89 protein-coding genes, 1 other RNA gene and 1 pseudogene (2 of these 91 only partly in view) are annotated in these 115,343 nt (G+C 71.9%); 51 read left to right on the top strand and 40 right to left on the bottom strand.

Annotated features, from left to right (window positions below; genetic code table 11):
* A protein-coding gene (locus ABZT47_RS06680; RefSeq protein ID WP_354836978.1) for a TIGR03086 family metal-binding protein crosses the window boundary here: on the bottom strand, positions 1 to 436 show its 5' portion. 146 nt of this gene lie to the left of the window's left edge; only the first 436 of its 582 coding nucleotides appear in the window; its start codon is at positions 434 to 436; its stop codon lies off the left edge, out of view.
* A gap of 668 nt (positions 437 to 1,104) precedes the next feature.
* Here ABZT47_RS06680 and ABZT47_RS06675 point away from each other — a divergent pair.
* Together ABZT47_RS06675 and ABZT47_RS06670 are read left to right on the top strand one after the other, a co-directional pair.
* Positions 1,105 to 1,320, top strand: a complete 216-nt coding sequence (locus tag ABZT47_RS06675; RefSeq protein ID WP_354836975.1) for a helix-turn-helix transcriptional regulator — start codon at positions 1,105 to 1,107, stop codon at positions 1,318 to 1,320.
* Positions 1,321 to 1,339: 19 nt separating this feature from the next.
* Positions 1,340 to 1,564 (top strand): DUF397 domain-containing protein, encoded by a 225-nt coding sequence (locus ABZT47_RS06670; RefSeq protein ID WP_354836972.1) that lies wholly within the window; start codon positions 1,340 to 1,342, stop codon positions 1,562 to 1,564.
* A 31-nt stretch (positions 1,565 to 1,595) separates the two neighbouring features.
* Here the strand turns inward: ABZT47_RS06670 and ABZT47_RS06665 are convergent, their stop codons facing one another.
* Together ABZT47_RS06665 and ABZT47_RS06660 are read right to left on the bottom strand one after the other, a co-directional pair.
* The gene (locus ABZT47_RS06665; protein WP_354836969.1) at positions 1,596 to 2,084 is read right to left on the bottom strand and encodes a GNAT family N-acetyltransferase; all 489 of its coding nucleotides are present in this window, start codon (positions 2,082 to 2,084) and stop codon (positions 1,596 to 1,598) included.
* Positions 2,085 to 2,187: 103 nt separating this feature from the next.
* On the bottom strand, positions 2,188 to 2,595 hold the full coding sequence (locus ABZT47_RS06660) for a MerR family transcriptional regulator (protein ID WP_354836967.1): 408 nt from the start codon (positions 2,593 to 2,595) through the stop codon (positions 2,188 to 2,190).
* Between the two features lie 59 nt (positions 2,596 to 2,654).
* On the opposite strand from ABZT47_RS06660, the gene ABZT47_RS06655 reads away from it, so the two are divergent.
* Together ABZT47_RS06655 and ABZT47_RS06650 are read left to right on the top strand one after the other, a co-directional pair.
* Complete coding sequence (locus tag ABZT47_RS06655) at positions 2,655 to 3,362, top strand: SDR family oxidoreductase (RefSeq protein ID WP_354836964.1); 708 nt, start codon at positions 2,655 to 2,657, stop codon at positions 3,360 to 3,362.
* A 381-nt stretch (positions 3,363 to 3,743) separates the two neighbouring features.
* The gene (locus ABZT47_RS06650) at positions 3,744 to 5,429 is read left to right on the top strand and encodes a penicillin-binding transpeptidase domain-containing protein (protein ID WP_354836962.1); all 1,686 of its coding nucleotides are present in this window, start codon (positions 3,744 to 3,746) and stop codon (positions 5,427 to 5,429) included.
* Positions 5,430 to 5,739: 310 nt separating this feature from the next.
* Here the strand turns inward: ABZT47_RS06650 and ABZT47_RS06645 are convergent, their stop codons facing one another.
* Positions 5,740 to 6,198: an NUDIX domain-containing protein gene (locus ABZT47_RS06645; protein WP_354836960.1), complete on the bottom strand. Its 459-nt coding sequence runs from the start codon at positions 6,196 to 6,198 to the stop codon at positions 5,740 to 5,742.
* A 44-nt stretch (positions 6,199 to 6,242) separates the two neighbouring features.
* Positions 6,243 to 6,725 carry a helix-turn-helix domain-containing protein gene (locus ABZT47_RS06640; protein ID WP_354837599.1) on the bottom strand — a complete coding sequence of 161 codons (483 nt, stop codon included), beginning with the start codon at positions 6,723 to 6,725 and terminating at the stop codon, positions 6,243 to 6,245.
* 338 nt (positions 6,726 to 7,063) lie between these two features.
* Between ABZT47_RS06640 and ABZT47_RS06635 the strand changes: the two genes are divergently transcribed.
* The gene (locus ABZT47_RS06635; protein WP_354836958.1) at positions 7,064 to 8,047 is read left to right on the top strand and encodes a nitrilase-related carbon-nitrogen hydrolase; all 984 of its coding nucleotides are present in this window, start codon (positions 7,064 to 7,066) and stop codon (positions 8,045 to 8,047) included.
* A gap of 211 nt (positions 8,048 to 8,258) precedes the next feature.
* Here the strand turns inward: ABZT47_RS06635 and ABZT47_RS06630 are convergent, their stop codons facing one another.
* Positions 8,259 to 8,441, bottom strand: a complete 183-nt coding sequence (locus tag ABZT47_RS06630) for a hypothetical protein (RefSeq protein WP_354836957.1) — start codon at positions 8,439 to 8,441, stop codon at positions 8,259 to 8,261.
* Here ABZT47_RS06630 and ABZT47_RS06625 point away from each other — a divergent pair.
* Positions 8,433 to 8,948, top strand: a complete 516-nt coding sequence (locus tag ABZT47_RS06625; protein WP_354836955.1) for an XdhC family protein — start codon at positions 8,433 to 8,435, stop codon at positions 8,946 to 8,948. The two genes, ABZT47_RS06630 and ABZT47_RS06625, sit on opposite strands and share 9 nt — an antisense overlap.
* Before the next feature lie 212 nt (positions 8,949 to 9,160).
* On the opposite strand, the gene ABZT47_RS06620 is transcribed toward ABZT47_RS06625, so the two are convergent.
* Both ABZT47_RS06620 and ABZT47_RS06615 read right to left on the bottom strand, forming a co-directional pair.
* Positions 9,161 to 9,766, bottom strand: a complete 606-nt coding sequence (locus ABZT47_RS06620) for a hypothetical protein (protein WP_354836953.1) — start codon at positions 9,764 to 9,766, stop codon at positions 9,161 to 9,163.
* Positions 9,767 to 10,094: 328 nt separating this feature from the next.
* Entirely contained in the window at positions 10,095 to 12,911 is a 2,817-nt protein-coding gene (locus tag ABZT47_RS06615) for a BTAD domain-containing putative transcriptional regulator (RefSeq protein ID WP_354836951.1), read from the bottom strand.
* A 68-nt stretch (positions 12,912 to 12,979) separates the two neighbouring features.
* Here ABZT47_RS06615 and ABZT47_RS06610 point away from each other — a divergent pair, with 68 nt between their 5' ends.
* Positions 12,980 to 16,819, top strand: coding sequence for a WD40 repeat domain-containing serine/threonine-protein kinase (locus tag ABZT47_RS06610; protein ID WP_354836949.1), 3,840 nt, complete (start codon positions 12,980 to 12,982; stop codon positions 16,817 to 16,819).
* A 122-nt stretch (positions 16,820 to 16,941) separates the two neighbouring features.
* Here ABZT47_RS06610 and ABZT47_RS06605 read toward each other — a convergent pair whose 3' ends face one another.
* From ABZT47_RS06605 to ABZT47_RS06585, 5 genes are read right to left on the bottom strand one after another with little or no spacing between them, the layout of a single operon-like run.
* Entirely contained in the window at positions 16,942 to 18,387 is a 1,446-nt protein-coding gene (locus tag ABZT47_RS06605; protein ID WP_354836946.1) for a DUF58 domain-containing protein, read from the bottom strand.
* Positions 18,387 to 19,514 carry a MoxR family ATPase gene (locus ABZT47_RS06600; RefSeq protein WP_354836944.1) on the bottom strand — a complete coding sequence of 376 codons (1,128 nt, stop codon included), beginning with the start codon at positions 19,512 to 19,514 and terminating at the stop codon, positions 18,387 to 18,389. Before ABZT47_RS06600 ends, ABZT47_RS06605 begins: the two co-directional genes overlap by 1 nt.
* A 23-nt stretch (positions 19,515 to 19,537) precedes the next feature.
* On the bottom strand, positions 19,538 to 20,734 hold the full coding sequence (locus ABZT47_RS06595) for a DUF4350 domain-containing protein (RefSeq protein WP_354836942.1): 1,197 nt from the start codon (positions 20,732 to 20,734) through the stop codon (positions 19,538 to 19,540).
* Positions 20,731 to 21,399 (bottom strand): DUF4129 domain-containing protein, encoded by a 669-nt coding sequence (locus ABZT47_RS06590; protein WP_354836940.1) that lies wholly within the window; start codon positions 21,397 to 21,399, stop codon positions 20,731 to 20,733. Before ABZT47_RS06590 ends, ABZT47_RS06595 begins: the two co-directional genes overlap by 4 nt.
* A complete protein-coding gene (locus tag ABZT47_RS06585; protein ID WP_354836938.1) occupies positions 21,396 to 22,907 on the bottom strand; it encodes a hypothetical protein in 1,512 nt (503 codons plus the stop codon). The genes ABZT47_RS06590 and ABZT47_RS06585 overlap by 4 nt, the downstream gene beginning before the upstream one ends.
* A 303-nt stretch (positions 22,908 to 23,210) precedes the next feature.
* On the opposite strand from ABZT47_RS06585, the gene mtrA reads away from it, so the two are divergent.
* From mtrA to ABZT47_RS06555, 6 genes are all read left to right on the top strand, one after another.
* Positions 23,211 to 23,888 carry an MtrAB system response regulator MtrA gene (mtrA, locus tag ABZT47_RS06580; protein WP_214408661.1) on the top strand — a complete coding sequence of 226 codons (678 nt, stop codon included), beginning with the start codon at positions 23,211 to 23,213 and terminating at the stop codon, positions 23,886 to 23,888.
* A gap of 45 nt (positions 23,889 to 23,933) precedes the next feature.
* Entirely contained in the window at positions 23,934 to 25,700 is a 1,767-nt protein-coding gene (mtrB, locus tag ABZT47_RS06575) for an MtrAB system histidine kinase MtrB (protein ID WP_354836934.1), read from the top strand.
* Positions 25,690 to 27,444: an LpqB family beta-propeller domain-containing protein gene (locus ABZT47_RS06570; protein WP_354836931.1), complete on the top strand. Its 1,755-nt coding sequence runs from the start codon at positions 25,690 to 25,692 to the stop codon at positions 27,442 to 27,444. Before mtrB ends, ABZT47_RS06570 begins: the two co-directional genes overlap by 11 nt.
* 247 nt (positions 27,445 to 27,691) lie before the next feature.
* On the top strand, positions 27,692 to 28,435 hold the full coding sequence (locus ABZT47_RS06565; RefSeq protein WP_354836928.1) for a phosphoribosyltransferase family protein: 744 nt from the start codon (positions 27,692 to 27,694) through the stop codon (positions 28,433 to 28,435).
* 516 nt (positions 28,436 to 28,951) lie between these two features.
* Positions 28,952 to 29,623 carry a ribosome-associated translation inhibitor RaiA gene (gene raiA, locus ABZT47_RS06560; protein ID WP_354836926.1) on the top strand — a complete coding sequence of 224 codons (672 nt, stop codon included), beginning with the start codon at positions 28,952 to 28,954 and terminating at the stop codon, positions 29,621 to 29,623.
* 136 nt (positions 29,624 to 29,759) lie between these two features.
* Positions 29,760 to 30,464 carry a response regulator transcription factor gene (locus ABZT47_RS06555; RefSeq protein WP_354836924.1) on the top strand — a complete coding sequence of 235 codons (705 nt, stop codon included), beginning with the start codon at positions 29,760 to 29,762 and terminating at the stop codon, positions 30,462 to 30,464.
* A gap of 102 nt (positions 30,465 to 30,566) precedes the next feature.
* Here the strand turns inward: ABZT47_RS06555 and ABZT47_RS06550 are convergent, their stop codons facing one another.
* Both ABZT47_RS06550 and ABZT47_RS06545 read right to left on the bottom strand, forming a co-directional pair.
* A complete protein-coding gene (locus tag ABZT47_RS06550) occupies positions 30,567 to 31,847 on the bottom strand; it encodes a crosslink repair DNA glycosylase YcaQ family protein (protein ID WP_354836922.1) in 1,281 nt (426 codons plus the stop codon).
* Between the two features lie 66 nt (positions 31,848 to 31,913).
* Positions 31,914 to 32,204 (bottom strand): HGxxPAAW family protein, encoded by a 291-nt coding sequence (locus ABZT47_RS06545; RefSeq protein WP_354836919.1) that lies wholly within the window; start codon positions 32,202 to 32,204, stop codon positions 31,914 to 31,916.
* A gap of 293 nt (positions 32,205 to 32,497) precedes the next feature.
* Between ABZT47_RS06545 and secA the strand changes: the two genes are divergently transcribed.
* Positions 32,498 to 35,299 (top strand): preprotein translocase subunit SecA, encoded by a 2,802-nt coding sequence (gene secA / locus ABZT47_RS06540; protein WP_354836917.1) that lies wholly within the window; start codon positions 32,498 to 32,500, stop codon positions 35,297 to 35,299.
* Between the two features lie 150 nt (positions 35,300 to 35,449).
* On the opposite strand, the gene ABZT47_RS06535 is transcribed toward secA, so the two are convergent.
* The 3 genes from ABZT47_RS06535 to ABZT47_RS06525 form a co-directional block, all read right to left on the bottom strand.
* Positions 35,450 to 36,172, bottom strand: coding sequence for an Rv3235 family protein (locus ABZT47_RS06535; RefSeq protein ID WP_354836915.1), 723 nt, complete (start codon positions 36,170 to 36,172; stop codon positions 35,450 to 35,452).
* A 167-nt stretch (positions 36,173 to 36,339) separates the two neighbouring features.
* Entirely contained in the window at positions 36,340 to 37,908 is a 1,569-nt protein-coding gene (locus ABZT47_RS06530; RefSeq protein ID WP_354836913.1) for a PTS transporter subunit EIIC, read from the bottom strand.
* Between the two features lie 31 nt (positions 37,909 to 37,939).
* Positions 37,940 to 38,680, bottom strand: coding sequence for a GntR family transcriptional regulator (locus ABZT47_RS06525; protein ID WP_354836911.1), 741 nt, complete (start codon positions 38,678 to 38,680; stop codon positions 37,940 to 37,942).
* A gap of 159 nt (positions 38,681 to 38,839) precedes the next feature.
* Between ABZT47_RS06525 and ABZT47_RS06520 the strand changes: the two genes are divergently transcribed.
* From ABZT47_RS06520 to ABZT47_RS06470, 11 genes are all read left to right on the top strand, one after another.
* On the top strand, positions 38,840 to 39,874 hold the full coding sequence (locus ABZT47_RS06520; protein WP_354836909.1) for an SIS domain-containing protein: 1,035 nt from the start codon (positions 38,840 to 38,842) through the stop codon (positions 39,872 to 39,874).
* 40 nt (positions 39,875 to 39,914) lie between these two features.
* A complete protein-coding gene (locus ABZT47_RS06515; RefSeq protein ID WP_354836907.1) occupies positions 39,915 to 40,151 on the top strand; it encodes a PTS glucose/sucrose transporter subunit IIB in 237 nt (78 codons plus the stop codon).
* A gap of 23 nt (positions 40,152 to 40,174) precedes the next feature.
* Positions 40,175 to 40,624, top strand: a complete 450-nt coding sequence (locus ABZT47_RS06510) for a PTS glucose transporter subunit IIA (RefSeq protein ID WP_354836905.1) — start codon at positions 40,175 to 40,177, stop codon at positions 40,622 to 40,624.
* Between the two features lie 234 nt (positions 40,625 to 40,858).
* On the top strand, positions 40,859 to 41,116 hold the full coding sequence (locus tag ABZT47_RS06505; protein ID WP_354836903.1) for an HPr family phosphocarrier protein: 258 nt from the start codon (positions 40,859 to 40,861) through the stop codon (positions 41,114 to 41,116).
* A 22-nt stretch (positions 41,117 to 41,138) separates the two neighbouring features.
* Complete coding sequence (gene ptsP, locus ABZT47_RS06500) at positions 41,139 to 42,809, top strand: phosphoenolpyruvate--protein phosphotransferase (RefSeq protein WP_354836901.1); 1,671 nt, start codon at positions 41,139 to 41,141, stop codon at positions 42,807 to 42,809.
* 551 nt (positions 42,810 to 43,360) lie between these two features.
* Positions 43,361 to 45,112 (top strand): glycoside hydrolase family 3 N-terminal domain-containing protein, encoded by a 1,752-nt coding sequence (locus ABZT47_RS06495; RefSeq protein WP_354836899.1) that lies wholly within the window; start codon positions 43,361 to 43,363, stop codon positions 45,110 to 45,112.
* Positions 45,113 to 45,224: 112 nt separating this feature from the next.
* Positions 45,225 to 45,905: an HAD family phosphatase gene (locus ABZT47_RS06490; protein ID WP_354836897.1), complete on the top strand. Its 681-nt coding sequence runs from the start codon at positions 45,225 to 45,227 to the stop codon at positions 45,903 to 45,905.
* Positions 45,906 to 46,286: 381 nt separating this feature from the next.
* A complete protein-coding gene (locus tag ABZT47_RS06485) occupies positions 46,287 to 47,030 on the top strand; it encodes a hypothetical protein (protein WP_354836895.1) in 744 nt (247 codons plus the stop codon).
* A gap of 133 nt (positions 47,031 to 47,163) precedes the next feature.
* Positions 47,164 to 47,670, top strand: a complete 507-nt coding sequence (locus tag ABZT47_RS06480; RefSeq protein ID WP_354836893.1) for a hypothetical protein — start codon at positions 47,164 to 47,166, stop codon at positions 47,668 to 47,670.
* Between the two features lie 193 nt (positions 47,671 to 47,863).
* Positions 47,864 to 48,502, top strand: a complete 639-nt coding sequence (locus ABZT47_RS06475; RefSeq protein WP_354836891.1) for an HAD family hydrolase — start codon at positions 47,864 to 47,866, stop codon at positions 48,500 to 48,502.
* A gap of 156 nt (positions 48,503 to 48,658) precedes the next feature.
* The gene (locus ABZT47_RS06470) at positions 48,659 to 49,366 is read left to right on the top strand and encodes a haloacid dehalogenase-like hydrolase (RefSeq protein ID WP_354836889.1); all 708 of its coding nucleotides are present in this window, start codon (positions 48,659 to 48,661) and stop codon (positions 49,364 to 49,366) included.
* A gap of 98 nt (positions 49,367 to 49,464) precedes the next feature.
* Here ABZT47_RS06470 and ABZT47_RS06465 read toward each other — a convergent pair whose 3' ends face one another.
* Complete coding sequence (locus tag ABZT47_RS06465) at positions 49,465 to 50,004, bottom strand: Scr1 family TA system antitoxin-like transcriptional regulator (RefSeq protein WP_354836887.1); 540 nt, start codon at positions 50,002 to 50,004, stop codon at positions 49,465 to 49,467.
* Positions 50,005 to 50,077: 73 nt separating this feature from the next.
* Entirely contained in the window at positions 50,078 to 52,471 is a 2,394-nt protein-coding gene (locus ABZT47_RS06460) for a tetratricopeptide repeat protein (RefSeq protein ID WP_354836885.1), read from the bottom strand.
* A gap of 1,280 nt (positions 52,472 to 53,751) precedes the next feature.
* Here ABZT47_RS06460 and ABZT47_RS06455 point away from each other — a divergent pair.
* The 4 genes and pseudogenes from ABZT47_RS06455 to ABZT47_RS06440 all read left to right on the top strand — a co-directional run.
* Positions 53,752 to 54,171: pseudogene (locus ABZT47_RS06455) on the top strand (DUF5753 domain-containing protein); the annotation flags it as partial.
* Positions 54,172 to 54,191: 20 nt separating this feature from the next.
* The gene (locus tag ABZT47_RS06450; protein ID WP_354836883.1) at positions 54,192 to 54,419 is read left to right on the top strand and encodes a DUF397 domain-containing protein; all 228 of its coding nucleotides are present in this window, start codon (positions 54,192 to 54,194) and stop codon (positions 54,417 to 54,419) included.
* Between the two features lie 267 nt (positions 54,420 to 54,686).
* Positions 54,687 to 55,634, top strand: a complete 948-nt coding sequence (locus ABZT47_RS06445; protein ID WP_354836881.1) for a DUF2218 domain-containing protein — start codon at positions 54,687 to 54,689, stop codon at positions 55,632 to 55,634.
* Between the two features lie 337 nt (positions 55,635 to 55,971).
* Positions 55,972 to 57,852: an acetoacetate--CoA ligase gene (locus ABZT47_RS06440; RefSeq protein ID WP_354836879.1), complete on the top strand. Its 1,881-nt coding sequence runs from the start codon at positions 55,972 to 55,974 to the stop codon at positions 57,850 to 57,852.
* Between the two features lie 241 nt (positions 57,853 to 58,093).
* Here the strand turns inward: ABZT47_RS06440 and ABZT47_RS06435 are convergent, their stop codons facing one another.
* The 3 genes from ABZT47_RS06435 to ABZT47_RS06425 all read right to left on the bottom strand — a co-directional run bounded on the left by ABZT47_RS06435 (position 58,094) and on the right by ABZT47_RS06425 (position 60,742).
* A complete protein-coding gene (locus ABZT47_RS06435; RefSeq protein ID WP_354836877.1) occupies positions 58,094 to 59,044 on the bottom strand; it encodes a hypothetical protein in 951 nt (316 codons plus the stop codon).
* Positions 59,045 to 59,120: 76 nt separating this feature from the next.
* Positions 59,121 to 59,552, bottom strand: coding sequence for a VOC family protein (locus tag ABZT47_RS06430; RefSeq protein WP_354836875.1), 432 nt, complete (start codon positions 59,550 to 59,552; stop codon positions 59,121 to 59,123).
* Positions 59,553 to 59,872: 320 nt separating this feature from the next.
* Positions 59,873 to 60,742, bottom strand: a complete 870-nt coding sequence (locus ABZT47_RS06425; protein ID WP_354836873.1) for an NAD(P)H-binding protein — start codon at positions 60,740 to 60,742, stop codon at positions 59,873 to 59,875.
* A gap of 195 nt (positions 60,743 to 60,937) precedes the next feature.
* Between ABZT47_RS06425 and ABZT47_RS06420 the strand changes: the two genes are divergently transcribed.
* On the top strand, positions 60,938 to 61,312 hold the full coding sequence (locus ABZT47_RS06420; protein WP_354836871.1) for a helix-turn-helix domain-containing protein: 375 nt from the start codon (positions 60,938 to 60,940) through the stop codon (positions 61,310 to 61,312).
* Between the two features lie 144 nt (positions 61,313 to 61,456).
* Here ABZT47_RS06420 and ABZT47_RS06415 read toward each other — a convergent pair whose 3' ends face one another.
* A complete protein-coding gene (locus tag ABZT47_RS06415; RefSeq protein ID WP_354836869.1) occupies positions 61,457 to 63,076 on the bottom strand; it encodes an FAD-binding oxidoreductase in 1,620 nt (539 codons plus the stop codon).
* A 346-nt stretch (positions 63,077 to 63,422) separates the two neighbouring features.
* Between ABZT47_RS06415 and ABZT47_RS06410 the strand changes: the two genes are divergently transcribed.
* Positions 63,423 to 68,309, top strand: a complete 4,887-nt coding sequence (locus ABZT47_RS06410; protein ID WP_354836867.1) for an NAD-glutamate dehydrogenase — start codon at positions 63,423 to 63,425, stop codon at positions 68,307 to 68,309.
* A 148-nt stretch (positions 68,310 to 68,457) separates the two neighbouring features.
* Here the strand turns inward: ABZT47_RS06410 and ABZT47_RS06405 are convergent, their stop codons facing one another.
* Entirely contained in the window at positions 68,458 to 69,519 is a 1,062-nt protein-coding gene (locus tag ABZT47_RS06405; RefSeq protein WP_354836865.1) for a hypothetical protein, read from the bottom strand.
* Between the two features lie 82 nt (positions 69,520 to 69,601).
* Here ABZT47_RS06405 and prfB point away from each other — a divergent pair, with 82 nt between their 5' ends.
* On the top strand, positions 69,602 to 70,723 hold the full coding sequence (prfB, locus tag ABZT47_RS06400) for a peptide chain release factor 2 (RefSeq protein ID WP_354836863.1): 1,122 nt from the start codon (positions 69,602 to 69,604) through the stop codon (positions 70,721 to 70,723).
* Between the two features lie 58 nt (positions 70,724 to 70,781).
* On the opposite strand, the gene ABZT47_RS06395 is transcribed toward prfB, so the two are convergent.
* Complete coding sequence (locus ABZT47_RS06395) at positions 70,782 to 70,973, bottom strand: hypothetical protein (protein ID WP_354836861.1); 192 nt, start codon at positions 70,971 to 70,973, stop codon at positions 70,782 to 70,784.
* Between the two features lie 236 nt (positions 70,974 to 71,209).
* Between ABZT47_RS06395 and ftsE the strand changes: the two genes are divergently transcribed.
* The 6 genes from ftsE (at position 71,210) to ABZT47_RS06365 (ending at position 76,993) form a co-directional block, all read left to right on the top strand.
* The gene (gene ftsE, locus ABZT47_RS06390; protein WP_114029179.1) at positions 71,210 to 71,899 is read left to right on the top strand and encodes a cell division ATP-binding protein FtsE; all 690 of its coding nucleotides are present in this window, start codon (positions 71,210 to 71,212) and stop codon (positions 71,897 to 71,899) included.
* 36 nt (positions 71,900 to 71,935) lie between these two features.
* The gene (ftsX, locus tag ABZT47_RS06385) at positions 71,936 to 72,844 is read left to right on the top strand and encodes a permease-like cell division protein FtsX (RefSeq protein ID WP_354836858.1); all 909 of its coding nucleotides are present in this window, start codon (positions 71,936 to 71,938) and stop codon (positions 72,842 to 72,844) included.
* Positions 72,845 to 72,866: 22 nt separating this feature from the next.
* Positions 72,867 to 73,334, top strand: a complete 468-nt coding sequence (gene smpB / locus ABZT47_RS06380; protein ID WP_354836856.1) for an SsrA-binding protein SmpB — start codon at positions 72,867 to 72,869, stop codon at positions 73,332 to 73,334.
* 16 nt (positions 73,335 to 73,350) lie between these two features.
* Complete coding sequence (locus ABZT47_RS06375; RefSeq protein WP_354836854.1) at positions 73,351 to 75,342, top strand: NTF2-like N-terminal transpeptidase domain-containing protein; 1,992 nt, start codon at positions 73,351 to 73,353, stop codon at positions 75,340 to 75,342.
* Between the two features lie 433 nt (positions 75,343 to 75,775).
* Positions 75,776 to 76,153, top strand: a transfer-messenger RNA (tmRNA) gene (gene ssrA / locus ABZT47_RS06370).
* A 156-nt stretch (positions 76,154 to 76,309) separates the two neighbouring features.
* Complete coding sequence (locus ABZT47_RS06365) at positions 76,310 to 76,993, top strand: alpha/beta hydrolase (RefSeq protein WP_354836852.1); 684 nt, start codon at positions 76,310 to 76,312, stop codon at positions 76,991 to 76,993.
* A 16-nt stretch (positions 76,994 to 77,009) separates the two neighbouring features.
* On the opposite strand, the gene ABZT47_RS06360 is transcribed toward ABZT47_RS06365, so the two are convergent.
* Positions 77,010 to 77,741, bottom strand: a complete 732-nt coding sequence (locus ABZT47_RS06360; RefSeq protein WP_354836850.1) for a hypothetical protein — start codon at positions 77,739 to 77,741, stop codon at positions 77,010 to 77,012.
* A 117-nt stretch (positions 77,742 to 77,858) separates the two neighbouring features.
* Positions 77,859 to 78,965, bottom strand: a complete 1,107-nt coding sequence (locus ABZT47_RS06355; RefSeq protein ID WP_354836848.1) for a trypsin-like peptidase domain-containing protein — start codon at positions 78,963 to 78,965, stop codon at positions 77,859 to 77,861.
* Between the two features lie 302 nt (positions 78,966 to 79,267).
* Between ABZT47_RS06355 and ABZT47_RS06350 the strand changes: the two genes are divergently transcribed.
* From ABZT47_RS06350 to ABZT47_RS06325, 6 genes are all read left to right on the top strand, one after another.
* The gene (locus ABZT47_RS06350; RefSeq protein WP_354836846.1) at positions 79,268 to 80,527 is read left to right on the top strand and encodes a hypothetical protein; all 1,260 of its coding nucleotides are present in this window, start codon (positions 79,268 to 79,270) and stop codon (positions 80,525 to 80,527) included.
* A 123-nt stretch (positions 80,528 to 80,650) separates the two neighbouring features.
* Positions 80,651 to 82,852 (top strand): acyl-CoA dehydrogenase, encoded by a 2,202-nt coding sequence (locus tag ABZT47_RS06345; RefSeq protein WP_354836844.1) that lies wholly within the window; start codon positions 80,651 to 80,653, stop codon positions 82,850 to 82,852.
* Positions 82,853 to 83,345: 493 nt separating this feature from the next.
* A complete protein-coding gene (locus ABZT47_RS06340; protein WP_354836842.1) occupies positions 83,346 to 85,472 on the top strand; it encodes a hypothetical protein in 2,127 nt (708 codons plus the stop codon).
* Positions 85,473 to 86,194: 722 nt separating this feature from the next.
* A complete protein-coding gene (locus ABZT47_RS06335; RefSeq protein WP_354836840.1) occupies positions 86,195 to 87,559 on the top strand; it encodes a glycosyltransferase family 4 protein in 1,365 nt (454 codons plus the stop codon).
* Between the two features lie 46 nt (positions 87,560 to 87,605).
* A complete protein-coding gene (locus ABZT47_RS06330) occupies positions 87,606 to 91,859 on the top strand; it encodes an alpha-(1->3)-arabinofuranosyltransferase family protein (protein ID WP_354836838.1) in 4,254 nt (1,417 codons plus the stop codon).
* Positions 91,856 to 92,971: a DUF3068 domain-containing protein gene (locus ABZT47_RS06325; protein ID WP_354836836.1), complete on the top strand. Its 1,116-nt coding sequence runs from the start codon at positions 91,856 to 91,858 to the stop codon at positions 92,969 to 92,971. Before ABZT47_RS06330 ends, ABZT47_RS06325 begins: the two co-directional genes overlap by 4 nt.
* Here ABZT47_RS06325 and ABZT47_RS06320 read toward each other — a convergent pair.
* Positions 92,912 to 93,655, bottom strand: coding sequence for a class I SAM-dependent methyltransferase (locus ABZT47_RS06320; RefSeq protein WP_354836834.1), 744 nt, complete (start codon positions 93,653 to 93,655; stop codon positions 92,912 to 92,914). The two genes, ABZT47_RS06325 and ABZT47_RS06320, sit on opposite strands and share 60 nt — an antisense overlap.
* A 126-nt stretch (positions 93,656 to 93,781) precedes the next feature.
* On the opposite strand from ABZT47_RS06320, the gene ABZT47_RS06315 reads away from it, so the two are divergent.
* A complete protein-coding gene (locus ABZT47_RS06315; protein WP_354836832.1) occupies positions 93,782 to 96,061 on the top strand; it encodes a hypothetical protein in 2,280 nt (759 codons plus the stop codon).
* Here the strand turns inward: ABZT47_RS06315 and ABZT47_RS06310 are convergent.
* The gene (locus ABZT47_RS06310; RefSeq protein ID WP_354836830.1) at positions 96,051 to 97,310 is read right to left on the bottom strand and encodes an acyltransferase; all 1,260 of its coding nucleotides are present in this window, start codon (positions 97,308 to 97,310) and stop codon (positions 96,051 to 96,053) included. The genes ABZT47_RS06315 and ABZT47_RS06310 overlap by 11 nt on opposite strands.
* A gap of 487 nt (positions 97,311 to 97,797) precedes the next feature.
* On the opposite strand from ABZT47_RS06310, the gene ABZT47_RS06305 reads away from it, so the two are divergent.
* Genes ABZT47_RS06305 through ABZT47_RS06295 form a run of 3 tightly spaced genes read left to right on the top strand, consistent with a single transcriptional unit; the run spans position 97,798 to position 100,905 of the window.
* The gene (locus ABZT47_RS06305) at positions 97,798 to 98,715 is read left to right on the top strand and encodes a decaprenyl-phosphate phosphoribosyltransferase (RefSeq protein ID WP_354836828.1); all 918 of its coding nucleotides are present in this window, start codon (positions 97,798 to 97,800) and stop codon (positions 98,713 to 98,715) included.
* A gap of 58 nt (positions 98,716 to 98,773) precedes the next feature.
* Positions 98,774 to 100,099 carry an FAD-binding oxidoreductase gene (locus tag ABZT47_RS06300; protein ID WP_354836826.1) on the top strand — a complete coding sequence of 442 codons (1,326 nt, stop codon included), beginning with the start codon at positions 98,774 to 98,776 and terminating at the stop codon, positions 100,097 to 100,099.
* Positions 100,096 to 100,905 (top strand): SDR family NAD(P)-dependent oxidoreductase, encoded by an 810-nt coding sequence (locus ABZT47_RS06295; protein WP_354836824.1) that lies wholly within the window; start codon positions 100,096 to 100,098, stop codon positions 100,903 to 100,905. Before ABZT47_RS06300 ends, ABZT47_RS06295 begins: the two co-directional genes overlap by 4 nt.
* Before the next feature lie 127 nt (positions 100,906 to 101,032).
* Here ABZT47_RS06295 and ABZT47_RS06290 read toward each other — a convergent pair whose 3' ends face one another.
* Together ABZT47_RS06290 and ABZT47_RS06285 are read right to left on the bottom strand one after the other, a co-directional pair.
* Positions 101,033 to 101,467: a GNAT family N-acetyltransferase gene (locus ABZT47_RS06290; protein ID WP_354836822.1), complete on the bottom strand. Its 435-nt coding sequence runs from the start codon at positions 101,465 to 101,467 to the stop codon at positions 101,033 to 101,035.
* 10 nt (positions 101,468 to 101,477) lie between these two features.
* Positions 101,478 to 102,863: an MFS transporter gene (locus tag ABZT47_RS06285; protein ID WP_354836820.1), complete on the bottom strand. Its 1,386-nt coding sequence runs from the start codon at positions 102,861 to 102,863 to the stop codon at positions 101,478 to 101,480.
* Between the two features lie 94 nt (positions 102,864 to 102,957).
* Here ABZT47_RS06285 and ABZT47_RS06280 point away from each other — a divergent pair, with 94 nt between their 5' ends.
* Together ABZT47_RS06280 and ABZT47_RS06275 are read left to right on the top strand one after the other, a co-directional pair.
* Entirely contained in the window at positions 102,958 to 103,785 is an 828-nt protein-coding gene (locus tag ABZT47_RS06280; protein ID WP_354836818.1) for a helix-turn-helix transcriptional regulator, read from the top strand.
* Between the two features lie 82 nt (positions 103,786 to 103,867).
* Complete coding sequence (locus tag ABZT47_RS06275) at positions 103,868 to 104,383, top strand: DUF2247 family protein (RefSeq protein WP_354836816.1); 516 nt, start codon at positions 103,868 to 103,870, stop codon at positions 104,381 to 104,383.
* Positions 104,384 to 104,433: 50 nt separating this feature from the next.
* Here ABZT47_RS06275 and ABZT47_RS06270 read toward each other — a convergent pair whose 3' ends face one another.
* The 7 genes from ABZT47_RS06270 to ABZT47_RS06240 all read right to left on the bottom strand — a co-directional run bounded on the left by ABZT47_RS06270 (position 104,434) and on the right by ABZT47_RS06240 (position 112,903).
* Complete coding sequence (locus ABZT47_RS06270; protein WP_354836814.1) at positions 104,434 to 105,213, bottom strand: DUF427 domain-containing protein; 780 nt, start codon at positions 105,211 to 105,213, stop codon at positions 104,434 to 104,436.
* 3 nt (positions 105,214 to 105,216) lie between these two features.
* Positions 105,217 to 106,251, bottom strand: a complete 1,035-nt coding sequence (locus ABZT47_RS06265) for a 2-oxoglutarate and iron-dependent oxygenase domain-containing protein (protein WP_354836812.1) — start codon at positions 106,249 to 106,251, stop codon at positions 105,217 to 105,219.
* Positions 106,252 to 106,253: 2 nt separating this feature from the next.
* Positions 106,254 to 107,165 carry an alpha/beta hydrolase gene (locus tag ABZT47_RS06260; RefSeq protein ID WP_354836810.1) on the bottom strand — a complete coding sequence of 304 codons (912 nt, stop codon included), beginning with the start codon at positions 107,163 to 107,165 and terminating at the stop codon, positions 106,254 to 106,256.
* A 76-nt stretch (positions 107,166 to 107,241) separates the two neighbouring features.
* Entirely contained in the window at positions 107,242 to 109,434 is a 2,193-nt protein-coding gene (locus tag ABZT47_RS06255) for an ABC transporter ATP-binding protein (RefSeq protein WP_354836808.1), read from the bottom strand.
* Between the two features lie 32 nt (positions 109,435 to 109,466).
* On the bottom strand, positions 109,467 to 110,321 hold the full coding sequence (locus ABZT47_RS06250) for an ABC transporter permease (RefSeq protein ID WP_354836806.1): 855 nt from the start codon (positions 110,319 to 110,321) through the stop codon (positions 109,467 to 109,469).
* Positions 110,318 to 111,274 (bottom strand): ABC transporter permease, encoded by a 957-nt coding sequence (locus ABZT47_RS06245; protein ID WP_354836804.1) that lies wholly within the window; start codon positions 111,272 to 111,274, stop codon positions 110,318 to 110,320. The genes ABZT47_RS06250 and ABZT47_RS06245 overlap by 4 nt, the downstream gene beginning before the upstream one ends.
* 15 nt (positions 111,275 to 111,289) lie before the next feature.
* Positions 111,290 to 112,903, bottom strand: coding sequence for an ABC transporter substrate-binding protein (locus ABZT47_RS06240; RefSeq protein ID WP_354836802.1), 1,614 nt, complete (start codon positions 112,901 to 112,903; stop codon positions 111,290 to 111,292).
* Positions 112,904 to 113,141: 238 nt separating this feature from the next.
* Here ABZT47_RS06240 and ABZT47_RS06235 point away from each other — a divergent pair, with 238 nt between their 5' ends.
* Positions 113,142 to 114,266, top strand: coding sequence for an FAD-dependent oxidoreductase (locus ABZT47_RS06235; protein ID WP_354836800.1), 1,125 nt, complete (start codon positions 113,142 to 113,144; stop codon positions 114,264 to 114,266).
* A 943-nt stretch (positions 114,267 to 115,209) separates the two neighbouring features.
* Here ABZT47_RS06235 and ABZT47_RS06230 read toward each other — a convergent pair.
* Positions 115,210 to 115,343 carry the end of a hypothetical protein gene (locus ABZT47_RS06230; RefSeq protein ID WP_354836798.1) on the bottom strand. Its footprint extends 316 nt past the window's final position, so only the last 134 of its 450 coding nucleotides appear in the window; its start codon lies beyond the right edge, outside the window; its stop codon occupies positions 115,210 to 115,212.

Below are 115,343 nucleotides of genomic sequence, written 5' to 3'. Positions count from 1 at the left end.
CTGCGAGCTCGGGATCAAGGTCGGTGTGGTGCCCGATGGCGCGCGCGAGGTCCCATCCATGGACGAACTGGTCCCTGACCACCATACTCATCAGGTCCGCGCCGGAGAACTCGCCGAACGCCAGCTCGATCCTCTTCTCCAGAACGCCGTCGGTTCCGAAAGCGGCCAGCGCGAGGTCGATGCCATCGTCATAGTGGGCGAGGAAGTCGCCGGCCGCGTAGTTCTCGTCGGTGGCCTCATAACCGGCGCCCAGGACGGCGGAAGCGCCCCACCGGGCCGAGCCGACGAAATGGTTGATCAGCGCGCGCACGTCCCACGACACGCACGGCGTCGGGCCGTCCAACCGGCCGGGTCCGACCTTGGCCAGCACGGCCCGGGTGCTGGCGAAGGCCCGGCTCAGCTGCCGGGTGGCCACGGGCTCCTGCTTGCTTCCCATCGTTTCGATCCTCTCTCACAGTCCTCGGCGAACCAGGCCTCGCTCCCCGCGGTCGCGGATGATCCTCGGCCCACAACAGGTAGACCTCCCGCCACCGGAAAAGGAATCGCGGCGGCGACATTCATCCGCGAAGCGCGGCGGCGCGCACTTGAATGGAGCGGCGATTCGGCCGGGGAGGTCACCGCGCCGAGTGACCACCTCACTGACCAGAACCTCCACCTCGTCCAGCTCCCGCCGCCCGGCCACGTGCAGCACCGAACGCACATACTCCCGCGCGATCTTCACCGAACTGCTCAGCCCCAGGACCTCGACCCTGCCGAGCAGCCCACCCATGGTCCTCACTGCACGACCTCCCAGATCCGCTCGGCCGCGTCATTCGAGTGCCGCACCTTTTTGGCGCCCACATTCACCACCGTCTCTGAAGAGATCCCGCACATCCAAGACGTGCGTCTGTCACGCTGCCTTGGCCATGGATGGTCGGTTCGTCCGATTGCCGTCATATTCGCATCGACGAAAATCGCCGCCGCTTTCAGATTGCCTGTGTGGCGGCATGAATTGTGGAGAGAATAGAGGACAGTCGAGACCCGAATTTGCCCACGTAGAGGAGGAAGTGGTCAAGATCTGTCAAGTAGCTGTCACGCTGCAAGGAGCACGAGTGAGGGGAGCGCGTGGACAACGACCTTGATCCACGTTTGACGCCGGTTCAGCGCTTCGGCAGGGAGCTGGCTCGGGTGCGCAGGCAAGCAGGCCTCACCCAGGCCCGACTGGGTAAGAATCTCGATTGCTCGGCGTCGCTTGTGGCGCATATCGAAAAAGGTGACAGAACCCCAAAACCGGACTTCGCTGCCGGATGTGATCGGGTATTGGTCAATCCCTCGAAATGATCAAGGAGGCGCGAGACCAATGGAAGCGGCAGACCTGATCGCGGTCGACCTGACCAAGGCCACATGGAGAAAGAGCTCCCGCAGTGGTGAGAATGGCGGCAACTGCGTCGAGGTCGCCACTGGTCTGCCTAGGATCATCGGCGTGCGGGACAGCAAGAACGCGGACGGGCCGGTGTTGGTCTTCAGTCCGGGCGAATGGTCGGCGTTTCTGAACGGCGTCAAGAACGGTCGTTTCACCCGCTGAACTCCGGCGACTCATGGTGTGACGGTGAGACTCAAAGCTGCCGGTACATGATGTGCAGTCCTACGTAGCCGTGAGTCGGATGGTGGAAGCCGTCGGGGAGGGTGGTCATCACTTCGAAGCCGAGTGACCTCCACAGCGCCACCGCCCGGGTGTTGGTCTCCACAACGGCGTTGAACTGCATCGCTCGAAAGCCGTCCTTGCGTGCCTGCTCCAGGACGTGCTGGCCGAGTGCCCGGCCGACGCCCCGGCCAGAGTGATCCGGGTCGACCATGAAGCTCGCGCTGGCGATGTGCGCGGCGCCGCCACGGTGGTTGCGGACGCTGTTGGCTGTGCCCAGGACGGTTCCATCCGCGTCCACGGCGACGAAGGTGCGGCCCGGCGGCTTCGGGAACCACATTTGACGGGCCTCGGATTCGGTGGTGCCCCGATCCCAGGAGAAGGTCTCACCCGCACGCACGATGCCCTCCATGAAGGCCCACATCTTGGGCCAGTCGTCCGGCATCGCCTCTCGGATCAGCATGGCCGCCAGCATGGGTCACCCAGGTAGGGGTCGCAACCGGGTTCATCGGCAGACCTCGGTTCCCGTCGTGGCGGGTGCGATCCGGTGGTGCGTGCCGTCGCGATCACGGCGTCGCGGAGTGGTTCGCCTGCGCGGCGATGTCCTGGTCGGGGATCCACGCACAGCCGCTGGCCGGGCTTCCGCAGAGCAGGATGACCGCGTCGAGGTGGTCACGGGTACGGGTCAACGCGGCGATCTGGGCGTCGATGCGATCACGCTCGGCGGCCAGCCGGGCCCGCGACTCAGGAGTGTTGACCTTGGCCTCGACGCAGGGCAGCAGTTCGGCGATGGTCCGGCTGGACAGGCCGGCCGCGTAGAGCGTCTGGATCAGCTGGACCCGGTCGGCCGCGGACTCGGGGTAGTGGCGCTGCCCGGAGCCGCTCCGGTTCGCCTCCAGCAGCCCCTGCTCCTCGTAGTAGCGCAGGGCCCGCACGCTGACGCCTGACTGCGCCGCCAAATCTCCGATACGCACCGTGACCTCCGTCACAAGACTTGCCTCTGACGTCAACGTCAGGTTTTACATTATCCGACATGCAGATGAACGGAGCACACGTGCTGGTCACCGGCGCCAACCGCGGCCTGGGCCGGCAGTTCGCCCTTTCCCTTCTCGACCGCGGCGCCGGCAAGGTGTACGCGACCGCCCGCCGCCCGGAGCTCATCGACGTGCCAGGGGTCGTCCCGCTGCGCCTCGACGTCACCGATCCGGCGTCGATCGCCGCCGCGGCGGCGGCGGCACCTGATGTCAAGATCGTCATCAACAACGCGGGAATCTCGACCGGGGCGAACCTGGTGACCGGGGACCTGGACCTGATCCGCCGCGAGATGGACACGCACTTCTACGGCGCCCTCAACGTGATCCGCGCCTTCGCGCCCCAGTTGGCCGACGGCGCGATCCTCAACGTGCTGTCCGCGATCTCGTGGCTCGCCGTCGACGGTGCGGGCGCCTACCACGCGGCCAAGGCGGCCGAGTGGGCGCTCACCAACAACGTCCGTCTGGAGCTGGCAGGCCAGCGCACCCTGGTGACGGCCCTGCACCTGGGCGCCGCGGACACCGACATGATGGCTTGGTACGAGGGCGACAAGAGCGCCCCCGAGGTGATCGTCGCGGCGGCCCTGGACGGCATCGAAGGGGACCGGCCCGAGGTGCTCGCCGACGACTGGAGCCGCCAGGTGAAGGCGTGGCTGTCGCAGGACCCGGATGTCATCTACCGGGAAGCGGCGGCGGCCCTCTCCGTCTGACCTGGCGATTCTGGAAGTCATGGTCGCGGCGCCCGCGACCATTCCTTTCAGGCCGCGGCCCGTACGTCAGGCCGCAGCCGTACATGGAGCCGTACTCGCCCGCCGGAGTGCGTGGCGGGCGCGCTGGTCTGGGCGAGTCCTCGATGAAGGCGGCGAGTTGGGACGCGTCGCGGCACTCGCGCATCGGGACCACCCCGCCGCAGGTGGTCGCGACCGAGTCGCCGGCCCCCACTGCGCGGGGCTCGAGTGGGATGGTCGGGAGGTAATGGGGGTTAGGGGCCTGACCTGGGGTGATGGGGGCGGAATTGTCGGTTGGGCGAGATATGGTTTTTGTGATCGTTTTCCCGTTCTCAGGCCCTAGGATGCCGGTGGTGGAGGGGCATGCGTACTCGGTGGCCGCTGGTCATGGTCGGGGCGGTGGTGCTGATCGTCGTCTTCGGCGTGGTCGCGATGCTCACCACCCCCGACTCGCTGGAGGCGTCGCGGAACAGCGGGCGACGGTCCCCGCTGCCCACGCACAGCGCCGGGCTGACGCCCTCCACATCTGAGCCCGCGCCTGAGAATTCCGCCACGTCGGTCCCTGAGGTGCCCGACCCTCTGGTGTCGGCCGCGCCGTCCGACCCGCCGGTCGTCCCTGCTTCGTCCGCCCCGGCGCCCCCCGTCTCGCAGGAGGGCCCGGACGTGGTGGCGGCCCGGTATCTCGCCGTCTGGCAGGCCGGGGACTTCGCCGCCATGGCCGGGCTGGTGGCCGATCCTCCGGCGGACTTCGCCGACCGGCACCGGCGGTTCAGCGCCGAGCTCCACATCGCCTCGCTCGCCCTGACCCCGGGCACGCCGCGCCTCCAGGGCGCCGACGCCGCGGAGGTGCCGTTCCAGGGGACCCGCCAGGTGACCGGCCTCGGCCGGTGGGACTTCGCCTCGGTGCTTCGCCTGGCGCGGCGCGACGGGGCGTGGAAGGTGGTCTGGGGTCCCGAGACGCTGCACCCCTCGCTCAAGGACGGCGGCGCGCTGCGGCTGAAGGAGACCAAGGTGGCCCGGCCGGCCGCGCTCACCCGTGAGGGCAAGCCGTTCCCCGCGGACAGCAGGGCGGGGGACTACTTCCCCGGGCTGAGTGCCACCACGGTCCGCCTGGCCATCGAGGAGGTCCCGTCCGGGAAGGTGCTGCTGGCCACCCCGGACGCGGCGTCGCAGGCGACGCGGACGACCATCTCCGAGCCGGCGCAGAAGGCCGCGGCGCGGGCCCTGGACGGCGTCGGCCGGCCGGCGGCGATCGTCGCGCTGGACGCGCGGAGCGGGCAGGTGCGGGCCGTGGCCGACACACTCGGTGGGAAACGGGCGTTCAACGGCCTGTACCCGCCGGGGTCGTCGTTCAAGGTGGTGACCGCCGCGGCGCTGCTCCGTTCGGGACTCGCGCCGGACGCGCAGGTGGCGTGCCCGGGCACCTACACCATCCCGAACGCCCGCAGCTTCCACAACGACGGCGGCGCCGACCGCGGCACCGTGACGCTGACCATGGCGTTCGCGTTCTCGTGCAACACGACGTTCGTCCGGCAGGCGTACGAGCGGCTGCGCGACGACCGCCTGCGGGCCGAGGCCGCCGACCGGTTCGGCTTCCGCGAGAAGCCGGGGCTGAGCACCTGCCGCATCCGGCCGTACACGGCGTTGGACGACCTGGGCGCCGACGCCATCGGGCAGAACTCGGTGCAGGGCAGCCCCCTCTGCATGGCCGAGGTCGCCGCCGCCGTCGCGAGCGGCACGTGGAAGCCCGCCGTCATGACCGACTCCCCGCCCGCCGGGTCACCGGCCCCGGTGCCGCTGGACCCGAGCATCGCCGCTGGGCTCCGCACCATGATGAGCGCCGTCGTCACGCAGGGCACCGCCGCGCGGGCTGGGCTGCCCGCCGGGACCTTCGGCAAGACCGGCACCGCCGAGGTCCAGGGCGCGTCCCCGCACGCGTGGTTCATCGGCTATCGCGATTCGCTGGCCTTCGCGGTGTTCGTCCAGAACGGCGGCAGCGGCGGCGCCACGGCCGCCCCCATCGCCGCCAAGTTCCTCAAGGCCCTCTAGCGCTGGACGGGAAACCGCTCGCGCGCCGTACGGCGGCGCCGTGTTCGCCGACCACCATCCCGCCGACCCGGCGCCGAACGAGCACACCGTTGTCGTTCGGCGGCGGTGGTGGCGTGGCCCATCGGGGAGCGGGTCGGCCGGTTCTGGTCGTTCTTGAGGGGTGTTCGGGTGGTCGAGAGGTGGGAGCGATTCCGGTGCCGTGGGGCACACCGTCAGGCGTTGTGTTCGACGCCGTAGGGCGGCGGCGCGGTGTTCGGGGCCGGTGTGCGGGGACACGCCTCAGATGGGGTGCTGACGACGGTCGGAGAGGTCAGACGTTCGGGGGTGGAGTGCCGTTGATGAGGAGGCGGTGGGGTTCCTGGAGGCCGGGGGGCAGGTCGCCGGGGGTGAACCAGCCGGCTTCGATGATCTCGAAGGAGTCGAGGCTGATCGAGCCGCCCGTGAGGTCGGCCTCGAAAGCGACCTCCGCCCGCAGCCGGTAGCCGCTCTTGAGCAGCATGAGGCGCCGCACCCGGATGTCCAGTCCGGTCTCCTCGCGGACCTCGCGGACCAGGGTGTCCTCGAAGGTCTCGGACTTCCTGGCATAGCCGCCCGGCAGGCCCCACTGGCGGCCCTCCGGCCAGAACCGGTGCCGCACCAGGAGCACCCTGCCCTCGGCGTCGCGCACGACCCCGGTGACGCCGACCATGAACTTCGCGTGGGTGAACCACATCACCCGCCACTGGACAGGCCGAAGCGCCCGCCAGGCCCGCACGACCAGCCTCTTCACACCGCTCCTTCTCCTCCGACTCGCACACCCGCCGAAGGGGCGTGTCAGGACGGCTGGAGGGTGTCCTTGTGAGTGTCGGGGCCGCTCATCGTCCAGCCGGGTGCGTGGGACACCAGGTGCAGGTCGTTTCCGCCGACCCCCTGCCCACAGGTGCGGCACACCATGGCCGGCTGAATCCGGTGTCCGTGGTGCTCCAGGATCATGGGCGGATCATCGGCCACCCAGCGGTCGCCCCAGGTCATGAGGCTGATGAGCACAGTGAGAAGGTCTTTGCCCGCATCGGTGAAGTGATACTCGAACCGGGTGGCCTGATATTCGCGCTTCTCAAGGATGCCCTCGGCGACCAAGGACTTGAGCCGGACGGCCAGTCGATCGCGTGGTGCCCCGGTGTTGCGGGCGATCTGACTGAACCGCCGATTGCCGAAAAGGATCTCACGCATGGCCAGCAACGACCAACGGTCGCCGGCCACGTGAAGCGTGGCCGCTATCGAACACGGTCTTCCAGGGATCACCGGGGACTCAACCATGCTTAAGAGTATCAAGCCACGGTTTGCTATCCAAACCGTCCACGAGTAGGGTCGCGCCGCGGTCTCGAAATCCAACCGTTCGGGTCATGATCGCCGTCAGGCCCGGACGTGGGACCCATCTCAGCCTGTCCTCGCCGTCAAGGGGGCCACGTAAAGACCGGATGAGCAGGGAACGAATCTGTTCGTCGCCGCGGAAGAGGCGTCGGTCGCGGTCGCCTCCGCCGGCGGCGCCACCCCAACACCATCGACCGACCCCCGGCACCATGCCGGGCCCTGTCCGCATGGACAGGCGCGGGCACGTCCGTTGCGACACGTCCCGCATATCGCAAGGAATCTCAATGACCATCGTCAAAGCCGCCGCAGTCCAGATCAGCCCCGTGCTCTACAGCCGGGCGGGCACCGTTGAGAAGGTCGTCCAGAAGATCCGCGAACTGGGAGAGAAGGGTGTCCAGTACGCGGTCTTCCCTGAGACCGTCATTCCCTACTATCCCTACTTCTCCTTTGTGCAATCGCCCTACGCCATGGCCAAGGAGTCCCTGCGCCTGCTCGAGGAGTCGGTGACCGTGCCGTCCGCCGAGACCGACGCGATCGCCCGGGCGGCGAGGGAGAACCACATGGTCGTCTCGATCGGCGTCAACGAGCGCGACGGCGGGACCATCTACAACACGCAACTGCTGTTCGACGCGGATGGCACGCTGATCCAGCGCCGCCGGAAGATCACGCCGACCTACCATGAACGGCTGGTCTGGGGTCAGGGTGATGCTTCCGGCCTGCGCGCGGTGGACGCAGCCGTCGGACGGGTCGGCCAGCTCGCCTGCTGGGAGCACTACCAGCCGCTCGCGCGTTACGCTCTGATCGCCGACGGCGAGCAGATCCACGCCGCGATGTATCCCGGTTCCTTCGGTGGCCCGCTGTTCGCGGAACAGATCGAGGTGAACATCCGCCAGCATGCCCTGGAAGCGGGCTGTTTCGTGGTATGTGCAACCGCCTGGCTCGACAAGGACCAGGTGGGACGAATCGCCGAGGCCACCGGCGGTCCCGCGCTTTCCGGGGGCTTCTTCACCGCGATCGTCGATCCCGAGGGACGCATCATCGGAGAGCCCCTCACATCAGGCGAGGGGGAGGTCATCGCCGACCTGGACTTCGCACTGATCGATCAGCGTAAGCGTCTGATGGACGCGCGCGGTCACTACAGCCGCCCGGAACTGCTCAGCCTGCGGATCGACCGCACTCCGGCGGCCCACCTTCACGAGCGTGATGCTCAGGTGCCGGACCAGAACGCTCGGACGGTCCAGGAAGACCGCTCCACTGAGGCGCACTGAGGCGTTCCCACCCGTGTCGCACCTGCGCACACCGCAGGTGCGACGCCGCATGCCGGTTTTGACCTCGCCGTGCCGGTCGCGACTGGGCAGGTCCGGAAAAGGGGCTGGTCGTTCCAACGGCCGTGGGTGGCCGGCCTGCCGGGGTCATGATCCGGACGGCGCTTCATCGATGAGGGCCCGGCCGTCGTCTCCTGGAAGACCGGTGTCGAAGTCACCGTGCGAGACTGCGGTCATGGCCGACTCCCACGATCACGACGACGATCAAACCGGCAACGGTCACGACCATACGGCTCACGGTCGGCATCCCGACCATGGTGACCACGTTCATGACCACATCCATGACCACGTCCATGGCCACGGTCACGGTGAGGACGCGGCGTGCGCCATGGCGCACGGGTCCGCTCCCGCGCCGTGGGAGGCGTCGCGGGCGGGCGAGCGAGTCCTGGTCGCCGTGTTCGCCTCGCCGGTCGCCGGGCACCTGCTCCGGTACGGGGCCGACATCGGGTTCAGGGGCGTCCTGCTGGAGCCCGACCCCGAGCGCGCCGAGCGCGTCGCGGCCGACGGCATTCCCGGCGCCGAGGTGGTGACCAAGGTGCCCGCCTGGCTCGACGGGACCGCCGACGTGGTGCTCACCGACCACGACCGTCCCGAGCTGGGCGCGGTGCTGCACGAACTGCTCGCCTTCCCCTGCCGGTGGATCGGCGTGATGGGCAGCCCCCGCCACACCGCGCCGCACGTGGCGGCGCTGGCCGCGCTCGGCGTACCGCCCGGGGAGATCGCCCGCGTGCACCGGCCCATCGGCCTCAACATCGGCTCGAAGACGCCGCCGGAGATCGCGATCTCCACGCTGGCCGGCCTGCTCGCCGACCGCAACGACCGCCCCGGCGGCTTCGCCTTCTGACCGGGTCCTTCCTCTGAGGAAGGCGTCAGCGGTGGCCGGCGGCTTTGGGGGAGGGGCAGCCAGGGTGAGGTTGTCGGGGACGGCGTCGGCTTCGCCTTCTGAACGTGCACGGCTGTTGATGGTCGGTGCCGGAACGGCGGTAGGGCGGGTGGCCGTGGCCACCCGCCCTACCTTCTGAGTACCCGCTGCCGGCCCCCGCCGGCGGCTCGACGTCAGCGGGCGTCGCAGTACTTGTTGCTCAGCGGCACGTCGTCGAAGGTGACGCCCTTGGCGAAGGTGAGCGGGGGGATGCCGGAGACCAGGTACGCCGCGTTGACGCGGGTGACGACGCATCCGCCCCGGTTGGCGGCGGCAGTGATGTGGTACGCGGCCGAGGCGCCCTTGGTGAGGATGGCCGCCGCGCAGACCGCGATCCCCATGGGGTGGGAGATCTTGCTGCAGATCATGTAGGCGGCTCCGGTCGTGAACGTGGTGCCCGCTCCCATCATGTCCTTGAGGTTCCTTGTGACCTTCTTGGACATGTACCAGGAGCAGGTGACCCAGCCGCAGTTGCGCCGGACGCTCTTCAGAACGCTCGCGGGCGCGGCCGCGGTGGCCCTGCTCGTCGCCGCGGCCGGGCCGGCCTCCGACGCCACGGCCGTGCTGGTGTTGTTGGCAATGCCGGTGAGCGCGGGCGCGGCGGCGAGCGTGATCGTGGTGGTCCCGGGGCCGGCGGCCGCGTCGGCGGCCGGGGCGACGGCCAGCGTCATCGCCGAGCCGGCGCACAGGAGGGCGAGGGCGGCGATACCGGTGCGCAGACGGGTGGGGATGGTGATCATGTCGGGTTCCTCTCTCGTGCCGGTGTGAGAGGAAGGTAGGTCGGCCCGTGTTGAGGAAATGTTGAGCTTCCGCTCACCCCACCATGGCCGCCGGGCCCGCTGACGCCACCATGGCCGCCGCCCGCCTACGTGCCCGGCACTCGCTCACCCCAGCACGGCAGCCGTGCCCGCTCACCGCACCATGGCCGCCGGGCCGGCTGACGCCGCTGCTCTCGCTCACTCCAGCGGCCGCCGTGCCCGCTGACGCCCCTGGCCGCCGCGCCCGCCTACGTGCCCGGCACCCGGCGAAGGTTGGGTGAGCGCCGCCGTTGATGAAGGCGTGGATGGGTCAGTGGTGAGGGTCACCCGTTCGGCGGAGGATGTCCAGGGCTCTGGATCGGCCGCGGTCGTCCGCGACGCTCTGGAAGATCTCCAGCGCCTCGCCGGCCAGTTCTCCGGCCCGGTCCACGGCGCCCTCGGCCAGATTGACCTCGGCGAGGGTGGTCAGCGCGGCGGCGTCGAGGAGCCGGTCGCCGAGCCGGACGGCGATGCCCCGTGCCTGTTCGCCCAGAGACCTGGCGTCGGGGACCAGCTCCTGCGACATCCGCACCGAGGCCAGGTCGAGCAGTGCGTCGGCCTGGCCGTGCCGGTCGCGCGGGCCGGACAGCAGGGACACCGCCCTGGAGAGGTGTGCCGCCGCCTCGTCCAACCGGCCGGTGCGGTGCAGCACGATGCCCAGCGCGCGGTGCGCCTCCGCCGCCCCTCTGCCGTTGTCGCCGTCGGAGGGGTGGCCGTCGAAGGTGGCGAGGCAGGCGGTGAGGTTGCGCTCCGCGTCCGCGGGCCTGCCCAGCTCCAGCAGGACCTGGCCGAGCCGGCGCCTGGTGTGCGCGATGTCCTTGGCGGCGCCCGCGCGCAGGAACATGCTGAGCGCGAGCCGGAGCCGCTCGTGGGCGAGGTCCCATCGGTGCTCGGCCCGGTGCAGGTCGCCGAGGTCCCGCAGCGCCAGCGCCTCGGCGCGGGGGTCGCCGGCCTGGCGTGCCGCGTCCAGGGCGAGCTCGCCGATGTGGCGCCAGGCGTCGAGGAACCGGTGGCGTTCGAGGAACGGCACGAGCAGGTGGGCGAGCCGCCGGGTGCCGTCCCACAGCCCGGCCTTGTGAAGGTCCTCCACGAGGCCGGTGAGGAAGTCGCGCTCGGCGAGCAGCCAGGTCACCGACGTGCGGATGTCGGTGGTGACGAAGGTCTGCGAGCGCGAACCCGGGCGGGCCGGGAGGGGATGGCCCGCCCGGCCGGGGAGAGGGGCGCCTGACAGGCCCTCGAGGGGTGTGGCCGGGAGGGGGTGGTCGGCCGGGCCGGTGGACAGGAGGGGGAACCGGGATGCCTGGACTCTGGTCATGACGACGCTGAGCAGCCCGATGAGCGTGTCGCGGACGGCGTTCTCGCCGCTCTGGGCGACCAACTGCTCGCGCGCGTACAGCCGGGTCAGGTCGTGCATCCGGTAGCGGACCTGCCCGGCCACGTCGATCGTGTGGGTCTCCAGCAGGCCCGCGTCGACCAGGGTCTCGGCCTCGTCACCGAAGTGCGCGGCGACCCAGTCGGCGAAGTCGGGCGCGGAGATCGCCCCGAGCATCCGCAGCATGCGCCGGGCCTTGTCGGGCAGCCCTTCGTAGCCGATCGAGTACACGCTCCGAACGGTCTGGTCACCCGAGTGCAGCAGGTCGAGCCGTAGGTGCTCGTCGTCGAGGAGCCCGACGAGGTGCTCCACCGTCCACGCCGGCCGCGCGGCGAGCCGGGCTCCGGCGATGCGCAGGGCGATGGGCAGGCCGCCGCAGATGCGGCCGAGCCTCACCATGGCGGGGCGTTCGGCGGACGCGCGCTCGGGGCCGATCAGCACCTCCAGCACCTCCAGCGCGTCGTCGTCGCCGAGGACGTCCACCGGGAGCCGCACGGCGTCGGTGAGGCCGCCGAGCGCGGACCGGCTGGTGACGAACGCCGGGCAGGAGGTCAGCAGCGGCCGTACCTGGCCCTCGTCGGCGGCGTTGTCGAGCAGCAGCAGGAGTCGCCGGTCGGCGGTGTAGGCGCGGAACAGCCGCGCGCGGTGCTCCAGCGTGGCGGGCACGGCCTGCGCCGGGCAGCCGAGCCAGCGCAGGAAGTCCGAAAGGACCGCGCCGGGGTCGACCGGCCGGCCGTGGTCGCCGCGAAGGTCGGCGTAGAAGACGCCGTCGGCGAAGCGGTCGCGCCCGCGCCAGGCGGCGTGCACGGCGAGCGCCGACTTGCCCGCGCCCGCCTGGCCGTGGACGACGACCGTGGCCGGCGCGGCCGGCTCGGCGGTCAGCCGGTCGAGCCGTTCCAGCAGGTCCTGCCTGCCGGTGAAGTGGGCGGCGTCGTAGGGCAGCAGCACGGGCGGCCCGGCGGAGACGTGCAGCGAGACGTCGTCGTGGAGCATCCGGTGGTACAGGAGCTGCAGCGCGGGGTCGGGTTCGAGGGCGTGCCCCTCGTCGAGCGCCTCACGCAGCCGGGTGTAGGCCTCCAGCGCCTCCACCCGGCGGCCGCTGCGGTAGAGCGCGAGCATGTACTGGCCGTGGAAGCGCTGCCACATCGGATGCCATCTGGTGAGCTGCCGCAGGTCGGGGACGAGTTCGCGGTGGTGCCCGGCCTTGAGGTCGAGGTCGACGCTCCGCTCGACGGCGAGCAGGCGGAGCTCTTCCAGCTCCTCGCGGAGGGCGGTGGTCTCCACCCATCGGTGCCCGTCGGGGTCGACGTCCTCCAGGACGGGACCCCGCCACAGGTCGAGCGCCTCGCGCAGGTGGGATCGGGCCTGGTCGTCCTGGCCCTCCCGCGCGGCGCGCAGCCCTCGCTCCACGAGCCGCCGGAAACGGTGGACGTCGAGGCGGTCCTCCTCGATCGCCAGCGTGTACGTGCCGGACGTCGTCGTGATCACATCCTTGCCGAGCGACTGCCGGAGCCGGCCGATGTAGCCCCGGAGCAGGGAGTCGGACCGGTCGCCGTCCTCCCGCGGCCACAGCAGGCCCCGCAGCCGGGCGAGCGTCATGGGGCGCCGCGCGTTCAGGACGAAGACCGCCAGGAGGTCCCGGTGCTTGGGGGCCGTCGGGGTACGGTCCCGCGCGCCGTCCTGTACCTGTAACGACCCCATGATCCGAAATTCCATGACAATCTCCGGTGAGGTGCGTCAGACGTCCGGTAACCGCAAGCCTTCATATACCACGGGAGGACCCGATGGCCCTGTCGCCGCTCACCCCCTCCGATCCGCAGCGGCTGGGCGGCTACTGGCTGGCGGGACGGCTCGGCGCGGGCGGCCAGGGGGTCGTCTACGAGGCCTACGGCGAGCAGGGGGAGCGCGTCGCGGTCAAGGTGCCCCGGCTGGACGACCCCGCCTCGCGCGCCCGGCTGGCCAAGGAGGCGGTGGCGGCACAGCGGGTGGCGTCGTTCTGCACGGCCAGGGTGCTCGAGGCCAGGACCGACGTCCCGGAGCCCTTCATCGTCAGCGAGTACGTCGCCGGGCCGAACCTGCGCCAGGTGATCGGCCGCACCGGGCCGTACGAGGGGGATCTGCTGCTGCGGCTGGCCATCGGCGTCGCCACCGCCCTCACGGCCATCCACCAGGTCGGGATCGTCCACCGCGACCTCAAACCGGACAACATCATCCTCGGCCCCGATGGGCCCCGAGTGATCGACTTCGGGGTGGCCCGGCAGCTAGGAGCCCCGGGGACGACCACCGGTCCGATCATGGGCACGCCGAACTACATGGCCCCCGAGCTCTTCGCCGGACGCGAGGCCTCGGCCGCCGCCGACATCTGGGCCTTCGGGCTGACCGTCCTGTTCGCCGCGACCGGCCACGACGCCGTCCCCGAGCGCGATCCGTTCGCCGTCGTCACCAAGGTGCTAAACCTGCGGCCCGACGTCGGCGTCCTGACGGACCCGCTCAGGAGCGTGGTGGCGGGCGCGCTGGCGCGCGAGGCGGAGGCGCGGCCCTCGGCGCGTGCTCTCCTGCTGACCCTGCTGGGCGGCATGACCGGCACGGGTGGCATGGGCGGCACGGAAGGTACGGGTGGCAAGGGCGGAACCGCCGGTACCGGCGTTCTCCCCGGCTCTGGGGACGCGGGTGGCGCGGACGGCGGCCGGCCCGCCTCTGGCCGGGGCTGGGCGGTGGACGGCTCGGACGGGGACCCACTGCTCGCGGACGGTGGGGTGGTCGCGGCCGGGGTGCGGCCACCGGACGCCGCACGCGCCGGCGAGCCGGACCTCGGAACGCTCGCCGAAGAGCTCTACCAGGAGCTCTCCGAGGGAGAGCGCGCCGTCGCGCCGGAGGTGTTCCTGCGGATGGTGGGCGCCTCGGAGGACGGCGAGGAGACGATCAGGCACGTACCGCGCGAGGAACTGCCCGGCGTCTCCGGCGACGGCCCCGCCGCGTCGCTGCTCGGCGTGTACGGCGCCGCCGGGCTCGTCGTCGAGACCGGCGCCGCGTTCACGCTGGCCCACCCTGCGCTGATCCAGGCGTGGCCGAGGTTGCGTGAGTGGGTGGCCGAGGACCGCGACGGCCTGCCCGTCCACCGGCGGCTCACCGAGGCCGCCCGGGCGTGGGACCGTCTCGGCCGCAAACCCGGCGACCTGCTGCACGGGTCGGGGCTGGACCGGGCGCTCCGCTGGGCGGCGGCCGGACGCCGGCACGTCACGCTGATCCCGCTGGAACGCGAGTACCTGGAGGCCGCCGCCACCCTGGCCAGGCGCACCTCCCGGCGCCGCGGCATGCTCGCGGCGGCGCTCGCCGTTCTGCTCGTCCTCGCGCTCGCGGGCGGCGGCCTCGCGGAGTACCTGCGCCGCGTCGCCAACCGCGAGCGGGACGAGGCGAGTGCCCGATCGCTCACGGTGCGCGCCGCCGACCTGCGGCAACGCGATCCGCGGCTGGCGATGCTCATGAGCGTGGCGGCCTACAGGCTCGCTCCGGCGCTTCCCCAGTCGCTCGGCGCGCTGCACGACTCGCGGTCCCAACCCGTGACCGACGCCTTCACCGACCCCGACGTCACCGCCGGGACGGTGTACGCGTGCGGTCCCGGCGGGCGCACGCTGGTGGCCGTCCGCGCCGGTCAGGTGACGGTCTGGGACGTGCGCGCCCGCCGGGCGGCCCGCCGGTTCTCCGGCGTCGGAACGTCGGTGGTGAAGGCGGCGCTGCGCCCCGACGGGAAGGTCCTGGCGCTCCAGGACGACGGCGGCGTGCGCCTGTGGGACTTGGCCGCCGGCACGGCGATCGGAAACCGTTTCGCCGGTGGGGCCGCCCGGGGGGACCTCGGCGAACTGCGCTTCGATCCCACCGGGCGACTGCTCGCCGTACCGGAGGGCCGCGGCGGTTCGGGGGCGGCGGTGTGGTGGGACCTCGCCCGGCACGAGAAGGTCCGCGCCGGTTCCGGCGCGGGAGTGGACGCCGTGAACGCCGACGGCACCCTCGGGGTCGTCCATTCGACCGGGCGGGGGCGGGCCGAATTGTGGGACCTGAAGACAGGGCGCCGCGTTCCGGCGGGCTGGCTGCCCGAGAAGAAGAACGTCCGTGACGTCGAGTTCGGCCAGGACGGCCGGACGCTGGCCGTCACCGAGTCGCTCCCCGAGGTGCGGGGCGTGAAGCTCCTGCTGCGCCGGGCGCGCACGGGCGCCCCGCTGAAGGCCGACGGCGCCGGGCCGGTGGGCGACGACATCGCCTTCGGGTACGGCGACCGCTTCGTGGCGTTGTGGGGGCCTCGCGAGCTGGTCGTCCTGAGGCTCGCGGACGGCCAGATCGTCGTGCAGCGGGAGCTGGGCGTGGAGATCGCGGACCTGTGGTTCGACGAGACCGGCCACGCTCTGCGGGTGCTGTCGTCCTATGGCGCGGTGACCACGCTGGACCTGGCGCCCCTGCTCGACCGGCCGGTCCTGCCGGGGTCCTCTGAGGGTGGGAAGGCTCTGCTCGGGCCGGGAGGCCGGGTGCTGGCCCTGTACGACGGCGAGGCCGTACGGCTGTGGGACGTCCGGGCCGGCCGGACGATCGGCCGGCCCGTCGCGCTGGAGAACCCGTCGTACACGCTTCCCGCCCTCGCCTTCAGCCGGGACGGCGGCAGGCTGGCCATCGGAGGGCTCGTCCGCCTCGGTGCGCCCGGCGCACCCGAGACGGCCGAGGTCTCCAGCGCGCCCACACCTCCCACAGGTTCTGTCGCTCCCCGTGGTCCCGTCGGCACGGGGGGCCGAGAAGAGCGCCGGCCGGGCGGCGCGCTCCCGGCGGCGGCGCGGGCCGGGGTGGTGATCGTGGACACCTCCGACGGGTCGGTGACCAGCTCCTTCCCGGTGGCGGACCGCGAGGCCCAGGGCGTCGCCGGTCTGGCGTTCAGCCCGGACGGCGCCACGCTCGCGGTCGCGCCGGACCACCTCGGCCCCGCCGGGCCGCTCGAACTCTGGGACCTCGGCCGCGGGCGGGCCGTTATCGTGCCGCAGGTGGCGGGATCCGCGCGCATGGCCTACCGCCCGGACGGAAGGCTGCTGGTGGCCGGGGTCGACACCGAGCTCTCACTCGTCGATCCGGCCAGGCGGACCCGGCTCCCGCGGCCCGGCGGGACGGGCAGCCTGGCGGCCGGGCCGTATGCGTTCAGCCCGGATGGCCGTCGCGTCGCCATCGGCGCGGAGACGACCCGGCTGTCGGTCTGGGACGCGGACTTCCGCGCACCCACGGGCCAGGCGTTCCCGGAGGCGGGCGAAGGCGGGATCGCGACCGCCGTGTGGTCGCCCGACGGCCGCACGATCGCCACGTACGGGTCCGGTGACAGGGTGAGGTTGTGGGAGGTGTCCAGCCGCCTGCCGCTGGGACTCGTCTTCGACGGTCTGACCGGAGAGGGCTTCCAGGGGCAGGCGTCGCTTGCCTTCGGCGAGGACGGCCGCACGCTCGTCAGCGCCACGCCCGACGGGGTGGTCAGGAGGTATCCCCTCGAGGGCGACCGGATCGCGTCGCAGGTCTGCGCCCGGGCCGGGGGCGGACCCGCGCCGCAGGAATGGCGGCGACAGGTCGGCGAGGTCGCCTATACCGACGTGTGCGGCTGAGCCCGTGCCCGGGCGACGAGATACCCCGGCGCGATCCCCGGGCGCGGTTCGCCACCCCGGCGGTCCCGGAGCCTCTGGTCCCCCGGCCGGCACCCCCGCGCGGCTCCACCCCGCGACCGCTGTCAGAGGCGGCCGGCGGCCTTGAGGGAGAGGTAGGCGTCGGCCAGGGCCGGGGCGAGGTCGTCGGGGACGGCGTCGACCACCTCGCAGCCCTGGCGGCGCAGCAGCGCGGTGAGCCGGGCGCGCTGCCCACGCAGGTGCTCGGCCGCCGCCGCGTCGTAGACCAGCTCGGCCGTGCCGCGCCCGGACGCCATCTCGGCGACGCGCGGGTCGGAGACCGCCGCGACCAGCACCAGGTGGCGCGAGGCGAGCTGCGGAAGCACCGGCAGCAGGCCCTCGTCCATGGCCGCGGGGTTGAGGTCGGTGAGCAGGACCACCAGGCAGCGCCGCTTGGCGCGCGACAGCACGGCCGCCACCATGCTCGCCGAGTCGGCCTCCACCAGCTCAGGCTCGATGGGGGCCATCACGTTGACCAGGGCCGCCAGCGAGTCGGTGCGCGACGCGCCGGACATCCACGCCCGTACGGCGCGGTCGTGGGCGAGGAAGTCGACGCGGTCCCCGGCGCGGGTGGCGAGCGCGGCCAGCAGCAGCGCCGCGTCCATCGACCAGTCGAGGCGCGGCCATCCCGCCTCGCCCCGCGTCACCAGGGCGCCGCTCTCGCTCTGCGGGTACGCGGAGGAGCCCTCACGGTCCGGCCGCAGGAACGGAGAGGCGCCGTTCCTGTTCGGCGGTGACGCCGGGGCGCCGCCGGGAGGCGGCTGGGGGAAAGGGGAGGTGCCGACGCGGCCGGCGGAGGTGCGGCCGGTGTCCAGGACGATCAGCACCCGCCGGTCGCGTTCGGGACGCCAGGTGCGCACGACGACGTCCGAGCGGCGCGCCGTGGCCCGCCAGTCGATCGAGCGCACGTCGTCGCCCACGACGTACTCGCGCAGCGAGTCGAACTCGGTGCCCTGGCCGCGCACCAGCGCGGGATGCTGCCCTTCCAGCGCGCGCAGCTTGGACAGCTTCGCCGGCAGGTGCTTGCGGCTGAGGAAGGGGGGCAGCACGCGCACCGACCACGGCACCTGGTGCGACCCCTGCCGCGCGGCGACGCCGAGGGGGCCGAGCGAGCGCACGGTGACCGTCACGGCCTCGCGGTCGCCGCGCCGCGCGGGCGTCAGCGTCGTGACCAGGCGCCGCCGCTCGCCGGCCGGGACATCCAGGCGCAGGTGACGGGGCGCGGCCCCCGCCGACGGCGGCCAGGCGTCCCGCAGGGCGCCCCGCACGCGGCGGCGGCCGGGGTTGGCCACGACCAGTTCGACGGTCACCGACTCGCCGAGCCGCACCAGCCGCTCGCCACCGCGGTGGAAACTCAGCGGGCGGACGCTCCCGGCCAGCAGCAGGTCCACGGCGACCACGGCGCCGAGCACCAGCAGCAGGCCGAGCACGGCGTACCCTGGGCGCGGCGCGAACAGCACCACGACCGCGCCGAGCGCGGCGATCAGCCCCGCGCGGCCGGTGAGCGCCATCAGCGGGGGACCGGGACCGAGGCCAGGACGCCGTCGAGCAGGCCGTCGGGCGTCGCCCCCTCCAGCTCGGCCTCCGGGCGGAGTTGCACGCGGTGGCGCAGCGCCGGCTTGGCCAGCGCCTTGACGTCGTCCGGGGTGACGTACGAACGCCCGGACAGCCAGGCCCACGCGCGGGAGGCGGCCAGCAGGGCCGTGGCGCCGCGCGGCGACACGCCGAGCTGGAGCGACGGGGACATCCGTGTCGCGCGGGCCAGGTCCACGACGTAGCCGAGCACCTCGGGCGCGACGTGCACCTTGGCGACCTCGGCCCGTCCGGCGGCCAGGTCGGCCGCCGAGGCGACCTGCTTGACGTGCGTGAGGTCCCTGGGGTCGAAGCCGAGCGCGTGCCGTTCGAGCACCGCGATCTCCTGGTCGCGGGGCGGCAGCGGCACGGTGAGCTTGAGCAGGAACCGGTCGAGCTGCGCCTCGGGCAGTTGGTAGGTGCCCTCGTACTCGACGGGGTTCTGCGTGGCGACCACCACGAACGGGTCGGGCAGCCGCATGGGCGAGCCGTCGACGCTGACCTGCCGCTCCTCCATCGCCTCCAGCAGCGCGGCCTGGGTCTTGGGCGGCGTGCGGTTGATCTCGTCGGCGAGCAGCAGGTTGGTGAAGATCGGCCCCTCGCGGAAGGCGAACTCCGCCGTCTTGGCGTCGTAGACCAGCGAGCCGGTGACGTCGCCCGGCATCAGGTCGGGGGTGAACTGCACCCGCTTGAAGTCCAGCGCCAGCGTGGCCGACAGCGTGCGCACCAGGAGCGTCTTGGCGACGCCGGGGACGCCTTCCAGCAGCACATGGCCCTTGCAGAGCAGGGCGATGACCAGCCCGGTGACCACGGCGTCCTGTCCCACGACCGCCTTGGCGACCTCGGCGCGCAGCGCGCCGAGCGCGTCCCTCGCCTGGTCGCCGGCGGCGCGCGCGTGGGCGCCGGCGGGCCGGGTGAGCTCGCCGGGCCGGGTGGGCTCGCCGTCACCGCCGCCCGCCGGGACGGGCGCGGGCGGCCCGAGCGCGGGCGGTCCGGCCGGAGCCGGAGCGGAGGCCGGGGCGGCGGGCGGCGTCGCGGGCCAGGGATGACCGGGGGGTCCGCTCATGGGCGCTCCGGGCGGAGGTGTGCTCACGGCTCTCGTACCTGCCTTTCCAGGGTGTCCAGGTGGCCCGCCAGGGCGATGAGCCCGGCATCGTCGGCCGGTGTCGGACCGTACATCACCGAACGCACCCAGATCGCATCATGCCCGGTGCGCAGCGCGGTCGCGGCGACGATCTCGTCCGGCGCCGCCTCCCCGGACAGGCCCAGCCGCGGCACCAGGCGCGAGACGCAGGCGGCGCGCAGCGTGGCCGAGGCGCGGTCGCGGGCCCGGCGGGCGCGGTAGAGGCGGCCGCGGCCTTCGACGGTCTCGGCGGCGCGGACGACCACCGGCAGCCGCTCGACCACGACGGGCCCGAGGCGGCGGCCCCGCCAGAACGCCACCACCACGAGGGCGACGCCGAGCTGCACCACCGCCCACGGGACTCCGGGCGGGATGAGGTCGGCGGCGCTCGCCTTCCCCGAGCCGGGGACGGCCTGGGGCTCGTCCGGCGCGACCAGCCAGATCAGCACCGGCCGGTCGCCCGCGAGGTTCATCGCCAGCGCGGCGTTGCCGTCCTCGGCGAGCCGCCGGTCGGTCATGAAGGCGCCGTCGCCGACCACGGTCACCGACGGGTCGCCGGGCGTGTGCACCAGGCTCGCGCCGTCGGCGCCGGGATAGCAGCCGGTCGAGCCGCGGGGCACGGTGAACAGCGCGCCGCCCATGAAGGCGCTGCCCGCGCGGACGGCGGCGGGCAGCGCGCACCGGGGTTCGCGGGAACGCGAGCCGGTCTCGCCCGTGGAGCCGATGCCGGGGGCCAGCCGGTCGAGGTCGGACACCGGCCCGGCGATCAGCCGTTGCGCCCGCGTGCGCGACAGCCGGGACACCTCGTCGGCGCTCAGGAAGGAGGTGTCGGTCACCAGGACCCGGCTCGCGGGCCCGTCCAGGCGCACGACGTCGTCCACGGTGGAGACCCGCTCGACGCGGACGCCGCGCGCCCGCAGAAGCTGCGCGAGCGCCTTGCCGCCGGTCAGCGAGGCGTCGGCGGGGTCGAGCGGGCGCCCCTCGGTGGAGGTGCCGGTGAACAGCGCGGCGATGACGGCGACCAGCACCACCAGGACGCCGACGGCGACCATGCCACGGGCGCCGCGCCACAGGCCGCGCGCGGTGGGCGAGGTGGAGGCCGAGGTGGCCGTGCCGGGGCCGGCCGCGTGGTCGGGTGTGCGGCCGGGCGCGGTGAGGGTCATGAGGGCCTCGCCGTCGCGGCCAGGGCGGCGGGGCGGGCGGCCGCGACGCCGGCGTCGAGCTCGGCGACCGACCGGTAGCCCTCGGGGGTGCCCGGCGCCTGGCCGTAGGTGACGTCGTCGAACAGCCGCGCCGCGGCCGTCAGCGCGGGCGCGAGCGCGGTGAGTTCCCGCCCGGCCTCGGCGGCCAGCTCGTCGGCCGTGCGCCCGGCCTGCGGCGCCACGATGGCCCGGTCTTCCAGGTCGCGCGCGATCGCCCGCAGCCGTTCTTGGACGGCCTCGGCCCAGCGGGACTCGCCGGCGAGGCGTTCGGCCTCGGCGCGGTGCTCCTCGGCGGTGCGCGCCTTCGGCCCGAACAGGCCCTCGGCGGCGGCGCGGCGGGCCCCGGTGGCCCTGCGCGCCTGCCAGAGGAGCAGGGCGGCGAGCGCGACGACGACGAGCAGCACGGCGAGCAGCGCGAGCACGCCGCCGGGCACCCCTCCGGGCGCGCTGTCGAACAGGCCGTCGATGAACTCCTGGAACAGCCGGAACGCCCGCTCGATCAGCGACTCCTGCTGGTATTCGGGCTTGACGAGCTCTTCGACGGCCCTGCGGCGGGCCGCGTCGCGCCCGATGTCGTCCAGGGCCAGGCCGCGGACGAGAGCGAGGGCGAGGGCGGTCGCGGTCACGGCGCCGCGGGGGAGCCGGGGACGTGCGGGCCGGCGCCGCCCGCGGCGTGGGAGGGGTGCCACAGCTCGTCGGCGGTCGCGGGCACCCAGCCCAGGCGCTGCTGGTCGAGCGCGGCCGTCTGCAGGACCAGGTCGAACGCCTCGGCGCGCATGCGCAGGTCGGTGTAGAGCAGCCCGTTCACGCCCGCCTGCACGGGATAGGTGATCATCGAGCTGAGGATGCCGCCGACCGTGAGCAGGACCGTGGTGACCACCGTCGCGGCGACGGTGCCCTGCCCGCCGAAGGACACCACCAGGCTGACGATGGTGACCGGCAGCGACAGGATGTAGCCGAGCATGGCGACCAGGAGTTGCGTCAGTATCAGGATGCCGAGTACGCGCCAGAAACCGGTGCCGACCAGCCGCCACGACCGCCGCATCGCCTCGACGACCCCGCGCCGTTCGAGCACGACGGCCGCCGCCGCCAGCGAGAAGCGCGTGCTGACCGTCACGAGGTAGGCGATGTAACCCATGACGGAAAGGATCACCACGAGCGCGATGAGGGCGCCGGGGCCGTCGCCGGCGATGAGCAGGAACAGCAGCCCGCCGACGACGACCAGCGGCGCCAGCGCGATGAGGCCGGTGAGCAGGGCCAGCCCGAACAGGGCGGGCAGGCGTCCGCGGGTGAGCCGCCACGCCTCCCCGATGGTGATGCGCCCGCCGAACACCGCGCGCCCGAGCACCCGGGTGAGCATGCCCGTCAGTATGGTGACCAGGAAGAACTGGATGACCAGGGTCATCAGTGCGCCGCCGAACTGGGCGATGACGCCCCCCATGGGCAGCTCTCGCCCGGCCGCGAGCGTGTCGGGATCGGCGATGATCTCGCCGACGGAGCCGTAGTAGACGGCCTGGCCGATCGACAGCGGCAGTACGCCGATGGCCGCGGCGATCGCCGACAGGCCGAGCGTGGCCTTCGGGTTGGACCGGATCAGCTTGATCGTGCCGTCCAGGATGTCGCCGAGCGCGAGCGGGCGCAGCGGGATGATGCCCGGGCGCGGCGCCTGCGGCGGCGGGCGGAAGCCGTACTGGCCGCCGTAGCCGGGGCCCTGCCCGTGGGGACCGTATCCGCCGTATCCGCCGTACGGGCCGGGCGGGTAGGGCTGCCCTGGGGAGGGCGGCGCGTACGGCTGCCCCGGAGGCGGCGGGTAGGCCTGGCCCTGGGGCGGCGGGTAGGCCTGGCCCGGGGGCGGCGGCGGAGGGGACTGCTGCCCGTATCCGGGGCCCTGCGGCGGCGCGTCCTGCGGCGTCCCCCCGCCGGCCCGCCCAGGAGCCGTCTGCTCCGGCGGCGACTGCGGGGTGCCTCCAGCGGGCGCGCCCGGCTGTGCGGTGGCTGCCGCGGGCTCGTCGGACGGCGGGTTCGCCGCGCCAGGAGAGGTCCACGGCGCCTGCCCGGGAGGGACGTACGGCGGAGGCTGGTTCTGCGCCCAACCCGGGGGCGTGCCTGGCGCGGAGCCGTGACCGTCTGACATATCCCAATCCTGGCATGTCGCACGCCCGCTCGGGGTGCCCGGGCGATCGATCATGCGCCCGGATGGTGGAATACGACCGGCTTGGCGCAAACTTGTGCCAAGGCATGTCCGGTACGCGCCACGCCACGCCACGAGCCCATCGAGCCAGATCATTGGCGGGTTCAGTAACGTGAGCCTAAAATTCGGCTTTCGGTGGAGCTATTGTTCGGTCGTTTATCACCCGGCGGTGCGTCACAGGTAGCCTTCGGTCGGTCGTACGGCTTTCGCCTCCACCTCCATACTGCGCAGAACGAATGAGGGGCCATGAAAGGACGCGTGCTGGTCGTCGATGACGACGCCGCTCTCGCCGAGATGCTCGGCATTGTCCTTCGGGGGGAGGGCTTCGAGCCGTCGTTCGTCTCCGACGGCGACAAAGCGCTGGACGCGTTCCGCGACACCAGGCCTGACCTGGTGCTGCTCGACCTGATGCTGCCCGGCGCCGACGGCATCGACGTGTGCCGCCGCATCCGCGCCGAGTCCGGCGTGCCGATCGTCATGCTCACCGCCAAGAGCGACACCATCGACGTCGTCCTCGGGCTGGAGTCCGGCGCCGACGACTACATCGTCAAGCCGTTCAAGCCGAAGGAGCTCGTGGCCCGGGTGCGGGCCCGGCTGCGCCGCACCGACGAGCCGACGCCCGAGGTGCTGCAGATCGGCGACATAACGATCGACGTCGCCGGCCACTCGGTCAAGCGCGAAGACGAGACCGTCAACCTCACTCCGCTCGAGTTCGACCTGCTGGTCGCCCTGGCGCGCAAGCCGCGCCAGGTCTTCACCCGCGAGGTGCTGCTCGAGCAGGTCTGGGGCTACCGCCACGCGGCCGACACCCGCCTGGTCAACGTGCACGTGCAGCGACTCCGGGCCAAGATCGAGAAGGACCCGGAGCACCCCGAGATCGTCGTCACCGTCCGCGGCGTCGGCTACAAGGCCGGCCCGGCGTAGGCGGCGCCCGCCGCCACCCCGCGCCGTGACCCCTGGGACATCCGCATGGCCCTCCCCACCGCATCCTCCGGCGCCGCCCGCCCCGCGCAGGGCCGGCCCAGGCCGAAGAAGAAGATCCGGCGAACGCCGCGCCAGATAGTGCGCGGCGTCCGCCGGAGGGCCCGGCGCGCCGCGGGACGGACGCGCCGGATGTGGCGCCGCTCGCTGCAGCTCAGGGTCGTCACCAGCACGCTGCTCATCTCCATGACCGTCGTCGTGGTGGTCGCCTTCTTCCTGCTGCAGATGATCCAGACGGCCGTGCTCGACGGCCGCAAGCAGACGGCGATCGCCGAGGCCCAGGCCAACGTGACCACCGTGGCCGGCTACCTGGGCCAGCCCTCCGACACCACGGCCAAGCAGTCGGCCGCGGCCCAGAGCGACGACATCGACGGACCGTTCAAGACCCCGGTCGACCAGGCGGCCGAGGCGCTCGCCCGCCGGGCCGGCGCCCGCTACAGCGTCGTCATCCTCAGCGGCTACCACGTGGGGGAGGACCGCGGCACCAACAACATCGCCCTGAGAAGCGTCCCCCGCACGCTGCGCGACGCCGTGCGCAAGGCCCGCGGCGAGCCCCAGGGGCAGTACACCTCGATGTACTACCAGGGCGACCCGACGCCCACCCCCGCGCTGGCGATCGGGGCGATGGTGCCGAACGTCTACGGGGAGTACGAGGTCTACCACTTCTTCCCGCTGAGCGACGACGTCAGCACGCTGTCCCAGGTCCAGCGGTGGGTGATCCTGGCGAGCGTGGCGCTGGTGCTGCTGCTGGCCGCGGTCGCCTCGCTGGTCACCCGGCAGGTCGTCACCCCCGTCCGGCTCACCCGCCAGGCCGCCGAGCGCCTGGCCGCCGGCCGGCTGGAGGAGCGGCTGAAGGTGCGCGGGGAGGACGACCTGGCCCGCCTGGCCGCCTCCTTCAACGAGATGGCCTCCACGCTCGCGTTGAAGATCCACCAGCTCGAGGAGCTGTCGCAGGTGCAGCGGCAGTTCGTCTCCGACGTCTCGCACGAGCTGCGCACGCCGCTGACCACCGTCCGCATGGCGGCCGACCTGCTGTACGAGAGCCGCGAGGACTTCGACCCGGCCGCCGCGCGCTCGGCCGAGCTCATGCAGAACCAGCTCGAACGGTTCGAGTCGATGCTGGCCGACCTGCTGGAGATCAGCCGGTACGACGCGGGCGCGGCCACGCTCGACGTCGACTCGGTGGACATGCGCGACGTCGTGCTGAGGGCGGTCGGCGACTCCCAGCCGCTCGCCGAGCGCAAGGCGACCCGGCTGGACCTGCGGCTGCCGAACGAGCCGTGCATGGCCGAATGCGACAGCCGCAGGGTCGAGCGCATCCTGCGCAACCTGCTGTTCAACGCCATCGAGCACGGCGAGGGCCGCGACATCGTGGTCACCCTCGGCGCCGACCGCGACGCCGTGGCCGTGGCCGTGCGCGACCACGGCGTGGGGCTGAAGCCCGGCGAGGAGAACATGGTCTTCGACCGGTTCTGGCGCGCCGACCCCTCCCGGGCGCGCACCATCGGCGGCACCGGCCTCGGCCTGGCGATCTCCCGCGAGGACGCCATCCTGCACGGCGGCTGGCTGCAGGCGTGGGGCATCCCGGGCGAGGGGTCGCAGTTCCGGCTGTCGCTGCCCCGGCAGGCCGGGTCCGAGCTGCGCGGGTCGCCCCTTCCTCTGGTGCCGCCCGAGGTCGAGATGCGACGCACCTGGCGGGGCCAGGCCACGCCGGTGCTCTCCCCGGCCATCGAGGGGGCCTTCGATGCCGACTAGAGCCTTGCTACGGGGCCTCGCCCTGGCCGTGGTCGCCGTGCTGTCGGCCGCCTGCTCCACGGTGCCGACCGGGGGCAATCCCTTCGCGGTCCGCGGCGGGCGCGGGGGCGACGCGCTCAGCCAGCCCTACGTCCGCGTCCTCGCCGCGCCCCCGAAGCTCAAGGGGTCCCCTCTGGAGATCGTCGGCGGCTTCCTGGCCGCGGCGGCGAGCTTCGACGACCCGCTGCGCTCGGTGGCCCGGCAGTACCTCACCGGAGAGGCCCTGCGCGGCTGGGTCCCCTTCCACCCGATCACCATCTACGAGGGGTCCCTGGCCATGGACGACCCCAGAGTGGACATCCAGCAGGCCCGGGTGACGCTGAAGGGCACCGTCCTCGGCAGCCTCGACGGCGACGGGCACTACGTCCCGAGCGACGCCGCGGCGAGCGGTGAGACCGCCCGCGAGTTCACCCTGGTCAAGGTGCAGGGTGAGTGGCGCATCTCCTCGGCGCCTCCGGGGCTGTGGCTCACCCAGGACGACTTCAAACGGGCCTTCCGCTCCTTCGACCTGTACTTCCCGGCCTACCAGTCGGCCGGCCTGGTGGCCGACCAGGTGCGCGTGCCGATCAACCCCAGCGAGGGGCTGGCCAAGTCCCTGGTGCGCAAGCTGCTCATCGGCCCCACGGCGCCGCTCAGCGGTGCCGTGAACTCCGCGTTCAGGAAGAACGTCGACGTCAACGACGTGTTCGTCGAGAACGACACCGTCGTGGTCGACTTCACCTACGGCATCGTCGACTCCACGCTCTCGGAGATCAACCGCGAGGCGCTGTCGGCGCAGCTGGCTTGGACGCTCAAACCGCTCACCGAGTCGCGGCGCATCGAGGTGCGGGTCAACGGCGAGCAGTTCCCCAACGGGCCGTTCATCATCGACCCGCGCGACTACGACCGCTTCGACCCCGACGTGATCGCCCAGCCGCAGCCGTACTACCTGCAGCAGGGCAGGCTCCACCGGCTGGACAAGGACGACGACAACCCCACTGTGGTCGGCGTGGGGCAGGTCGGCACGCGGCAGTTCACCCATCTGGCGGTGTCCAACGACCAGGCGGTCAAGGTGGCCGCGCTCGAACGCGCCGGCGGGGCCTACGTCAGCGGCATCAACCCCGGCAGCCAGTGGGAGCGCTGGATCGAGGGCGCTCACCTGACCCCGCCGTCGTGGGACCGGTACGGCGATCTGTGGTCGGTCGTCCAGCAGGCCCCGCGCAAGGCGCAGGTGCTCAGGGCGCGCGACGCCACGCGGCAGATCCCGGTGAGCGCGCCGGGCCTCGAGACCAGCGACGTGACCGCCTTCCGCGTGGCGCGCGACGGCGCCAGAGTGGCGGTCATCGCCGACGACGGGCACGGCGAGCAGGTCCTGGTGGGCTCCGTCAACCGGAGCGAGTGGAAGATCCAGAACCTGCGTCCTCTGGTGCCCGCGAGCGAGGGCCAGCAGATCATCGACATCGCCTGGCGGGACGCCGACACGCTTCTGGTCCTGACGGCCGCCAAGGCCGACCGCGTGCTCAGCACGTGGTCGGTGACTCAGGGGGTGCGGCTGGAGTCGCCGAAGTCGGCCGCCGGCATCGAGAGCATCGCGGCGGCCCCCGACCCGGCCCTCATCATCGCCGGGACGGCCGGCGGCGAGATCCAGGTGTGGAACCCGCAGAAGACCCAGTGGACCACGGTGGTCAAGGACGGAGCCGATCCCCCCGCCTACCCCCTGGGCTGACCCGTGCACCGTCCACCTGGAGGACGGTGGTGTCACCCCGGTCGCCTGTGACCCGCGTGGCGTCGTCCACGGCGAGCGCACCGGTGGGCGATGGCCGTGTCACACCCCGGTCGCCTGTGACCCGCACGCACCGGCCTCAGGGGGAGCCTGTGGACGACGGGCGGGTCGCCCCGGTTCGTCCCGCTCGCCTGTGGACGGACGGGAGGCACGGGCCCGGACCGTCGGTGACGGGGCGCACGGTGGGGGCATGCTGACCGCCCTCCTCGATCTGATCTCGCTCCACCGCTGCGCCGGGTGCGACCGGTCCGGCGCCGCCGTCTGCGGCCCGTGCGCGGCCGATCTGCGCGGCGACCCCGTGCCGCGGCCGCCCGGCCCGCCGCCGCCCGGCCTGCCCGACTGCTGGTCGGCCGCCTGCTACGAGGGCCCGGTTCGCCGTGTCCTGCTCGCCTACAAAGAACGCGGGCGCACGGCGACGGCGCCGCTCCTGGCGAGCTGCCTGGTCTCCACCCTGCTCGCCGCGCTCGTGGCCCGCGGCCTCCCGCCGCGCGCGCCGCTCGTCCTGGTCCCGGTCCCGAGCGCGCGCCGGTCCGTGCGGCGGCGCGGGCACGACCCGGTGCGGCGGCTGGCCGTGCTGGCGGCGCGGGCGCTGCGGGCGCGGGGGCGGCCGGCCGCGGCGGTGCCCGCCCTCGCGCAGGCGCGGCGGGTGCGCGACCAGGCGGGCCTGAGCGCGCCCGAAAGGGCCGCCAATCTCGGCGGGGCTCTTCGTGTCCTGCCCGGGCGGAACCTCGCTCAGCGCCGCTCTCAGGGCCCACCGGACGGCGTGGTGGTCCTGCTGGACGACGTCGTCACCACCGGGGCCACGCTGGCCGAGGCGGCGCGGGCGCTGCGGGCGGCCGGGGTGGAGGTGGCGCTCGCCGTCACGGTGGCCGCCACGCCGCGTCGAACGCGACACGCCCGGATTCGAGAGAACTCAGAAGAATACGCGCGGTAATGGCAGAGGTAAATCATCGGCATGGCGCGGCGGTCACATGTTGCTGTCCCGGTCCCCGTCCCTCCCTGCTCAATCGACGCGAGAAGCCCTCACGGAACGGGTCCGAGCATGGTCAACGCCGGGTCGGCCCAAGGTCCGCGGCCGCCCAGCGGATCACTCACAGTGATCCTTTGGCCGAGCCCGCGGCTGACATTCGGCCCGGCAGGGACTAGCGTTCGAGCATGGCACCCGTTCGGGTCCGTGGTTGCGCCGGACCGACCCCCTTCGGGGGACCGGACTGGCTAGCCGATGCCAGCCGCAGGCGAAACGGCCCACGTAAGGCGACTCTTCGTCGACCGATCACGGTGCGGCTTAGAGGTAAGTCCTGCCTTCCCGGAGGTCCAGATGTCCTCCGCCAGAAGAGAAGGGCAGTAGTGGCACAGGCCGCGAACCCCTCAGCAGGCGGATGTGGGGACGAAGACCAGGTCGGCCGGGCGGGTGCCACTCCTTGCAGTCGAGACGAAGGGGGGCCTTTGAGTGGACATCATCGTCAAGGGACGGCACACCAGTGTGAGTGACCGGTTCCGCGATCATGTGACGACGAAACTGGCCAGGATCGAACGACTGGACAACAAGCTCATACGCGTCGATGTGGAGGTGTCCAAGGAAGCGAACGTGCGGGCGACCGAGCACCGCGAGCGGGTGGAGCTGACCATCCATTCCAAGGGACCGGCGATCAGGGCGGAAGCCTCCGCCGACGACCGGTTCGCGGCCCTCGACATCGCCCTCGGCAAGCTCGAGGGACGGCTCCGGCGCATCGCCGACCGCCGCAAGGTCCACCACGGCAACCACTGCCCCCCATCGGTGGCCGAACTGACCTCCGTCCTGGCCGACGCCTACGAGTCCCTGCCGCAACCGCTTCCACCCGAGCCCGTCGAGCACGCCGAGCCGTACGCCGCCGAGCCGGCCCGTGACGAGGACGGGTATCGCGAGCCCATCGTTCCGATCGAGATGGAAGGCGACGGGCCCCTCGTCGTCCGCGAGAAGTTCCACCAGGCCGACGCCATGACCATCGACCAGGCACTGCTGGAGATGGAGCTGGTCGGCCACGACTTCTACCTGTTCAGAGACAAGGAGTGCGGGCTTCCGAGCGTCGTGTACCGGCGTGTCGGATACGACTACGGCGTGTTGCGGCTCGTCGAACAGTAACCAACGCGTTCGATGATCCTCTCGACCACCCCCGCGCGCCGGGAAGCCGTGTAATGATGGCGGTCCCGAGGGCGCGGGAGCGTCGCGCGGTAGGGGTCGACCTACCGGCGCGACCGGCTCCCCACGAGGAGGAGGCGTGACGCAGACCGACGAAACGGCCGACCGTTCCGGGCGTCAGGAGCCGATCCGCGTGCTGATCGTTGACGATCACGCGCTGATCCGGCGGAGCCTTGAGCTGGCATTGGCCGCGGAGCCGGACATCGAGGTGGTCGGCGAGGCCGGCGACGGTCAGGAGGCGGTCGAGATCGCCGACCGCCTCCTGCCGGACGTCGTTCTCATGGACGTCCGGATGCCCCGGAAGAGCGGCATCGAGGCGACACGGGCGATCAAGGCGTCGGTGCCGAGCGCCCGCATCGTGATGCTCACCGTCAGCGACGAAGAGGAGGACCTCTTCGAGGCGATCAAGGCGGGGGCCACCGGCTACCTGCTCAAGGACGTGCAGATCGACGAGGTGCCCGACGCCGTGCGCGGCGTCCACGAGGGCCAGTCGCTCATCAACCCGGCGATGGCGGCCAAGCTGATCAGCGAGTTCGCCAACATGAGCCGCAAGGAGGCCGAGCGCCCTCCGCAGCTGCCGGTGCCCCGGCTGACCGATCGTGAGATGGAAGTGCTGCGGCTGGTCGCCAAGGGCATGAACAACCGCGAGATCGCCAAGCAGCTGTTCATCTCCGAGAACACCGTCAAGAACCACGTCCGCAACATCCTGGAGAAACTCCAGCTCCACTCCCGCATGGAAGCCGTCGTCTACGCCGTCAGGGAACGCCTCCTCGAGATCACCTGACCCACGCGGGCGGCGCGGGCGTAACGCACCGTCGCCCACAGGCGCGCGTCAGGAACCGTCGCCCACAAGCGGGCGTCACGCACGTCCGCCCATGGGCGGACGTCAGGAACCGTCGCCCACAGGCGGGCGGCGCAGGGCGGCCTCCAGGGGAGCGGCGAGGTCGGGGCTGCCGACGCGCTCGACGCGGACGTCGTCGCACCCGACCCAGGCGGCGGCCTCCCACAGGGCCTGGCTCATCGCCTCGACGGCGGCGGCGCGGGCCGCGCCGCCGCGGGCCGGCCCGGCCTCGAACCCCACCTGACGTGCCACGAAGGTCGAGCCGTCGCGCGCGGGGTCCACCCGGCCGATGAGCCGGCCGCCGGCCAGCACCGGCATCGTGAAGTAGCCGTGCACCCGCTTGTCCTTGGGGACGTAGGCCTCCAGCCGGTGGGTGAAGCCGAAGACCCGCTCGGTGCGGGCGCGGTCCCAGACCAGGGAGTCGAACGGCGAGAGCGGCGTGGTGCGGTGGCGGCCGCGCGGCGCGGTGGCGAGCGCGGCCGGGTCGGCCCAGGCGTTGGCCGCCGGACGCGCGGCCCCGGCCGCCCCGCGGACGGCGCCGCGGGGAGTTCCCCAGCCGTCGACGTAAACCGGGACCAGGCCGGCGCCGCCGCCGAGGAGCGCCTCGTCCAGCAGGGCCCCCTGTGCCCCGCGGACGCGGATGAAGTCGGCGAGGTCGGCGCGGGTGGCCACCCCGAGGGCGCGCCCGGCGTGACCGGCCAGCCCCTGGACGCACTCGGCGTCGCTGAGCTCGCGGCCGAGGAGCGCCGGAGGAACGACGCGCTCGGCGACGTCGTAGACGCGGCGCCAGCCGACCCGGCGGGTGCACACGACCTCGCCGATGTCGAGCAGGAACTCCACGGCGATCTTGACGTCGGACCAGTCCCACCAGGGGCCGCCGTTCTTGGCGCCGCCGAGGTCGGTGGTGGTCACCGGCCCCTCGTTTCTGACCTGCTCGAGCACCTTGTCGATGGTCGGCGGCACCTCGTGCCAGCGATAGCGCCGCTCGCGGTAGGCGCGGCGGCGGAAGGCGTACAGCGGCCAGTCGTCGATGGGCACGACGCACGCGGCGTGGCACCAGTATTCGAAGGCGGTGGCGGGCTCGTGCCAGTATGCCCGCTCGACCGCGGCCCGGCCGACGGCGCCCAGCCGCGCGTACGCCACCAGCTCGTGGGAGCGGGCCAGGACCGAGATGGTGTCGAGCTGCACGGCGGCGAGGCGGCGCAACATGGCCGTGACCCCGCCCCGGCGGGAGTCGGCCCCGAGGAACCCCTGGGCGCGCAGGATGGCGCGGCGGGCCTCGTCGGCGGACAGGTCGAGCACGGGGGCGGGGATACCGTTCGGCATGTGTCGATGGTAGGGCGAGCCACCGACGAAACGGCTATGCCGGTGTCGTCCCGGGACGACGAGGGATCAGGCGCGCTCTCCGTGGTGCTCGAACGGGGAGTGGTGCTCCTGCACCGCGATCTCGCGCGGGGCGTCCTCGATGACGTCGGAGAAGATGTCGAAGATGAGGGCGAGGATGCCGCCGATCACGATGACCGCTCCGCCGCCGACCCAGAACAGCAGCCAGTTGGGGCCCATCACGAGGGCGATGCCGCCGATGGTGAAGCCCAGCAGGATCACGGTCACCGCGAGCCATGACGACGCACGCCCGGCGTGCGACTGGCCGCTGTGTGGTTTCGCCGGTGCGCTCTCGGCCATCCCGACTCCTTGTTGTTCTCGTCGATGTGCGTTGCCGCCGGGGGGCCGCCCCGTGGCAAAGATTCCCTGCCCGTACCATCGAACGATATCCAACCTCACCGGCCGTGCCGCAGGCCGTACCCCGTCAGCCGCCGGTATGAGACGGTCTGGAACTTCCTGTTCCCCGACAGCGTCATTGACGATGGCTGTGTCCGGTGGTGAAACCGCCTACCATGGCTGTGGGGAACCATGTCTCGTCCTCATGTCCGCAGCCGTCGGGCCGCGGTACAGACCTGCGAGGAGCTTTACTCAAAGTGCCAGCCTTTCTCGACAAGATCCTTCGCGCCGGCGAGGGCAAGGTCCTGCGTAAGCTGAAGCGGATCTCCGAGCAGGTCAACTCCATCGAGTCCGACTTCACCGGCCTGAGCGACGCCGAGCTGCGCGCGCTGACCGACGAGTTCAAGCAGCGCCACGCCGACGGCGAGTCCCTCGACGATCTGCTTCCCGAGGCGTTCGCCGCCGTGCGCGAGGCGGCCCGCAGGGTCCTCGGCCAGCGCCACTTCGACGTGCAGATCATGGGCGGCGCCGCGCTGCACCTCGGCAACATCGCCGAGATGCGCACCGGTGAGGGCAAGACCCTCACCTGTACGCTGCCGTCCTACCTCAACGCCATCAGCGGCAAGGGCGTGCACGTCGTCACCGTCAACGACTACCTGGCCAAGCGCGACGCCGACAACATGGGGCGCGTCCACCGCTTCCTCGGCCTGGAGGTCGGCGTCATCCTCGCCAACATGGCGCCCGACGAGCGCCGCCGGCAGTACAACGCCGACATCACCTACGGCACCAACAACGAGTTCGGCTTCGACTACCTGCGCGACAACATGGCCTGGTCGCTCGAAGAGTGCGTCCAGCGCGGCCACAACTACGCCATCGTCGACGAGGTCGACTCCATCCTCATCGACGAGGCCCGCACGCCGCTGATCATCTCCGGTCCCGGCGAGCAGTCCGGCAAGTGGTACGCCGAGTTCGCCAAGATCGTCCCCCGCCTCCGCCGCGGCGTCGAGGGCAAAGAGGGCGAAGAGAGCACCGGCGACTACATCGTCGACGAGAAGAAGCGCACGGTCGGCGTCCTTGAGGCCGGTGTCGAAAGGGTCGAAGACTGGCTTGGCATCGACAACCTCTACAAGCCCGAGCACACCCACCTCGTCGGCTTCCTCAACAACGCCATCAAGGCCAAAGAGCTCTACAAGAAGGACAAGGACTACATCGTCGTCGACGGCGAGGTCCTGATCGTGGACGAGTTCACCGGTCGCGTCCTGCACGGCCGCCGCTACAACGAGGGCATGCACCAGGCCATCGAGGCCAAGGAGGCCGTGAAGGTCAAGGACGAGAACCAGACCCTCGCCACCGTCACCCTGCAGAACTACTTCCGCCTGTACGGCAAGCTCGCCGGCATGACCGGCACGGCGGCGACCGAGGCCAACGAGTTCCACCAGACCTACAAACTGGGCGTCATCCCGATCCCGACCAACCGGCCCATGGTCCGCAGAGACCAGGCCGACGTGGTCTACAAGACCGAGGACGCCAAGTTCAACGCCTGTGTGCAGGACATCAAGGAGCGCTACGAGAAGGGCCAGCCGGTCCTGGTCGGCACCACCTCGGTCGAGAAGTCCGAGAAGCTCTCCAAGGCGCTCAAGCGGGCCGGCGTCGCCCACGAGGTGCTCAACGCCAAGAACCACGCCCGTGAGGCCACGATCATCGCCGAGGCGGGCCGCAAGCACGCCGTGACCGTCGCCACCAACATGGCCGGCCGCGGCACCGACATCATGCTGGGCGGCAACCCCGAGTTCCGCGCCGACATCGAGCTGCAGCAGCGCGGCCTGTCCCCCTCCGAGACCCCGGAGGAGTACGAGAAGGTCTGGCCCGAGGCGCTCGAGAAGGCCAAGGAGGCCGTCAAGACCGAGCACGAGGAGGTCACCGAGCTCGGTGGCCTGTACGTCCTCGGCACCGAGCGCCACGAGTCGCGCCGCATCGACAACCAGCTGCGCGGCCGTTCCGGCCGTCAGGGCGACCCCGGCGAGTCGCGGTTCTACCTGTCCCTCGAGGACGACCTCATGCGGCTGTTCAACTCCGCCCGTGTCGAGATGATCATGACGCGGCTGAACATTCCCGAGGACGTCCCGATCGAGTCGGGCATCGTCTCCAAGGCCATCGCCTCCGCCCAGCACCAGGTCGAGCAGCAGAACTTCGAGATCCGCAAGGACGTTCTGAAGTACGACGAGGTCATGAACCGCCAGCGCAAGGTGATCTACGCCGAGCGCCACCGGGTGCTTGAGGGCGCCGACCTGCACGAGCAGGTCCGCGAGTTCATCACCGAGGTCGTCGACGGGTACGTCCAGGCGGCCACCGCCGAGGGCTTCGCCGAAGAGTGGGACCTGGACAAGCTCTGGAAGGCGTTCCAGCAGCTCTACCCGATCTCGGTCACGGTCGAAGAGCTCATCGAGGAGGCCGGCGGCGAGCGCGAGGGCCTGACGGCCGACCTCATCCGCGAGCGGATCAAGGCCGACGCCCTCGCGGCGTACGACCGGCGCGAGGAGGAGCTCGGCGCCGAGACCATGCGCGAGGTTGAGCGGCGGGTCATCCTGTCGGTCCTCGACCGCAAGTGGCGCGAGCACCTCTACGAGATGGACTACCTGCGCGACGGCATCGCGCTGCGCGCCTACGCCCAGCGCGACCCGGTGATCGAATACCAGCGCGAGGGCTTCGACATGTTCGCGGCCATGCTGGACGGCATCAAGGAGGAGTCGGTCGGCTTCCTGTTCAACCTCGAGATCGAGGTGCAGGACAACCCGATCGTCGAGGAGGCCGCCCCGCAGGACGCCAACGTCTCGGAGGCGCAGGCGATCATCTCCAAGGCGCTGCGCCGCCCTCAGCGTCCCACCGAGATGATCTACAGCGCGCCGGGCGAGAGCGGCGACGCGGAGCAGACCCGCGTGCGCACCACCGCCGAGGAGCGCGCCGCCTACGGCAACGTCGAGCGCAACGCGCCCTGCCCCTGCGGCTCGGGCAAGAAGTACAAGCGCTGCCACGGCGACCCGAAGAACGCCACCGCCTGAGGCTCGCCCGCGCACGCAACAGCGCTCGACGGCCCCGCGACCTGCCCGGTCGCGGGGCCGTCGGCGTCATCAGGGGGTCTCGAACGGCGTCTCAGGCGGTTCGGAACGGCGTCTCAGGCGATCCGGCGGCGTCTCAGACTCGGTGGCGTCTCAGGCGGTCTCGAAGTCGGTGACCAGCCACTTTCCGCCGCACCGCTCCAGACGCAGCGCGAGCACGTGGCTGCGTTCCCCGCAGTGCACCAGCAGGCACGCCTCGACGGCCCCGTCCTGCGGCCGCTTGACGTGCGGCAACGCGACCAGCGGCGGCCGTCTGGTGCGGATCATCGTCCCCGCGCGCACCAGGTCGGCGTAGGCCCTGCCGGTCAGGCGGTCGGCGACGGTCGCGGGCGGGCGCCGTCCGGCCAGGATCTCGGCCATCGCCTGCCCGATGCCGCGCAGCTCCCGGAGGTCGGGGGGCGGAGCGACCGGCAGGCGCGGCAGCCGGCCGCCGGGGCGGGCGGGCGTGCCGGCGGGCCCGGCGGGTGAGTCGGCGGAGCGGGTGAGCGTGTCGGCGGGCTGGACGGGCGTGTCGGCGGAGCGGGTGAGCGTGTCGGCCGGCTGGACCGGCTGGGCGGGCTGGGCGGGAGTGTCGGCGGGACGGGGGGACGGCTCGGCGCGGGCCGGGGCCTCCCAGGGCCGGTCGTAGGCGAGGGCGAGGGCTCCCTGTGTGGGAGGCGGCGGCACGTGGCCGGTCTCGCGTTCGTCGTCGTAGGGCGGGTCGGCCGGCGGCACGGGTCGCAACCGGGGCAGCGGGACCGCGCGGGAGGGGCCGGCGGGCCGCGTTCCGCCGCGCGAGGGCGCGACGGGGCGGGAGGGCTCGGGAGAGCGGGGCATCGGGACTCCGGTGAGGTCGGGAAGTGACGCTCTAAGGAGTTTTCGGCCGGTCGCGCTGATACCGGGGCCGCCGGTTGGGCTGCCAACTTGCCGCTTCGGCGCTGGGGTTCGCGCCGCTTGCCCCGCGATGACGGTATGGCGGCACGGTTCCCGGGCGCGCCGACGCGCTATTCGGCCGTCCCGCCGCTCGCCCGTCCATCGTCCGAAACGCCGCCGTCCGGAACACGGCCTGAGACGGGGCCGTCCGGAACAGGGCTGGAGACGGGGGAGGACGAGGCCGGAGCAGCGGAGGAGACGTGGCCGGAGGAGGGGGGAACGACGGGGGCCGGAGCGACGGAAGCGGGGGCGCGCCCGCCCGGCGGTCCCGTGACCTCCCCGGCGTCGAGGTCCGGCTCGGGTTCCCGCCCCGGGGTCATGATGTTCAGCCGTCTGATCAGGAAGGCGAAGACGGTGTAGTACACGACCGCGTAGACCACGCCGAGCAGCATGATCTTCCAGAACCCGTCGGTGTTGGACTTGGTGGCGTTGAGCGCGGCGTCGATGGCGCCGGCCGAGAAGGTGAAGCCGAGATGCCCGTCCATCGCGGCGACCAGCGCCATCGACAGCCCCGTGAGCAGGGCGTGGATCACGAACAGCAGCGGGGCGACGAAGATGAAGGCGAACTCGATCGGCTCGGTGATCCCGGTGACGAACGCGACCAGCGCCGCCGAGATCATGATGCCGCCGACGGAGCGGCGGCGGTGCGGCGGTGCGGCCCGCCAGATGGCGATCGCGGCGGCGGGCAGGCCGAACATGATGACCGGGAAGAACCCGGCCATGAACTCGCCCGACCCCGGGTTGCCCTGCAGGTAGCAGGTGAGGTCGCCGGCGAACTGCTTGCCCGCCACGGTGCAGTCGGGCACCTGGAACCACACGATCGAGTTCAGGAAGTGGTGCAGCCCGAGCGGGATGAGCAGCCGGTTGGCCACCCCGTAGATGCCCGCGCCCGCCGTCGAGTGGTCCACGAGCCACTGGCCGAAGGCGGTCATGCCCTGGCCGACCGGCTGCCAGACCAGCCCGAACACCACGCCGAGCAGCAGCGCGGCGAAGGCGGTGACGATCGGGACGAACCGCCGGCCGCCGAAGAACGCCAGCCAGGTGGGCAGTTTGATGCGGTGGTAGCGCTGGTAGAGCAGCGCCGCGGTGATCCCGATGACGATGCCGCCGAGCACGCCGGTCGGGTTGCCCGCCGCCAGGTCGATCGTCTCCACGGCCCGCCCGTCGGCCTGGACGACGGTCTGGGTGACCCTGTCGTGCACGGCGAAGCCGGAGGCGTCGAAGAACAGCAGGCGGGAGACCCGGTCGAAGACCAGGTAGCCGACGAGCGCGGCCAGCGCCGTGGAACCGTCGGAGCGGCGGGCGAACCCGACGGCCACACCGATGGCGAACAACAGGGGGAGGTTGTCGAACAGCACGTCGCCCGCGCCGCCCACCACCTCGGCGATCTTGTCCAGGACGGCGTTGTCGGTGCGTCCGAGCAGGTCGTCCTGCCCGAGCCGCAGCAGCAGGCCCGCGGCGGGCAGCGCGGCGATGGGCAGCATGAGGGAGCGGCCGATGCGCGACAGGACCGCCATGACGGCCGACCGCCGTGAGGGCGCGCGGGAGGCGTCGGGGGCCGGCGCGCGGGAGGTGTCCGGGACGGGCGCGCGGGAGGTGTCCGGGACGGGCGGGGTGGCGTCGGCCGAAGTGGGGCCCATCGGCTCTCCTCCAGGACTCGAGAAGGGAGGCTCAGCCTCGCCGCGTCGGTATCTCCAGCACCGTGCGGAGCTGGTACCGGTCGGCACGGTAGGTCGAGACCCCGAACTCGACGCAGACGCCGCCGGAGAAGGAGCGCCGCTGGAGCAGCAGCACGGCCCCGCCTCGTGGCAGCTTGAGCAGGTCGGCGTCGCCGGGGTCGGCGATGCCGCCGTCGATGGTCAGCTCGCCCGCGTCCAGCACCACCCCGTGGCGCGTCTCCAGCAGCGCGTAGAGCGAGCGGCCCGACAGGTCGAACGACTCCAGGTCGGGCGCGAAGGACACCGGGATGTGCGCCCGTTCGATGCACAGCGGTTCCCCGTCCGCCGTGCGCAGCCGCTCGATGAAGTGCACGGCCTCGCCCGGCTGGATGCCGAGTTCGCGTGCCAGGTGGGCGCTGGCCCGGACCACCCGCCGGTCCAGGTCGCGCGAGCCGGGTTCCATGCCGCGCGCTCGCATGTCGTCGCTGAACGAGGTGAGCCGCAGCGCCATCTCGATCTTGGGACGGGCCACGAAGGTGCCCTTTCCCGCGACGCGGTGCAGCCGCCCCTCGGACACCAGGTGGTCGACCGCCTGGCGTACAGTCATGCGTGACAGGCCGAAACGCTGGCAGAGCTCCCTTTCGGAGGGGATCGCCGCGCCGATGGTGAGCTCGTTGCCCTCGATGAGGTCGAGGAGGATCTCGCGAAGCTGGAAGTACTTCGGCACCGGGCTGTCGGGGTCGATCTGGGCCACCGCTTTTCCCTCCTCTCGATCTCCGCATGGGTTTGAGTTAAGGTTTGTGCTGGTCTAGTCCGGACTAGACCACATGCCAGAAAAGAGTGTCAACGTACGGACCGGCGACGGATCGATAACGGCCCGATCTCGCCCTCCAGAGCCGAAGGACGGGCACCGATGACCACGATGATGCGCCGCGAGATAGCCGAGCAGCCGGCCGCGCTGCGAGCCACGCTCGACGCCCTGCTGCCGAGGATCGGCGAGGTGAAGGCCCTGGCCGGGCAGACCCGCCAGCTCGTCTTCATCGCCAGGGGCACCTCCGACAACGCCGCCGTCTACGGCCGCTACCTCATCGAGGCGCGCGCCGGCCGGATGTCCTCCCTCGCCGCCCCGTCCATCGCCACGACCTACAAGCGCAAGCTCGACCTCACCGGCGTGCTCGCCGTCGCGCTGTCCCAGTCGGGCAAGACCGAGGAGATCGTCGAGACCCTCGCCTGGGCCAAGGACTGCGGCGCCGGCACCGTCGCGATCACCAACGGCGGCGAGCACTCGCCGCTCGCCCAGACCGCCCACCTGGCGCTGTGCACCCAGGCCGGCGAGGAGAAGGCCGTCCCGGCCACCAAGACCTACACCACCCAGCTCGCGGCGCTGGCCGTGCTCGCCCTCGGCCTCGGGGCCGAGGTCGACGCCGACGACCTCCAGCGCGTCCCCGACGCCGTCGAGCGGCTGATCGCCGACCCCGGCGACGTCGACACCGTGGTCGAGGGGCTTGCCGAGGTGTCCGGCGTCGTGGTGTCGGGCCGCGGCATGGCGTTCTCGACCGCCCTTGAGACCGCGCTGAAGCTCAAGGAGGCCTGCTACCTGCACGCCATGGGCCTGTCCTACGCAGACCTGCTGCACGGCCCGATCGCGGTGGTGGACGAGAAGACCCCCGCGCTGCTGGTCGCCGCCGACGAGGGCCCCACGCTGCCCGGCACCGTCGCCCTGGCCCGCCGGGTCACCGGCGCAGGCGCGTCCGCGTACGGCGTGGGCGGCGGAGCCGAGCTGGCCAAGGCGTCCACGGCGGCCCTCAACGGCCCCGCGCTGCCCGAGTGGGTGGCCCCGATGGGCCTCATCGTCCCCGGGCAGATCCTGACCGAGGCCCTCGCCCGCCGCCGGGGCATCGACCCCGACTCTCCTCGCGGCCTCAACAAGGTGACGCAGACGGAATAGCGCCGCTAGCGTTGCCTGAGGTTGAACGAGGAGGACGGACATGGCGGCAGACGCCAACGCGATCATCGCCGGGCTCGGCGGCGTCGGCAACATCATCGAGATAGAGCCGTGCATCACCCGTCTACGCACCGAGGTGCGCGACGCCTCCAAGGTCGACCACGCGGCCCTGCGGGCGGCCGGCGTCCACGGGGTCATGGCGGCGGGCAACGTCGTCCAGGTCGTGGTGGGCCCCGACGCCGACACGATCGCCTCCGACATCGACGATCTCATCGAGTGAGCCGCGCGGCCGGCGGGAGTGCCATGACGACCGTTCTCGCCCCGGTGGCGGGGCATGTCGTGGGACTGGCCGCCGTGCCCGATCCGGTGTTCTCCGAAGGGCTCGTGGGGCCGGGCACGGCGATCGACCCGGCCAGGCGGGCGGGGGAGGCGCTCGCCCCCATCGGAGGGCTCATCCTCAAGCTCCATCCGCACGCCTACGTGATAGCCGGCGAGGACGGCCGGGCGGTGCTCGTCCACCTGGGCATCGACACGGTGCTGCTCAAGGGCGAGGGGTTCCGGCTCCTCGCCGGGGAGGGCGAGCGGGTGCGCGCCGGCCGGCCGGTCGTCGCCTGGGACCCGGCGGCGGTCGCGGCCGGGGGAATGTCCCCGGTCTGCCCGGTCGTGGCGCTGGACGCCCCTCCCGGCGTGGTCGTCCCGCTCCGGACCGACGGCGCGGTGCTCGCGGGTGAGGAGCTGTTCCGATGGCGCTAGTCCCCTCGCCTCAGGTGACCAGGTACGCTCATGCCGCCTGCCACCGGCCGGGGGGCGGGTAGGAGACTGGTGAGACGGCGACGCCGTCGACGTCCGTTGCCGAACCGCTCACACCAGATCTGCCCGGTGTTAGCTGGCCGTTCTCGGAGATAGCCCCTATCTCGGAATAACGTGCTAGCCGCACTGCTTGTCACCGGGTGGTCTGGACCGCCCCGGACGGAAAGAGGAGGAACCGTGGCCGAGCGTAAGGTCATCGTGGAGTCAGCGGTGGGTCTGCACGCCCGCCCGGCGGCGACGTTCGTGCAGACCGCGGCCAAGGCCCCCATCGACATCACCGTGGGGAAGCCGGGCCGTACGCCCGTCAGCGCCAAGAGCATCCTTTCGATCCTGGCGCTGGACGTCAGGAACGGCGAGGTCATCGTCATCCAGGCCGACGGGGACGGCGCCGAGAAGGTGCTCGACGAGCTCGTCGCGATCGTGTCGGTGCCTTGACGGCCGGCTGCGGAGCCTGACGATGGAGAGGTTGACGGGAACCGGGGTCAGCCCCGGGGTGGGCCACGGCCCGGCCTATCTCATGGGCGCCGCCGTCCCCGAGCCGCCGGCCGGGTCACGGCACGGCGGCGACGTGGTGGCCGAGGTGGCGCGGGCGGAGGCCGCCGTGGAGCGCGTGGCCGCCGACCTGTCGGCGCGCGGCGAGGCCGCGGGCGGCGAGGCGCGGGACGTGCTCGCCGCGCAGGCCATGATCGCGCGAGACCCCGTGCTGTCCAGCGAGGTCGCCGACCTCATCAACGCCGGCACGGCCGCCGAGCGGGCCGTGTACGAGGCGTTCATGCGCTACCACGACATGCTCGCCGAGATCGGCGGCTACCTCGGCGAGCGGGCGGCCGATCTGGCCGACATCCGCGACCGGGTGATCGCCGAACTGGCCGGCCTGCGGACGGGCGGCCTGCCAGAGAAGGGCGACACACCGTACGTGCTGGTCGCCCGCGATCTCGCGCCCGCCGACACCGCGCTGCTGACCAAGGACGTCGTCGCCGCCTTCGTCACCGAGCAGGGCGGCCCCACCAGCCACACGGCCATCCTCGCGCGCGCCATGGGCGTGCCCGCCGTCGTGGCCTGCGCCGGGGCGACCGCCATCGTCAACCAGACGCTCGTCCTGGTCGACGGCGCGACCGGCACGGTCGGCCTGGTGCCCTCCGAGGAGGAGGTCGCCGCGGCGGTCGAGGCCGCGCGCACCCGCGACTCGGCGGTGGCGGCGGTCACCGGTCCTGGCGCGACCGCCGACGGCCGCCCGGTGGCCCTGCTGGCCAACATCGGCGGGCCGCGCGACATCGAGACGGCCCTGGAGCACGGCGCCGAGGGCGTCGGGCTGTACCGCACCGAGTTCCTGTTCCTGGACCGCGACACCGCGCCCTCGGAGGAGGAGCAGGAGGCGGCCTACCGCGAGGTCATCTCCGCCTTCCCCGGCAAGCCGGTGGTGGTGCGCGTGCTGGACGCGGGGGCGGACAAGCCGCTGGGGTTCCTGCCGCCCACCGAGAAGGAGCCCAATCCCGCTCTGGGCGCGCGCGGCATCCGCATCATGCGCATATTTCCCGACATCCTGGCCGGGCAGCTGCGGGCCCTCGCCCGCGCCGCCGAGGGGGAGTCCGCCCACGTCCAGGTCATGGCGCCGATGGTGGCGACGCCCGAGGAGGCCGCCTGGTTCGTGGCGGCGTGCCGCGCGGCGGGGCTGCGCTCCTCCGGGGTCATGGTCGAGGTCCCGGCCGCCGCGCTCCGCGCGGCCGACCTCGCTCCCGGCGTCGACTTCTTCTCCATCGGCACCAACGACCTCGCGCAGTACGCCTTCGGGGCCGACCGCGAGGTGAGCGCCCTGGCCGGCTTCCAGGACCCCTGGCAGCCGGTCCTGCTCGACCTGGTGGCGATGACCGCCTCGGCGGGCGTTCCCTGCGGGGTCTGCGGCGAGGCGGGCGCCGATCCCGCGCTCGCGTGCGTGCTGGTCGGCCTCGGCGTCGGCTCGCTGTCCATGGCCGCGCCCGCCCTTCCCTGGGTGCGCGCCGCGCTGTCGCGCCACACCTTCGACCAGTGCCGCGCCGCCGCCGTCGCCGCGCGCGCCGAGACCACCCCGGACGCCGCCAGAGCCGCCGCCCGCGCCCACCTGCCCGCCCTCCCCGACCTCGGCCTCTGAGCACCCCGCCAGCCCTGCCGCCGTGCGCGCCTGGAGCATCCCGGACGCCGCCAGGGTGGCCGCCCGCGCCCATCTGCCCGCCCTCCCCGACCTCGGCCTCTGAGCACCCCGCCAGCCCTGCCGCCGTGCGCGCCTGGAGCGCCCCGGACGCCGCCAGGGTGGCCGCCCGCGCCCATCTGCCCGCCCTCCCTGACCCTCGGCCTCTGAGCACCCCGCCAGCCCTGCCGCCGTGCGCACCGCCCCTTGGCGGCGCCTCGTCGCCAGGACCGGGCCTGCGGCGAGTCGTCCACACCGAGTCCGGGGCGGCGACGGTGGGTCGCTCCTGTGCGGTGACCACATCGGTTCACCGGGCGCGGCTCTCCACTCCGGCCATGTGCTGGAGTGATCGGCGCCGCGTCGGCGGGTCGTGGTACGGCGATGCCGGCGCCCGCTACGGCGCCCGGCCCGGTCAACGTTCGCAGGCAGCCCACAATGTGGTGTCGAGGGTGGGCGGCGGCGGGTTGTCCACAGGCTGAGTCCGGGCGGGCGGCGGCGCGGATACGGTGGGGGACATGGCTGTACCTTCCCCCGCAGCGGTGCTCGTGCTGGTCGCGACGATGACGGCCGGTTGCGCCGCCACCTCCGCCACGAGCGGCGAGACGCCTTCACGCACGAACGCCGCCCCGTCCGGCGTCGCCACCACCAGCGCCCCGGCCTCCGCCGGCGCCTCGCCGGCGGCGTCCCCGAGCGGCGCGTCCCCCGGCCCCGAGGCGGCCTCGCGGCTGGCGAAGATGAGCCTTGAGGAGAAGGTCGGCCAGCTGTTCATGCCCGTCCTCTACGGTCCGCGGGCCGAGGGCGCGCACGGCGAGAACCAGGCGAGGTTCGGCGTCGGCAGTCCCGCCGCGGCCGTCAGGAAGTACCACCCGGGCGGCGTCATCCTGTTCCCCTGGGCGGGCAACGTCGGCGACGCCCGCCAGCTCGCCGCGCTCACCCGCGGCCTGCAGAAGGCCGCCAAGGTCCCCCTGCTCATCGGCGTCGACCAGGAGAACGGCGTCGTCTCGCGGCTGGGCTCGATCGTGACCGACGTGCCGGGCAGCATGGCCATCGGCGCCACGCGCGACCCGGCCGCCGCCCGGTCGGCCGCCCGGGTGACCGGTGAGGAGCTGCGCGCCCTCGGCATCAACCTCGACTTCGCGCCGGTCGCCGACGTCAACGTCAACCCGGCCAACCCGGTCATCGGCGCCCGCTCGTTCGGCTCCGACCCCAAGCGGGTCTCTGCCATGGTCGGCGCCGCCGTCGAGGGGTTCCACGACGCCGGCGTGGGCAGCGCCGCCAAGCACTTCCCCGGGCACGGCGACACCCGGGTCGACAGCCACAGCGGCCTGCCGGTCATCCAGCACACCCGCTCCCAGTGGCAGCGGCTGGACGCGCCTCCGTTCAAGGAGGCCGTCCGCCGCGGCGTCGACATCGTGATGTCCGCCCATGTCGTGATGCCCAAGCTCGACCCCTCCGGCGACCCCGCCACCCTGTCCAAACCAATCCTGACCGGCCTGCTCCGCGACGAGCTCGGGTTCGACGGCGTGGTCAGCACCGACGCCCTCGACATGCAGGGCGTGCGTGAGAAGTACGGCGACGCCGAGGTGGCCGTCCGCGCCGTCCTGGCCGGCGTCGACCTGCTGCTCATGCCGCCGAACTTCCGTAAGGCCTACGACGCGGTGCTCGGGGCCGTGAAGTCGGGCCGCATCTCCCGCGAGCGGCTCGACCGATCGGTCACCCGGCTGCTGACGCTCAAGGCCGCCCGGGGCATCCTCGACGGCTCGCAGACCGACCCCGGTGGCGACGACCAGGCCGTGCGGTCCAAGGCGCACCGCACCACAGCCCAGCGCATCGCCGATCGTTCCGTGACGCCGGTCAAGGGCGCCAAAAGCCTCCCGGTCAAGGGTCACGTCCTGGTCACCGGTCCCGCCGGGCGCCGCCTGGCGGGCATGCTCGACGGCGCGTCGGCCGCGCCCACCGGCGACACCCCGACGTCGTCGCAGATCGCGAGCGCCCGGTCGGCCGCCGCGCGGGCCGACACGGTCGTGGTCACCACGCGCGACGCCGGGCCGGCGCAGGCGAGCCTGGTCTCGGCGATGGGCGGCACCGGCAAGAAGGTCGTCGTGGTGTCGATGGGCGCCCCGTACGAGCTGGCACGGCTGCGCGGGTACGACGCGGCCCTCGCCGTCTATTCCGACGGCGACGCCTCGCTCAGAGCCGCCGCCAAGGCGCTCACCGGCGCCCTCACCCCCAAGGGCACCCTCCCGGTCGCCCTGCGAGTCCCGTAGCCCTCTCAGACGCGGCGGGTACGGGCGGGGCTGGGATGGAGGGCCCCGGCAGTGGTTTCGGGCGTTGCTCGGCTTACCCTGAAAGGCCCGGCAGGGACATGAGGGAGTGAACATGGTGAAAGGCGTACTCATCGACTGGGGTGGTGTGCTGACCACCGGCCTCCACGAGGCGATCGCCGAGTGGCTCGACGCGGACGGCATCGACGCCGAGCACTACCGGGAACTCATGAAAGAGCTCATCCGGCACGCCTACGAGCAGGGCGCCGCCATCGGCGAGAACCCGATCCACGCGCTGGAGCGGGGAGAGGTCGACATCGCGACGTTCGAGCGCGACCTGGCGGCCCGCCTGGTGACGCTGCACGGCGTGCCGCCGGTCGCCGAGGGCCTGCTCACCCGCATGTTCGCCGGGTTCCGGCCGGTGCAGCCGATGTACGACATGCTGCGCGCCGCCCGGGAGGCCGGCCTGGCCACCTGCCTGGTCTCCAACTCCTGGGGCAACCATTACACGCGGGACGGCTGGGAGCACTACTTCGACCAGGTCGTCATCTCCGGCGAGGTCGGCATGCGCAAGCCCGAGCCGCGCATCTTCCACCACGCCCTCGGCCTGGTGGGGCTGCGCCCGCAGGAGTGCGTGTTCATCGACGACATCGAGGCCAACATCCACGCCGCCCGGGCCCTCGGCCTCGTCGGCCTGCACCACCGCGACGCCGACACCACCATCACCACCCTGGAAACCCTCTGCGAGCTGACCCTCCGCCCGTCCCCGCCTCCCACCACGAGCGCACCCGTCTGACCTGCGACCTCCTCGGATGCACCGAGCGCCACCGAGCCATCCCACGAGCGCACTTGTCCGGCGCGTTTTCAGGGCTCTTCACCGTTTCTCGGTGGACGCGGTCAATGGGCGCCATGTCCCCCGGCGCCGCGCCGGGCGGCCCTAGGCTTACGGTGACCGTGCGAATTCGGCGAGGAGTTCATCGGTGTCCGCTGGTGCGTTGGTGTCATCCTCCGAACACCTCCGGGGACGGCCCGGAAGGTACCGCGTACCGGCCCGCCCGGGCACGCCGTCCGCGGCGGTCGACGGCCGGTGACCATGAACAGGCGCCACGGGCCCGTCCGCTCGCACAAGCCCGCGCAGCCGGGGTGGCACAGCAGGCTGAGGCGTTCGCGTCTATGGGTGGCGGGCGTCGTGGCCGCCGCCGCCACCGCGGCGGTGACCGGCTACCTGACCACGGCCTTCGACAAGACGCTCTCCACGGTCACCGGAGCCGACGCCGCACCGCCCCTGACCTGGACCACGACGGTGAATCGTGACCCGTGCGAAAACGCGACCAGCCGGTACGTGCTTCCCATCCTGCCCCGACGCCCGGCTGAGGAGGGGGGCATCTCGGAGTCGCAGGAGCGCGACGCCCTGGACGGCGGCTACACCGACGCCGTCGTCACCGTCCAGGGCAAGAGCGGTGTCGCCGTCGTGCTCCACGCCCTGCGGGTCGAGGTGGTCCAGCGCGGCGCGCCCGCCGGGGTCGTGGTGCCCAAACACCGCCAGTGTGGCGGCATCACCCCCCGCAACTTCGTCGTGGACCTCGATGAGCGGGTGTCTCACTCGCGCCCGTTCGCCGGTGTGGACGACAACGGCGACGAACAGTCCGCCGTCCGGTTCCCCTTTCGCGTCTCGGACGGCGACCCCGAGGTCTTCCACGTCTACGGCGTCACCCGCACCTGCGACTGCCGCTGGCGGATCCTGCTCGACTGGAGCAGCCAGGACAAAAAGGGCACTGCGGTGATCGACGCCGGCGGCCGGCCCTTCCGCACCGTGGGCGTCAAAGTACTGCCCGGCTACGAGGTGGAACCGGCGAAAGGCTCGACGTACCGGTGGCGGCGGGACCCTTCCCCGTCCAATTCCCTGCCTCTGCAGGAATGAAGGACGAGGCCGCCGGCCGGGGCGCGGTGCGGTGGTGTACGGTCCGTGCCGCGGGGGGTGGCACACTCGTTCGGGTGACCGGCGCCGCTGTGGCGCCGGTGTCCGGCACCATCGTGATTCGAGGAACGAACGCATGCGCGTGTACCTGCCGTGCACCCTCCCTTCCCTGGCCCGGGTGGCCGGCGCCGGCGAGGTCGGGCCCGCTCCGCTGACCGGCTACGCGGTGACGCCCGCGCTGGTCGAGTGGTACGTCTCGGGTGACACCGAGGAACTGGAGTACGTCGCCCTGACGGACGCGGCCAGGGCGTCCCTGCGGATGCTCGCGGCCGACCGCGCGGACGGCGTGGAGGTCGCCGCGCGGCGGGTGGTCGTCGCGGCCGAGGTGCCCGACGACGTCGTCGCCTCCGGTCCCGACCTCGAGGAGCGATCCCGGGTGCGCGTCCCGGTCGTGGTGCGGATGAACCAGATCGCCGCGGTCCACGTCGACGACCCGCGGGCGGTGCCCGACGTCGAGGCGGCCATCGCCGCCGTGTTCGCCGCCGACGCGGGAGACGACGACGCGCGGTTCGTGGTGGACGGCGTGGAGGACCACGAGCTGATGTGGTTCGCGACCCAGGAGATCCCCGACCTGCTGACCTGACGTCTTCCCGGGGTCCGGGCAGGCCCGGTGAACTCGATGAAGGCCGGCTCCGGACTCCGGTGAACCCGTTCGGAGGTCGGCGCGCGTCGGGTGAATCCGTTCGGAGGCCGGCGGGCCAGGTGAGCCCGTTGAGGCCGGCGGCCCGGGAAACCCGATGGAGGCCGTCGGGGGCGCCTATTAGGCTGTGGTCACCATGGAGCACATCATCTGGGACTGGAACGGCACGCTGTTCCACGACATCGACGCGGTGGTCGGCGCCACGAACAAGGTGTTCGCGCCCTACGGGCTGGCGCCCATGGACGCCGAGGCGTTCCGCGCGGCCTACACCCGGCCCATCTGGGTGGCCTACGAGCGCATGCTCGGCCGGCCGCTGCACGAGGGCGAGTGGGAGCGGCTCGACCAGGCGTTCCACGACAACTACCACGAGCTGATGCACGCCTCCGAGCTGGCCGCCGACGCGATCGACTGCCTGAACACCTGGTCGGCGTCCGGGCGCACCCAGTCGCTGTTGTCGATGTGGGCGCATGACCGGCTGGTGCGCAAGGCCGCCGAGCTCGGCATCGACCGCTACTTCTCCCGCATCGACGGCCTGAGCGCCGGCGCGCCGGGCGGCGGCAAGGCCGAGCACATGGTGGCCCACATCGAGTCGCTGGAGGTCAAGCCGTCGCGCATCCTGGTGATCGGCGACAGCCTGGACGACGCGCACGCGGCCGAGCACGTGGGCGCCTCGGCCGTGCTCTACGCGGGCGGCATGACCAGCCGAGCCGACCTGGCCGCCTCCGGCTTCCCGGTGGTCGACTCCCTGTCGGCGGCTTTCGCCCACGCCCGCTGATCCGCCGTTCCGTCGCCGCCGCCGGTGGACGGAGAAGCGGACATATGCCGGGTGAGGGTGACGAGTTGGGCATCTCTCGCCGTGGTGGGTGCGCGGTCGTCGTACCCTGAGCGCACCTGGTTCGCGTGCGTTCGGAGGCCCCCCATTAACCGTCTCGTGCTCTGGAACATCGACCTCACCCTGGTCGACGTGACGATCGTCACCCGCGACGCGTACGCCGACGCCTTCCGGCAGGTCACGGGGCGCCCGCTGGTCAAGCTCGCGCCCGCGATGGGCCGTCCCGACTCTGAGATCATCTTCGAGACGCTCGCCATCAACGGCATCGTGACCGGCGACGATCACCTTCCCCGGTTCATCGACGCCCTGGCCCGGTCGTTCGCCGCGCGGCGCAAGCGGCTGAACAAGGACGGGCAGGTCATGCCCGGCGCCAAGGAGGCGCTCAAGGCGGTGGCCCGCCTCGACGGCGTCGTCCAGTCGGTGCTCACCGGCACCATCAAGAGCAACGCCGCGCTCAAGCTGAACGCCTTCGGCCTGGACAAGTACGTCGACGTCGAGGTCGGCGGCTACGGCGAGGAGGTCTACCCCAAGGCCACCCTGCTGCAGGTGGCCCAGGGCAGGGTCAAGGCGTTGTACGGCTTCCGGTGCGACGGCGCGAACACCGTGCTGATCGGCGACTCGGCCAGGGACGTCCAGGCGGCGCGCATCGCCGGGGCGTCCATGATCGCCGTCGCCTCCGGCCGTTCGACGGCGACCGAACTGCGCGAGGCCGGCGCCGACATCGTGCTCCCCGACCTGACCGACGCCCCCGCCCTGGTCGCCGCCGTCGCCCGCCTCACCACCCCCGCGGACCGCAAGGCAGGCTGACCCGCGGCACACGAGTGCCGGCCGCGGTCAGTTGTTCCCGGCGAAGGCGAGGCCCTGGTCGGCGAGCGCTTGGCGCAGGCAGATGAGGGCGTTCGGGCCTACCGCGCGGGCCGGATGGTCCCGCCTTCGTGGTCTTCGCGGGGCACCACGTCAAGCGCCGATTCCTTTGCCTTCACCCCGCCGATGAAGAAGCGCCAGGCCAGGGCGGTGACCAGCAAATTCGGTCCAGCGGGGTCCTTGGAATCACGAACGGCGACGATGCCGGGCATGTTGGTCGCGACCTCGACGCAGTCGTTGCCGTCTCCGCTGCTGCGCGCGCTCTTGCGCCACTCGGCCTGGGACAGATCCATCGTCGCCTCACGATTGGTCAGCATGATGGACAGGTGGTCGATCGACGCATCGACACTCAGCGCAGCCGCACACAAATGCTGAAACACGAGCGAATAGCGGTCAATATGGTGAGTCTCCTCAAGATAGAGCCCGTCCGTGGCCGTCCCAAGGTAGACCACGCTCCGGTCGTTCGGATCAGGGAAGTCCAGGATGACGAACTGGTCTTTCAGGCCCGCATGCGGTCCGGCCGACATTGGAAGCACCTGCACCTTCACGTGCGCCAGCGGGCTCGTGTCGATCAAGATCATTGATCTTCGGCGCACCTCAGGCTGGCAGGTGATCACCTACGGCTACCACCGAATACGGGACAGAGCCGTTGGTTTACAGTCCCTTCTGGCTTTTGGGCTTTTGCGTCCAGTGGGCAAGGTTTTTCCGGGTGGTCAGCGTGTCGGGGTGGTCGGCGCCCAGTACTCGTTCGCGTATGGGGAGCAGGGCGATGAGCTGGTCCCGGGCGGTGGACGCATCTCCCGCCGCTCCGGTCCAGTAGGCGAGGTTGTTCCGGATGGTCAGAGTCTGGGGGTGGTCGGTGCCCAGTACCTGCTCGATGTCGGGGAGCAGGGCGGCGTACCGGTCGCGGGCGGCGGCCGCGTCTCCCGCTTTTCCCGTCCAAAGGGCGAGGGTGTGCCGGGTGATCAGGGTGGCAGGGTGGTCGGTGCCCTGGACCCGCTCGATGTCGGGGAGCAGGGCGGTGAGCTGGTCGCGGGCGGCGGCCGCGTCTCCTGCCTGCCCCGTCCAGTAGGCGAGGTTGTTCCGGGTGGTCAGGGTGTGGGGATGGTCGGCACCCAACACCTGCTCTCGGACGTGGAGCAGGGCGGTGAGCTGGTCGCGGGCGGCGGCCGCGTCTCCCGCCTCCCCGGTCCATGCGGCGAGGTAGTACCGGGTGGTCAGGGTGTCGGGATGGTTAGCTCCCAGTACCCGCTCGACGTCGGGAAGCAGGGTGGCGAACTGAATGCGGGCGGCGACTGCGTCTCCTGCCGCCCCGGTCCAAGCGGCGAGGTTGCTCCGGGTGGTAAGGGTGTCGGGGTGGTCGGCGCCGGATTCGGCGGTGAGTGCCTGGTTAATCTCTTGGGTAAGGGCCATGGCGTCGCGGTAGTCCCCGCTGTGGCCGAGAAAACGGGCGACCTTGTGCAGCGCCGGAGAGGTGAGGGGGAGGACGGCGCGGGCGTGTGGCAGAAGCTGGGTGTAATGCGGCCATGTACCAGGCTGATGTGGGGTGTCGGGCAGGGCGGCCTTCAGTAGGGCGGCCGCTGCGTTATTCCAGGCGCTGCGGGCAGGTGGAGGGAGTTGGTCGAGGGTGACGGCTTGGACCAGGCGATGCACTGAGACTATGCCGCCGGTAGGCCGGCTAACCAGACCGTGGCGGCGCAGCGCGCTAATCGCGGTGTTGACATCCAGTTCACTGTGCGGCAGGGCGAACAGTTCGGCTAGACCGTCGCCGTCATCGAGCAGGTCGGCGGCGTCGTGGTGGTCGAGGGGGATGAGCAGGAGCCGGTAGGGGATGGCGTCTGGGGCGTAGCAGGCCAGCAACCGCAGCAGGGCGATCGCCTGCCGGGTGGTGACGGCCAGTTGCTCAAAGGCTAAGCGCCAGGTGGAGGCGATTTGCTGGTCATACCCCCACGGTTGGCCCTGCGCCAGCACCGCGGCCCGGCGGCGGCGTAGCAGGTCCAGATAGCTGGCAAGGGTGGTGCCGGTGGCGTCGATATAAGCGCCGGCCTGTTCCAAGGCCAGCGCTAGGCCACCTAACTCAGCCGCGACCGCGGCAGCAGCATCCTCGTCATCTTCGCTGGTGCGCTCCATCAGCAACGCGGCGGCGGGACCGTCCTCCAGCACGGGCAGTTCCATGCTGTGCCGGGCCGGCCAGTGCCCGGAGCGGCTGGTGATCAGGACATGCCCGTCACCAGCGGGCGGCAGAAACGTGTGCACCGCCTCAGCGTCGAGGGCGTTGTCGAAGATGAGCAGCCAGGGGTCAGAGCGGGCGGCCAGGGCGGCGTGCACCTGGTGCACCGGGGCGGCCGTCTCCCCAGGCTGACGCATGCCCAGCAGCGCCGCCAACTCGGTGAACGCCGCCGACAGCACCGTCGCGTCCTCAGCGGGCAACTGCCACACCAGATGGTAGGCGTGCTGGTGGCGGTGGGCGTACTCCACCGCCAAGCTCGTCTTGCCCACCCCGCCCAGTCCGTGGATCACCAGCAAACTCGGCCGCGTCGGGTCGGCGTTCAGCCGCTGGTGTACCTCATCGAGCGCCTGGTCCCGGCCGGCGAGTTGGGGTGGGCGGGGTACCAGCCGGACCGGGCGGGCCGGTACCGGCGGCCGCGGCGGCAAATGAACACCGCCCACCTGACCCACGACAGTACCGCCGGTGATCATGACGCCGTCGCCGGTCATCACCGGGGCATCGATCTGCCCGGTAACCGAACGCTGATCGGCGTGCACACTGCCTGGCCCGCTCACTCGTGCCGGTCCGGTCAACTGCCCGATCACCTGGCCATCGGACGAATGGCTGATCACGAGCGAACCCGTCCTGCCCGGCACCGCCACAGGCGGGGGGGTGGGGGCGCGCAGTTGTGCCCATAGTGCCGCCCCGGCCACCAGCAACCCAATGATCCCGGTGAACATGCTGATTATGCTGGCCCGCTGGTCCAGCACACCCAGAACCTTGTCCGGCAGGTGCATCGGGTCGGCGAAGAACCCCACCAGACCGGCTGCGACCAGCACAAGCGACACCCCTACCGCCACCCAGACCAGCACGTGCCCGCAGCCGGATACCCGCTCTGGCGAAGAAGACCTTTCCACCCTGTCAACAGTGGCCGACCCGCTACAAAAAGCGCAGACCTATCGCAAAGCCGTTACCGACCCCCGCACCCGAAGTCGATCGAGACGATAGACAGCGCAAACGGGACCACTAGCTCGTAACCGTTCAGAATGTTCGCTCTGACCGGTAAGTCTGAGCCTGTGACCTGCGGGAACATGGAAACGCTGTCCGCGCCCTCGTGAAGGTAGTCATTTCATCCCTCGATGTCCGATCATCCATGCGCATCCGCATGATCATGCATCCGTGAAACGCCATGATGATCGCTCACCTTCGGCCCCGCCCATGGTCGACGTAGCCACGTAGTGCGGGCTGTCGATGTGGAGATCCGACGGCAGTCCGCACCCGTTGGTCACGCCGAGTCTTGCGTGACCTGCCGAAGGCGTGGCGGAGAGGCAGGTTGCTGCCTGATGTAACTCCTCGATCCTGAGACGCCAGCGCGGGGGCCCACTGGTAGAGCAGCTGCTTGTCCCGGATGCCGAGGGTCGCCAGGAACGCTTCGAAGAAGTCGGTGCGGGGAAGTCGAGCGGGGTTGAGCTTGGAGCGCGGAAGCGGCCCGCCCGATCGCGTCTGCAATGCGCGTAGCCCAGGCGCGCCGTCCCACAACACAAGTTGCTTCACCGCCAACACGAACTCATCGGCGTTTTTCGCCCGGATCGGCGTAGGGGGGACCCGATGCGCTGTCGAGATACTGGCATCAGCAGGTCGGAGCCGGAGTGCAGAGCGCCGCCTCCCTCGCGTACGACGCTGACCTTCTGAGTGCGCCAGCGCTTGCTCCAGTCGTCGATTGGGCCTCCGGTCGATCCGGACCGACGACGGCCTCTACCGCATCACTTGAGAGTGCTGCCGGGGCGCTGATCGTTTCGGGAAACCCCATTCCCCTGAGCATCTCTGGTGACGGGAACTAGCTAGGGCATCCGCAAGTAGGCGCGCAGCACACATCGATGTAGGTCTGACACAGTTCCTGGGTCAGAAGCTTCAGCGGCAAGCCCAGCCTAGGCGTGGGGACTGGCTAGTCGTACCGCTGGGGAGTCGTGGCCGATCTGCCCGTGCTGGGACCAGCGCCGCGACCGGTCTGTGTCGGCACCCTGGTCAGCGCCGGGGGTTTTCGGGTGGGCGCGGCAATGGCACCCGGCGGCATGGGCAACGGGTGGGACCACCACCTTAACGCTCACGGTCCTCCGAGGAGCAGATCGCACGCTGGATCGAGTTCCGCCTTATCCGGCAGCAGGTTTTGGCCGCAAGTGTGCCGGGGCTCGTGGTCGTACTGGATGAAGCCGTGCTGCGCCGGACGGTGGGTGGCCGCGAGGTGATGCGTGCCCAGCTCGGCCGGCTGACCGAAACCGCCAAGCAGTCGCACGTAGAGATCAGGGTGCTCCCGCAGGCCAGCGGAGCCCATGCCAGTCCAGACGGGGCATTCAAGATCTACGAACTGCCCGAGCCGTATCCGGCGATCGCCTACGTCTCCAGTCCTGCGGGTGTGATCTACGTCGAGGCGGAAGAGGCGCAAAGGCTTATGCTCAAGTTCGATGCGATCTGTCGAGATTCGCTTGGCAGCGAAGAGTCGTTGGATCTCATTGTGGCGGTCGCCGAGGAACTCGGCTGACGTCCTGGATGGAGGCGCCAATGTCCACTCAAGAGATGCTTCCTGTCGCATGGCACATCAGCACTTTCAGCGCCGATGGTGGGGGAGGGGATTGTGTCGAGGCGGGCCCTGTTCTTGACGGCAGTGGGCGCGTCGCCGTCCGGCACAGCCATGATCCCGATGGCTCTGTGATCGTCTACACGCGTGCCGAGTGGAACGCCTTCGTAGCCGGAGTCCGCAGTGGTGAGTTCGACTTTCTCGGTGAGTGAACGGTCGAGCTATTGGCGGTCAGCCGGGGCCTGATCGCTTGGACGCAAGGTGAGGCCGCGGGTGGCGAGCGTCTGGCGTGAGGAGCCGAGTTCCGGGTGGCCTTGGAGGGACGACGGGGTGGGGGTCAGCACGGTGTAGGAGGTGAGGATGTCGTCTACCGCCTACCTTGTTGGCTATGAGTCACCGTCGGCCGCCGGGGCGACCGGGCGCCGGCACCACGGCCCATCCTGAGTGGGCCGTGGCCCTCCTCACCACGAAGGATCTCGATGCCTTACTCGACGGCGCACGTCGCGACGGCCCGGCCCGGGCGGTACATCAAGCAACTGGTGTCTCATATGGGGCACAAGACGACCACGGAGATCTCCGGTGACGGTCGTGGCGTGATCACGTTGAAACGCGGCCGTTGCGTGCTGACGCCGACCGGGGTCGCGATCGAGATGATCGCCACCGCCGGGGACGCCGAGTCGCTGGAGCAGGTGCAGGAGGTGGTGACCCGCCACCTGCTGCGCTTCGCCACCCAGGAGGAGCTGGCCGTGGAGTGGTCGGCGCCCATGGGGGCCGAGGAGATGGTCATCGTCGACCCGCTGATCGGCGACTACGTGACCACTCAGTGCACCCCGCCCGACGAGGTGCTCCAGGAGCTGACCGCGAAGACGCGCGAGACGACCGGCGGCTCGTGGACCATGCAGGTCTCGCACGACGAGGGCGCGTTCCTCACGATGCTCGCCCGCATGGTCGGAGCGCGGCAGGCGGTCGAGGTCGGCGTGTTCACCGGGTACTCCTCCATCTGCATCGCCCGGGGCTTGGCCGAGGGCGGGCGGCTGCTGGCCTGTGACGTCAGCGAGGAGTGGACCTCGGTCGCCCGCTCGTACTGGGAGCGCGCCGGCGTCGCCGACCGCATCGACCTGAAGATCGCCCCCGCGGCCGAGACGCTCCGCGCGCTGCCCGAAGAGCGGTCCATCGACTTCGCGTTCATCGACGCCGACAAGGTGAGCTACCCGGTGTACTACGAGGAGATCGTGCGGCGGCTGCGCCCCGGCGGGCTGGTGGTCCTGGACAACGTGTTCCTCGGCGGGCGGGTCGTCGACCCGGCGTACGAGGAGGAGCACCACGTGGCGGTGCGGGCCCTGAACGACGCCATCGTGGCCGACGACCGGGTGGAGTCGGTGATGCTTTCGGTGCGGGACGGCGTGACGATCGCCCGCAGACTCTAGTGCGCTGTCCGCGGACGTGCGCCGGCTCGGGCGCCGTAGCAGGCGCCGGTATCGCCGTACCACGACCCGCCGACCCGGCGCCGATCACTACGGCGCGTGGAGGGCGGAGAGCCGCACCCGGTGAACGTAGGTGGTCACCGCACCAGGGCGGCGTGTCGATCGCGGGCGGGCTCCAGGGCGGTGTGTCGATCGCGGGCTCAGAGACGGCGTGATGATCGCGCCCGTGTTCTGGGACGGCGCGACGAGTCGGCGGGCGGTAGAGCGGACCAGGCCGGGGGCCGTGGGTGTGTGGGCGGCCTGGATGGCGCGGGGGACGGGGCCGGGGCAGGATGGGGCCATGGTTGAGGAAGGTGCGCTGCTCTGGGAGCCGTCCCCCGAGGTGGTCCGCGATGCGAAGATCACCCGGTTCGCCGCATGGCTGGGACGTTCCGAGCATTCTTACGACGCTCTGTGGCGATGGTCGGTCGACTTCCCGGAGGAGTTCTGGCCTGCGGTCTGGGACTATTTCGCGGTCGTGGGGGAGCGTGGTGACGGGCCCGTCGTAAGTGGAACGATGCCGGGCGCCGAATGGTTCGCGGGAGCAACCGTGAACTACGCGGCGAACGCGCTGCGCGGCGACCCCGGGCGGGTGGCGGTCATCGCCCGTGACGAGGCCGGCGGCCGGCGCACCCTGACCTACGGTGAGCTGGCCGAGGAGGTCGCGCGGGTCAGGGCCGGGCTGGTGCGCCACGGTGTCACCCGCGGCGACCGGGTGGCGGCCTACCTGCCCAACACCCCCGAGGCGCTGATCGCCTTCCTCGCCACCGCCAGCCTCGGCGCCATCTGGTCGTCCTGCTCGCCCGACTTCGGCGCCTCCAGCGTCGTCGACCGCTTCACGCAGATCACCCCGAAGGTGCTGATCGCGGTGGACGGCTACCGGTACAACGGCCGCGCGTTCGACCGTTCGGACGTCGTCGCCGACATCGCCGCCCGGCTGCCCGGCCTGGCCGCCACCGTGGTCGTCGGCGCGGAGTCGTGGGAGGAACTGCGGTCGGAGGCGGGGCCGCTGGAGTTCGAGCCGGTGCCCTTCGCCCACCCGCTGTGGGTCGTCTACTCCTCCGGCACCACCGGCCTGCCCAAGCCGATCGTCCACGGGCACGGCGGCATCGTGCTGGAGCACCTGAAGGCGCTGAGCTTCCACCAGGACCTCGGCGAGCAGGACGTGTTCTTCTGGTACACCACCACCGGCTGGATGATGTGGAACTTCCTGGTCGGCGGCCTGCTGGTCGGCGCGACTGTCGTGCTGTACGACGGCAGCGCCACCCACCCCGGCGCCGACGCGCTCTGGCGGCTCGCGGCGGAGGAGGGGGTGACCTACTTCGGCACGGGCGCGCCGTACATCATCGCCTCCATGCGGGCGGAGCTGCGCCCTGACGGCCTGGAGCGGCTGCGCGGGGTCGGCTCGACCGGCTCGCCGCTGCCGCCCGAGGGCTTCGCGTGGCTGTCGGACGTGCTGCCGCGGGTGCAGCTCGGGTCCTTCTCCGGCGGCACGGACGTGTGCACCGGCTTCGTGGGCGCGGTGCCGCTGCTGCCCGTCCGGGCCGGGGTGATCTCCTGCCGGTGCCTGGGGGCCCTGGTGGAGTCCTACGATCCCGACGGCAAGCCGCTGATCGGGGAGGTCGGCGAGCTGGTGGTCACCAGGCCCATGCCCTCCATGCCGGTCATGTTCTGGAACGACCCGGACGGCGCCCGGTACGAGGAGAGCTACTTCGCCGAGTACCCGGGGGTCTGGCGGCACGGCGACTGGATCAAGATCCTGCCGGACGGCGGGTGCGTGATCTACGGCCGGTCCGACTCGACGCTGAACCGCGGCGGGGTGCGCATGGGAACCAGCGAGTTCTACCGCGTCGTCGAGCGGTTCCCCGCCATCGAGGACAGCCTGGTCATCGACACCGGTCAGCTCGGACAGGAGGGCCGGCTGCTGCTGTACGTGACGATGGCCGAGGGCGAGGAGCTCTCGCCGGCGCTGGTCGCGGAGCTGAAGGACGCACTGAGGACCGAGCTGTCGCCGCGCCACGTGCCGAACGAGGTCATCGAGGTGCCCGGCATCCCGCGCACGCTGAGCGGCAAGAAGCTGGAGGTCCCGGTGCGCAAGATCCTGCTGGGCACGCCGGTGGACAAGGCCGCCAACACCGGCGCCATGGCCAACCCGGAGGTCCTGAAGCACTTCGTCCCGTAGGCCGCGGCCGGGGGAGCGGGACGGGCCCGCCCTGGGATGGCGGCCGGGGATTGACCCGCCTGAGGACGGCGGCCAGGAGGAATGGAAGGGGCCGCTGAGAAGGACGGTGGCCGGCAGGAGTGAGAGGGGCCGCTGGGGGGACGGCGGCCGGCAGGAGAAGGGCCGCCGGGGGGACGGCGGCCGGAGAGGTGGGATCTCGGGGCCGCCCGGCGGACGGCGGCCCCGACGGGGGCGGGGCGGCTTACTGCGTCGTGTCGCCGGACTGGTCGTCGGCCTTCGCACCGCAGGCGTAGCCCTTGGGCAGTTCCGGGGCCATGATGATCTCGCCGAGGTTGGTGCCCTCTGCGGCCCGCCGGAGGGTGATCTGCTTCTCGCAGTCGTAGAAGGCGTAGACGCCGTCGGACTCTCCGAGGAGCAGCATCGAGCGGCCCTCGTAGAGCGGCTTGTCGTCGCCGTCCTTGAGCACGGCCCACTGGTCCTGGAAGCCCACGAAATCCAGCAGGGAGTTGCCTGCCATACCCGGCAGGGGCTGGGCCTTGCCGTACTGATACACGTCCGCGGCCGCGAGGACCATCTGCCAGATGAGCAGCCAGCCCAGGCCGATGCCGGTGAGGGCGCCGACGATCAGTCGCATACCGGAGCGGCCTACCGGCTTGCGACGCATGAGACGGAACGGCACCAGGAACGTCAGCACGCCGAGGCCCACCGCGATGGGCACCATGGTCGCGGCCGTGACCTCGCCCAGGACGCTGAATACGCCCCAGTAGGTGGCGCCGCTCCACAGTGCCGCGATCGTCGCGGCCACCCAGGGGTGCTCCCGAAAGAATCGCACCAGCCGCGACAGGCCACCGAAGGTCACCTTGTCGAGCACCCAGTACAACGCGACCAGCAGCCCGAGCGCGGGCAGGGCGCAGAGCAGTATCAGGATCAAGGTGCCGGAGAGCCGGCCGAACAGGACGGACTGGTCGATGCCCGCCTGCTGTGGGGTGATGCCGAAGAGGTTGTATATCGCCTCGACACCGAGGTAGAGCACCGCGTAGAGCCCGACGCCGATCGGCAGGACCACCGAGGCGATCCGTTCGAGCAGCGCCAGGGCGCTTGGCTTCTCGTCGTCCGCCTCGGCGGCCGGGACGGCGACGCTGGTATTTGTCCCGTTAGAGGTATGTTCTACCGGGATCTGCTGATTGATCACGGCGTATGAGCGTAGCGGCGCTACTGAGCGGTAATAGACTTTTAAACATTTCGGTCAACGCGGGAACACGTCCGGTTCAGATGGCGAACACCTGGGCGTCGTCGGCGAAGGCCTTGAACTCCAGGGCGTTGCCGGCGGGATCGAGCAGGAACATCGTCCACTGCTCTCCCGGCTGCCCCGCGAAGCGCAGGTACGGCTCGATCACGAAGCGGGTGCCCGCCTCGCGCATGCGCTCAGCCAGCCGGTGGAACTCCGGGATGTCCAGGATCAACCCGAAGTGCGGCACGGGCACGTCGTGACCGTCCACCGGGTTGTGCGCCGCCGCCGGCGGACGCGCGGCCAGGTGCGTGACGAACTGGTGCCCGTGCAGGTTCCAGTCGATCCAGCGGTCGGAGCTGCGGCCCTGCTCGCACCCGAGCACCTCGCCGTAGAAGGCCCGGGCGGCCGCGAGGTCGTCGACGGGGACGGCCAGGTGGAAGCGGGGGATGGAAGGAACGGGCGAAGCCATGCGGGTCTCTCCTGAAGTCCGGCGTGCTCCGCCGGACGGCCCCGGCGGATCGGGCAGGACCATCTTCCGTCAGATCCCGCACTCGGCACGCGCGGGGGAGGTGCCGACGGATCCAGCCGCGTCCCCCATCTCCCGCGGTCACCGGACATCTCTGATCGATGCGGCCAGGAAAACGTGCGGTGACCGCATGCCCTCATCGGGTGCGGTCCTCCACCCGGCGGGTGCTGGATGTAAATCGGCGCCGGGTCGGCGGGTCGTGGTACGGCGATGTCGGCGCCGTCGTACGGCGCCTGACCCGGCGGTCCGTCGTGGACGGCGCGCTAGGGGGCCGTGATCAGCTCCGCGCGGTGCGCCGCGAAGTGGTCGGCGATCGAGGTGGCGGGCCGGCCCGTGAGTCGTTCGACGGCGTGGGTGGTGACGTCGTACCAGCCGTCGCGCTTGGCTACCCCCGACGCGCTCCAGGCGTGGGCGAAGTGCTCGGGGACGCCCTGCTCGACGAGCCGCCGGGGCTGTTCGTCGTCGCCGACCTCCTGATGGCGCACAGGGCGGCCGGTGGCCTGCGTCAGCGCGGCGGCGATGTCGGCGTCGGTCACCGCCTCCGGTCCGGTGACATCGAGGAACTCTCCCTGGCCGCCGCCCTCGGCGAGGACGGCGGCGGCCACGGCCGCGCTGTCGTCGCGGGTCAGGTGGCCGGTCCGTCCGCTTCCGGCGTTGCTGGGAAGCACCCCGGTGGCCACGGCCCGGGAGGCGATTCCGACCAGGGTCAGCATCTCGGTCCAGATGTTGAAGCGCAGCACCGTGAACGGCAACCCGGACCCGGCCAGCATCCGCTCGGTGGCCCCGTAGTCCGGGACCAGGGGGTTCGGATGGCCGGGGTCACCCGCACGGGTGAGGGAGGTGAAGATGACGTGGCCGACTCCCGCCTTCGCGGCGGCGTCGATGGCGCGGGCGTGCTTCGGCAGCCGGTCGGCGGTGGCGATGCTGATGATCAGCAGCCGTTCCGCGCCGTCCAGCGCTCGGGTCAGCGCGTCCGGCTCGTCGAAGTCGGCGTGACGGGTCTGGACGCCGAGATCGGCGACCGTGTCCGGGGTCCGCGACAGGGCCAGGACGCGAGAGGCGTCCGTGCGCGTAAGGAGGTGCTGGACGGTCCTGCGGCCCAGGTTCCCCGACGCCCCGCTCACCACGATCATGATGGTTCCTTTCCGTTCCTTTTGCGTAGCCTGATGCTCGTGGATGACGCGTCGCCCTCGGTAGAAGGCACATTGATGTCCCCCCCACCCGGTCCGGAAGCGCCGGTCGCGGAGGAAGCACTCCCTGAGGCGCCGGCTTCGGAGGCGCCGATCGCGCAGGCGCCGGCCCCGGAAGTGCTGGTCGCGGAAGGAGCGATGGCCGGCCTCACGGCGCCGGTCACGGTCGACGACCATCACGGCTGTCCGGCGACGGCGGTGCTGCGCCGCGTCGGCGACAAGTGGAGCCCGGTGCTGCTGTCGCTGCTGGCGCGGGGCGGTCGCGGGTTCAACGAGCTCGACCGGTCGGTCGAGGGGCTCAGCCGCCGCATGCTGATCCGCACGCTGCGATCGCTGGAACGCGACGGCCTGGTGAGCCGTACCGTGCACGCGGGCGTGCCGCCGCGCAGCGAGTACGCCCTGACCGACCTCGGCCGTTCGCTGCGGGAGCACCTGGACGCTCTCGGACGCTGGGCGGTCACCCACGAGGCCGAACTCGCCGCCGCGCGCAGGCGCTACGCCGAGCATCTCTAGCCCGGCACACGGAGCGGGCCGGCCGCCGTTGTCGGCGCCGGTTCCGCCGTACCGCGACTCGCCGACGCGGCGCCGGTCATGTGCAGCGTGTGTCGGGTGGGGTGTGTGGCGTCCTGGTCTCGTGGTCTCGCCCGGGGAGGGGGGTCAGATGGCTTGGGGGAAGCGGAACAGGCGGGCGGGGTCGTAGGTGGCCTTGGTCTTGGCGAGGCGGGCGGCGTTGGGGCCGTAGTAGGCCTGGCGCCAGCCGCTCAGCGCCGGGTCGATGTAGTTGACGTAGGCGTGGTCGCCGAAGTGGGGGGTCATCGCGTCGTGCGCGCCGCGCAGCCAGGTCGCCGCGCCCGCCATGTGCGCGTAGTACTGGACGCTGAACAGAGCCGCGCGGTGCGGGAAGGCCGTTGCGCCGGGTCCGACGCGCCCGACGGCCCCGCCGAGGGCGTCCAGGAGCACGGCGTGCCGGCCGGGGCGGGAGATCCGGTCGACCAGGGTGGCGATGCCGGAGGCCGACAGCGGGCGGTAGGCCATGTGGGACTTGGCGCTGAAGGCGTCGCGCGGGAAGCGGCCGTCGGCCGTCCGCCCGGGCAGGTCGCCCTGCCGGTGGCACTGGGACACGGTGCGCGAGGAGCAGCCGGCCTCGATCATCATGGCGTGCTGGTAGGACGTGCGGGTGATGAAGCGGCTGGACGGCTGGGACCCGACCTTGGCGATCAGCGGGTCGAGCAGCCGCTCGCACTGGTCGCGCGGACCCACGTAGACCCCGCCGATCTGCACGTCCAGGCCGGGGTCCTGGGACAGGTGGAGGTTGCTCCACAGCGCGTCGGGGACCGACGGCGCCCACGACTGCCAGGCCGCGACCGCCTTGCGCGCCCGCGACCAGGGCCAGTGCAGGAAGAACAGCGTGAGGTCCTGCGTACGGTGGGTGCGGAAGGTGAACGACACCGCGACGCCGAAGTTGCCCCCACCGCCGCCGCGTGAAGCCCAGTAGAGCTCGGGGTCGTGGCGGGAGTCGCAGGTGCGCACCCGCCCGTCGGCCGTGACGATCTGCAGCGACTCCAGAGCGTCGCAGGTGAGGCCGTACTTTCTCGACAGGACGCCGATGCCGCCGCCGAGCGTCAGGCCGGCGATGCCCACGGTGGGGCACGAGCCCCCCGGGATGCCGACGCCGTGCGCCGCCAGCCGGTCGTAGATGTCGACGAGCTGAGCGCCCGCGCCCACGACCGCGCGCCCTCCGGAGGCCCGTACGGAGCTCATGCGCGAGACGTCGATCACCAGGCCGGTGCCGGTGGACCAGCCCGCGTAGCTGTGGCCGCCCGAACGCGAGGTCACCGGCACCCCGAACCGCCGGGCGAAGGCCAGGCACTCGGCCACGTCGGAGGGGTTGGCGCAGTAGGCGACGCCGCCCGGCCGGATGCCGTCGAAGGAGGGGTTGTAGAGGCGGCGCGCCGCGTCGTAGGAGGCGTCGCCGGGACGGATCATCCGGCCCGCCAGGCCCCTGCCCAGGGAGGACCAGTCGGAGGGGGAGGGCCCGCCGCGCGCGCCGGTGCGCGCCAGGGTGCCGCCGGCGGACGCGGCGGACGGCGCCGAGCCCGCCGAGCCCGCCGCGGAAGCCGCGGAAGTCGCGCCCAAGGCGCTCGCGGTGCCCGCCGTGCCCGTCGTGGCCGTCGTGGCCCTCGCGAGGGTGCCGGTCGGGGCGCAGGCGGTGGCCGCGGCCGCCGCGGTGACGGCGGAGGCCCGCAGGAAGGTCCGCCGGTCGAGCGCGGGTTGCATGATCACTCATCTCTGGGAACGGTCATCGACGACGAAAGGTATCGCTCGTCCTAAGAGACGTCCCCAGAAGGCCCATGGTTTATCACGGATCGGTCACGGTGCACGTGGCGGCCGTGGAAGACTCGCACTGCCAGGGGAATTGCGCACGATACCGGACAAGTTGACGTTTCAGGTGTGATGGGCTGATATCGGGTACGGCGGAGGGGACTAGGTCAACGGCGATCGAGCACCCCGTCCCGCCGCGGAGGTGTCGCGCGACCGGGAGCGTGGCATGCCCCTGTCATGGCCCCGCCCCGGCAAGATCACTGCGTACAAGGCGAACGCTCACAAAGGAGTGAGAAGCGACATGCCGCTCGACGAGGCAAAGGACCGGTTGCTCCGGTCCGCTGCTGAACTGTGTGCCGACACCACGGAGGCCGACCACCTCGACGGTGACGGCTTCCTGGCCTTCCTCCGGCTCTACTACCGGCATGTCGCGCCCGAGGACGTGATCGACCGCGACCCCGCCCAGATCGGCGCCGCCGCCCTGGCCCAGCGGCGCTTCGCCGCCGACCGCCCCCAGGGGCGGGCGCTGGTACGGGCCTACGCGCCCCCGCCGCCGGAGGACGGCCACGGCCATGGGGCGGTCGTCGAGGTCGTCACCGACGACATGCCCTACCTGGTCGACTCGGTCACCATGGAGCTGGAGCGCCACGGCATCGGCGTCCAGCTCGTCGTGCACCCGCAGATCAAGGTGCGCCGCGACATGACCGGGCGCATGCTCGGCGACGACCAGACCGACCTCACCGGGCAGTTCCTCGTCGAGTCGTGGATGCACATCGAGACCGACCGCCTGCCCGCCCCCGAGGCGCTCGCGGAGATCGAGGGCGACCTGCAGCGGGTGCTGCAGGACGTCCGCGCCGCCGTCGAGGACTCGCCCAAGATGCGGGCCCTGGCCGAGGGCATCGCCGCCGAGCTGGAGGCCGTGCCGCCGGGCCTCCCGTCGGGCGACGTCGCCGACAGCGTCGAGCTGCTCCGCTGGCTCGCCGACGGCCACTTCACCTTCCTCGGCTACCGCGAGTACCGCCTGGAGGAGGCGCCGGACGGAGACGGGCTGCGCGCCCTTCCCGGCACCGGCCTCGGCATCCTGCGGGCCGACAAGGCCGGGTCGGCGAGCTTCGCCGCCATGTCCCCCGAGCTGCGCGCGAAGGCGCGCGAGAGACAGCAGTTCGTGGTGACCAAGGCCAACAGCCGGGCCACCGTGCACCGCCCCGCCTACCTGGACTACATCGGCGTCAAGGTCTTCTCCCCCGAGGGCGACGTCGTCGGCGAGCGCCGCTTCCTCGGCCTGTTCTCGCACGTCGCCTACAGCGAGTCGATCTCGCACATCCCGGTGCTGCGCCGCCGGGTTTCCGAGGTGCTGGACAAGGCGGGCCTCAGCCCCGACAGCCACGACGGCAAGGACCTCATCGAGATCCTCGAGAGCTATCCGCGCGCCGAGCTGTTCCAGGTGCCCGCCGACGAGCTGGCGCCGATGGCGCTGGAGGTGCTGCGGCTGCGCGAGCGCAAGCGGGTCAAGCTGTTCCTGCGCCGCGACGACTACAACCGCTACATCTCCTGCCTGATCTACCTGCCCCGCGACCGGTACAACACCGATGTGCGCGTCCGCATGCAGGACATCCTGCTGGAGGCGCTCGACGGCGCGACCCTCGACTACAGCACGATGCTCGGCGAGTCGCCGCTGGCCCGCCTGCACATCGTCGTGCGCGGCGAGCGCGGCAAGGCCCTCGGGCCGCGGGAGTTCGACCTGCCCGCGCTGGAGGCCCGCATCGCCGCCACCACCCGCACCTGGGAGGACGACCTCGCCGACGCGATCGCGGGGCTTCCCGAGGACCGGGTCGCCAAGCTGCCCGGCGGGCCGACGAGCGCGGCGCTGTCCGGCAGGTACGCCGAGGCGTTCCCCGAGGGCTACAAGGCCGACTTCTCCCCCCACGCGGCCGTCGAGGACCTGTGCCGCCTGGAGCGGCTCGCCGCCACCCCCGGCGAGGTCGCCATGGACCTCTACCGGCCGCAGGACCGCGCCCAGTGCGAGTGGCGGTTCAAGCTCTTCCGCATCGGCGCCCCGGTCTCGCTGTCGGACGTGCTGCCGCTGCTGTCGCGCATGGGCGTCGAGGTCGTGGACGAGCGGCCGTACCAGATCGGCAGGCCCGGCGGGCCGGCCGCCTGGATCTACGACTTCGGCCTGCGCTGCCCCTCCTCGGCGGAGGCCGGGGACGAGCGGTTCAAGCGGCTGTTCGAGGACGTCGCCGGGGCGCTGTGGCGCGCCGAGATCGAGAGCGACGGCTTCAACGGCCTGGTCATCGCCGCCGGCCTCACCTGGGAGCAGGCGCTGTACCTGCGCGTGTACGCCAAGTACCTGCGTCAGGCCGGCACCGCCTTCAGCCAGCGCTACATCGAGAAGGTGCTGCTCGGCAACATCCGGCTGGCCAAGCTGCTGGTGCGGCTGTTCGAGGCCCGGCTCGACCCGCGCCGCGCGGACGACCTGCGCGACGACATGGCCGACGCGCTCCGCGAAGAGATCCTGGCCGCCCTGGACGAGGTGGCCTCGCTGGACGAGGACCGCATCCTGCGGGCCTACCTGGAGATGATCTCGGCGACGCTGCGCACCAACGCCTTCCAGCGGGCGGAGGGCAGGCGCAAGCCGTACATTTCGCTCAAGTTCGACTCCTCGGCGATCAGCGTGCTGCCGCTGCCCCGCCCGAAGTACGAGATCTTCGTGTACTCGCCGCGCGTCGAGGGCGTCCACCTGCGCTTCGGCAAGGTCGCCCGCGGCGGCCTGCGCTGGTCCGACCGCATGGAGGACTTCCGCACCGAGGTGCTCGGCCTGGTCAAGGCCCAGATGGTGAAGAACACCGTCATCGTGCCCACCGGCTCCAAGGGCGGCTTCGTCGTCAAGCGGCCGCCGGTCGGCGGCGGGCGGGACGAGGTGATGGCCGAGGGCGTGGCCTGCTACCGGCAGTTCATCTCCGGACTGCTCGACATCACCGACAACCTCGTCGACAACCAGGTGGTCCCCCCGCACGGCGTCGTCCGGCACGACGGCGACGACACCTACCTGGTCGTCGCGGCCGACAAGGGCACCGCCACCTTCTCCGACATCGCCAACAGCGTCGCCAAGGAGTACGGCTTCTGGCTCGGCGACGCCTTCGCCTCCGGCGGCTCGGTCGGGTACGACCACAAGGCCATGGGCATCACCGCGCGCGGCGCCTGGGAGTCGGTCGCCTACCACTTCCGCTCCATGGGCGTCGACGTCCAGAGCACCGACTTCACGGTGGTGGGCGTCGGCGACATGTCCGGCGACGTGTTCGGCAACGGCATGCTGCTGTCCCGGCACATCAAACTGGTCGCGGCCTTCGACCACCGGCACATCTTCGTCGACCCTTCGCCCGACTCGGCCCGGGGCTTCGAGGAGCGGTCCCGCCTGTTCGCGCTGCCGCGCAGCTCCTGGGCCGACTACGACTCCGGCGCCATCTCGGCCGGCGGCGGCGTGTGGCCGCGCACGGCCAAGTCGGTGCCGGTGTCGCCGCAGATGCGCGCCGCCCTCGGCATCCGCGAGGGCGTGTCGGCGATGACGCCGAGCGACCTGATCAGCGCCATCCTGCGGGCCCCGGTCGACCTGCTGTGGAACGGCGGCATCGGCACCTACGTCAAGTCCTCCGCCGAGAGCCACGCCGACGCCGGCGACAAGGCCAACGACGCCCTGCGCGTCAACGCCGCCGACCTGCGCTGCAAGGTGATCGGCGAGGGCGGCAACCTCGGGCTCACCCAGCTCGCCCGCATCGAGTTCGCGCTCAACGGCGGGTACGTCAACACCGACTTCATCGACAACTCGGCCGGTGTGGACACCTCCGACCACGAGGTGAACATCAAGATCCTCCTGGACCGGCTGGTGCGGGACGGCGAGCTGAGCGAGAACGACCGCGACCAGCTCTTCCTGGACATGACCGACGAGGTCTCCGGGCTGGTCCTGCGCGACAACAAGGCGCAGAACATCGTCCTGGCCGCCGCGCGCGCGCAGGCGCAGGAGATGCTGCACATCCACGCCCGCTACCTGCGCAGGCTGGAACGCGACGGCCTGATCAACCGTGAGCTGGAGGCGCTCCCGTCCGACAAGACGCTCGCCGAGCGGCGCCAGGCCCACCTCGGGCTCACCGCGCCGGAGTTCTCGGTGCTGCTCGCCTACACCAAGCTCGTGGCCGACCACGAGCTGCTCGCCTCCGACCTGCCCGACGACCCGTACCTGACGTCGTGGCTGGTGTCGTACTTCCCCTCGGCGCTGCGCGAGCGGTTCCGCGCCGCCATGGACACCCACCCGCTGCGCCGCGAGATCATCACCACCTGCGTGGTCAACGACCTGGTGAACGCCAGCGGCACGACGTTCATGTTCCGCTTCGGCGAGGAGACCGGCGCCTCCACCCCCGACATCGCCCGGGCTTACCTGGTGTCGCGCGAGGTGTTCGAGCTGCCGGGCTTCTGGCGGGCCGTGGAGGCGCTGGACAACAAGGTCGACACCGCCACCCAGCTCGCCATGCTCCTGGAGGGCCGCAAGCTCGCCGAGCGCGGCGCGCGGTGGCTGCTCGGCAACCGCAGGCCGCCGCTCGACCTGGCGGGAGCGGTGAGGTTCTTCGTGGAGGGCGCCGAGGGGCTGCTGCCCCACCTGCCCAAACTGCTGACCGGCCCCGACCTCGCGGCCTTCGAGGAGCGCCGCGACGGGTACCTGTCGCGGGGCGTCCCGGCCGACCTGGCCGAGCGCGCGGCGGTGATGGTGCCGGCGTACTCGACGTTCGACCTGGTGGAGATCTCCGCGCGCACCGGCCGCCCCGTGAACGACGTCGCGGAGGTCTACTTCGACCTGGCCGACCGGCTCCAGCTCGCCCGGCTGCGCGAGCGGGTCATCGCCCTGCCCCGCGACAACCGGTGGAACTCCATGGCCAGGGCCGCGTTGCGCGACGACCTGTACGCCGCGCACGCGACGCTGACCAGGGACGTGCTGGTGCACAGCGAGCCGGGGCCGTCCCCGGAGGAGCGCCTGGCACGCTGGTCGGAGGTCAACTCGGCCGCCGTCGCGCGGGCGCGCCAGACGCTGTCGGAGATCTGGGAGAGCGACCACTTCGACCTGGCCACCCTCTCGGTGGCGCTGAGAGCCGTGCGCACCCTGGTGGCCACCAGCAACCTGCCGCACGCCGAGCGCTGAGCTCGCCGCCCGGCGGCGCGACCGCCGCCGGGCGCCCTTCAACCTTGCGGACCCCCGCCGGGCGCCCTTCGGCCCTCCGAACCCCCGTCGAGCCGTCCGTCGAGCCGTCCGTCGAGCCGTCCGGGCACCTGCCGGGCGGCCTGCGGCGTCAGCGGCTGGTGACGCTCGTGGCGGCCCCGTCGAAGCCGATGATCCGCGCCCGCTCAGTGGAGCCCCTGCGGGCCACCTGGCTGACGTACTGCTGGGTCTCCACCATGCGCACCATGGACGGCACGACGACGCTGCCCACCGACCAGCGGACGTCCTTGGGCACCGGAACCAGGCCCGCGGCGGAGGCCGTCTTGGCCTGCCGGAGCGTGGTGCGGGTCAGCGAGTACAGGATGGCCGCCCCGCCGTCGGTCGTGCGCAGCGCGTAGATCGGATAGGCGGTCGCGGCGAACAGCGAGTCGTACAGGAACCCGCGCAGCTTGTACTCGGGCTGGGTCTTCTCGACCTCGTCGAAGTAGCCGGTGGTCTGCGGCCCGGGCCCGATCAGGCTCGCCGCGTACCCCTTGGGCCCCTCCTCGGCGATGGTCGCGTGCAGCGGCGCCATCAGGTGCGGGCTGATCGCGATCGAGTCGTCGCGGGTGGCCAGCGGGGTCGCGTAGCCGTCCTCGTCCAGCGCGACGGCGGGCGGCTCGGCGCCGGGGTAGAGCAGCGAGGCGAAGCTGAGCCGCCAGTCGGCGGCCTCGTACTGCTTCATGAAGGCCAGCACGGCCGTGCGGCCCTGCCCCTTGGCGTCTCTGCGTTCGACGATCGCCGCGAACCAGTAGGGATAACGGCCCGGCCGCAGGCGCGGCACCAGCAGCGCCGGCCCGCCCCAGGTGTAGCGGGCGGAGCGCAGCCCGGTGGACTCGAACGCCGCCACGGTGATCGGCGCCTGGGCGTCCCGGCTCTGGTCGACGGCGTAGAACTCGGCGCCGGCGGCGCGGGCGGCGTCGTCGGCGGCGAGGATCTCGCGCGTCACCCTGCCGGCCTCCTGCAGCGTGACCGCCGGAGCCTCCGCGGCGGTGGACGTGGGGGAGGCCGTCCCGGCCGGGGCGCTCGGGGAGGCGGAGGCGGGCACCGCGCCGCGACTGGTCTGGGCGGGAGGCGTGGAGCAGGCGGCCAACGTGACCATGGCCGCGGCCAGTAGGGACGGCGCGAGGGCGGCACGCATGGTCCTGGTCACGCTCGCCTCCCGATGAGTCCCCGCAGAACGCCCATGCTAGCCACGCGCGAGGTGGCTCCGGCTTCGCGTACCCTTGGCAGATGTGGCAGCCATCGATCCCGCAGAAGAGATCAGCGAGCTTACCGGCACACTGAAGGGCATTCAGGATGTGCTGGATCTCGACGTCATGCGCAAGCAGATCGCCGAGTTGGAGGAGCAGGCTGCCGCGCCCGACCTGTGGAACGACCCTGAGCAGGCGCAGAAGGTCACCAGCAAGCTCTCCCACATGCAGGGCGAGCTCAACCGCGTCGAGACCCTGATCCGGCGGCTGGACGACATCTCCGTCCTGTACGAGCTGGCCGAGGCCGAGGACGACGCCGACACCCGCGAGGAGGCCGACCGCGAGCTGGGCTCCCTGCGCACCGACGTCAACGCCCTCGAGGTGCGCACGCTCCTGGCGGGTCCCTACGACGCCCGCGAGGCGCTCGTCACGATCAACTCCCAGGCCGGCGGCGTGGACGCGGCCGACTGGGCCCAGATGCTCCTGCGCATGTACATCCGGTGGGCCGAGCGCAAGGGCTACTCCACCGAGATCTACGACACCTCCTACGCCGAAGAGGCCGGCATCAAGTCGGCGACCTTCGTCGTCAAGGCGCCCTACGCCTACGGCACGCTGAGGGGCGAGCACGGCACCCACCGGCTGGTCCGCATCAGCCCCTTCGACAACCAGGGGCGCCGCCAGACCTCCTTCGCGGGCGTCGACATCGTGCCGGTCGTCGAGCAGACCGACCACATCGACATCAACGAGGACGACCTGCGCATCGACGTCTACCGCTCCTCCGGCCCCGGCGGCCAGGGCGTCAACACCACCGACTCGGCGGTGCGCATCACCCACCTGCCCACCGGCATCGTGGTCTCCTGCCAGAACGAGCGCTCACAGCTGCAGAACCGCGCCTCGGCGATGACGGTGCTGCAGGCCAAGCTGCTCGAGCGCAAGCGGCAGGAGGAGGCCGCGAAGATGTCGGAGCTGCGCGGCGAGTCCACCACCTCGTGGGGCACGCAGATCCGCAACTACGTGCTGCACCCGTACCAGATCGTGAAGGACCTGCGCACGTCGGTCGAGGCGGGCAACCCCACCGCGGTGCTCGACGGCGACCTCGACGAGTTCATCGAGGGCGAGATCCGCTGGATGCGCCGCCAGGAGTCGGGCGCCGCGAGCGGCTGACCGCCGCGCCGGCCCCTGGGCCGCCCCAGACCTTCCCGCACCACCCCTGTGGCGCCGCTCAGGCGCCGTAGAGGTGGTTCAGCGCGAGCGTGCACGCCAGCACGATGAGCAGCACGATCGCGATGAGCATGGGCGAAAGACCGCCCAGCCCATGGTGGTGAACCCTTGCCCTGCTGGCCCGGCAGGCCGGGCACCGCCCCTCGACCACCGGGCCGGCGCAGTTGGCGCAGATGAGATGTTCGCAGCTCACGGGATATCTCCCTCTCCACGGTGATCGCTTTACCACCCTGTTAGCGAGTGTGGAATCGTTTTGTTTCCGTTATGGACGTTCCATGCCAGTGTTACCCCTAGACTGAGCCTCGGCCAACCGGAACGTCGATCGTCGGTAAAGAACGGCGCCCCCCGGCCGGCGAGCAATGCGATGTGGCCGACGCGGCCACCTCCGCGACCGTCCTAACCCCTAGACTGGCATGCCGTGATGCGCCTGTGATCCATTTCGATAATGTCACCAAGGTCTACGTTAACCAGAACCGCCCCGCCCTCGACCACGTCAGCGTGGACGTCGACAAGGGGGAGTTCGTGTTCCTGGTCGGTCCTTCGGGGTCGGGGAAGTCGACCTTTCTCCGGCTGGTCCTGAAGGAAGAGCGCCCGAACTCGGGCGCCATCCACGTCGCCGGAAAGGATCTGGCGCGCCTGTCGAACTTCAAGGTGCCGCACCTGCGCCGCCGCATCGGCTGTGTGTTCCAGGACTTCCGGCTGCTGCCCAACAAGAACGTCTACGAGAACGTGGCGTTCGCGCTGGAGGTCATCGGCAAGCCCCGGCGGTTCATCCGCAAGGTCGTGCCCGAGGTCGTCGAGCTCGTCGGCCTGGAGGGCAAGGCTCACCGCATGCCCGACGAGCTGTCCGGCGGTGAGCAGCAGCGGGTCGCGATGGCCCGCGCGTTCGTCAACCGGCCGATGATCCTGCTCGCGGACGAGCCCACGGGCAACATCGACCCCGCCACCAGCATCGGGATCATGAAGGTGCTCGACCGGATCAACCGGACCGGCACCACCGTCGTCATGGCCACCCATGACGCCGCCATCGTCGACTCCATGCGCAAACGCGTGGTCGAGCTGGAGGACGGCAAGATCGTCCGTGATCAGTCGCGCGGCGTCTACGGCCAGGCGTACTGATCACCAAGCGAGATAGCGACAGGGGACACCCAAAGCATGCGGGCAAACTTCATCTTCTCTGAGGTCTGGATCGGCCTTCGCCGCAACCTCACGATGACCATCGCGGTCATCGTGACCGTGGCCATCGGCATGGCCCTGCTCGGCATTGGGCTCATGATCAACGCGCAGGTCGGCAGCATGAGCAGCTACTGGTCCGACAAGGTCCAGCTCTCGGCCTTCCTGTGCATGAAGAACAGCCCGTTCGACGCCTGCAAGGGCCGCGGCACGGTCAGCGCGCAGGAGAAGGTCGCGCTGCAGAAGCAGATCGAGAGCCTGCCGCAGGTCGACCGGGTCACCTTCGAGACCCAGGAGAAGGCCTACGAGAACTTCAAGGCCTCCTACAGCAGCAACAGCGTCTTCCTGAACGCGGTCAAGGTCGAGGACATGCCCGAGTCGTTCCGGGTCAAGCTGAAGAACCCCGACGACTACAAGTCCGTCTTCGACGCGCTCAGCGGCGCGCCCGGCGTGGCGAACGTGGTCAACGACCAGCAACTCCTCGACCGGTTCTTCGGCCTGATGAACCGGCTGCGCAGCGCGGCGCTCGTCGTGGCGCTGATCCAGGTGTTCGCCGCCATCCTGCTGATCGGCAACACCGTGCGGCTGTCGGCGTACAACCGCAGGCGCGAGACCGGCATCATGCGCCTGGTCGGGGCCTCCAACCTGTACATCCAGCTGCCCTTCGTCATGGAGGGCACCATCGCCGGCCTGGTCGGCGGGGTGATCTCGGCGGTGCTGCTGATGTTCGCCAAGATCGTGATCTTCGACAGCATGCAGAAGTTCTTCGCGCTGGCGACACAGCTCACCTGGAGCGACGTCGCACAGGTGATCACGCTCACGACCGTGGTCGGCGTGCTCATCTGTATCCTCGCCTCGTTCGTGACGCTCCGCCGGTACCTGCGGGTGTGACGCTCCCCGGTAGGCTCGCTGTATGCCACGTGAGACCGGGCGCAAGCTGATCGCCCAGAACAAGCGTGCCCGGCACGATTACCAGATCGAGGACACCTACGAGGCCGGGCTCGTCCTGATGGGCACGGAGGTGAAATCCCTCCGTGCCGGCCGGGCGAGCCTCTCGGACGGGTACGCCCAGGTCAAGGACGACGAGGTGTGGCTGATGAACATCCACATCCCCGAGTACCACATGGGCACCTGGACCAACCACGCCGCGCGGCGCCCCCGCAAGCTCCTGCTCCACCGCAAGGAGATCGGGAAGATCATCAGCAAGACCAAGGAGACGGGCCTGACGCTGGTCCCGCTCTCGCTGTACTTCAGTGACGGCAGGGCCAAGGTCGAGATCGGCGTCGCCCGCGGTAAGAAGACCTGGGACAAGCGGCACGACCTCGCCGAGAAGCAGGCGAACAGGGAGATGGCCCGCGCCCTCCGTCACCGCAACCGATGAGGTCCGAGCAGCAGTGGTGCTAGCCGTACGTCTGAGAAGAGCCCTGTCGGCTGGGCTGTCGCTGGCCGTCGCCGTGCCCATGCTGTCGGCCTGCTTCTCCGAGCCGTCGCCGCACGAGGCGGTCAGCCAGTTCCTGGTGGGCTGGCAGTCCGGCGACTACGCCGCCGCGGCCGAGCGCGTCGACGGCGACCCGAAGGCCGTGCGCAAGGCGCTGGAGGACGCCGGGGTGCAGCTCGACGCCGCCTCCATCCGCTTCGCGCTCAGGAGCCTGACCACCAACGGCGACAGCGCGGACGCCAGGTTCCACGTCCAGATCGACCTCGGCGACAACAATCCGATCTGGCAGTACGACAACGACCTGCCGCTGCACGTGGTCGACGGCAGGTGGAAGGTCCGCTGGTCGCCCAGCGTCATCCACCCGCAGCTGCGCGAGGGCCAGCGCTTCGCGGTCAAGGTCGCCCCCGAGGGCGACCAGCCGATCCGCCAGCCCATCGAGGACCGCAACGGCGACCCGCTCCAGCAGGACACCACGCTGTACCTCGCCGGCGTCTACCCCGACCGGGTGAAGGACCCGGTGGGGGTGTGCGAGCGGCTGTTCCAGCTCACCGGCTTCGCCCAAGATCGCCTGCTCGCCCGCATCCGCTCGGCGCCGCCGCAGGACTTCGTGCCGCTGGTGACCTTCGGCGCCAAGAAGTACGCCCAGCTGCTGGACCGGCTGGAGGAGATCGGCCCCGACCTGAAGATCGAGAAGCAGTCGCAGCCGGTCGCGCCCGCCCAGCCGGTCGACATCATCGGCAAGGTCGGCGCGATCACCGCCGAGACCATGCAGCAGCTCGGCGGCCCGCAGCGCGCCGGCGGCGACACCATCGGCCAGGGCGGACTGCAGAAGGCCTACCAGGACCAGCTCACCGGTTCCACCGGCACCGAGGTCATGACCTACGACCTCAAGACCGGCGAGCAGGTCGCCGAGCTGGCGCGCTGGCCCGGCAGGACGAACACCACCTCGGTGCGCACCACCATCGACAAGGGCGTGCAGCAGTCCGCCGACCTGTCCGTCGGCGGCGGGCCGGCCGCGCTGCTGGTCGCGGTGGACGCGCCGTCCGGGCAGATCCGCGCCGTGGCGTCCAAAGAGTTCGACCAGCAGACCGACGGGCTCGCCGGGCGCTTCCCGCCCGGGACGACGTTCTCGATCGTGGCCGCGGACGGCCTGCTCGGCGCGGGGCTGGACCCCGACCAGAAGCTGCCGTGCCCGGCCGACCGCACGGTCGGAGGCGCCCGCTTCCAGCAGACGGAGGCGCGGCCCCAGCCTCAGCAGCCGACGCCCACCCCGACCCCGACGCCGACCGCGATCTCCACCGCGCCGCCGGCCGGTACGACGCCGAGCGTCACCGCCGACTTCGCCCAGGGGTGCGTCACCGCGCTGGCGTCCCTGTCGCGCCGCATCGACGCCGGGGCCCTCAACCGGGCGGCCGCCCGCTTCGGCATCGGCGGCGACTGGCGGCTGCCGCTGCGCTCGTTCACCGGGAGCATGCCGGCGGCGGCGACCGACGCCGCCAAGGCGAAGATCATCGCCGGGCAGACGGTGCGGGTCAGCCCGTTGTCGATGGCCCTGGTCGCCGCGGCCCTGGGCTCGGGCACCTGGCGCCCGCCCACGCTGGTCACCTCGCCGTCATCACCGGACGCCGCCGCCGACGCCTCCTCCGACCCCGCGCCCGCCACGCCGCCGCGTCCGGTCACCCTCGACCCGGCGACCCTGACCGAGCTTCGCGCGCTGATGCGCGCGGGCGTCGTCTCGGGCACGGCCGCCGCCGCCTCGGCGCCGGGGGACAAGGTCTACGGGCTGGCCTCGGCCGTGACCTACACCGAGAAGAAGCGCGAGCGGCACCTGTCGTGGTTCGTGGGCTGGCAGGGCGACCTGGCCGTCGCCGTGCTCACCGAGAGCGCCGATCCGGCGGCCTCGGCCCGCGTGGCCGGCCAGTTCTTCCGCAGCGCCCGCACGGCCGCGTGAACGCCACCCTGAACGGTGCCCTGAACGCGGCCTGAACGGGCCTCTGCGCGAGGGCCGGCGCGCCTGCCGGAACGCCGCCGCCCGGCCCTGAACGACGGTTGAACGGCCTTTCGGAAAAATCTCGCCGGGCCGAGCAACCATCGGGGCGTCTCCCGGCGTCTTTCTGGGTGACCGGGCACCGCTTGGGGGTTGCGGGCCTGGTCGCCGTGATGAGACCAGGGCTTCATCTCGGGGGAAGCCCTGCCGTCCGGACCGGCTCGACCCTGCCGGTCGGCCCCCGGGGGCGTGTGCCACGTGCCACGTCCCCGGGGGTTTCGGCGTCCGCGGTCGCCGGCGGAGGGCCGCCGCGGGGAATCAAGTTGGCACCGCCGGTGTTGAGTGGAGTATGTTCATGTCGATCGGCCTCTCCGGAGGTCGTGTTGACAACTCCACAGGGGGTGACTGGTTTCGACTTCGGCATGTCGTGCCAGGGGAAGCGGGTCGAGGACTGCGGACATAACCTCGTTAATCCTGTGACCGCAAAACAATAAGTGCCAATAACACGCGCACTCAGGGCCACATGGCCCTCGCCGCCTGAGCGAGGTCTAGGCCCTTGTCAGCCCGGGAGTGCCTCCGGCCCGGATCTGGCATCGCTAGGAGGCTCAACCGATCGACCCGGTCACGGGGCCGATAGGGAAACCTAACAGTGACTGAGCCCGTCGGTGACACGCCTGCGTGATCACCGGGGCTGAGAAAATCGCAGCAGGCTGCACCCGGAGAAGCCCTGACGCGGTGTTGAAGGACGCGGGTTCGATTCCCGCCACCTCCACACTCCCGCGCGCGCCCCCGCGCTGCGGAGCTGATCGCCCGAGGGCGGTCGGCGGGCCCCACAGGCCCGCCGGCCGCCCTTTGCCGTGCGTGGGGTATGCCGGTTCCGCCCGATGTGAACGCTGTTCCGGCGGCGGTCGCGGCTCTGTAGCGTTGCCGCATGACAGATCTTCGGTCCGCCGTGGTGAACCGGGTACGGCTGGTCTACGAGGTGGCGGGGGACGCCGGCGCGCCGCCGGTGCTGCTTCTGCACGGGCGGGGGAGCGACCACACCACCTGGGCCGGAGTCATCGAGCACCTGGCGGGGTCCTGGCGCGTCTACGCGCCCGACGCCCGCGGGCACGGCGCCAGCGACTGGCCCCGGGTCTACTCGCTGGAGCTCATGCGCGACGACGTGGTCGCCCTGCTCGACCACCTCGAACTGCCCCGTGTGACCATCGTCGGGCACTCCATGGGCGGCATGGTCGCCTTCCTGGTCGCGCAGGACCATCCGGGCCGGGTCGAGCGCATGGTGCTGGAGGACGTCCCCGCGCCGCACCCCGCCCGCCTGTCCCTGCCCGGGCGGCCCGACGGCGAGCTGCCCTTCGACTGGGCCATGGTCGAGCAGACCGCCCACCAGCGCAACCATCCCGACCCGGCGTGGCTGGACGGCCTGGCCAAGGTCACCGCGCCGACGCTGGTCATCGCGGGCGGCGCGCCCAGCCACCTGCCGCAGGACCAGGTCGCCGATCTGGCCCGCCGCATCCCCGGCGCCCGGCTGATGACGATCGAGGCCGGGCACGAGGTGCACGCCACCCGCCCCGCGGAGTTCAACGACGCGCTGACGGCGTTCCTCGGACGGTGACCCTGCCCGTGCCGCGTCAGCGGTAGAGGCGGATGGCGCCGGTGAGGACCTGACGGGCCACGGCGAGGACCTCGTCGGCCGTGGCGGGGGACGGGGGCGGGGCGACGACCTGCACCATCTGCGTGCTCGGCTCGCCGACGTCGGGGAACAGCTCCCACTTCCACCCGGGGCTGGTCAGGCTGTCGAAGCGTTCGAGGCTCACCACGAGGGGCGCCGAGCCGTCCCATCCCCAGGGCGGGGTCTGCGGCAGCCGCGCCAGGCGGATGCGGGCACGCGGCGCCGGTCCGTCGCCGGCCGCCCGCCGCGCCTCCGTCGCGGCCTCGCGCGGATCCAGCGATGCCGAACGCGGGTCGAGGGAAGCGGTGCGGGGGTCGGAGGATGACGCGTGCTGGTCCAGTGCGGGGGAGCGCGGGTCGCAAGGGGCGGTGTCCGGGTGGTCCAGCGTCGCCAGACCGGCGCGCTCGGCGGCCCCGGTGAGCAGGCCGTGCGGGTCGTCCAGGCCGGCCAGGGAGGCACGCCGGTAGGCGGTGGACCGGGCGTGCAGCACGGCCTCGGCCAGGCGGTGGTCGGTGCCGTGCTCGCCGGTCCAGTCGGCGGTGGCCAGGCCGTGACGCTCGCCGGCCTCGTGCACCTCGGCCAGCAGTCGTGCGGCCGCGTCCAGCGCGGAGGCGGTGTAGATGGTGCGGTAGTGCCCTCGCGCCGCCCGCTCGATCATCTGGCGGGCGGAGGCGGTCTCGGTGGTCGTCATCGGCTGCTGTCCCTCGTCGTCTCGCCTGTGACCGTTAGGACTTTAGCCCTACTTGATCCATTGGCGTGACTTGGGATGCCCGCTCACCTCATCCCGGCTACAGGCCGGGGCCACGGGTCAGGTGCCCGAGAGGGTGCCGAGCGTGACGGTGACGGTCGTGGTCTTGCCGTTCGGGTGCAGGACCCCGACCTTCGCCTGCGTGCCCGGACGCAGCCCGGCCAGCACCTCCGACAGGGACGCCGCCGTCGGCGTGGGCTTGCCGTTGACGCTGGTGATGATGTCCCCGGGCCTGATCCCGGCGCGGGCCGCGCCGCTGCCCGCGTCCACGTGGGCGACGCCGACGCCGACCGGCCGGCCGTCGGCGTCCACGACGGTGTTGACCCGGACGCCGAGCGCGGCCCGCCGCGTGTTGGTGACCTTGCCGTACCGGATGATCTGCTCGGCCACGTCCTTGGCGGTGCTGCTCGGGATCGCGAACCCGATGCCGGGTGCGGCGCCTCCGCCGAGGTCGGGGTTGATGGCGGCCAGCGTCGGGACGCCGATCACCTCGCCGTGGAGGTTGGTGAGCGCCCCGCCGCTGTTGCCGGGGTTGATCGACGCGGATGTCTGGATGGCGTTGGTGATGGTCGCTCCCGGCGAGCCCTCGCCCTGCGGTTCGGTCACCGTGCGGCCCAGCGCGGAGATGATGCCGTTGGTCACGCTGCCCGACAGGCCCAGCGGGTTGCCCATGGCCAGGACGATCTGGCCGACCTTGAGCCTGCCCGAGTCGCCGAAGTTCGCGGGGGTCAGGCCGTTGCGGTCGGCGACGCGGATGACCGCGAGGTCGCCCAGGGGATAGGAGGCGACCAGGTCGGCCTTGCGCGGCTTGCCGCCGGTGGCCAGCGTGACCTCGAAGGTCTTGGACTTGCCCACGACATGGGCGTTGGTCACGATGTGGCCCTGGGTGTCGTACACGATGCCAGAGCCGAGCCCCTTGGAGGTGGTGATCTGCACGATCGACGGGAGCACCTGGGCGATGACCCGCTCGTACGCCTGCTCCTCGGTGATCACCGCGGTGTTCGCCGACGGGCTGTCGCCGCCGCCGCGTGTGGTGGCGGTGCTCGTCGAGGCCGGTGCGCCGGTGAGGCCGCACCCGCTGAGCACCACCAGGCCACCGGCCATCCCGGCGCACAGCGCGTGCCGCAGCGCACGTCCGGTCGTTCGGTTACCTGGTGTAGTCGCCATGGAACACGTCATTCCCGACCAGACGGAAGATACTCGCCATATACCACCAATGACGTGATCTTGGTAATAGTCGGACGTGCGGCGCCGGGTGGTCGGCGACGGGATTCCGGAATGGGCGCCGCAGCCCCGCTGACCTGTGGCAATGTGGGCGTTGGCGGAGAAGTGAGGCTGCTGGGCCGCACGGATCACGATTTGTGACGTAGTCTGCCGACATGGCGGACGGCGCTGGTAACTCCCCAAGCCGCCCTGGGTCCGGGCGGCCTCCGACGTACGTTCCTTCCTATGACGCTCCGACCACGCCGATGCCCCGGGTGAGCCCGGAGCAGGTACTCGCGATGGTGGAGGCCGCGCAGGCCGCCGCCAAGGCCCCGCCCACGGCCGACACCGCGTCCGAGCAGGCGTCCGACACGGCGTCAGAGCAGGTGTCCGAGGAAGTCTCCGGCGCGGACGGCGCGACCGCCTCCGACACCGTGGAGATCCCCCTGCAGGCGAGAAGGCCGCTCCGGGAGGCCGGACAGGACGAGAGCACCGACGGGACGTGGCGCCCCGACGGCGAGGTCACCGCCGATGTTCGCAGGCCGGGTGGACCGTTCCCCCGCACCGGCGGTTCGGCCGCCCCCGCCGGGCGGCCGTTCCACATGGGATCGGTCGCCGCCCCTGCCGATCGCCCTTCTCGGAAGGGGCCGGTCGCCGCCGCCTCCGGTCGCCCGTCTCAGAAGGGACCGGTCGCCGCCCCTGCCGGTCGCCCGTCTCAGAAGGGGCCGGTCACCGCTGCCGTCGGGACACCGTCCGGAGCGGGGCGCGAGCGCCGGGGCGCGCTCTCCGCGGCGGTCCTCCGCGCCGGCGACATTCCGATCAAAGCGGTCTACGGCATCGGCGCGCTGCTCGTCACCGTGGTCGTCGTGATCCTGATCTTCATGGTGTTCGCCGAGGACCGGCCCGGCGACCCGGTGCGGGTGGACCCGGCACAGGCCGGTGGACCGGCGGCCTCCGGCGCCCCGGTGAAGCCCACGCCCACGATCGCCGTGCCGGCCGTCCCCGCGGCCAAGGCCATGACCGTCTTCCCCGGAACGGGCACGCCGGTGCTGTCGTACGTGGTGGACCAGGCCGCGGGCATCAGCTACGCCCAGTACGGTGCGCCGTGGGCGAAGACGGCCAAGGCTCCGTTCTCGGCGGCGCAGAAGGTCGGGCCGGCCAAGCGGCCGCAGGCGCTGATCGCGTCCGGGCCGGTTCCGTTCGCCGTGCCGAAGGCGCCGGTCACCTACGACGGCTACCGCAAGCTGGCGGCCAAAGCCGCCAAGTGGACGCTGCGCTACCAGCCCGCCGGTTCCACGTTCACCTGGACGGTGTCGCAGCGGGCCCGTTACAACCTCGGGTGGGTGCTCGGCTACAAGGTCGGTTATGTGCAGGGGGGCAAGAAGCACTCCTCGCAGGCATACGTCTTCGTCGTCTCCTCGCCGGCGAAGAAGAAGCCCGCCATGCTGTTCGCCAGTGTCACCGACGCCCGCAAGGCGCTCTACCACGACCTCAACATGCTGTTCTGGACGGCCCGCGCGTCCTGAGCCGCGATCTCGCTCAGCCGTTCATCTCGTTCAGCCGCAGATCTCGTTCAGCCGTTGGCCTTGGAAGCATCTTCTAGAATATGATTCTGGGACGTCTGGAGGCCGAGCGGCACGGAGGGTGTTATGGCGATCGGGTTGAGCGAGGAGCACGAGGCGCTCCGCGAGTCCGTCAGCGGCTGGGCGGAGCGCAACGTCCCCGCGGACGTCGTGCGCGCGGCCGTCGGCGCGCAGGACGAGCAGCGGCCCGCGTTCTGGAGCGGCCTGGCCGACCAGGGCCTGCTGGGCCTGCACCTGCCCGAGGAGTACGGCGGCAGCGGCTTCGGCCTGCTGGAGACCGCCGTGGCCGTCGAGGCGCTCGGAGAACGCGTCGCGCCCGGCCCCTACGTCCCGACCGTCCTCGCCTCCGCCGCCGTCCTGGCCTCCGACGGCAAGGCCCGCGCCGAACTGCTCCCCGGCCTGGCCGACGGCACGCTGACCGGCGCCGTCGCCCTCGGCGGCACGCTGACCGGCACCCGCGGCGACGACGGCGTGCTCACCGTCGGCGGCGCCGCCGAGTCCGTGCTCGGCGCCGCGCTCGCCGACGTGCTCGTCCTGCCGGTGAGCACCGGCCAGGGCGAGGAGTGGGTCGCCCTGTCCGCCTCCGACGTCACCGTCACCCCCGTCAGGAGCCTCGACCTCACCCGCGCGGTGGCCAAGGTCGAGGTCGACGCGGTCGCCGTGCCGGCCGAGCGCGTCCTCGACGGGCTCGACCGGGCGCGCGTCCGCGACCTGGCCGCGATCCTGCTCGGCGCGGAGGCGGCGGGCGTCGCCGCCTGGTGCGTGCGCGCCGCCGCCGACTACGCCAAGGTGCGCGTGCAGTTCGGCCGGCCGATCGGCCAGTTCCAGGGCGTCAAGCACAAGGCGTCCCGCATGCTCGTCGCCCTCGAGCAGGCCCGCGCCACCGTCTGGGACGCCACCCGCGCGAGCGGTGACGAGCTGCGCTACGCCGCCGCGATCGCCGGTGTCATGGCCCCCGACGCCGCCGTGCAGTGCGCCAAGGACGCCATTCAGATCTTCGGCGGCATCGGCTACACCTTCGAGCACGACGCCCACCTGTACTACCGCCGCGCGCTGACGCTCCGCGCGCTGCTCGGCGCCTCCGCCGAGTGGGCCGACGCGGTCGCCGCGCACGCCCTGTCCGGCGTCACCCGGGACATGGAGATCGAGCTGCCCGAGGACACCGAGGCGCTGCGCTCCGCCATCCGCGAGGAGATCGCCGAGATCGCCCGCATCGAGGACGGCAAGGAGCAGAAGCGCGCCCTGGCGGCCAAGGGCTTCGTCATGCCCCACCTGCCCAAGCCGTGGGGCCGGGGCGCCTCGGCGCTGGAGCAGGTGCTCATCTACCAGGAGCTCAAGACCGCGCGTGTCCGGCTGCCCCAAATGATCATCGGTGCCTGGGTGGTGCCGTCCATCGTCGCCTACGGCACCCCCGAGCAGCAGGAGCGGTTCCTGCCGCCGACCCTGGCCGGCGAGCTGATCTGGTGCCAGCTGTTCTCCGAGCCCGGCGCCGGCTCGGACCTGGCGTCGCTGCAGATGAAGGCCGAGAAGGTCGAGGGCGGCTGGAAGCTCAACGGGCAGAAGATCTGGACCTCCGTCGCGCACGTCGCCGAGTGGGGCATCTGCATCGCCCGCACCGACACCACCAAGCCCAAGCACGACGGCATCACCTACTTCATCGTCGACATGAAGGCCCCCGGGGTCACCGTTCGCCCGCTCACCGAGATGACCGGGGAGAACCTGTTCAACGAGGTGTTCCTGGACGACGTCTTCGTCCCGGACGAGCTGGTCGTCGGCGAGATCAACGAGGGATGGCGGGTCGCGCGCAACACCCTGTCCAACGAGCGGGTGTCCCTGTCGTCCGGATCCGGCGGCACCGGGTCCTCGGTCCCCGACCTGCTCGGCCTGGTCTCCCGCCTCGGCCGTGAGCTCACCGCGGCCGAACGGCAGGAACTGGCGCACGTCGTCTGCGAGGGGCACTCCATCAACGCGCTCAGCCTGCGCGTCACGCTCAAGCAGCTCGCCGGGTCCGAGCCGGGCGCCGACGCCTCGGTGCGCAAGCTGCTGTCCACCTCGCACGCCCAGCACGTGTCCGAATGCGCGGTCGACCTGCTCGGCGCGTCGGCCACCGTCGCCGCCGACATGAAGCTCGGCGACGCCGGCTACTGGAACCGGGCGGTCCTCGCCACCCGCGCGATGACCATCTACGGCGGTACGACTGAAGTCCAGCTCAACATCATCGCCGAACGCATGCTCGCCCTCCCCCGAGACCCCGAACCCGGCAAATAACCCAGACAACGTGGGCTCGGTCGTCCTGGGAAATGGTGCCTTCGGCACTGTCTTCCCGGGGCGACCCTCGCCGCTCCCTCCGGCGCCGCCACGCAGGGCCCTCCTGCGCGCCGGTGCCGTACCTGTCTCCGGCCTCGGTCGCGTCGTGTCTTCTCAGCGGCTCCAACGTGTCGTTTCTTCGGGCTCCGTCAGGGCCGGGCCTTCCCTCCGGATCGATCGCGCTCAGCCGTCTCTCCGGTTGGGTTGTGCTGGGCGTTCCTCCGGGCTCGGTCGGGGCCGGCCTTCGCTCGGGCTCGGTTGCGCTGAGCCTTCCCCGGCTCAAACGAGTTGTGTCTGATCGGCGCCGGAGCGGTGGGAAGGTGGTCGGCGAAATCGGCGCCCTCTTACGGCGGGTGGCCGAGCGCCGTATCGCCGGTGCTCGCCGAGGGTGTAGTGGCTGGTTGGGGTAGTTTTGCGTGGTCTGGGTGCCGCTGAGCGGGAGTAGTGCGAGGCCATGCGAGATCACTGGTTCGTGCGGTCGGCGCCCGTGCCGGCCGCGCTGATCCTGGGCGTCGTCGCTCTCTGGCCTGCACTCCGGTCCGGGTTCATGTTGCGCTACGACATGGTGTTCGTTCCGGATCCTCCGGTGACGTGGCCGGGGGGCGGCTTCCCGCGAGCGGTGCCGAGTGACCTCGTCGTCGCGCTCCTGGCACAGGTCGTGCCCGCTGCGGTCCTTCAAAAGCTGATCTTGCTTGGCATCTTCGTCCTGGCGGGTACCGGGGCCGCCGCCGTGGTCGCGCTGGTTCGCCCGAGGCCTGAGGACGGAGTCGCGTGCGTGAGCGAGCGGGCGGCGGCCGATCCCGGACTGCTCGTGGCCAGGACGGCGGCGGCGGTGTTCTACGTGTGGAACGCCTACCTCGCGCAACGGCTGTTGCTCGGCCAGTGGGCGTTGCTCCTCGGGTACGCCGGGCTGCCCTGGGCGCTCCTGGCGGCTGTGCGTGGCGGATGGCGTCGGCTCGTGCCGGCCCTGCTCCCGGCGGCGGTGGGCGGTTTCCAGGCCATGCTCGTCACCGCTCTGGTGGTGGTGCCCGTAGCGGCCACCCGTCCCGGCAGACGGTGGCAGGACGGCTTCGAGGCCGTTGAGCGAGCGCGGTGGGCGGGTCGGCGGATCCGTGAGACGTTGCGGGTTCTCGTCGTGGTGGCCGTGCTCAGCTTGCCGTGGGCCGTTCCCGCGCTGCTCAGCGAGGCGGTGACCGACCCCGCCGGGGTGGACGCGTTCGCGGCCCGTGCCGATGGGCCGTTCGGCACACTCGGCAGCTTGTTGAGCCTCGGCGGGATATGGAACGCCGACGCCGATGTCCCGGGGCAGTCCGCGTGGTGGCTCGCTTCCGTACGCCTGGTCGTGGCGGTGTTCGCCGTGGTCGCCTTCGTCCGGCTTCGCGAGGCGCCGTACCGCATCGGCCTGCTGATCGCGGCCTGCGCCGGGCTCGCCGTGGCGCTGACCGGCGCCTACCTGCCCGGTGTGCTCAAGACGTTGATCACATGGTGGCCTGGCTTCGGTCCTCTGCGCGATGGCCAGCTCTACATCGCCCCCCTGGCGCTGCTCCAGGCGGTCGGGTTCGCGATCCTGACCCGCCGTATCGCGGCGCCGGCATCGCCGACCTACTTCGCGCCGTCGCGGCGCCGATCTTCCGACAGCGCAGAGGCGGGGGACTCCACACGCCCGGGGGTGGCTCAGCCAGTGGATCCGGGACCGGAGGCGGCGGCGCATGCCGGCGGGTCTGCGCGTCCGGGGATGGAGGCGGTCGCATACGCGGGCGGGTCTGTGGGTCCGGGGATGGAGGGGGTCGCGCACGTAGGTGGGCCTATGCGTCCGGGGATCGAGGCGGCCGCGTACGGGGGGCGGTGGAAGGGCGGGTGGGTTGTGGGGGTGGTGGCGGTTCTGGTGCCGATGTTGGGGTTGCCGGGGTTGGCGTCGGGAGCGCTGGGGCGGCTGGAAGCGGTGGAGTATCCGCAGGATTGGGGGCGGGTGCGGGCGATCGTGAACGGGGACCCGCATCCGGGGGCGTTGCTGTCGTTGCCGTGGGGGGCGCACCGGGCGTTCGCGTGGAACGGGGGCCGGGTCATCCTCGATCCGGCGACCAAGAGCTTCGCGCGACGGGTGGTGTGGGATGACGCGCTCCTGGTGGGGCTCGGGCACGGGCGGGTACTGCGCGTCGCCGGGGAAGACCCACTGGCCCGGCGCGTCGGCGCGTTGCTGCGCGCGGAGAACGGTCCGCCGGCGGTCGGGCAGGGGACGACAGGAGCCGGTCCACGGATGGATGGGCAGGGGGCGACAGGAGCCGGTCCACGGATGGATGGGGAGGGGACCGCAGGAGCTGGTTCGCCCACCGCAGGAGCCGGTTCGCCGACGGGCGAGCGGGGGAGCGAGGCAGCCGGTTCCCTCTCGGATGGGCGGGGAGGGGCGGAGGCGGGTCCGTTGACGGATGGGCAGGAGGTGGGGCCGTTGACGGAGTCGTTGAGGGCTGTGGGAATACGGTACGTGCTCGTTGTGGGACCGAGTGAGAACACGTTTCGATCCCGGGTGCCTGGAGCCGTCTCCGTCTATGTGGGACCCGAGATGGAGCTGTTGCGGTTGTGACGTCACCCGGTGCGGCCAGCGGTGGTAATGGTGCGTTTTGTGACGTCCGCGGCGGCCTTGACGACAGGCATACTGGACGGTAAGTCTTATTATTACGTTTTGACCAATGACCTGGCCGGTAACCTGTATCACGTTCTACTCTCGGTGAGGTCCCCACGCGTCCGCACTTTGGAGGGAGAAAGCCCAATGGTGCGAGTACTCGCTGCTCTCGTCGTTGGGGTGGTTCTGGCGATCGGCGCCTCTGTCGGCGTCGTCAACGTTGTCGCCCCCAGCCCTCAGCCCCCCAACAAGCCGCTGTACAACTACGGCAACAGGTGATCCGTCACGGGCGGGGCCCGCGCCGCGATCGGTGAGCCCGGCCCGTTACCGCTCCACCAGGCACGGAGGGTCGGCTTCGCCGTGCCCAAAGACGTCGCCCGTAGTCCAAGCCCGTAGACAAAGCCGGTAAGGCAAGCCCGTAGTCGGCGCCCGCAGACCCTGCTGGATCTCCCGCGGACACTTGCTGGTGGCTCTGCCCGCAGACCTACCGGGCGGCTCTGCCCGCGATGGCCCTCCGAGCGTCCGAACGCGGCGCGGGACCCGCGACGGTGCGGGGTCCGGGACCGGCGGGGACGCGTGGCCGATGACGCCGGACGAGACACATGAACCTCGACGGCACATGAACGACAACCGGAAGCGAGCGCACAGCCGGGGGGGCTCGACCCACACACGAAGGAGTGTCCGTGGTCGCACAGCAGGTGGGCCGGGCCCCGCGCGACCCTGAACGTCGCCCCCGCGGCGCGGCCGAGACCGCGGCCGAGACCGGGACCGGGAGCAGGGCCGGCAGCAGGGCCAGAGCCGGCGCGCGTGGTGGCACCGAGCCGTCCCCGAGCGCGGCCGGGCTCCCCGCCCCCAAGCCGTTGGCGGGAGTGCGGGTCGCGGTGTGCAACTTCCGGGAGCCCGCGCAGTCGGTGGCCGGCGGGGCCGAGGAGTACGCCTGGCAGGTCGGCCGGCATCTGCTCTCCCAGGGCGCCTCGGTGCACTTCCTGACCAGCCGCGAGCCGGGGCAGGCGGGCGGCGAGCGGCGCGAGGGCATCGAGCTGCGGCGCATGGGCAACCGCTACCTGGTCTACCTGCTGGTCCCGCTGTGGATGCTGCTGCGCCGCCGCCGCTTCGACGTGGTCATCGACTGCATGAACGGCATCCCGTTCTTCGCGCCCCTGGTGGTGTCGCGGCGCACCACGGTCGTGTGCCTGGTGCACCACGTCCACGACCGCCAGTTCTACGCCTTCTTTCCGCGCTGGCTGGCCCGCGTCGGCTGCTTCGTGGAAGGCCCGGTCGCCCGGCTGCTGTACCGGCGCCGCACCACCGTCACGGTGTCGGAGTCGTCGCGGGCCGAGCTGCGCGACCGGCTGGGCTGGCTCGCGCCCATCGAGGTCATCCCGAACGGCAGTCCGGCCGTGCGTCCGGTGGCGACGACGGTCGGCGGGGAGCAGGTCGACGGCGACCCGGTGGTGGCCTATCTCGGACGCCTGGTCGGCCACAAGCGGGTGGAGCGCGTGGTGGAGCTGGTGACCGAGCTGGGGGAGACCTGGCCCGGCCTGCGCGTCCACGTTGTCGGCCGGGGCCCGGAGTACGAGCCGCTGGCGCGCCGCGCCCGCGCGCTGGGCGTGACGGACCGGGTGAACCTGCACGGCTTCCTGGCCGAGCAGGAGAAGAACGCCGTGCTCGGCGCGGCCCGCCTGAACGTCACGGCGTCGGAGTTCGAGGGGTGGGGCCTGACGGTGATCGAGGCGGCGGCGCTGGGCGTCCCGACCGTCGCCTACGACGTCGCGGGCCTGCGCGACTCGGTGCGGGACGGCGTCACGGGGTGGCTCGTCAGGGACGGCGAGTCGCTGGCGGACGTGGTGGACCGCGCGCTGAAGGAGCTGGCGGACCCGGTGCGCCGGGCGGAGGTCCAGCGGGCGTGCCGGAGCTGGGCGGCGGAGTTCTCGTGGGGGAGGACGGGCGCTAGGATGACCGGACTCATCACCGCTGAACTGGAGCAAAAGGGGCATGTCCGGCCGCTCGCCTTCCGGCTCGCCGCAGGTGAGAGCCATACGCCCTGACAACCCGCGGACCGTTGGTGATGTCGGCAGGGCCGATGCGGCGGAGGTGAGCACGCCCGGGGCGCGGTTGCGGCGCAGGCTCCGGTTGCTGGCCGGATGCCTGCTTCTCGGGGCCATCGCGTTCAACACCTCGCCCGGCGAGGTGATCGCCGAGACCAAGCTGGACATGGCGGTCAACCCGGTCGGGTTCCTGGAGCGGGCGAGCCACCTGTGGGACGACGCGTATTTCGGCCACCTGCAGAACCAGGCGTACGGCTACCTGTTCCCGATGGGACCGTTCTACGCGTTGTTCCGCTGGCTGGACATGCCCGCGTGGAACATCCAGCGGCTGTGGATCACCCTGGTGCTGTGCGCGGCGTTCCTCGGCGTCGAACGGCTCGCGGGCGCCCTGCGCGTCGGCTCGCCGGACACCCGGCTGCTGGCCGGGCTGGCGTACGCGCTCGCGCCGCACGCCCTGGCCCTGGTCGGCGTCAACTCCTCGGAGTTCCAGCCCAGCGCGGTGCTGCCGTGGATCCTGCTCCCGCTGGTGCGCGGCGCGGCCGCGAGCATCGGCCCGCGCCGGGCCGCCGCGATGTCGGCCGTCGCGTTCCTGTTCGCGGGCGGCATCAACGCCGCCGCCGAGCTGGCCGTGCTGGTGGTGCCCCTGCTGTACCTGCTCACGCGGGAGGGCGGCCCGCGCAGGCGGCGGCTGCTGGCCTGGTGGCTGCCCTGCGTGGCCGCCGTGTCGATGTGGTGGCTGGTGCCCCTGGTCGTCCTCGGCCGCTACATCTTCTCCTTCCTGCCGTTCATCGAGACGGCGAACGCGACCACCGGCGTGACGTCCCTGCTCAACACGCTGCGCGGCACCTCAAGCTGGATCTCCTTCCTGCCGGTGGACGGCAGGCCGTGGCTGCCGGCCGCCTACGACCAGGCGACGCGGCCGTGGCTGATCGCGGTCACCGCCGCCGTGGCCGCCGCCGGGCTGGCCGGGCTCGTCCGCCGCTCCACGCCCGAGCGGACGTTCCTGACGCTGTGCGTGCTCGCCGGGCTGGTGATCGTCACCGCCGGCCACGCGGACGCCCTGGCGTTCCCTTGGTCCGAGCAGGTCAGGGACCTGCTCGACGGCCCGCTCGCGCCGTTCCGCAACCTGCACAAGTTCGACGCGCTGCTGCGCCTGCCGCTCGCCCTTGGCCTGGCGGCGCTGCCGGTCTCGCGCCCGCACGGGTCGCGCTCGCACGGGGCGCAGCCGCGGCCGGCCGCAGGGAGCGGCCGGCCGGCACGGCTCGCCGTCGTGCCGATGGCCGCGGCGGGGCTGGTCGGCCTCGCCGTGGTGCCCGTCGCCACGGCCGGGATCACGCCGGCCGGGTCGTTCGCCGACCTGCCCTCCTACTGGCGTGACGCCGCCGCCTGGCTGAACCGCGCCACCGGCCACGGCATGGTGCTGGCCGTCCCCGGCTCCAAGCGCGGCGAGTACCTGTGGGGCCGTCCGCTGGACGAGCCCATGCAGTCGCTGCTCACCGTCCGCTGGGCCACGCACTCCAACGTCCCCTGGGGCTCGGCCGGGCTCGCGCGCCTGCTCCAGGCCGTCGACGAGCGCTTCTCCGACGGCGAGGGCTCGGCGGGGCTCACGACCACTCTGCGCCGCATCGGCGTCACCTACGTGCTCGTGCGCAACGACCTGGCCCGCGACACCATCGGCTCGGCGTGGCCGGCCCGCGTCCACCAGACCCTGGAGGACTCCACCGGCCTGGTGCGCGTCGCCCAGTTCGGCCCCCTGGTGGGCCAGATCTCCAACACCACGGCCTCCAACTGGTTCGACCAGGCCTACCCGGCGCTGGAGGTGTACGCGGTGCCGGACCCGGCTCCCATCGCGAGTGTGGTCCCCGCGGACGCGACGCTGCGGATGGCCGGCGCCCCCGAGGGCGTGCTCGCCATGGCCGAGCAGGGCGTGCTGAAGGACGACGCGCCGGTGCTGGTCGGCGACGAGCCCGGCGCCGCGTCCGTCCCCGCCCGCAGGACCGTGGTCACCGACAGCCTGCGCCGGCGCCGAATGATCTTCGGGGACGTCCGCAGGAGCGCCGGCCCCACCCTGCCGGAGAGCGGGAAGCAGGACGCCACCACCGACCTGCTCGACCCTGCCTGGACCTCGGCGACCTCCTCGGCGCGCTATCTGGGCGTCGACGACGTGCGCGCCTCCTCCTCCGACGCCGACATCACCGCGGCCGCCGGCGAGCGCGACCCCGGGCGCCTGCCGTTCGCGGCCTTCGACGGCGACGCGCGCACCGGGTGGCGCTCGGACGGCTGGAACGGCGCGCTCGGCGAGTGGCTGGAGGCCCGGTTCGTCGAGCCGGTGCCGGTCAAGGACATCACCATCGCCTTCGAACAGGGGCCGATCGGGCCGCCGGTCGCCGAGGTCGAGCTGTCCACGGCCGCCGGGACGCGGCGGGCCGCCGTCCGGCAGACCACCGACCCCCAGCTGTTCAGCCCGCCTCCGGGGCGCACCACGTGGCTGCGCATCCGGGTCACCAAGCTGGCCTACCAGCCCGCCAACCCCTTCGGCGGCCGGGTCGGGATCACCGAGGTGGCCGTCCCCGGGGTGACGCCGGCCAGGGCGATCGCCGTGCCGGGGCTGCCGGACGGCGGCGACGCGGGCACGGTGCTGCTGACCTCGCAGGGCACCGCCCCGGCCTGCATGCGCGGATCGTCCGCCTGGACCTGCTCACGCCGGCTGGAGATCCTCGGCGAGGACGGCTACGGCTTCCAGCGGCTGTTCGCCGTCGGCAAGGAGCAGACCCGCAGGGTCGGCGGCACCGCCGTGCTCACCGACCCGGGGTCGGCGGCCCTGCTCACCACGCTGCCGAACGTCTATCCGCACGTCACCGCCTCCTCGACCGTCACCGACCACCCCGCCGTGCTCGGCCGGGCCGCGATGGACGGCGACCCGCGGACCGTCTGGTACGCCCAGCCGTTCGACCGGCATCCCACCCTGTCGATCGACCTCGGCAAGCCCCGGACGTTCTCGCAGATCAAGGTGCTGTTCCCCGACTCCTACCTCGGCAAGCCGCCGGTGCGGGTCACCGTCAGGGCGGGGGAGCGCACCGTCCAGGCGTGGGTCGGCGGCGACGGACGGGTGGCCTTCCCGTCGCTCACCACCCGGCGGCTCTCGGTCGAGTTCACCGCCCCCGCCTCCCGCGCCATCGAGGTCACCGAGCTCACCATCCCCGGCGTCAGGCCGCTCGGCCAGTTCGGCGGGTTCGCGCTGCGGCTGCCGTGCGGCTACGGCCCCACCCTGGAGGTCGACGGCACCACCGTGCCGACCCGCATCGTCGGTGGCACGCTCAACGACGTGCTCAACGGCCGGCCGCTGACCTACGCCGGCTGCTCCCCGGTGCGGCTCATCCCCGGCATGACCTACGTCGCCGCTTCCTCCCGCGACGCCTTCCGCGTCCGGTCGGTCGTCCTGCGGGGCGAGACGGACGCCGACGCCGAGGCCACGCGCGGTGAGACGCACGCCGACGCGGGGACCACGCGCGGCGAGACGCACGCCGGCGCCACGGGGGGCGAGGCCGACGCCGACGCGGGCGCCACGCGGGCGGCGCCCGCGCGCATCGAGGCGTGGGGGCCCGAGGAGCGCCGGCTGGCGGTCTCCGCGGCCCGGCGCTCGTACCTGACCGTCAACGAGAACTACAACATCGGCTGGCACGCCTACCTCGGCGGGACCCGGCTGACCCCGGTGCGCCTGGACGGGTGGCGGCAGGCGTGGATCCTGCCCCCCGGCACCGGAACCGTCGTGCTGCGGTACGAGCCGGACGCCGCCTACCGCTGGTCCCTGGTGGGCGGCCTCGTCCTGGCCGCGGCCGTCCTCGCGCTGGCCTGGGTGCGCGGCAGGACGCGCCGCCGCCCGCCGCCGGTGGGTCCCGGCCGGGTGACGGCACGCTGGATCTGGGCCGCGGCCCCGCTCACCGGCCTGTGGACCGGCGGCCTGGCCGGCGCGGCGCTGGTGACCGCGCTGACCGCCGTCGGGCTGTGGCTGCCGCGGGTGCTCGCCGCCCAGCACGCCGGAGGCGGCCGGGCCCGGCGCGCCGCCCGCGCGGCCCTGTCCGCCTGGCTGCCCGCCGCCGCGCTGGCCCTGGCCGGGCTGAGCGCGGCCGTGGGGACCGTCCTCGGCGTCGAGCCGCTGACCGGCCTGGTGCCGGAGGTGTGCTGCCTGGTGGTGGTCGCGCGGCTGCTGGTCGCCGTGCCGGCCCCCGAACGGCTGCGCGGCCCCGCGCCGCCCGTGCCGCGCCGCCGCGAGCCCCGTCCGGCGGGGGTGGCGGGGTGACGCGCGCCCAGCTCGTCAGGACGACCTGCTACGTCGTGGTGGCCTTCATGGTGACCATGGCGGTGCTGTTCCGCTCCTACGTCTACCCCAACGGCCTGAAGCTGCCCCTGGAGCAGCGCAGGGTGTACCACCTCGGCGCGGAGGCGGCCACCTACCTCGACACCGCGACGTTCCAGTTGCGCGCCGGCGTGCCGGTGACCGACACCGTCTCCCTGTACGGCGACCCGGTGGCCGGCGACGACCGCACGGCCGTGTGGGTGGAGTTCTCCTCGCTGGAGACCGCCTACGGGCAGCGCATCGACTACCACGAGCGCCGCACCGCGTTCGACCGGCGCACCGGCATGGCCGTGGCCTGCTGCGGCGAGTACATCGACGACGACACGGCGGTCCGCCAGACGGGGCTGGCCTTCCGGCTGCCGTACGGGGCCGAGCCGCGCGGCTACCCGATCTTCGACCCCGTCCTCAAGCGCGAGGTCGCGCTGCGGTACGAGGGCGAGGACACCGTCGAGGGCCTGCCGGTGCGCCGCTACGGCTACACCGTCGGTCCGGCCAAGGTGGAGGACCTGCCCGACCAGGTGCCGGGCAAGGTGCTCGGGCTGCCCGCGTCGCGGCCGCTCAACGTGGCCAGGTACGTGCGGATCACCAGGACGCTGTGGGTCGAGCCGGAGAGCGGCCTGCCGGTCCGCGTGCGCGAGCAGCGCACCGACACGCTCCGCACGCCCGACCAGGTGGACCGCGTGGTGAGCTTCCAGGCCGACCTGGTCACCGACGCGGGCGACGTGCAGGCCCAGGCGGCCGAGGCGGCCGGGTTCCGCCGCTGGGCCGTCGTGATCAGGGACGTCATGCCGGTCGCCTTCCTCGTCCTGGCCCTGGTGCCGATCGTCGTGGCCCTGCGTACCCGCCGCCGCCCGCGCGGCCCGGATCGGGCGCGGGGGCCGGACGACGCCACGCCGCCGGGCGGTGCGACGTCAGCGGGGCGGGAAGACCAGGCGCCGGCGGGCGGTGGGACGTCAGCGGGGCGGGATGACGCGGCGCCGCCGGGTGGTGGGACGTCAGCGGCGGCGCAGGACCAGCAGCAGGTTCCAGGTCACGATCTCGCGGACGCCGGGTAGGCGCACCACGCCCGTCGCCCACTCCGGGTGGTAGCGGGGCCGGGCGGCGAGGACCTCGGCGTCGGCGCGCGTCCGCGCCCAGCGCAGGGCGCCGGACACCGTGACCGGGTACAGGCTCTCGCCGTACAGGTTCTTCGGCCGCCGCCCCTGGCGGCGGGCGTACCGGCGCGCGGCCCGGTGCCCGCCGAGGTAGTGCCAGGGCGAGGTCTCGTGCCCGCCCCACGGGGACAGCCAGTTGGTGAACGACAGGTACACCACCCCGCCCGGCCGGGTCACCCGCACCATCTCCTCCGCCATGCGCCAGGGGTCGGGTACGTGCTCCAGCACGTTGGAGGAGAAGCACACATCCACCGAGCCGTCGCGCAACGGGATGTCCAGGGCGCTGCCGAGGATCGCCCCCTCGGGGACGGCCCCGTCCCGGGCCATCATCTCCCCGGCGTCGCAGTCCACGCACAGCGTCCGCGCGCCGTAAGCCCGCAGGACCTCGGTGAAGTACCCCGGGCCGCCGCCCACGTCGGCCACCAGCGCGCCGGACAGGTCGGCGTAGGTGGCGAGCTGGGCGGCGGTGTCCCGGGCGAGCATCCCGTAGAAGAAGTCGGGGTCGGTCTGCTCCTTGCGGAAGGCCGACAGCAGCCGGACCGACCGGCCCAGTGTGGCGCGGAAGGGCGCGTTGGGGGTCTCCACGTCTGCTTTCCCCTCACCGGAGTGGTCGAGTGCCCGGGAGCATAACACCGCATTGCGCCTGATTTGTGAGGCTCATAGGGTGTCCGTTACTCAGGAGTAGCCACAGGGACGTGATCGGAGGGACCGTTGCCGCGGACCGTCTCGGTCGAGCAGCCGGATCAGCCGACCCTGCGCATCGCCTATCCGCGCTGGATGGCCCGGCTCGCCGACCCGGTGCTGGTGCTCGGCTCGCTGCTCGTCGCCGTCTCGCTCGCCCTGCGCGTGCCCGTCCTGCGGAGCGCGTACTTCATCGAGGACGACCTGCTGTTCGTCGGCGACGCCTACGAGCACGAGCTGACCTTCGACTTCCTGTTCCGCATCCACAAGGGCCACCTGATGCCCGGCGCGCTCGCGCTCACGTGGGCGGAGTCGCGGATCGCCGCCTATGACTGGACGCTGGTCGCCTCGGTGACGTTCGCTCTGCACGCGCTGGTCGCGGTGCTGCTGTTCCGGCTGCTGTGGAAGATGTTCGGCCCCCGTGCGGGCATCCTGCTGCCGCTCGCGGTCTACCTGTTCAGCCCGCTGACCATCCCCGCCTTCAGCTGGTGGTCGGCGGCCATCAACGCGGTGCCCCTCCAGCTCGCCCTGGTGCTGGCCCTGTCGGCCCAGCTCCGCCACGCGCGCGGCGAGGGCTCCCGGCACGGCTGGACGGCCCTGGCGTGGGTCGTGTTCGGCATGGCCTTCAGCACCAAGGGCGTCTTCGTGCCCCTGCTGCTGTTCGCGTTCACCACCGCCTTCCTGCGCGCCGCCCGCCCCCTCGGCGGCGCGCCCGCCGGGGTGCCCGACAGCGCGGACGGCGCCGGCGTCGCGCGCCGCGCCGGGGCCCGCCGGCACGAGCAGCACGTCCCGCGAGGTCAGGACGGCTGGCTCGGCTCCATGGGACGCGAGCTGCGCGAGCACTGGCAGGTGTGGATAGCGCACGTGCTGCTGATGGTCGGCTACACGGCCCTGTACCTGTCCCGCCAGTACACCGCGCCGGGCGAGGGCGCGGCCCTGCCCAAGACCGACGTGGCCGCCGACCTGGCCGGCACCCTGCTCGGCCGGACGCTGCCCTCGGGGCTGATCGGCGGACCGCTGTCGTGGGGGCCGGTGCCCTCCACCGGCGGCATGGCCGATCCCTCGACCTTCCTTGTGGCGGTGTCCTGGACCGTGATCGCCGCCCTGGTGCTGGCCACGCTGTTCCACCGGCGTCACGCGGCACGCGCGTGGGTGATCGTCGCGGCGTACGCGGTGGTCGTCGACGCGGTCCCGACCGTGATCGCCCGGGGCACCGCGCTCGGCCTGGTCGGCGCGGAGACCCGCTACGTCGCCGACGCGGTCGTGGTCTTCGCGGTGTGCCTCGGCGCGGCGCTGCTCCCGCTGCGCGGCGAGCCCGACCCCTACCGGCGGACCATGCCGCAGGGCAGCGCCGTCCCGGTCGTCGCCGGGCTGACCGCCGGGGCCTTCCTGGTCATGTCCGTGGTGTCGGTGGAGAACTACCGGCAGACGCTGTCGGGCGACCGGGTCCGCGCCTACCTCGGCAACGCGCGGGCCGCGCTCGCCAAGGCCCCGGCCGACACGGTGATCTTCTCCCGGCCGGTGCCGGAGTCCATCGTGCTGTCCTGGAACGGCAACCGCCGGCTCACCCACCACCTGCTCGGCCCGCTCGCCTCGCCGGCGGTGCGCGCGAAGATGCGCGTGCCCGAACCGACCGAGCGGGCGATGGTGTTCGACGACGCCGGCAGGCTGGTGCCGTTGAGCGTCGTCCCCGCGTTCGCGCAGCTCCCCCCGGCAGGAAAGAAATGCCTGCCCACCTTGGACGGAGCGGTCTACTGGCCCGAGCCGGTCGCCTTCGCCGGCCCCGACCAGGTGGCGGGGCTGGCGTACTCGGCCAAGCGAGCCACATCGCTGTCCGTCGAGGTCAGCGGGCGTAGCGAGCAGCTCAACCTGCGGGCCACCCAGGCGGGGCTGCTGCACTTCCCCGTCCGCACGCCGGGCAAGGGCCTGCTGCTGCGCGTGGACGACCCTTCGGCGGGAGTCTGCCTCAAGGGGTTCGCCTTCGGAACCCCGGTACCGGTGAACGCGCCTCCGTCCCCGGCCGCCCCTCCAGCTCCGTCCCCGGCTCCGGTGAACCCGCCGCCCGCTCCCACCTCCGCCCCGGCCACCCCCACGGCGCCGGCGGCCACGCGGGCTCCCGCACCGTCGCGGACGCCGTCACCGAAGCCGTCCGCGACGGCCAAACCGTCTCGGTCGTCCAAGCCGACCGCGACGCCCAGGCCATCCAAGTCGTCCCAGTCGTCCCAGTCGTCCCAGTCGTCCCAGTCGTCCCAGGGGTCCAAGCCGTCCGGGAACTCGTCACCGAAGGCGTCCAGGTCTTCTAAGACGTGAGGGACGCCGTCTCCGGGTTCGCGGAGGCCGGTGCCGTCTCCGGAGACGAAGGCCGTGAGCCCGTCCGCGACGGCGTCGCCGAAGGGCGCAGGAAGCGGATGAGGCCGCGCGCCGGTTCCTCGACGTACCGGTAGGTCAGGGTCGCGAGCCCGATCGTCAGCGCGCCGACCACGACCAGGTTGACCAGGAAGTTCCCCGAGAACGGCCGCTGCTCGGTGAGGTCGTACCAGAGGTACAGCGCGACGAACTGCCACAGGAACACCCCGTAGGAGATGCGCCCGAAGAAGCGCATGACCGGGTTGCCCAGCAGCCGTCCGACCGGCGCGTCCCCATGGGCGAGCAGCGCGCACGGCGCGACCAGGCAGGCGGCGATCACGCTGTACAGCGCCAACTCGAACGCGCCGCTCCACACCCCGTCGACGCCGGAGAAGCGCGGGCCCGTCACCGGCGAGGCGGCGACCGCGTAGGCCACGGCGGCGACCAGCCACAGGGTGCCCGGCGAGGCGTTGACGGCCCGGACGAAGCGGGCGGCCGGGCCGTCCTGCTCGCGCCGCGCCCACACCGACACCACGGCCAGGGCCATGCCGGGGGCGAAGAAGGTCGAGGCGCGCGGGAGCCAGGTGTTCATGTAGGGCCGGTACTCGGGGTAGTAGCTCAGCACCGTCCACAGGTAGGAGATCGCCGACAGCGCGGCCAGGCCGATGAGCAGCCGCCGTGCCCGGCTCGCGACGTCGGTCCCGCCCCGGCGCGCGAACCACGCGAGCAGCGCGGCCAGCAGCGGCAGCACCAGGTAGAACGCCGCCTCCACGCACAGGCTCCACATCTGCGCGAGCCCCTTCGGGCCGAGGCCGAACCACCAGGGGTGCACCTCGTAGTTCTGGGCCAGGAACACCAGCTGCAGCCACGTCTTGACGTCGCCGAGGTGGTCGCGCGACCACAGCAGCATGGCCGCCGCCACCACCAGCCAGTACGCGGGCAGGATGCGCAGCGCCCGCTTGACCAGGTACGTCCCGGTGGAGGGCCGCGCGGTCCCTTCGAGCACGGCCCTGACGTACGGCCGGTACAGCAGCAGCCCGGACAGGGCGAAGAAGATCGGCACGGCGACGTCGCCCCGGGACAGCAGGGCGCCGAAGAAGTCGTTCTGCAGCGCCGTGGCCGACTCGATGGCGACGTGAAAGGTCAGCACCGCGAACGCGGCGACGGCCCGCATCCCGTCCAACGCATCCAGATGCCCACCCGTAGATGGCACCCCACCCCCGGCGGCGGACCTCTCGGATCCGGCGGCGGAGGTCCGGGACTCGGCGGCCGGGGGAGAGGCGACGGCCATGGCGGTCGTTGAGAGACCGGCGGGCCGGCTGGACGCGCCGGTCGGTGGGGCGCCGGCCGTCGAGGGACCCTCGGACGGGTGCGCGGGCTCCGTTGAGGGATCGGAGGGCTCGTGCGCGAGGGCCGCCTTCGGCAGAGGAACCGGGGTCGGGTCAGAGGTCGCGGCTGCGGCGGGTCCGGCGGTGGCCGGGTCTTCGCCGTCGCGCGATCTGGAACCTGTTTCTGTCACTTTTCCGCATCCCTCGTGACGTGGGGTCACTCGCCGAACTAACATATCCCGAAATAGAACTATGTTTCAGAACATACCGCCCGCGAATCCCCGCCCAGCTCAGGACGGCCGCGGACGTGCACCCACCCAGCCGCCGGGTCATCGCCCCCCGCTCAGCGGCGTTTCCAGGAGGAGTCATGGCGTGACCACCGGACACGCCGGGGTGCGCTCCTCGGAACCCGCCGCCGAGCCCCTGGGCGCCGGCGCGCGACTCAAGGGGTTCGCCCGCGCCTGCCGTCCCCGCCAGTGGCTGAAGAACGTCCTGGTCTTCGCCGCCCCGGCCGCCGCCGGCGTGCTGACCACCCCGGCCGGCCTGCGCGACACCCTCATCGCGTTCGTGGCCTTCTGCCTGGCCGCGAGCGGCACGTACCTGTTGAACGACGCGGCCGACGCCGAGGCCGACCGGCGCCACCCGCGCAAGCGGCTGCGCCCCATCGCCGCCGGCATCGTGCCGGTGGGCCTGGCGCGCGTCGCGGGCGTCCTGCTCATCGCCGTCGCCCCCGCCCTGGCCGCCCTGGCCGGGGGATGGCGGCTGCCCGCCGCCGTGGCGGGGTACGTCGTGCTCACGCTCGCCTACACCTACTGGCTCAAGCACGAAGCGGTCGTCGACCTGGTCGCCGTCGCGGGATGCTTCCTGATCAGGGCCTTCGCCGGCGCCCTCGCCGTGGACGTGCCCGTGACGAGCTGGTTCCTGGTCGTCGTCTCGCTCGGGTCGCTCCAGGTGGTGGTGGGCAAGCGCGAGGCCGAGATGCGCAACCAGGGAACGGCCGGCACGCGCGCCACCCTGGTGACCTACACGCCGAGCTACCTCGCCCACGTCCGGTCGATGGCCTCCGGCGCGATGATCGTCACCTACTGCCTGTGGGCGCTGCAGATCCACGCGGACACCCTGTACGGGGTGAGCATCGTCCCCTTCGTGCTGATCATCCTGCGGCACAACCTGCTCGTGGACCGCGGCGTCGGCGAGGAACCCGAGGAACTGGCCCTGCACGACCGTCCACTCCAGCTCTACACCGCTCTACTGATCATCCTGCTCGTCGTCGGGATCTACGTGAAATGACCTTCCTCACCGGCCGGGCGCGCACCGCCTCCACCTCCACGAGGGAGACGGTCGTCCGATGACCTTCCTCACCGGCTGGGCGCGCACCGCGCCCACCCCCGCGACGCTCGTCCGGCCTCGTACGGTCGAGGACCTCGCCGCCCTGGTGGCGGAGGCGCCGACGCGTGGGGTGATCGGACGCGGGCTCGGCCGGGCCTATGGCGACGCCGCGCAGAACGCGGGCGGCACGGTCGTGGACGTCACCGCGATGCCGGACCGCTGGTCGCTCGACCCCGGCACCGGCGTGGTCACCGCCTCGGCCGGGATGAGCCTGGACGCTCTAATGCGCGCCCTGGTGCCTCTCGGCTGGTTCGTCCCGGTCACCCCCGGGACCCGGTACGTCACGGTGGGCGGGGCCGTCGCGGCCGACGTGCACGGCAAGAACCACCACCTGGACTCCTCGCTCGGCGCCCACCTCCGTTCGCTGACCCTGGTCACCGCCGACGGGACCGTCCGGGTGCTCACCCCGGACGACGACCTGTTCTGGGCCACGGTCGGCGGCATGGGCCTGACCGGCCTCGTCGCCGAGGCGAGCTTCGCCTGCGTGCTGATCGAGACCTCCCGCGTCCGCGTCGACGTCGAACGCACCCGCGACCTGGACCACACGCTGGAGGTCATGGCCGCCACCGACGACCGGTACCGCTACACGGTCGCCTGGATCGACCTGCTCGCGCGCGGCCCCCGCATGGGCCGCAGTGTGCTGACCCGAGGAGACCACGCCCGCAGGGACGAGCTCCCCGCCGGGGCCGATCCGCTGGCCTTCGCCCCCGCCTCGCGGCTGGCGGCCCCGCCGTGGGCGCCCAACGGCCTGCTCAACCGGCTGACCGTGCGCGCCTTCAACGAGGCCTGGTACGCCAAGTCCCGCGAGCGCCGCGTCGTCCAGCACCTCGCCCCGTTCTTCCACCCGCTGGACTCCGTGGCCGGCTGGAACCGTGTCTACGGTTCGCGGGGGTTCGTCCAGTACCAGTTCGTCGTCCCGTCCGGTGAGGAGGCGACGCTGCGCCGCATCGTGTCGCGCCTGTCCGGCCGGGGAGTGGTGTCCTTCCTGACCGTGCTCAAGCGCTTCGGGGCGGGCTCGCCGGGGATGCTGTCCTTTCCGATGCCCGGCTGGACGCTCGCGCTCGACATCCCCGCAGGCCAGGACGGCCTGGCAGGCATGCTGCGGGAGTTCGACGGCTGGGTGGCCGCGGCGGGCGGTCGCCTGTACCTGGCCAAGGACTCCCGCATGCGCGCCGACCTGCTGCCCGCCATGTACCCGCGCCTCGACGAATGGCGCAAGATACGAGACAGCGTCGACCCCACCGGCGTCTTCCGCTCCGACCTGGCAAGGAGACTCTCGCTGTGAAGAACGCCCTCGGCTCGGTCGACTCGGTGCTGCTGCTCGGTGGCCGCAGTGAGATCGGCCTGGCCATCGTCGACCGCCTCGTCCGCGACGGCGCCCGCCGCGTTGTCCTCGCCGTACGAACGCCGGCGGCCGTGCCGGGTGCGGACGGCGGCGCCGAGAACGCGGTCGGCCCGCACGACCCGGCGCAGGAGGCGGCGGCGCGGCTGCGGGAACTGGGCGCCGAGGCGACCCTCATCGACTTCGACGCGACGCGGCCGGAGACGCACGGCCAGGTCATCGACTCGGCCGTAAAGCTGGCCGGCGACCTGGACGTGATCGTGGCGGCCTTCGGCGTGCTGGGCGACCAGACCGCCTACGAGGCCGATCCGGTGTCGGCGGCGGCGTCCGTCGCGGTCAACTTCGGCGGGCACGTGTCCGCCGGACTGTTCGCGGCCCGCCGCCTGCGCGAGCAGAGCCATGGCACGCTGGTGGTGTTGTCGTCGGTGGCCGGGGTGCGGGCGCGGCGGGCCAACTTCGTCTACGGCGCGGCCAAGGCGGGCCTGGACGGCTTCGCCCAGGGCCTCGGCGACGCCCTGCACGGCTCCGGCGCCCGCGTCATGGTGGTGCGCCCCGGTTTCGTCATCGGCCACATGACCATGGGCATGCCCCCCGCCCCCATGTCCACCACCCCGGACGCCGTCGCCGAAGACGTCGTCAAGGGCCTGCGCTCCGGCGCCGAAACCGTCTGGAGCCCCCCGAAGCTCCGCCCCGTCTTCACCCTGATGCGCATCCTCCCCCGCCCCCTCTGGCGCCGCCTCCCCCGCTGAACCCTTACAAGGTTCACCAGGAACCGCGACCGTCGGCCCAGCCCGGCGTGAGCAGCCCGTTCAGTATTGGTCCGTCCGCCACCACGGCTCCATCGGCCGCCGCCCATGGCGGTACGGGTTGGGTACCTTATGGGCTGATGTAGTGGTGGAGGAGAGCCGGCTCGCCGGCTGCGTTGGTCCAGTCGGCGCGGCTGCTCCCGACTCTGCGCCAGCCGGACCGTTCGTAGAACGCGATGGCCGCCTCGCCCTCCGAGGAGACCTCCAGCTTGAGCGGGTGTCGCGCTGCGGCGCGGACCGTGTCGAGGAGACGGCCGGCGAGGCCGCGCCCACGTGCTGCCGGGGTCACGAACAGGCGGGTGATCTCCGCGTCGTGAGTCAGACCCACGTGGCCGAGCACGACGCCTGCCTCGATCGCTATCCAGGCCCCTGTCAGGTCGACCGGCGTCAGCCAGCCCCAAGGATCGTCCGGCCACTCCACCGGATAGCGGTCGGCGGCCTGGACCTGCGCGAGCGCCTTGACACAGGCGTCCTCATCCTCCGGGGTCCTGGGGCGTATTCTCACGCGAGCAAGCCTAGGGCTGGGGGTTGCGTTGAGCGACGCGACAGTGCCGGGGTGCCCAGCGGGCGGCGGTCAGGGCGCCGACGGCCAGCACGCTTGATGCGATCGCCAGTGACAGCCGCAGCCCTGGCAGGAAGCCGCCGGAGACCAGCGTGCCGAACAGGGCCACGCCGACCGCGCCGCCGACCTGCCGCACCCCGTTCAGCGCGCCGGACGCCACCCCGGCGTGGGCCGGTTCGACGCTCTCCAGCAGCGCGCTGGTCATCGCCGGCACCGTGATGCCGCCGCCGATCCCGATGGGCAGCATGGCCAGCCAGATCACCCAGTCCGGCGCGGTGTGACCAGCCCACAGCAACCCGAGCAGGCCCACCGCGAACAACAGCTGCCCTGCCACCATCGGCACTTTCGGTCCGAGCCGTCCGGTGAGCCGCCCGCCGAGGAGGTTCGCCGCCGTCACGGTCGCGGTCATCGGCAGGAACATCAGACCGGTGACCAGCGCCGAGTAGCCCCGCTGGTTCTGCAGGAACAGGCTGAGCAGGAACACGATGCCGTAGTAGGCGAAGTTCATCGCGAACCCGACCACGCCGGCCGAGGAGGACGCCGGACGGGCGAACAGCCGCGTCGGCAGCATCGGCTCCGCCGTCCGGCGCTCCCACCACACGAACAGTGCTCCGCCGACCACCGCCGCCGCCAGCGCGGCCTGTACCGGGAGCGAGGACCAGCCCAGTGAGCCGCCTTCGATGAGCCCGAAGGTGAGCGCGCACAGCGTCAGTACGGCGGCCAGTTGACCGGGCAGATCCAACCGGCGACCCGTACCGGGCGAGGGAGCGGCAGCCCGCGTGGTCAGCAGCAGCCCGATCGCGCCGATCACCAGGTTCACCAGGAACAGCGACCGCCAGCCCAGCGCGGCGATGAGCAGGCCGCCCAGCACTGGTCCGGCCGCCACCGCGGCTCCACCGGCCGCCGCCCAGATGGCGATCGCCCTGGTCCGCTCGGCCTGACCGGGGTAGCCGTGCCGGATCATCGCCAGCGAGGCGGGCAGCTGCGCGGCGGCGCCGATGCCCTGGACGAACCGTGCGGCGATCAGCATGGCCGGTGAGACGGCCAGTCCGCAGGCCAGCGAGGCGAGTGCGAACAGGCCCAGTCCGCCGGCGAAGACCCGCCGTGCGCCCAGCCGGTCACCCAGCGACCCGCCGGTGAGAAGGAGTGCGGCGAACATCAGCGTGTAGCCGTCCACCACCCACTGCAGTTCGGTCAGCCCGGCGCCCAGTTCCCGGCTTAGGGTGGGCAGCGCGACGTTCACGATGGTGGCGTCGAGGCTGACCATCAGGAACCCGGTCGCGGCGGCGATCAGTGTCCACGGTCCGGTCGACCGTTCGGTGGCAACTTTCGTGGTCACCGGACCAGCCTGCCCCGGCGGTGATCTCACCGGCAACGGACGAGGGTACACCTGGCAGGGCCACCTTGATCGGCGAGAATGAGGGGGGGAGCGGGTGGAGTCGGTCAGGCGGAGTACGCGGGCATCCGAGCTGGGGGCGTTCCTGCGGTCGCGGCGGACGCTGCTTCGGCCCGGTGAGGTGGGTTTGCCGGCCGAGGGTGTCCGGCGCACGTCGGGGCTGCGCCGCGAGGAGATGGCTCGGCTGGCCGGGGTCAGCGAGGGCTACTATGTCCGGCTTGAGCAGGGCCGGGCGCCGCACCCGTCGCCGAGCGTGCTCGGCGCACTGGCCAGGGCGCTGCGGCTGTCCGACGCCGAACGCGAACACCTCTTCGCGCTGGCCGAGGAGGTTCGCCCGGAGTCCGGGCCGGAGGTGCTCGCCTCCGGCGCCCGCCGGATGCTGGAGTTGCTCGCCCCGCCGACCGCCGCCTACGTCATCGACCGGCGCAGCGACGTGCTGGTCTGGAACGACAGCGCCGCCGCCCTGTTCGGCCACCTCGTCGACGGGCCCCGCAGGCCGAACAACGTGCGGTATGTGTTCACCGACCCGTGCGCCAAGGAGCTCTTCGTCGACTGGGCGGACATCGCGTCGGACTCGGTGGCACACCTGCGCGCCGCCGCCGGGCACCGCCCGGACGACCCCGGCCTCACGGCACTGGTCGCCGAACTGCACGAGGCCAGCCAGGAGTTCCGCCGCCTGTGGCCCGCCCGGGAACTGCGCCCAAAGGTCAGCGGCCGCAAGGAACTGAACCACCCGACGGCCGGTCGCATCTCCCTCGACTACGAAGTCCTGCACGCCCCCCAAGCCCCAGGCCAACGACTCGTCGCCTACACCGCCCCACCCGGCACCCCTTCACACTCCGCGCTGTCCCGACTCTTGGGGTAGCCGGGCTCGGTCTGTGGAGATGAGGCCGAAATCCCGGTGTCGGCAAGCACGGCAGGAGCATCAGCGGGAGAACGAGTAGACCATGAACGATCTCGTGAAATTCGCGATTCCGGCCGGCTTCATATCGGCGCGAGTCGTCCTGACCGCCGAGGAGCTGGTGTACGGATACAGAAGGGGCTGGCTTTCACCGGCTGTGCTCGCTGAGCTCGCCAGAGACCTGTCGGCGGACCTGCCCGGCCTGCCGACCGAGGAGGAGATGCTGTATCTCCTGCCGAGCGAGGTCGAGGAGAAGGTGAGGACCACCGTCTCCGCGCGCGACGACGTGGACTGTGCCGATCCGGAGATCGGCAAGGTCTGGAGGTACCTGGCGCTCGCGCAGCTGCACGAGCGCCAGGACACGGTCTCCGGGTTCTGGGACGTTATCGCGATGATGTGGTCGGATTTCGGTTATCCGGAGGAGATGGAGCCGTTCATCTACCACATGCCCCCGCCTCCGGGTGATGAGTTCGGCGAGCCGGCCATGCTGCGGCGACTGGAGTCCTACCTGTCGGAGCGGGCGGATTGGTACAGGACCCGCGGCGATTCGTCGCCGCGCTGACTCGGTGCCGACCACGGACGAAGCCGGCTCTGTCACCAGGCGCCATGCGATCAGCTTTGGGTGAGGCGGCTGGTGAAGAGGGTGACGGGACGGTCGGTCTTCACTCCGTCGACCACGATGTCCACGGCCTCGTTGTAGAACGCGACGTGGTCCTTGATCGGCGCGGCCGCCGGGATCGGGTCCGGGTAGGCCCAGGCGACGTTCGGCGGTGCCGTACCGGCGCGGGTGATCGACCAGTACGACGCGATCCCCTTGTAGGGGCACCGCGTGTGCGCCTCGGTCGCGGTGAGCAGGTCGAAGCGGACGTCCTCCGGCGGGATGTAGTAGCGGGTCGGCAGCCCCGTCTCGAACAGCAGGACCGGATGGTCGGTCTCGGCCAGCACCTGGCCGTCGACCTCCACCCGGACGTGCCGCCGGCTGGGGAGCGCGTCGACCCGCTTGTACGGGTCACGGGGATGCACGAAGATCTCCTCGGCCTCCTCGTACCAGTGGTCGAACACCGGCTCGGTGTGGCCGAACCACTCGAAGGAGACATGATCGGCGAGGTCGGCGTGCGGGTAGGCGAACGCGGCGTTCGGCACGATTTCCTCGCCGATGACCAGGTCGTAGAACACGGTCGCGCCCGCGTGCGGACCGGCCGGCGGCGGGTCGGCGCTCGGCCGCAGCAGATCGGCCCGCACGTGCTCGGCCGGGAACGCGTAGCGCGGAACGGGGTGGCCGGGCTCCCAGACGAGCACCGGACGCGGGCTGTCGACGACGGTGACGCCGCCCTTCACCCCGCGGACCCAGCGCTCGCTCGGCTCCCAGTTGAGCGTGTCGGTGGCGGGCATCGGTCAGGCCTCCGCGAGGTCGGCGACGTACGGCCGGCCCTCGCGCCACGCCGCGACCTGCTCGGGCCGCCCGAACACCTGGAGGTACTCCTCCACGTTGTCCTTGATCTCGTCCCACAGCAGGCTGGGCTCGTAGTCGCTGCCCTCGGCCGGGTCGACGAACGGCTGCAGCGGCTCGATCACGGTGTCGAGGCTGGGGTGCCAGAACACGGCGGTGGAGCGCCGCGTCACGGTGCCCCCGGCGACGACCCGGTGCCGCCCCGGGCGGAGCCGCCCGTTGGTCCATCTGGTGAGCAGCGAACCCGAGAACACCTGGAGCGCGCCCGGCACGATGGGCACCGGGACCCACGACCCGTCGGGCGTCTGGCCCTGCAGTCCTTCGTAGTCGCCGCGCTGGTGCAGCACGGTGAGCGCGGACCCGTCGGCGTGCTCCAGCAGGAGCAGTTTGTCCTCGTCCGCGGTCGCGGCGTCGTCGGCGTAGGTCCAGGTCGGGTAGTTGTTCACGACGAAACTCGTGTAGTACGGCCTGCCCTCGATAGGGAACACCGAGGCGGGCACGCCAATGACCTTGGCGTACAGGGCGAGGGTCTTTTCGGCCACGCCGACCGAGGCGTCGTGATACCGCTTGGCCAGCTCCTCCAGCCCCGGGTCGTCCTGAGGCCAGACGTTGGCGTGGGCGTACAGCCCGGCGTGCTCGGCGGGCAGACCCGCCGCCACGGCCTCCTCCGGGGTGCCGAACCGGCTGATGGAGAACCGCTCCAGCTCCAGCCGCCCGAAGTCGTCCGGCCACTGCCGCCAGCCCCGGTACGGATGCCCGGTCGGGCTGGCCAGCGCCTTCTTCTCCTCGCGCGGCAGGTCGAGGATGCGGCCGATCCGGTCGTGGAACTCGTCGATCAGCTCGGCGGGTACGCCGTGGTTGACGACCTGGAGGATGCCGATCTGCTCGGCGCTGTCGCGGACGGAGGCGATCAGCTCGGCGGGTGCGTCGTCGCTGAGCGCGAGTTCGAGGTCGATGACGGGGATTCGCGTGACGGTCATGGTCAACTCCCTTGTGGGGTGTCGGAGTGGAACTCGCGGATCAGGTCCGCGAGGCGGGCCGGCTGGTCGTGTTCGACGATCCCGGCGGATTCGGCCACCGTGACGACCTGCGCCCCGGGGGCGCGGCGAGACAGCTCGTCCAGGGACGGCGTGGTGAGCCGGCCGCCCGAGCCGGGCCGGACGACCAGCACGGGAACGCCGCCTGCGGCGACGGCGCCGATCTGGTCCCACAGGGTCTCGTCGTCGAGTCCGCCGTTCCGCTCGGGGGGCAGGTTGCCCAGGTGGTGGCGCCAGCCCCAGGTCCCGTCGTCCTCCTCGGCCGCCTCGTGCCGCACGTCGTCGGCCAGGAGCTCCGGTGGCGCGGACGGGTGGGTCTGGCGCAGCCAGGTCAGTGCCTCATCCCGGGAGGCGAACCTGGTAGGGCCCGCGGCCGGGACGTCGGCGGCCGTGCCCGGCAGCGTGTCGATCAGGATCAGGCCGCGGGCCAGCCCGGGGTTGCGGACGGTGAGCGCGATCGCGGTGAGCGCGCCCAGGCCCCGTCCCACCACCACCCTGGTCTTCGGGGCGAAGGACCGGACGGCCTCCGCGATGGCGGGCGCGAGTTTGCGCGGCTGGTAGACCCCGTCCCTGCGCCAGTTCGACCGCCCATGTCCTGGCAGGTCAAGGGCAAGGGCGGGAAGGTCCAGCGCGAGCGCCGGCCGATCCCACGCGCGCGCACTGCGCCGCGCGTCATGCAGGAGGACGATTTCGGCCGGCCCGGCACCCCAGCTCAGACCGCTGACATGGCCACCGGTGATGACGCTGACCCAGCGGCGCTGCACCGTCGGCGGGACGTCCCGCTTCAGGCCCAGACCTTCCAGCGTGCCGGCCACATCGGCGAACTCGTTGTCGGCCACGACTTGGTTCGATGACATGAGACTTCCTTCGACCTTCGACCTTCGACATCGCGTGCGGTGATTCCCGGGCGGCCCGCCTCCAAGGCGAGCCTGATCACGCAGGTGACCCCTCCTTTCCGGCCACGGACACCGGCAGGGCGGCCCGCGGCAGTCCGGTGACGTCCAGATGACAGAGCACGGAGTGGCCGCCGTCACCGGAGGTGAGCGTGCGGACCGGAGGTCCGGTGGTGTCGCAGAGTCCGTCGATGCGCGACGGGCACCGGTGCGCGAACCGGCACCCGGCCGGGATCGCTCCGGCCGTCCCCTTCACGACCACGCGCGGTCCCTCGCCGTCCGGCGCCAGACCTTCCGGCGCGGTCTTCCCGCGAGGCGTTTCGGCGAACGTCGCCGAGGACGCGGCGATCAGGGACGCCGTGTACGGGTGGTGCGGGCCGGCCAGGACCTTCTCGGCGGGGCCCTGCTCCACGATCCGGCCCCGGTACATCACCGCGATCCGGTCGGCCAGGTAGCCGACGACCGCCAGGTCGTGGGAGATGAACAGGTACGCCGTGCCCGTCAGCCGCTGCTGCTCGGCGAGCAGTCGCAGCACCCCGGCCTGGACGCTCACGTCCAGCGCGGACACCGGCTCGTCGCACACCACCAGATCGGGGTCCCCGGCGAAGGCCCGCGCGATGGCGACGCGCTGTTTCTGGCCGCCCGACAGCCGGTCGGTGCGCGCGTCCAGCAGCCGGGGGTCGAGGCCGGCGCGCTCCGCGAGCCGGTTCACGGTGAGCGGGCCGCGCAGGCTGCGCAGTGCCCTGGCCAGCACGGTCCGGGCGGTGTGGCGGGGGTTGAGGGAGGCGTCCGGGTTCTGGAACACCATCTGGATCCGGCGCCGTACCTGCGGCTCGCGCCGTCCGGTCCCGGCGGCCAGCCGCCGTCCGTCGAGTGTGATGGTGCCCGGTCCCGGCGGGCCGAGCCCGGCCACGGCCCGCGCGAGCGTCGTCTTGCCGCTGCCGGACTCACCCACCAGCCCAAGTACCTCGCCGCGCGCGATGGTCAGATCGACCTCGTCGACGACGGTGAGCCGGCCGTATCGGCGGACCAGCCCGCGCACCTCCAGCAAGGTCGCCGGATCCTCCTGCGGGCCGGGTGCCGCGGCACCGGCGCCGGCCCCCCGGACCGTGCCCGGCGCCGTGCCCCGCCCGTCGGCACTTCGCACCGTGCCCGCCGCAGTGCCCCGCCCACCGGCGAGATCGGTTCCGCCGGCGACTCCGGCGGGATCGGTTCCGCCGGTGGTGTTCCCGTCGTGGCGGTGATCCAGCGGGTGGAGCGAGGCTGGGCTCGGCAGGTCCGCGAGCCGGGCCGCGTGATGACAACGGACGGTGCGGTGAGCGCGTGGGCCGAGGCCGGGCACCGGGCCGAGCGCGGGCAGGAATGCCCGGCACCGGTCGTCGGCGTGGGCACAGCGGGCGGCGAACGCGCATCCCCGGCCCGCCTCGCCGGGAGCGGGAGGACGTCCCGGGATCGCGGCCAGCGGTGCGGTCCGGCGGGTCATCCCGAGGCGCGGGGCACTGGCGAGGAGCGCGGCCGTGTACGGGTGACGGGGCGCGGCCAGCACCTCCTCGGCCGGGCCCTGCTCGACGAACCGCCCGGCGTACAGCACGCCGACCCGGTCGCACAGCCGCCCGACCAGCGCCAGATCGTGGCTGATCAGCACGACGGCGGCGCCGAGCTCCGCGCGCAGTGCCCAGATCAGCGTCAGCACCTCGTGCTGCACGGTGGCGTCGAGTCCCGTGGTCGGCTCGTCCAGCACGAGCAGCCGCGGCCGGGCCGCGAGCGCGGCGGCGATCACGACGCGCTGCTGCTGGCCGCCGGAGAGCTGGTGCGGATAGCGCCGGGCGATCGCGGCCGGATCGGGGAGCCGTACCCGGTCGAGCAACTCGGGCACCTCGGCCCGCGCCGCGCGCCGTGACCGGCCCTGCAGCCGCAGCACCTCGGCGAGCTGCGCTCCGACCCGCATCGTCGGATCGAGCGCGCCGCCGGCGTCCTGGTGCACCACCGCCAGCGACGCCGCGTGCCACCGCCGCAGCTCGGCGGGCGGAAGAGCGAGCACATCGGTGCCGTCCACGTGCACGCGCCCGCCGGTGATCTCGCCACCCCGGGGCGGATGCCCGCTCAGCGCCCCGCCGAGCGTCGTCTTACCGCACCCCGACTCTCCCACGAGCCCGTACGTCTCGCCGGCGGCGACCTCGAACGACGCCTCCGACACCGCTTCGACCGGCCCGCGCGCCGTCTGGTACGTCACGGTGAGCCCCTCGACCCTCAGCCCCGGCCGGTTCACGGGGCCTCCCAGCGGTTGCGCAGCGCGTCCGCGACGAGCGCGGTGCCCACCACGAGCGAGGCGATGGCCAGGGCGGGGGCGAGCACCGTCCAGGGGGCGATCTGCAGCCAGGCGCGGTTGTCCGACACCGACGCGCCCCACTCGGGGGAGCCGGGCGGCTGGCCGAGGCCGAGGAAGGACAGCGTCGCCGCCGCGAAGATGGCATCGCCGAACCGCGAGGTCGCCTCGACGAGCACGGTCGTGGCCACGTTGGGGAAGATCTCGCGCAGCATGAGCGGTAGCGACCGCTCGCCGCGCAGGCGCGCCGCCTCGACGTAGGCCTTCTCCCGCTCGACCAGCGTCGCCGCGCGCACGCTGCGCGCGACGATCGTGGTGAACGACGCCCCGATGACCAGTACCACGACGGTCACCGAACGGCCGGCGAGCGCCACGAAGAGCACGGCCGCGATGATCGTCGGGAAGACCGCGATCGCGTCGAGTACGCGCATCACGATCTCGTCGACGAGCCCGCCGAGCGTTCCGGCGATCAGTCCGACGACGGTGCCGGCGATCACGCCGAGCGCCGTCGCCGGCGGCGCGACCTGCAACACCGGCCGTGCCCCGGCGAGCATCCGCGAGAGGGTGTCCCGCCCGAACTGGTCGGTCCCCAGCGGATGCCCGGGCCCGGGCGCCGCGAACCGGTGCAGCGGATCCTGCAGCCCTGGGTCGTACGGAGCCAGATGCGGCCAGAACGCCGCGACCACCGCCCAGCCGACGATCACCGCCCCGCCGACGGCCAGCGCGACCCGCGACCTCCTCGGCCGGCCGCGCCGCACCGGCCGCGCCGCCCGGCCGATCACCAGACCGGTCACGACGCCGCCACCCCCAGCCGTACCCGTGGGTCGAGCAGGCGGTAGACCAGGTCGGCGGCGAGGAAGACGACCATGTAGATGACGCCGAGGACCATCGCCGTGGTCTGCAGGGTCGGCAGGTCCTTGTCCACCGCCGACTGCAGCAGTAGGGCGCCGATCCCGGGGTAGTTGAACAGCAACTCGACGGCGACCAGGCCACCGAGCAGGAACTGGAGCTGGACGCCGAGGGCGCTGGTCGCGGGGACCGTCGCGTTGCGGAGCACGTGCCGCCGCACCACCTGGGCGCGGGTGAGGCCGCGCAGTTCCGCGGCTCGGGCGTACGGGCTCTCGACGGCCGCGATCGTGCCGGCGCGGACGTGCCGGGAGACGTACCCGGTGCAGAGCAGGACGAGGGAGAGCGCGGGCAGCAGCAGGTGGCCGAGCGCCTCCACCGGCGTGGCGTCCGGCGGGATCTGGGCCGAGGCGGGGAACCAGCGCAGCTTCACGGCGAACACCACCAGCAGGACCACCCCGGTGACGAACTCCGGGATCGCCCCGAACGCCAGGCCGACGACGCTGATGACCCGGTCCGCCGGGCGGTCGTGCTCGATCCCGGCGACCAGCCCGAGCGTCACCGCGACCGGCACCAGCAGCACGAAGGCGAGCAGCGCCAGCAGCAGCGAGGCGCCGAGCCGGTCGACGACCAGGTCGCGTACGGGAACCCGGAGCGTGAAGGAGTCCCCCCAGTCGCCGGTGAGCAGGCCGCGCAGCCAGTCGCCGTACCGGGTAAGGGCCGGCCGGTCGAGCCCGAGCTGGGCGCGCAGCTCGCGGACCGCCGTGCCGCTCGCCTCCCTGCCGAGGATGGTCCGGGCCACGTCGCCGGGGATCACCTCGGTGGCGGTGAAGACCAGCACGGACACCGTGAGCAGCGTGAGCGGGATCGCCGCGATCCGCCGCAGCAGGAAACGTCTCATCTCCGCCACACCGCCCTAGAGCCGGGAAACCGACGAGAAGTCGACGTAGCTGGAGGGATGAGCCTCGATGCCGGCGAACTTCTTGCCGTTGTACGCGCGGACCGCACCCGACCAGACGCTGATGATCACGGGCACGTCCTCGTTCAGCGTGGTGGCGATGATCACGGCCTGGGCCTTGCGGCCGGCGTCGTCGGCCGCCGAGTCGTAGGCGTCGGCCGCCTTGTCCAGCGCGGGGTTGGCGTACTTGGCGCCGTTCCACACCGCGCCGCTCTTCACCATCGGGATGATGAACTGGCCGGGCACCGCCCGCCCGGCCCAGCCCACCAGGTTCGCGTCGGTGAACAGCCAGGGCGTGTCCTTCTCCTGGTCGCCGCCGTAGAAGTCGGCCGAGGTGCGCTGGTCCAGGGTGACCTCGATGCCCACGGTCTTGAGCTGGCTCTGGATCGCCAGCGCGTAGTCCTTGCTCGGCGGGTCGTAGGTGAGGGGGAACGACAGCTTGCCCACGCCGGCCGCCGCCAGCAGCGAGGCGACCTTCGCCGGGTCCTTGGCCCGCTGCGGCAGGTCGGTCGGCGCGGCCGGGAACAGCGCGGCGAACAGGTGGTCGTTGCCGAGCGCGCCGATGCCGCTGTTGGTGACGGCGTTGACGCCGGGACGGTCGAGGGCGTACGCGATCGCCTGGCGGACCTCCTTCATGTCGAACGGCGCCCGGTCGACGCGGAGCGTGAACGCGGTGAATCCGGTGCTCTTCACCTGGTCGACGACGATGTCCCCGGTGCCCTTCAGCGGCTCGGTCAGGGAGGCCCGGCTGAGGATCTGGGCGTCCACGTCGCCGCCCTGCAGCGCGAGCAGGTCCGCCTGGTCGTCGGCGTAGAACTTGATCTCCACCCCGTCCAGGTACGGCTTGCCCGGCTCCCAGTACTTGGGGTTGCGGGTGAAGGTGGCGCCCTTGGACGGGTCGTACGACGCGAGCAGGAACGGGCCGGTACCGATCGGCTTCTTGGCGAAGTCGCCCGCGTAGTCCTTCTTGAGGATCAGGGCGTTGTAGTTGCCGGCCGACACCAGGTACGGGAAGTCCGAGAACGCCCGCTCCAGCTTGAAGACCACCGTGTGCGGGTCCCGCACGCTCACCCCGCCCTCGGCCAGGACGGTGTCGAACGCCGACAGCGCGGCGGACTTGCTCTTGGGGTCGAGCAGCCGGTCGAAGGACGCCTTGACCGTGTCGGCGTCCAGCGGCGTGCCGTCGGAGAAGACCACACCCTGGCGCAGCGTGAACGCCCAGGTCCGGCCCTCGTCCGGGGTGTCCCATTTGACGGCCAGCCGCGGGACCAGGTGGTAGTCCTTGTCCAGCCAGATCAGGTAGTCGGCGACGAGCTGGACGATCGCGATGGCGGTCCCGTCGTACATGGAGACCGGGTCGACCGCGGTCGGCGGCGGGGGCGAGCCCGCACGCAAGGTCCCGCCGCTCTTCGGGGTCGCGGGGGCCGAAGCCGCTCCGGACTCTCCGGTGTTCACGCCGGCGCTCGTACGGGTGTCGCCCGAGCAGGCGGCCACCAGCGCGGCCAGCCCCGCGACTCCCGCACCGGCCAGGAGGTCGCGCCGGGAAAGGCCGGACGGGTAGTGTTTCGGCATATCCACACTATTTATGTAGGAATAGTATGTTGTCAACCTCCCGGGAGAGCGAATCGGCCGTCAGGAATCCCCCCGCCGAGCCACCGAAACCCATCAGGAAGGTCCGCAACACCGCGATCGCCGCTGCTCGGGATCGACTCGGCGCCGCCTTCCGTAACTCCGGTGAGGACACGCGTGACCGGATCGGTGTGGTCGCTGGATGATGACGCGGTGCGTCGCGCCGGAAAGGTCGTGAATGATGAGGTACGAGGTGGATGTCGTCGTCGTGGGCGGCGGGGGCATGGGGTCGGCGGCCGCGTGGCGGCTGGCCGGTCGCGGAGCCGACGTGGTGATGCTGGAGCGGTTCGAGGCGGGGCATGTACGCGGAGCCTCGCATGGCGCGTCCCGGATCTTCCGCGTCTCCTACGTGGAGCCCGTCTACATCAGGCTCGCCCACGAGGCCGGGAGGTTGTGGCGGGAGCTCGAGGTCGCCTCAGGCGTCCCTCTGCTCACCGTCACCGGTGGTGTCGACCATGGGCGGACGCCGCACCTCGGCCTGCTGGCCGAGGCGGTCGAGGCGGCGGGCGCGCCAGGTGAGTGGCTCGCCCCCGAGGAGGCCGCCGAGCGCTGGCCCGGCCTGCGTTATGACGGCAAGGTGCTGTTCCATCCGGCGAGCGGGCGACTGCACGCCGACGACGCGCTGTCGGCGCTGCAGGCGCAGGCGGCCCGGCTGGGCGCCGTCGTCCGGCACGAGACGCCGGTCACCTCGATCGCGGTACGCGGCGACGACGCCGTCGAGGTGACGGCCGGGGAGGACGTCTACCGCGCGAAGAGGGTCGTCGTCGCGGCCGGGGCATGGGCGGAGAAGCTGCTCGGCGGCCTCGTGCCACTGCCGCCGCTGCGCGTCACGCAGGAGCAGCCCGCGTACTTCGCCCCGATGCGCGAGATGGCATGGCCCAGCTTCGTGCACCATCTCGACGCGGATTCGCTGGAGGCCACCGGATTCCTGAGCGGCGTCTACGGCCTCGGAACGCCCGGCGAGGGCGTCAAAGCCGGGTTTCACGGCACGGGCCCGGTGGTCGACCCCGACGATCGCGACTTCCGGCCGGAGCCCGCCCAGCTGCGCATCCTGCGTGAGTACGCCCGCGCATGGCTGCCCGGTGTCGACGCGGACGCCTTCACTTCGATCAGTTGTACCTACACCTCGACGCCGACCGCCGACTTCGTCCTGGACCGGGTCGGTCCCGTCGTCGTGGCGGCCGGGTTCTCCGGGCACGGCTTCAAGTTCGTCCCGGCGGTCGGACGGATCCTCGCCGACCTCGCCCTCACCGGTCACCCCCCCGACACCCGCTTCGCGCTGAAACGCCGACCCACCGGCGCCTGACCTCCGAACCACACGCCGACCGGCGGTGGACCCGACTTCTCGGTGGACGGACTCGGCCGTGGTGACTTCGGCTCAGCCCTGGTCCCGCACCTGCCGACGGAACTCCAGGGCCGTCCGGCCGGCGTGCCTGTGGAAGAACGTGGTGAAGTTCGCCGCCGAGGGGAAGCCGAGGACCATAGAACGCGCAGACCTCCACTCACCACTATCCGTCGCCAGGTGCGAACTCGGTCCGCCCCCATGTGATTCTGTTCAGACTATCGGCGATAAGGGAGGCGTCCGGCTTCCTTTGCGAGCTACCGTTATGGATGCACTTCTGGGTAGGGTCCCCCACCTCCGTGCATGGGGCGCTCCGGCTCAGGGCGGGTCTTCTCCGGGGTTTCGCCCTGTGGCCTCCGGCCAACTGCGGGCCGGGCCGGCGCGGCACATCGGCTCACGCCGGTCGCCGTTGCTCGCTGGGACCGGCAACCGAAGCCGTCAGCACGCTGCGGGGTCTCTGTCTTGCTGACCTGGTGGCGACGAGCACCGAACGATGGCTAGGTTGCACCAGAGGGTCGCGTTCAGACGCTGGTGGATCGTGCCCCATTCTTCGGCCAGTGCGCTGATGATCTGCAGCCTTCGTCCGCCCTCGGCTTCCGGTTCATCCCGTACGTTTGATAAACGCCTACGCGGCATTCTGCGCCTTCAACGCCAACCGGATCGATGTGATCGACCCCGATAGACTCGGCTCGCAGCGTTGTGTGACCCCCGGGTCGTGGCCGACGCGGCGGACTCCTCCAATACTCCGAGCGGTAGATCGAGAAGAATGAGCTCTTTCCAACCTGGCTGCCCTGGTCCTCATGGCTTCACACGGAGAGTGGTGGCGGCGGTTGAGAGGAAGCTCCCGATGACAGCAGTCAACCAAGATCCCATGCCGCAACGGGGAGCCACGCTGACGGGTGCCTCTCTACGGCCGCTGGCACAGGCTGATGGCTTGCAACCCCTCGTTGCGTAGGAACCCCAACTGCACTCCCCCACTCGTCAGCACCCCCACAACGTCCGGCGGTGGATTAGGGTCAAACTCCCAGCCGACATCCGCAT

It is taken from the genome of Sphaerisporangium sp. NPDC005289, from assembly GCF_040607455.1.
Taxonomy (GTDB): Bacteria; Actinomycetota; Actinomycetes; order Streptosporangiales; family Streptosporangiaceae; genus Sphaerisporangium; species Sphaerisporangium rhizosphaerae.
The sequence above is the reverse complement of the archived record's forward strand: the minus strand, read 5'-3'. Positions and strand labels throughout refer to the sequence as shown.

What these genes read in the sequence shown, in the direction of transcription:
- ABZT47_RS06670 (WP_354836972.1), top strand. Translation starts at nt 1,340, where the DNA reads ATGGAAGCGGCAGACCTGATCGCGGTCGACCTGACCAAGGCCACATGG.
- ABZT47_RS06665 (WP_354836969.1), bottom strand. Translation starts at nt 2,084, where the DNA reads ATGCTGATCCGAGAGGCGATGCCGGACGACTGGCCCAAGATGTGGGCC.
- ABZT47_RS06655 (WP_354836964.1), top strand. Translation starts at nt 2,655, where the DNA reads ATGCAGATGAACGGAGCACACGTGCTGGTCACCGGCGCCAACCGCGGC.
- ABZT47_RS06650 (WP_354836962.1), top strand. Translation starts at nt 3,744, where the DNA reads ATGCGTACTCGGTGGCCGCTGGTCATGGTCGGGGCGGTGGTGCTGATC.
- ABZT47_RS06640 (WP_354837599.1), bottom strand. Translation starts at nt 6,725, where the DNA reads ATGGTTGAGTCCCCGGTGATCCCTGGAAGACCGTGTTCGATAGCGGCC.
- ABZT47_RS06635 (WP_354836958.1), top strand. Translation starts at nt 7,064, where the DNA reads ATGACCATCGTCAAAGCCGCCGCAGTCCAGATCAGCCCCGTGCTCTAC.
- ABZT47_RS06625 (WP_354836955.1), top strand. Translation starts at nt 8,433, where the DNA reads ATGGCGCACGGGTCCGCTCCCGCGCCGTGGGAGGCGTCGCGGGCGGGC.
- ABZT47_RS06620 (WP_354836953.1), bottom strand. Translation starts at nt 9,766, where the DNA reads ATGATCACCATCCCCACCCGTCTGCGCACCGGTATCGCCGCCCTCGCC.
- ABZT47_RS06615 (WP_354836951.1), bottom strand. Translation starts at nt 12,911, where the DNA reads ATGGAATTTCGGATCATGGGGTCGTTACAGGTACAGGACGGCGCGCGG.
- ABZT47_RS06610 (WP_354836949.1), top strand. Translation starts at nt 12,980, where the DNA reads ATGGCCCTGTCGCCGCTCACCCCCTCCGATCCGCAGCGGCTGGGCGGC.
- ABZT47_RS06605 (WP_354836946.1), bottom strand. Translation starts at nt 18,387, where the DNA reads ATGGCGCTCACCGGCCGCGCGGGGCTGATCGCCGCGCTCGGCGCGGTC.
- ABZT47_RS06600 (WP_354836944.1), bottom strand. Translation starts at nt 19,514, where the DNA reads ATGAGCGGACCCCCCGGTCATCCCTGGCCCGCGACGCCGCCCGCCGCC.
- ABZT47_RS06595 (WP_354836942.1), bottom strand. Translation starts at nt 20,734, where the DNA reads ATGACCCTCACCGCGCCCGGCCGCACACCCGACCACGCGGCCGGCCCC.
- ABZT47_RS06585 (WP_354836938.1), bottom strand. Translation starts at nt 22,907, where the DNA reads ATGTCAGACGGTCACGGCTCCGCGCCAGGCACGCCCCCGGGTTGGGCG.
- mtrA (WP_214408661.1), top strand. Translation starts at nt 23,211, where the DNA reads ATGAAAGGACGCGTGCTGGTCGTCGATGACGACGCCGCTCTCGCCGAG.
- mtrB (WP_354836934.1), top strand. Translation starts at nt 23,934, where the DNA reads ATGGCCCTCCCCACCGCATCCTCCGGCGCCGCCCGCCCCGCGCAGGGC.
- ABZT47_RS06570 (WP_354836931.1), top strand. Translation starts at nt 25,690, where the DNA reads ATGCCGACTAGAGCCTTGCTACGGGGCCTCGCCCTGGCCGTGGTCGCC.
- ABZT47_RS06565 (WP_354836928.1), top strand. Translation starts at nt 27,692, where the DNA reads ATGCTGACCGCCCTCCTCGATCTGATCTCGCTCCACCGCTGCGCCGGG.
- ABZT47_RS06550 (WP_354836922.1), bottom strand. Translation starts at nt 31,847, where the DNA reads ATGCCGAACGGTATCCCCGCCCCCGTGCTCGACCTGTCCGCCGACGAG.
- ABZT47_RS06545 (WP_354836919.1), bottom strand. Translation starts at nt 32,204, where the DNA reads ATGGCCGAGAGCGCACCGGCGAAACCACACAGCGGCCAGTCGCACGCC.
- ABZT47_RS06535 (WP_354836915.1), bottom strand. Translation starts at nt 36,172, where the DNA reads ATGCCCCGCTCTCCCGAGCCCTCCCGCCCCGTCGCGCCCTCGCGCGGC.
- ABZT47_RS06530 (WP_354836913.1), bottom strand. Translation starts at nt 37,908, where the DNA reads ATGGGCCCCACTTCGGCCGACGCCACCCCGCCCGTCCCGGACACCTCC.
- ABZT47_RS06520 (WP_354836909.1), top strand. Translation starts at nt 38,840, where the DNA reads ATGACCACGATGATGCGCCGCGAGATAGCCGAGCAGCCGGCCGCGCTG.
- ABZT47_RS06515 (WP_354836907.1), top strand. Translation starts at nt 39,915, where the DNA reads ATGGCGGCAGACGCCAACGCGATCATCGCCGGGCTCGGCGGCGTCGGC.
- ABZT47_RS06510 (WP_354836905.1), top strand. Translation starts at nt 40,175, where the DNA reads ATGACGACCGTTCTCGCCCCGGTGGCGGGGCATGTCGTGGGACTGGCC.
- ptsP (WP_354836901.1), top strand. Translation starts at nt 41,139, where the DNA reads ATGGAGAGGTTGACGGGAACCGGGGTCAGCCCCGGGGTGGGCCACGGC.
- ABZT47_RS06495 (WP_354836899.1), top strand. Translation starts at nt 43,361, where the DNA reads ATGGCTGTACCTTCCCCCGCAGCGGTGCTCGTGCTGGTCGCGACGATG.
- ABZT47_RS06490 (WP_354836897.1), top strand. Translation starts at nt 45,225, where the DNA reads ATGGTGAAAGGCGTACTCATCGACTGGGGTGGTGTGCTGACCACCGGC.
- ABZT47_RS06480 (WP_354836893.1), top strand. Translation starts at nt 47,164, where the DNA reads ATGCGCGTGTACCTGCCGTGCACCCTCCCTTCCCTGGCCCGGGTGGCC.
- ABZT47_RS06475 (WP_354836891.1), top strand. Translation starts at nt 47,864, where the DNA reads ATGGAGCACATCATCTGGGACTGGAACGGCACGCTGTTCCACGACATC.
- ABZT47_RS06465 (WP_354836887.1), bottom strand. Translation starts at nt 50,004, where the DNA reads ATGATCTTGATCGACACGAGCCCGCTGGCGCACGTGAAGGTGCAGGTG.
- ABZT47_RS06450 (WP_354836883.1), top strand. Translation starts at nt 54,192, where the DNA reads ATGTCCACTCAAGAGATGCTTCCTGTCGCATGGCACATCAGCACTTTC.
- ABZT47_RS06445 (WP_354836881.1), top strand. Translation starts at nt 54,687, where the DNA reads ATGCCTTACTCGACGGCGCACGTCGCGACGGCCCGGCCCGGGCGGTAC.
- ABZT47_RS06440 (WP_354836879.1), top strand. Translation starts at nt 55,972, where the DNA reads ATGGTTGAGGAAGGTGCGCTGCTCTGGGAGCCGTCCCCCGAGGTGGTC.
- ABZT47_RS06430 (WP_354836875.1), bottom strand. Translation starts at nt 59,552, where the DNA reads ATGGCTTCGCCCGTTCCTTCCATCCCCCGCTTCCACCTGGCCGTCCCC.
- ABZT47_RS06425 (WP_354836873.1), bottom strand. Translation starts at nt 60,742, where the DNA reads ATGATCGTGGTGAGCGGGGCGTCGGGGAACCTGGGCCGCAGGACCGTC.
- ABZT47_RS06420 (WP_354836871.1), top strand. Translation starts at nt 60,938, where the DNA reads ATGGCCGGCCTCACGGCGCCGGTCACGGTCGACGACCATCACGGCTGT.
- ABZT47_RS06415 (WP_354836869.1), bottom strand. Translation starts at nt 63,076, where the DNA reads ATGCAACCCGCGCTCGACCGGCGGACCTTCCTGCGGGCCTCCGCCGTC.
- ABZT47_RS06410 (WP_354836867.1), top strand. Translation starts at nt 63,423, where the DNA reads ATGCCGCTCGACGAGGCAAAGGACCGGTTGCTCCGGTCCGCTGCTGAA.
- ftsX (WP_354836858.1), top strand. Translation starts at nt 71,936, where the DNA reads ATGCGGGCAAACTTCATCTTCTCTGAGGTCTGGATCGGCCTTCGCCGC.
- smpB (WP_354836856.1), top strand. Translation starts at nt 72,867, where the DNA reads ATGCCACGTGAGACCGGGCGCAAGCTGATCGCCCAGAACAAGCGTGCC.
- ABZT47_RS06365 (WP_354836852.1), top strand. Translation starts at nt 76,310, where the DNA reads ATGACAGATCTTCGGTCCGCCGTGGTGAACCGGGTACGGCTGGTCTAC.
- ABZT47_RS06360 (WP_354836850.1), bottom strand. Translation starts at nt 77,741, where the DNA reads ATGACGACCACCGAGACCGCCTCCGCCCGCCAGATGATCGAGCGGGCG.
- ABZT47_RS06355 (WP_354836848.1), bottom strand. Translation starts at nt 78,965, where the DNA reads ATGGCGACTACACCAGGTAACCGAACGACCGGACGTGCGCTGCGGCAC.
- ABZT47_RS06350 (WP_354836846.1), top strand. Translation starts at nt 79,268, where the DNA reads ATGCCCCGGGTGAGCCCGGAGCAGGTACTCGCGATGGTGGAGGCCGCG.
- ABZT47_RS06345 (WP_354836844.1), top strand. Translation starts at nt 80,651, where the DNA reads ATGGCGATCGGGTTGAGCGAGGAGCACGAGGCGCTCCGCGAGTCCGTC.
- ABZT47_RS06340 (WP_354836842.1), top strand. Translation starts at nt 83,346, where the DNA reads ATGCGAGATCACTGGTTCGTGCGGTCGGCGCCCGTGCCGGCCGCGCTG.
- ABZT47_RS06300 (WP_354836826.1), top strand. Translation starts at nt 98,774, where the DNA reads ATGACCTTCCTCACCGGCTGGGCGCGCACCGCGCCCACCCCCGCGACG.
- ABZT47_RS06275 (WP_354836816.1), top strand. Translation starts at nt 103,868, where the DNA reads ATGAACGATCTCGTGAAATTCGCGATTCCGGCCGGCTTCATATCGGCG.
- ABZT47_RS06270 (WP_354836814.1), bottom strand. Translation starts at nt 105,213, where the DNA reads ATGCCCGCCACCGACACGCTCAACTGGGAGCCGAGCGAGCGCTGGGTC.
- ABZT47_RS06265 (WP_354836812.1), bottom strand. Translation starts at nt 106,251, where the DNA reads ATGACCGTCACGCGAATCCCCGTCATCGACCTCGAACTCGCGCTCAGC.
- ABZT47_RS06260 (WP_354836810.1), bottom strand. Translation starts at nt 107,165, where the DNA reads ATGTCATCGAACCAAGTCGTGGCCGACAACGAGTTCGCCGATGTGGCC.
- ABZT47_RS06245 (WP_354836804.1), bottom strand. Translation starts at nt 111,274, where the DNA reads ATGAGACGTTTCCTGCTGCGGCGGATCGCGGCGATCCCGCTCACGCTG.
- ABZT47_RS06240 (WP_354836802.1), bottom strand. Translation starts at nt 112,903, where the DNA reads ATGCCGAAACACTACCCGTCCGGCCTTTCCCGGCGCGACCTCCTGGCC.
- ABZT47_RS06235 (WP_354836800.1), top strand. Translation starts at nt 113,142, where the DNA reads ATGAGGTACGAGGTGGATGTCGTCGTCGTGGGCGGCGGGGGCATGGGG.